The organism is Olsenella sp. Marseille-P4559, from assembly GCF_900605015.1.
Classification (GTDB): domain Bacteria; phylum Actinomycetota; class Coriobacteriia; order Coriobacteriales; family Atopobiaceae; genus Tractidigestivibacter.
Map to the genome: position 1 here is coordinate 112,361 of NZ_LR027575.1, position 113,143 is coordinate 225,503.

The 113,143-nt window shown below is 62.0% G+C and carries 108 protein-coding genes, 2 pseudogenes and 1 riboswitch (2 of these 111 cut by a window edge); of the genes and pseudogenes, 72 read left to right on the plus strand and 38 right to left on the minus strand.

Features of this window, described 5'->3' with window-relative positions; genetic code table 11:
* The 3 genes in view from xdhA to xdhC are tightly spaced (each overlapping or abutting the next) and all read left to right on the plus strand, a layout consistent with a single transcriptional unit that may run on beyond the window.
* A protein-coding gene (gene xdhA, locus E0E00_RS12045) for a xanthine dehydrogenase subunit XdhA (RefSeq protein ID WP_130812792.1) crosses the window boundary here: on the plus strand, positions 1-1,545 show its 3' portion. The gene continues 798 nt to the left of window position 1, outside the view; only the last 1,545 of its 2,343 coding nucleotides appear in the window; its start codon lies beyond the left edge, outside the window; its stop codon occupies positions 1,543-1,545.
* Complete coding sequence (gene xdhB / locus E0E00_RS12050) at positions 1,545-2,426, plus strand: xanthine dehydrogenase subunit XdhB (RefSeq protein ID WP_130812793.1); 882 nt, start codon at positions 1,545-1,547, stop codon at positions 2,424-2,426. The genes xdhA and xdhB overlap by 1 nt, the downstream gene beginning before the upstream one ends.
* A complete protein-coding gene (gene xdhC / locus E0E00_RS12055) occupies positions 2,426-2,938 on the plus strand; it encodes a xanthine dehydrogenase subunit XdhC (protein ID WP_130812794.1) in 513 nt (170 codons plus the stop codon). Before xdhB ends, xdhC begins: the two co-directional genes overlap by 1 nt.
* 81 nt (positions 2,939-3,019) lie before the next feature.
* On the opposite strand, the gene E0E00_RS12060 is transcribed toward xdhC, so the two are convergent.
* A complete protein-coding gene (locus tag E0E00_RS12060) occupies positions 3,020-3,526 on the minus strand; it encodes a hypothetical protein (RefSeq protein WP_242622263.1) in 507 nt (168 codons plus the stop codon).
* 392 nt (positions 3,527-3,918) lie between these two features.
* Between E0E00_RS12060 and E0E00_RS12065 the strand changes: the two genes are divergently transcribed.
* The 6 genes and pseudogenes from E0E00_RS12065 to E0E00_RS12095 all read left to right on the plus strand — a co-directional run bounded on the left by E0E00_RS12065 (position 3,919) and on the right by E0E00_RS12095 (position 11,793).
* Complete coding sequence (locus E0E00_RS12065; protein ID WP_130812795.1) at positions 3,919-4,494, plus strand: C-GCAxxG-C-C family protein; 576 nt, start codon at positions 3,919-3,921, stop codon at positions 4,492-4,494.
* A complete protein-coding gene (locus E0E00_RS12070) occupies positions 4,487-5,419 on the plus strand; it encodes a TDT family transporter (RefSeq protein WP_130812796.1) in 933 nt (310 codons plus the stop codon). Before E0E00_RS12065 ends, E0E00_RS12070 begins: the two co-directional genes overlap by 8 nt.
* Positions 5,420-5,849: 430 nt before the next feature.
* Positions 5,850-6,790, plus strand: a pseudogene (locus E0E00_RS15100) (2-hydroxyacyl-CoA dehydratase).
* 637 nt (positions 6,791-7,427) lie between these two features.
* Positions 7,428-8,828 (plus strand): uracil-xanthine permease family protein, encoded by a 1,401-nt coding sequence (locus tag E0E00_RS12085; RefSeq protein WP_130812799.1) that lies wholly within the window; start codon positions 7,428-7,430, stop codon positions 8,826-8,828.
* Between the two features lie 224 nt (positions 8,829-9,052).
* Positions 9,053-10,324, plus strand: a complete 1,272-nt coding sequence (gene dpaL, locus E0E00_RS12090; RefSeq protein ID WP_130812800.1) for a diaminopropionate ammonia-lyase — start codon at positions 9,053-9,055, stop codon at positions 10,322-10,324.
* A 170-nt stretch (positions 10,325-10,494) separates the two neighbouring features.
* Positions 10,495-11,793, plus strand: coding sequence for an acetamidase/formamidase family protein (locus tag E0E00_RS12095; protein ID WP_130812801.1), 1,299 nt, complete (start codon positions 10,495-10,497; stop codon positions 11,791-11,793).
* Positions 11,794-11,800: 7 nt separating this feature from the next.
* Here E0E00_RS12095 and E0E00_RS15485 read toward each other — a convergent pair whose 3' ends face one another.
* Positions 11,801-12,043: a transposase gene (locus E0E00_RS15485; RefSeq protein ID WP_165443691.1), complete on the minus strand. Its 243-nt coding sequence runs from the start codon at positions 12,041-12,043 to the stop codon at positions 11,801-11,803.
* A gap of 92 nt (positions 12,044-12,135) precedes the next feature.
* Between E0E00_RS15485 and E0E00_RS14460 the strand changes: the two genes are divergently transcribed.
* The 9 genes from E0E00_RS14460 (at position 12,136) to E0E00_RS12140 (ending at position 21,483) form a co-directional block, all read left to right on the plus strand.
* Positions 12,136-12,276, plus strand: a complete 141-nt coding sequence (locus tag E0E00_RS14460; RefSeq protein WP_165443692.1) for a hypothetical protein — start codon at positions 12,136-12,138, stop codon at positions 12,274-12,276.
* 420 nt (positions 12,277-12,696) lie between these two features.
* A complete protein-coding gene (locus E0E00_RS12105; RefSeq protein WP_130812803.1) occupies positions 12,697-14,079 on the plus strand; it encodes a YgeY family selenium metabolism-linked hydrolase in 1,383 nt (460 codons plus the stop codon).
* A gap of 63 nt (positions 14,080-14,142) precedes the next feature.
* The gene (gene ygeW, locus E0E00_RS12110; RefSeq protein WP_130812804.1) at positions 14,143-15,345 is read left to right on the plus strand and encodes a knotted carbamoyltransferase YgeW; all 1,203 of its coding nucleotides are present in this window, start codon (positions 14,143-14,145) and stop codon (positions 15,343-15,345) included.
* 129 nt (positions 15,346-15,474) lie between these two features.
* Positions 15,475-16,416, plus strand: coding sequence for a carbamate kinase (gene arcC, locus E0E00_RS12115; RefSeq protein ID WP_130812805.1), 942 nt, complete (start codon positions 15,475-15,477; stop codon positions 16,414-16,416).
* Between the two features lie 41 nt (positions 16,417-16,457).
* The gene (locus tag E0E00_RS12120) at positions 16,458-17,474 is read left to right on the plus strand and encodes an NTP transferase domain-containing protein (RefSeq protein ID WP_130812806.1); all 1,017 of its coding nucleotides are present in this window, start codon (positions 16,458-16,460) and stop codon (positions 17,472-17,474) included.
* Positions 17,475-17,486: 12 nt separating this feature from the next.
* Complete coding sequence (hydA, locus tag E0E00_RS12125; protein ID WP_130812807.1) at positions 17,487-18,872, plus strand: dihydropyrimidinase; 1,386 nt, start codon at positions 17,487-17,489, stop codon at positions 18,870-18,872.
* Between the two features lie 103 nt (positions 18,873-18,975).
* On the plus strand, positions 18,976-19,356 hold the full coding sequence (locus tag E0E00_RS12130; RefSeq protein WP_130812808.1) for a Rid family detoxifying hydrolase: 381 nt from the start codon (positions 18,976-18,978) through the stop codon (positions 19,354-19,356).
* A gap of 253 nt (positions 19,357-19,609) precedes the next feature.
* A complete protein-coding gene (locus E0E00_RS12135) occupies positions 19,610-20,896 on the plus strand; it encodes an ATP-binding protein (protein ID WP_130812809.1) in 1,287 nt (428 codons plus the stop codon).
* A gap of 14 nt (positions 20,897-20,910) precedes the next feature.
* Entirely contained in the window at positions 20,911-21,483 is a 573-nt protein-coding gene (locus E0E00_RS12140) for a hypothetical protein (RefSeq protein WP_130812810.1), read from the plus strand.
* Positions 21,484-21,657: 174 nt separating this feature from the next.
* On the opposite strand, the gene yqeC is transcribed toward E0E00_RS12140, so the two are convergent.
* Complete coding sequence (yqeC, locus tag E0E00_RS12145) at positions 21,658-22,365, minus strand: selenium cofactor biosynthesis protein YqeC (RefSeq protein WP_130812811.1); 708 nt, start codon at positions 22,363-22,365, stop codon at positions 21,658-21,660.
* Positions 22,366-22,537: 172 nt separating this feature from the next.
* On the opposite strand from yqeC, the gene yedF reads away from it, so the two are divergent.
* The 7 genes from yedF (at position 22,538) to E0E00_RS12180 (ending at position 28,149) form a co-directional block, all read left to right on the plus strand.
* Positions 22,538-23,149 (plus strand): sulfurtransferase-like selenium metabolism protein YedF, encoded by a 612-nt coding sequence (gene yedF / locus E0E00_RS12150; protein WP_130812812.1) that lies wholly within the window; start codon positions 22,538-22,540, stop codon positions 23,147-23,149.
* 14 nt (positions 23,150-23,163) lie between these two features.
* Positions 23,164-24,363, plus strand: a complete 1,200-nt coding sequence (locus tag E0E00_RS12155; RefSeq protein ID WP_130812813.1) for an aminotransferase class V-fold PLP-dependent enzyme — start codon at positions 23,164-23,166, stop codon at positions 24,361-24,363.
* Positions 24,350-24,589 (plus strand): DUF3343 domain-containing protein, encoded by a 240-nt coding sequence (locus tag E0E00_RS12160; protein ID WP_130812814.1) that lies wholly within the window; start codon positions 24,350-24,352, stop codon positions 24,587-24,589. The genes E0E00_RS12155 and E0E00_RS12160 overlap by 14 nt, the downstream gene beginning before the upstream one ends.
* Before the next feature lie 33 nt (positions 24,590-24,622).
* A complete protein-coding gene (yqeB, locus tag E0E00_RS12165; protein ID WP_130812815.1) occupies positions 24,623-25,429 on the plus strand; it encodes a selenium-dependent molybdenum cofactor biosynthesis protein YqeB in 807 nt (268 codons plus the stop codon).
* A 2-nt stretch (positions 25,430-25,431) separates the two neighbouring features.
* Positions 25,432-26,511: a selenide, water dikinase SelD gene (gene selD / locus E0E00_RS12170; protein WP_130812816.1), complete on the plus strand. Its 1,080-nt coding sequence runs from the start codon at positions 25,432-25,434 to the stop codon at positions 26,509-26,511.
* Positions 26,512-26,566: 55 nt separating this feature from the next.
* Positions 26,567-27,592, plus strand: a complete 1,026-nt coding sequence (locus E0E00_RS12175; protein ID WP_130812817.1) for an XdhC family protein — start codon at positions 26,567-26,569, stop codon at positions 27,590-27,592.
* A gap of 68 nt (positions 27,593-27,660) precedes the next feature.
* On the plus strand, positions 27,661-28,149 hold the full coding sequence (locus tag E0E00_RS12180; RefSeq protein WP_130812818.1) for a GNAT family N-acetyltransferase: 489 nt from the start codon (positions 27,661-27,663) through the stop codon (positions 28,147-28,149).
* 143 nt (positions 28,150-28,292) lie between these two features.
* On the opposite strand, the gene E0E00_RS12185 is transcribed toward E0E00_RS12180, so the two are convergent.
* Entirely contained in the window at positions 28,293-28,709 is a 417-nt protein-coding gene (locus E0E00_RS12185) for a PIN domain-containing protein (protein ID WP_165443693.1), read from the minus strand.
* Between the two features lie 88 nt (positions 28,710-28,797).
* On the opposite strand from E0E00_RS12185, the gene E0E00_RS12190 reads away from it, so the two are divergent.
* Positions 28,798-29,355, plus strand: coding sequence for a GNAT family N-acetyltransferase (locus tag E0E00_RS12190; RefSeq protein WP_165443694.1), 558 nt, complete (start codon positions 28,798-28,800; stop codon positions 29,353-29,355).
* Between the two features lie 2 nt (positions 29,356-29,357).
* Here E0E00_RS12190 and E0E00_RS12195 read toward each other — a convergent pair whose 3' ends face one another.
* A complete protein-coding gene (locus tag E0E00_RS12195) occupies positions 29,358-30,785 on the minus strand; it encodes a phosphoribosylaminoimidazolecarboxamide formyltransferase (RefSeq protein WP_371683405.1) in 1,428 nt (475 codons plus the stop codon).
* 75 nt (positions 30,786-30,860) lie between these two features.
* Positions 30,861-31,496, minus strand: a complete 636-nt coding sequence (locus E0E00_RS12200; RefSeq protein ID WP_130812821.1) for an IMP cyclohydrolase — start codon at positions 31,494-31,496, stop codon at positions 30,861-30,863.
* A 75-nt stretch (positions 31,497-31,571) separates the two neighbouring features.
* Positions 31,572-31,656, minus strand: a riboswitch (ZMP/ZTP riboswitch).
* An 885-nt stretch (positions 31,657-32,541) separates the two neighbouring features.
* Here E0E00_RS12200 and E0E00_RS15490 point away from each other — a divergent pair.
* The 9 genes from E0E00_RS15490 to E0E00_RS12240 all read left to right on the plus strand — a co-directional run bounded on the left by E0E00_RS15490 (position 32,542) and on the right by E0E00_RS12240 (position 39,846).
* The gene (locus tag E0E00_RS15490; RefSeq protein WP_165443722.1) at positions 32,542-32,694 is read left to right on the plus strand and encodes a GntR family transcriptional regulator; all 153 of its coding nucleotides are present in this window, start codon (positions 32,542-32,544) and stop codon (positions 32,692-32,694) included.
* On the plus strand, positions 32,661-33,056 hold the full coding sequence (locus E0E00_RS12205; protein WP_165443695.1) for a UTRA domain-containing protein: 396 nt from the start codon (positions 32,661-32,663) through the stop codon (positions 33,054-33,056). The genes E0E00_RS15490 and E0E00_RS12205 overlap by 34 nt, the downstream gene beginning before the upstream one ends.
* A gap of 347 nt (positions 33,057-33,403) precedes the next feature.
* Positions 33,404-33,871, plus strand: coding sequence for a PTS galactosamine transporter subunit IIB (gene agaB, locus E0E00_RS12210; protein ID WP_130812823.1), 468 nt, complete (start codon positions 33,404-33,406; stop codon positions 33,869-33,871).
* Between the two features lie 73 nt (positions 33,872-33,944).
* Entirely contained in the window at positions 33,945-34,748 is an 804-nt protein-coding gene (locus E0E00_RS12215; protein WP_130812824.1) for a PTS sugar transporter subunit IIC, read from the plus strand.
* A complete protein-coding gene (locus E0E00_RS12220; RefSeq protein ID WP_207302759.1) occupies positions 34,738-35,571 on the plus strand; it encodes a PTS system mannose/fructose/sorbose family transporter subunit IID in 834 nt (277 codons plus the stop codon). The genes E0E00_RS12215 and E0E00_RS12220 overlap by 11 nt, the downstream gene beginning before the upstream one ends.
* A gap of 155 nt (positions 35,572-35,726) precedes the next feature.
* Entirely contained in the window at positions 35,727-36,725 is a 999-nt protein-coding gene (locus E0E00_RS12225) for an SIS domain-containing protein (RefSeq protein ID WP_130812825.1), read from the plus strand.
* Positions 36,725-38,254, plus strand: a complete 1,530-nt coding sequence (locus E0E00_RS12230) for a PfkB family carbohydrate kinase (protein ID WP_130812826.1) — start codon at positions 36,725-36,727, stop codon at positions 38,252-38,254. Before E0E00_RS12225 ends, E0E00_RS12230 begins: the two co-directional genes overlap by 1 nt.
* A gap of 12 nt (positions 38,255-38,266) precedes the next feature.
* On the plus strand, positions 38,267-39,385 hold the full coding sequence (locus E0E00_RS12235) for an SIS domain-containing protein (RefSeq protein ID WP_130812827.1): 1,119 nt from the start codon (positions 38,267-38,269) through the stop codon (positions 39,383-39,385).
* A gap of 23 nt (positions 39,386-39,408) precedes the next feature.
* Complete coding sequence (locus E0E00_RS12240) at positions 39,409-39,846, plus strand: PTS sugar transporter subunit IIA (RefSeq protein ID WP_130812828.1); 438 nt, start codon at positions 39,409-39,411, stop codon at positions 39,844-39,846.
* Positions 39,847-40,088: 242 nt separating this feature from the next.
* Here the strand turns inward: E0E00_RS12240 and E0E00_RS12245 are convergent, their stop codons facing one another.
* Both E0E00_RS12245 and deoC read right to left on the minus strand, forming a co-directional pair.
* Positions 40,089-41,126: an IS3 family transposase gene (locus tag E0E00_RS12245; protein WP_130812829.1), complete on the minus strand. Its 1,038-nt coding sequence runs from the start codon at positions 41,124-41,126 to the stop codon at positions 40,089-40,091.
* Positions 41,127-41,442: 316 nt separating this feature from the next.
* Complete coding sequence (gene deoC, locus E0E00_RS12250) at positions 41,443-42,153, minus strand: deoxyribose-phosphate aldolase (protein WP_130813137.1); 711 nt, start codon at positions 42,151-42,153, stop codon at positions 41,443-41,445.
* Between the two features lie 259 nt (positions 42,154-42,412).
* Here deoC and E0E00_RS12255 point away from each other — a divergent pair, with 259 nt between their 5' ends.
* Entirely contained in the window at positions 42,413-43,120 is a 708-nt protein-coding gene (locus E0E00_RS12255) for a GntR family transcriptional regulator (RefSeq protein WP_130812830.1), read from the plus strand.
* A 113-nt stretch (positions 43,121-43,233) separates the two neighbouring features.
* Here E0E00_RS12255 and E0E00_RS14470 read toward each other — a convergent pair whose 3' ends face one another.
* Together E0E00_RS14470 and E0E00_RS12260 are read right to left on the minus strand one after the other, a co-directional pair.
* Positions 43,234-43,383 (minus strand): hypothetical protein, encoded by a 150-nt coding sequence (locus tag E0E00_RS14470; RefSeq protein ID WP_165443696.1) that lies wholly within the window; start codon positions 43,381-43,383, stop codon positions 43,234-43,236.
* A gap of 429 nt (positions 43,384-43,812) precedes the next feature.
* Positions 43,813-44,091, minus strand: coding sequence for a hypothetical protein (locus tag E0E00_RS12260; RefSeq protein WP_130812831.1), 279 nt, complete (start codon positions 44,089-44,091; stop codon positions 43,813-43,815).
* Between the two features lie 248 nt (positions 44,092-44,339).
* On the opposite strand from E0E00_RS12260, the gene E0E00_RS12265 reads away from it, so the two are divergent.
* From E0E00_RS12265 to E0E00_RS12345, 18 genes are all read left to right on the plus strand, one after another.
* Positions 44,340-45,401, plus strand: coding sequence for a galactitol-1-phosphate 5-dehydrogenase (locus E0E00_RS12265; protein ID WP_207302760.1), 1,062 nt, complete (start codon positions 44,340-44,342; stop codon positions 45,399-45,401).
* A 77-nt stretch (positions 45,402-45,478) separates the two neighbouring features.
* A complete protein-coding gene (locus E0E00_RS12270) occupies positions 45,479-46,165 on the plus strand; it encodes a ribulose-phosphate 3-epimerase (RefSeq protein WP_130812832.1) in 687 nt (228 codons plus the stop codon).
* Positions 46,166-46,213: 48 nt separating this feature from the next.
* A complete protein-coding gene (locus E0E00_RS12275) occupies positions 46,214-46,513 on the plus strand; it encodes a PTS sugar transporter subunit IIB (RefSeq protein ID WP_130812833.1) in 300 nt (99 codons plus the stop codon).
* 45 nt (positions 46,514-46,558) lie between these two features.
* A complete protein-coding gene (locus E0E00_RS12280; protein ID WP_130812834.1) occupies positions 46,559-47,833 on the plus strand; it encodes a PTS transporter subunit IIC in 1,275 nt (424 codons plus the stop codon).
* 40 nt (positions 47,834-47,873) lie between these two features.
* On the plus strand, positions 47,874-48,350 hold the full coding sequence (locus tag E0E00_RS12285) for a PTS sugar transporter subunit IIA (protein ID WP_130812835.1): 477 nt from the start codon (positions 47,874-47,876) through the stop codon (positions 48,348-48,350).
* A 20-nt stretch (positions 48,351-48,370) separates the two neighbouring features.
* Entirely contained in the window at positions 48,371-50,467 is a 2,097-nt protein-coding gene (locus E0E00_RS12290; RefSeq protein WP_130812836.1) for a transcription antiterminator, read from the plus strand.
* 89 nt (positions 50,468-50,556) lie between these two features.
* Positions 50,557-51,489 carry a 1-phosphofructokinase family hexose kinase gene (locus tag E0E00_RS12295; protein ID WP_130812837.1) on the plus strand — a complete coding sequence of 311 codons (933 nt, stop codon included), beginning with the start codon at positions 50,557-50,559 and terminating at the stop codon, positions 51,487-51,489.
* A gap of 63 nt (positions 51,490-51,552) precedes the next feature.
* Complete coding sequence (locus E0E00_RS12300; RefSeq protein ID WP_130812838.1) at positions 51,553-52,431, plus strand: aldose 1-epimerase family protein; 879 nt, start codon at positions 51,553-51,555, stop codon at positions 52,429-52,431.
* Positions 52,432-52,631: 200 nt separating this feature from the next.
* Positions 52,632-52,931, plus strand: a complete 300-nt coding sequence (locus tag E0E00_RS12305; RefSeq protein WP_130812839.1) for a hypothetical protein — start codon at positions 52,632-52,634, stop codon at positions 52,929-52,931.
* Complete coding sequence (locus tag E0E00_RS12310) at positions 52,928-53,260, plus strand: type II toxin-antitoxin system PemK/MazF family toxin (protein ID WP_130812840.1); 333 nt, start codon at positions 52,928-52,930, stop codon at positions 53,258-53,260. The genes E0E00_RS12305 and E0E00_RS12310 overlap by 4 nt, the downstream gene beginning before the upstream one ends.
* Before the next feature lie 139 nt (positions 53,261-53,399).
* Positions 53,400-55,199 carry an ABC transporter ATP-binding protein gene (locus E0E00_RS12315; RefSeq protein WP_242622265.1) on the plus strand — a complete coding sequence of 600 codons (1,800 nt, stop codon included), beginning with the start codon at positions 53,400-53,402 and terminating at the stop codon, positions 55,197-55,199.
* Positions 55,200-55,445: 246 nt separating this feature from the next.
* Positions 55,446-56,756, plus strand: a complete 1,311-nt coding sequence (locus E0E00_RS12320) for an ATP-binding protein (protein WP_130812842.1) — start codon at positions 55,446-55,448, stop codon at positions 56,754-56,756.
* Positions 56,757-56,944: 188 nt separating this feature from the next.
* Complete coding sequence (locus E0E00_RS12325) at positions 56,945-57,775, plus strand: MerR family transcriptional regulator (protein ID WP_130812843.1); 831 nt, start codon at positions 56,945-56,947, stop codon at positions 57,773-57,775.
* Positions 57,776-57,942: 167 nt separating this feature from the next.
* On the plus strand, positions 57,943-58,848 hold the full coding sequence (locus tag E0E00_RS15220; protein ID WP_256386433.1) for a UbiD family decarboxylase: 906 nt from the start codon (positions 57,943-57,945) through the stop codon (positions 58,846-58,848).
* On the plus strand, positions 58,767-59,423 hold the full coding sequence (locus E0E00_RS15225) for a UbiD family decarboxylase (protein WP_256386441.1): 657 nt from the start codon (positions 58,767-58,769) through the stop codon (positions 59,421-59,423). Before E0E00_RS15220 ends, E0E00_RS15225 begins: the two co-directional genes overlap by 82 nt.
* 57 nt (positions 59,424-59,480) lie before the next feature.
* The gene (locus E0E00_RS12335) at positions 59,481-60,005 is read left to right on the plus strand and encodes a hypothetical protein (RefSeq protein ID WP_130812844.1); all 525 of its coding nucleotides are present in this window, start codon (positions 59,481-59,483) and stop codon (positions 60,003-60,005) included.
* Between the two features lie 110 nt (positions 60,006-60,115).
* A complete protein-coding gene (locus E0E00_RS12340; RefSeq protein WP_130812845.1) occupies positions 60,116-60,676 on the plus strand; it encodes a UbiX family flavin prenyltransferase in 561 nt (186 codons plus the stop codon).
* 2 nt (positions 60,677-60,678) lie between these two features.
* Positions 60,679-61,068 (plus strand): hypothetical protein, encoded by a 390-nt coding sequence (locus tag E0E00_RS12345; protein WP_207302761.1) that lies wholly within the window; start codon positions 60,679-60,681, stop codon positions 61,066-61,068.
* Between the two features lie 170 nt (positions 61,069-61,238).
* Here the strand turns inward: E0E00_RS12345 and nrdG are convergent, their stop codons facing one another.
* The 4 genes from nrdG to nrdD all read right to left on the minus strand — a co-directional run bounded on the left by nrdG (position 61,239) and on the right by nrdD (position 65,110).
* Positions 61,239-61,787: an anaerobic ribonucleoside-triphosphate reductase activating protein gene (gene nrdG / locus E0E00_RS12350; RefSeq protein ID WP_130812846.1), complete on the minus strand. Its 549-nt coding sequence runs from the start codon at positions 61,785-61,787 to the stop codon at positions 61,239-61,241.
* A gap of 27 nt (positions 61,788-61,814) precedes the next feature.
* Entirely contained in the window at positions 61,815-62,084 is a 270-nt protein-coding gene (locus E0E00_RS12355; RefSeq protein ID WP_130812847.1) for a type II toxin-antitoxin system RelE/ParE family toxin, read from the minus strand.
* Positions 62,077-62,367: a hypothetical protein gene (locus E0E00_RS12360; protein ID WP_130812848.1), complete on the minus strand. Its 291-nt coding sequence runs from the start codon at positions 62,365-62,367 to the stop codon at positions 62,077-62,079. Before E0E00_RS12360 ends, E0E00_RS12355 begins: the two co-directional genes overlap by 8 nt.
* A 520-nt stretch (positions 62,368-62,887) precedes the next feature.
* Positions 62,888-65,110 carry an anaerobic ribonucleoside-triphosphate reductase gene (nrdD, locus tag E0E00_RS12365; protein ID WP_130812849.1) on the minus strand — a complete coding sequence of 741 codons (2,223 nt, stop codon included), beginning with the start codon at positions 65,108-65,110 and terminating at the stop codon, positions 62,888-62,890.
* Between the two features lie 497 nt (positions 65,111-65,607).
* Here nrdD and E0E00_RS12370 point away from each other — a divergent pair, with 497 nt between their 5' ends.
* Both E0E00_RS12370 and E0E00_RS12375 read left to right on the plus strand, forming a co-directional pair.
* Positions 65,608-66,768: a pyridoxal phosphate-dependent aminotransferase gene (locus E0E00_RS12370; protein WP_130812850.1), complete on the plus strand. Its 1,161-nt coding sequence runs from the start codon at positions 65,608-65,610 to the stop codon at positions 66,766-66,768.
* A gap of 115 nt (positions 66,769-66,883) precedes the next feature.
* Entirely contained in the window at positions 66,884-67,468 is a 585-nt protein-coding gene (locus tag E0E00_RS12375; protein ID WP_130812851.1) for a nitroreductase family protein, read from the plus strand.
* A gap of 74 nt (positions 67,469-67,542) precedes the next feature.
* Here E0E00_RS12375 and E0E00_RS12380 read toward each other — a convergent pair whose 3' ends face one another.
* The 3 genes from E0E00_RS12380 to E0E00_RS12390 are packed head-to-tail and all read right to left on the minus strand — an operon-like array spanning position 67,543 to position 73,635.
* Complete coding sequence (locus E0E00_RS12380; protein ID WP_130812852.1) at positions 67,543-69,354, minus strand: acyl-CoA dehydratase activase; 1,812 nt, start codon at positions 69,352-69,354, stop codon at positions 67,543-67,545.
* Positions 69,347-70,633: a 2-hydroxyacyl-CoA dehydratase subunit D gene (locus E0E00_RS12385; protein ID WP_130812853.1), complete on the minus strand. Its 1,287-nt coding sequence runs from the start codon at positions 70,631-70,633 to the stop codon at positions 69,347-69,349. The genes E0E00_RS12380 and E0E00_RS12385 overlap by 8 nt, the downstream gene beginning before the upstream one ends.
* A gap of 32 nt (positions 70,634-70,665) precedes the next feature.
* Entirely contained in the window at positions 70,666-73,635 is a 2,970-nt protein-coding gene (locus E0E00_RS12390; protein ID WP_130812854.1) for an insulinase family protein, read from the minus strand.
* A 262-nt stretch (positions 73,636-73,897) separates the two neighbouring features.
* Here E0E00_RS12390 and E0E00_RS12395 point away from each other — a divergent pair, with 262 nt between their 5' ends.
* Entirely contained in the window at positions 73,898-74,863 is a 966-nt protein-coding gene (locus tag E0E00_RS12395; protein ID WP_130812855.1) for a DMT family transporter, read from the plus strand.
* A gap of 134 nt (positions 74,864-74,997) precedes the next feature.
* Here E0E00_RS12395 and E0E00_RS12400 read toward each other — a convergent pair whose 3' ends face one another.
* Positions 74,998-76,704 (minus strand): alpha,alpha-phosphotrehalase, encoded by a 1,707-nt coding sequence (locus E0E00_RS12400; protein WP_130812856.1) that lies wholly within the window; start codon positions 76,702-76,704, stop codon positions 74,998-75,000.
* A 66-nt stretch (positions 76,705-76,770) separates the two neighbouring features.
* Positions 76,771-78,744: a PTS system trehalose-specific EIIBC component gene (treP, locus tag E0E00_RS12405; protein ID WP_130812857.1), complete on the minus strand. Its 1,974-nt coding sequence runs from the start codon at positions 78,742-78,744 to the stop codon at positions 76,771-76,773.
* Positions 78,745-79,015: 271 nt separating this feature from the next.
* On the opposite strand from treP, the gene E0E00_RS12410 reads away from it, so the two are divergent.
* On the plus strand, positions 79,016-79,738 hold the full coding sequence (locus tag E0E00_RS12410) for a UTRA domain-containing protein (protein ID WP_130812858.1): 723 nt from the start codon (positions 79,016-79,018) through the stop codon (positions 79,736-79,738).
* A gap of 152 nt (positions 79,739-79,890) precedes the next feature.
* On the opposite strand, the gene E0E00_RS12415 is transcribed toward E0E00_RS12410, so the two are convergent.
* The 7 genes from E0E00_RS12415 to E0E00_RS12445 form a co-directional block, all read right to left on the minus strand.
* Positions 79,891-81,012 (minus strand): hypothetical protein, encoded by a 1,122-nt coding sequence (locus E0E00_RS12415; protein ID WP_242622266.1) that lies wholly within the window; start codon positions 81,010-81,012, stop codon positions 79,891-79,893.
* Positions 81,013-81,313: 301 nt separating this feature from the next.
* A complete protein-coding gene (locus E0E00_RS12420) occupies positions 81,314-81,775 on the minus strand; it encodes a universal stress protein (RefSeq protein WP_130812859.1) in 462 nt (153 codons plus the stop codon).
* Positions 81,776-81,908: 133 nt separating this feature from the next.
* Entirely contained in the window at positions 81,909-84,509 is a 2,601-nt protein-coding gene (locus E0E00_RS12425) for an RNA helicase (RefSeq protein WP_130812860.1), read from the minus strand.
* A complete protein-coding gene (locus tag E0E00_RS12430; protein WP_130812861.1) occupies positions 84,506-84,790 on the minus strand; it encodes a hypothetical protein in 285 nt (94 codons plus the stop codon). Before E0E00_RS12430 ends, E0E00_RS12425 begins: the two co-directional genes overlap by 4 nt.
* A gap of 36 nt (positions 84,791-84,826) precedes the next feature.
* The gene (locus tag E0E00_RS12435) at positions 84,827-85,861 is read right to left on the minus strand and encodes an NADH:flavin oxidoreductase (RefSeq protein WP_130812862.1); all 1,035 of its coding nucleotides are present in this window, start codon (positions 85,859-85,861) and stop codon (positions 84,827-84,829) included.
* Entirely contained in the window at positions 85,851-86,273 is a 423-nt protein-coding gene (locus E0E00_RS12440; RefSeq protein WP_130812863.1) for a hypothetical protein, read from the minus strand. Before E0E00_RS12440 ends, E0E00_RS12435 begins: the two co-directional genes overlap by 11 nt.
* A 64-nt stretch (positions 86,274-86,337) precedes the next feature.
* Positions 86,338-86,622, minus strand: coding sequence for a helix-turn-helix domain-containing protein (locus E0E00_RS12445; protein WP_130812864.1), 285 nt, complete (start codon positions 86,620-86,622; stop codon positions 86,338-86,340).
* A gap of 90 nt (positions 86,623-86,712) precedes the next feature.
* Between E0E00_RS12445 and E0E00_RS12450 the strand changes: the two genes are divergently transcribed.
* On the plus strand, positions 86,713-86,934 hold the full coding sequence (locus tag E0E00_RS12450) for a hypothetical protein (protein ID WP_130812865.1): 222 nt from the start codon (positions 86,713-86,715) through the stop codon (positions 86,932-86,934).
* 27 nt (positions 86,935-86,961) lie between these two features.
* On the opposite strand, the gene E0E00_RS12455 is transcribed toward E0E00_RS12450, so the two are convergent.
* Complete coding sequence (locus E0E00_RS12455; RefSeq protein WP_130812866.1) at positions 86,962-87,444, minus strand: hypothetical protein; 483 nt, start codon at positions 87,442-87,444, stop codon at positions 86,962-86,964.
* Positions 87,445-87,818: 374 nt separating this feature from the next.
* Here E0E00_RS12455 and E0E00_RS12460 point away from each other — a divergent pair, with 374 nt between their 5' ends.
* The 3 genes and pseudogenes from E0E00_RS12460 to E0E00_RS12470 all read left to right on the plus strand — a co-directional run.
* The gene (locus E0E00_RS12460; RefSeq protein ID WP_130812867.1) at positions 87,819-88,334 is read left to right on the plus strand and encodes a ferritin; all 516 of its coding nucleotides are present in this window, start codon (positions 87,819-87,821) and stop codon (positions 88,332-88,334) included.
* A 199-nt stretch (positions 88,335-88,533) separates the two neighbouring features.
* Positions 88,534-88,788, plus strand: a complete 255-nt coding sequence (locus tag E0E00_RS12465) for a TetR/AcrR family transcriptional regulator (protein WP_130812868.1) — start codon at positions 88,534-88,536, stop codon at positions 88,786-88,788.
* Positions 88,727-89,338, plus strand: a pseudogene (locus E0E00_RS12470) (DUF5692 family protein); the annotation flags it as partial. The gene E0E00_RS12465 and the pseudogene E0E00_RS12470, both read left to right, overlap by 62 nt.
* A gap of 90 nt (positions 89,339-89,428) precedes the next feature.
* Here the strand turns inward: E0E00_RS12470 and pyrE are convergent.
* From pyrE to E0E00_RS12485, 3 genes are all read right to left on the minus strand, one after another.
* Positions 89,429-90,091, minus strand: coding sequence for an orotate phosphoribosyltransferase (pyrE, locus tag E0E00_RS12475; RefSeq protein ID WP_130812869.1), 663 nt, complete (start codon positions 90,089-90,091; stop codon positions 89,429-89,431).
* Positions 90,092-90,128: 37 nt separating this feature from the next.
* Positions 90,129-90,647 (minus strand): GAF domain-containing protein, encoded by a 519-nt coding sequence (locus E0E00_RS12480; RefSeq protein ID WP_371683406.1) that lies wholly within the window; start codon positions 90,645-90,647, stop codon positions 90,129-90,131.
* An 84-nt stretch (positions 90,648-90,731) separates the two neighbouring features.
* Positions 90,732-91,361 carry a MarR family winged helix-turn-helix transcriptional regulator gene (locus tag E0E00_RS12485; protein ID WP_130812870.1) on the minus strand — a complete coding sequence of 210 codons (630 nt, stop codon included), beginning with the start codon at positions 91,359-91,361 and terminating at the stop codon, positions 90,732-90,734.
* Between the two features lie 273 nt (positions 91,362-91,634).
* On the opposite strand from E0E00_RS12485, the gene asnS reads away from it, so the two are divergent.
* Positions 91,635-93,044, plus strand: coding sequence for an asparagine--tRNA ligase (asnS, locus tag E0E00_RS12490; RefSeq protein ID WP_130812871.1), 1,410 nt, complete (start codon positions 91,635-91,637; stop codon positions 93,042-93,044).
* Between the two features lie 136 nt (positions 93,045-93,180).
* On the opposite strand, the gene E0E00_RS12495 is transcribed toward asnS, so the two are convergent.
* The 3 genes from E0E00_RS12495 to E0E00_RS12505 all read right to left on the minus strand — a co-directional run bounded on the left by E0E00_RS12495 (position 93,181) and on the right by E0E00_RS12505 (position 97,850).
* On the minus strand, positions 93,181-94,578 hold the full coding sequence (locus E0E00_RS12495) for a glycoside hydrolase family 32 protein (protein WP_130812872.1): 1,398 nt from the start codon (positions 94,576-94,578) through the stop codon (positions 93,181-93,183).
* 90 nt (positions 94,579-94,668) lie between these two features.
* Positions 94,669-96,657, minus strand: a complete 1,989-nt coding sequence (locus E0E00_RS12500) for a PTS beta-glucoside transporter subunit IIBCA (RefSeq protein ID WP_130812873.1) — start codon at positions 96,655-96,657, stop codon at positions 94,669-94,671.
* A 209-nt stretch (positions 96,658-96,866) separates the two neighbouring features.
* Entirely contained in the window at positions 96,867-97,850 is a 984-nt protein-coding gene (locus E0E00_RS12505; protein WP_130812874.1) for a LacI family DNA-binding transcriptional regulator, read from the minus strand.
* A 153-nt stretch (positions 97,851-98,003) separates the two neighbouring features.
* Between E0E00_RS12505 and E0E00_RS12510 the strand changes: the two genes are divergently transcribed.
* From E0E00_RS12510 to E0E00_RS12520, 3 genes are all read left to right on the plus strand, one after another.
* Positions 98,004-98,672 carry a class II aldolase/adducin family protein gene (locus tag E0E00_RS12510; RefSeq protein ID WP_130812875.1) on the plus strand — a complete coding sequence of 223 codons (669 nt, stop codon included), beginning with the start codon at positions 98,004-98,006 and terminating at the stop codon, positions 98,670-98,672.
* A 63-nt stretch (positions 98,673-98,735) separates the two neighbouring features.
* On the plus strand, positions 98,736-99,911 hold the full coding sequence (locus E0E00_RS12515; RefSeq protein ID WP_130812876.1) for a metallophosphoesterase: 1,176 nt from the start codon (positions 98,736-98,738) through the stop codon (positions 99,909-99,911).
* Positions 99,912-101,258 (plus strand): MFS transporter, encoded by a 1,347-nt coding sequence (locus tag E0E00_RS12520; RefSeq protein ID WP_130812877.1) that lies wholly within the window; start codon positions 99,912-99,914, stop codon positions 101,256-101,258.
* 138 nt (positions 101,259-101,396) lie between these two features.
* Here E0E00_RS12520 and epsC read toward each other — a convergent pair whose 3' ends face one another.
* Both epsC and cysK read right to left on the minus strand, forming a co-directional pair.
* Positions 101,397-102,059, minus strand: coding sequence for a serine O-acetyltransferase EpsC (gene epsC, locus E0E00_RS12525; protein ID WP_130812878.1), 663 nt, complete (start codon positions 102,057-102,059; stop codon positions 101,397-101,399).
* Positions 102,060-102,073: 14 nt separating this feature from the next.
* The gene (cysK, locus tag E0E00_RS12530) at positions 102,074-102,985 is read right to left on the minus strand and encodes a cysteine synthase A (RefSeq protein WP_130812879.1); all 912 of its coding nucleotides are present in this window, start codon (positions 102,983-102,985) and stop codon (positions 102,074-102,076) included.
* A 379-nt stretch (positions 102,986-103,364) separates the two neighbouring features.
* Between cysK and E0E00_RS14745 the strand changes: the two genes are divergently transcribed.
* Positions 103,365-103,706, plus strand: coding sequence for a hypothetical protein (locus tag E0E00_RS14745; RefSeq protein ID WP_207302762.1), 342 nt, complete (start codon positions 103,365-103,367; stop codon positions 103,704-103,706).
* A gap of 11 nt (positions 103,707-103,717) precedes the next feature.
* On the opposite strand, the gene pth2 is transcribed toward E0E00_RS14745, so the two are convergent.
* Both pth2 and E0E00_RS12540 read right to left on the minus strand, forming a co-directional pair.
* A complete protein-coding gene (pth2, locus tag E0E00_RS12535; RefSeq protein ID WP_130812880.1) occupies positions 103,718-104,164 on the minus strand; it encodes an aminoacyl-tRNA hydrolase in 447 nt (148 codons plus the stop codon).
* Positions 104,165-104,172: 8 nt separating this feature from the next.
* Positions 104,173-105,345 carry a cation diffusion facilitator family transporter gene (locus E0E00_RS12540; RefSeq protein ID WP_130812881.1) on the minus strand — a complete coding sequence of 391 codons (1,173 nt, stop codon included), beginning with the start codon at positions 105,343-105,345 and terminating at the stop codon, positions 104,173-104,175.
* 284 nt (positions 105,346-105,629) lie between these two features.
* Between E0E00_RS12540 and E0E00_RS12545 the strand changes: the two genes are divergently transcribed.
* From E0E00_RS12545 to E0E00_RS12565, 5 genes are all read left to right on the plus strand, one after another.
* Positions 105,630-106,328 (plus strand): prepilin peptidase, encoded by a 699-nt coding sequence (locus E0E00_RS12545; RefSeq protein ID WP_165443697.1) that lies wholly within the window; start codon positions 105,630-105,632, stop codon positions 106,326-106,328.
* A gap of 307 nt (positions 106,329-106,635) precedes the next feature.
* Positions 106,636-107,481 (plus strand): HAD family hydrolase, encoded by an 846-nt coding sequence (locus E0E00_RS12550; RefSeq protein WP_165443698.1) that lies wholly within the window; start codon positions 106,636-106,638, stop codon positions 107,479-107,481.
* A 134-nt stretch (positions 107,482-107,615) separates the two neighbouring features.
* Entirely contained in the window at positions 107,616-108,482 is an 867-nt protein-coding gene (locus E0E00_RS12555; RefSeq protein ID WP_130812884.1) for a methylenetetrahydrofolate reductase, read from the plus strand.
* Between the two features lie 4 nt (positions 108,483-108,486).
* A complete protein-coding gene (locus E0E00_RS12560) occupies positions 108,487-109,194 on the plus strand; it encodes a vitamin B12 dependent-methionine synthase activation domain-containing protein (RefSeq protein ID WP_130812885.1) in 708 nt (235 codons plus the stop codon).
* An 18-nt stretch (positions 109,195-109,212) separates the two neighbouring features.
* On the plus strand, positions 109,213-111,720 hold the full coding sequence (locus E0E00_RS12565; protein WP_130812886.1) for a homocysteine S-methyltransferase family protein: 2,508 nt from the start codon (positions 109,213-109,215) through the stop codon (positions 111,718-111,720).
* Between the two features lie 2 nt (positions 111,721-111,722).
* Here E0E00_RS12565 and glpK read toward each other — a convergent pair whose 3' ends face one another.
* Positions 111,723-113,143, minus strand: partial view of a glycerol kinase GlpK gene (glpK, locus tag E0E00_RS12570; protein ID WP_130812887.1) — the 3' portion only. Its footprint extends 73 nt past the window's final position; only the last 1,421 of its 1,494 coding nucleotides appear in the window; the start codon falls outside the window, past its right edge; its stop codon occupies positions 111,723-111,725.

The window sequence follows — 113,143 nt, forward strand, 5'->3', positions numbered from 1 at the left end:
GACATCCACTATGAGCCGCTGAACGCGTGGCTCTGCCACCAGGTGGGTGGCCGCTGCGTCAAGCTCGAGCTTACGCGCGAGGAGTGCTTCTGGGACACCTCCGGACGCCAGCCCAAGGACTTCGAAGTGGAAGGCAGCGTAGGCGATGACATGCGCCTGCATGCCCGTTCCATCAAGGGCTGGTCGAACACCGGCGGCTACATCCACCATGGGCACGCGATCGTGCTCAATTCCGTCAACAGCTTCCGGTGGCTCTATCACACCTGCGAACAGGCTGTCCGTTGCGAGGCGTGGACCGTCTTCACCAACGGCCCGCATACCGGCGCCATGCGTGCCTATGGAGTGCCGGAAGGCGTCTGGACCGCTGAATGCCTCATGTCGGACATCGCCTACGACATGGGGTGGGATGGTGTCGAGTTCCGTCTGAAGAACGCCATTGCCCCTGGCTACGTGGATGAGTTCAGCCCTGGCAACACGATCTCCTATCGCACCGATGGCCTGCGTGCCTGCGTCGAGCGCGGCCGCGAGTACATCGAGTGGGACAAGAAGAAGAAAGAGTACGCAGGCGAGACGGGCCCCATTCGCCATGGTGTTGGCGTCGCCTTCTTCGTGTACAAGACGGCCGTGGCGCCGTTTGCGCTCGAGACGGCAACATCCCAGATCACGCTCAACCAAGACGGCTCGTTCCAGCTGCAGATGGGCGCTACCGAGATTGGCCAGGGTGCCGATACCGTGTTCAGCCAGATGGCCGCCGAGGCCATTGGCGTGGACACCGAGGACATCCATGTCGTGAGCTTCCAGGACACTGATGTCACGCCCTACGACGCGGGGGCCTACGCCTCTCGTCAGACCTTTGTCTCGGGCACGGCCTGCAAGGAGGCGGGGCAGAAGCTCCGTGCCAAGATCCTGGCCTTCGCGAAGGGCCTCTATCCAGACTCCCAGAGCGAACTCGACCTGCGTGACCATGCCATCTACGACAGCGGGGACAACAAGCTCTGCAGCCTGGAGGACCTTGCCCTGGAGGCGTATTACAACATCCACCAGAACGACCAGCTCTCTGCACGTGCGACGGTGAACATCCACCAGAACGCGATCGCTACCGGCTGCACGTTCTGCGACGTGACAGTTGACATGCCGCTCGCGCAGGTGACCATCAACAAGATCATCTCGGTACAGGACAACGGCCAGACCATCAACCCCAAGCTTGTGGAGCAGCAGATTCACGGCGGCATGGCGCAGAGCATAGGCTTTGCCCTCTCCGAGGAGGTCCTCGTCGATCCCAGGACCGGTCGTGTGCGCAACCCCACGCTGCTTGACTACAAGGTTCCGACCACCATGGACGTGCCCGACCTTAAGGCCGAGAACATCCAGACATACGATCCTATGGGCCCCTATGGCAACAAGGCTGTGGGAGAGACCCCGATCATCAGCCCCGCGCCGGCAATCCGCGACGCGATCCTCGACGCGACGGGCGTCAAGTTCTACGAGATGCCCATGACCCCACAGCGACTCTTCGAGGGCTTCAAGAGGGAGGGACTCATCTGATGTATGACATCGAATCGCTCTACGAGGCCACAAGCGTGGATGACGCATGCCGTGCCTTGGCCGAGGACCCCCAGGCCATTGTGGTGGCCGGTGGCACCGACGTGCTCGTGAAGGTGCGCGAGGGCAAGTTTGCGGGCGCCCACCTGGTCTCCATCCACGGCCTTTCTGACGAGCTCGACGGCGTCACGCTCGCCGATGACGGAACGGTAGAGATCGGCCCCCTCACGTGGTTCCACCACGTGACCACCTCGCCTGTGATCCAGGCAACCGTGCCCACGCTGGGCGAGGCGTGCGACACGCCCGGCGGCCCGCAGCTGCGCGTCTCGGGTACCATAGGCGGCAACGTGTGCAACGCCGCCACTTCTGCAGATTCCGCCTCGACGCTCTTTGCGTACGGCGCGCTTCTCGACGTGCGCTCTGTGCGAGGAGAGCGCACCATCCCCATCGAGGAGTGGTACACGGGCCCCGGCCGCTCCGTGCGGGAGCGTGACGAGGTGCTGGTGCGCATCCGCATCCCACGCAGCCACTACGAGGGCTTTACCGGCCATTATATCAAGTATGGCAAGAGGCGGGCCCTCGAGATCGCCACGATGGGCTGCTGCTGCCTGGTAAAGCTTTCGACCGATAAGGCCACTGTCGACGACATCCGCCTAGCCTTTGGCGTTGCGGCCCCCACGCCCATGCGTGCGCGTGGCGCCGAGGATGGCGTGCGCGGCCTTCCAGTGGCCGAGGCCGTCGAGAAGATCGGCGAGCTGGCCCAGGCAGACACGAACCCGCGTGACTCGTGGCGTGCGTCCAAGGACTTCCGGCTGCAGCTCATCAAGGAGATGTCGAAGCGTGCGCTTGCCGAGGGTGCGCGTAGGGGAGGAGCTGATATCTAATGGACATGAGGATCCTCAAGTGCACCGTCAACGGGAGGCCCGTGCAGGTTGGCTATGACCCGCGCGAGTCCCTTCTCGACACGCTTCGCGACAGGCTCCATCTCACGGGCGTCAAGCGTGGATGCGAGGTGGGGGAGTGCGGGGCCTGCACCGTCCTTGTCGATGGCGTGGCCACAGACTCCTGCCTGTACCTTACCGACTGGGCACAGGGCAGAGACATCCTCACCGTGGAGGGCCTCCAGGCAAAAGATGGCACGCTCGACCCCGTCCAGCAGGCATTTATTGACGAGTTTGCCGTCCAGTGCGGCTTCTGCATCCCCGGCATCATCATGAGTGCGGTCGAGATGGAGCGCTCGGGCAGGACCTACACGCGCGACGAGATTCGCAAGTGCCTCTCGGGGCACCTGTGCCGCTGCACCGGCTACGAGAACATCGTGAACGCGGTCGAGAAGGCCGTGGACGTGATGGATGGCGTTGTGGGTGGGGGTGCCTCAAAGCCTGTGGAGGCGTAGCCGTTCTCGACCTGCGTTGTGGGCGGGGTCGTCGCGGTCGCGGCGATCCCGTTCTTGGCTGCCGGCGGTTGTCGCCGTGCCCTACCCCCAGCTCACGATAATGGTGCTGTTGTCGTGTATGCCCTCGGCGGCAAGCTCCTCTCCTGCCTTCACGTCGTAACCTGTGCGACGCAGACGGCGCAGGAAGGCCACAAGCTTGGCGTTGTACTCGTTGAGCAGGCGCATCTGCTGCCGCGGAGAGATTAGTGCCTGCTCGCGCCCGTGGATGATGGACGAGATCGCATCCGCCACAAGCACGTTGCTGTTGGCGAGGAGGTCGTTGTAGAACGCATTGCCAGCCCCGGCGCAGTCCGTCTCGCCCGGGGCAAACTTGAGCATCACCGACGTCCTGCCGTACATGGCATAGGTGCGGATGCGTGTGCTGGTCTGCCCCTCTGCGTTGTGCATGGCCCAGCGCAGGGCATTCTCAGCAAGGGTATCGGCCTCTGCCTGGGAGCGGCCAGGCTTCGCGTTTGCCGTGAGGGCTCTAGCCTCATCAGCAGGGATGAGCTCGGTGGGCTGTGGCATCTGTGAGACCGTCTCAGGCATGATGTCCTCCGTTCTGGAACCGCACCCCGCGGCAGGCCTGCTGGGTCGCGAGCGTCGTCCAGCCGATGATACCGCGAACTCCCTCCGGCCGGGGGACAATCCGACCAGGGGACGGCCCGCCACCGTGGGCGTGCGCGCGGTCCCCCGGAGTTCCCCGCCGCTCGTCGAACGGGAGCCTAATGACAAGTTAGGCTTCCTTACAAACTGTTATCATCCGCTGTGGCACCGTTATGCATGGGCATGGATAGCGGTGCCCATTGCGGTCGCCCGCTGGGACACGGTTGGCGTGAGGACGCGCCCGGACGGGGGAGTTGAAAACAGAAGAGGCACTCCGCAGGGCCTTCCCGGACGTGAGGACGTCAGCCATGCGTGGGCACAGGAGAGGAGCCACTATGGCAAACGTTAAGATCAATGTGACTGAAGTAAGCCCGCATAAGGTGCAACGTCTGGCTGAGAGCTACTACAAGGGAGGGTTCTTCTGCGACGAGGCAGTCATGTGTGCCCTTCGCGATTCCTTCAAGCTCGATGTGCCTGAGCAGGTCATTGCAATGGTTTCAGGCATGTCGATGGGTGTCGGCAAGTCTGGCTGCATGTGTGGCGCTGCGAATGGCGGCGTCGCTGCACTCGGCCTGCTCTATGGACGCACCGCCCAGGATGGTCCTACTGACCCAGCCGTCCAGAGATGCATGAGCTTCACGCATGAGCTCCACGATTGGTTCCGCGACGAGAACGGCAAGCACGCCCTGTGCTGCCGCGTGCTTACCCGCGAGTTTGATATGGGTAAGGGAGCCCACAAGGAGCAGTGCATTTGGTTTACCGGCCTCTGCGCATGGAAGGTCGCTGCAATCGTGTGCCGCGAGGAGGGCATAAAGAATCTTGATGAGGGTGCCGAGGACGGCGCCGAGCCCCTGCCTCGCCTTAGGATCGAGGACGTTTTGCCCATGAAGAAGGAGGACTTCGTTGCTTAAGAGAGTCCCTCTTCCCATCACGGGGGTCATGCTAGGGTGCGCCGCTCTCGGTAACTTGCTGCAGGGCTACGGCGAAGGTTTCCATGCTGTCTTTGGCATCGTCGCGGTCCTGCTGGGTCTGCTCTTCGTAGCCAAACTCATTGGAGATAACGAGTCCGTACAAAACGACATGAAGAACCCCATGCTTGCGAGCATCTCGGGCACCTTCTCCATGGCGTTGTTGCTGCTTGCCGGCTATGCAAAGCCGCTTTCTGCAGAGTTTGGCATTGTCCTGTGGTGGACTGGACTTGCCCTCCACATCTGCCTGATTGTGTGGTTCACGGTCAAGTATGTTGCCCATTTCGACCTCAGGCAGGTCTTCCCAAGCTGGCACATCGTCTACGTAGGCATCGCAGCCGCTTCTGTGACTGCGCCGGCCTTTGGCATGGAGGCAATCGGTACGGCATGCTTCTGGTTTGGCCTCGTGACCTTTGCCATCCTTACGTTCGTGATCGTTAGGCGCTACACAAAGGTCGGGGAGCCTCCCGTTCCTGCGCGTCCTGTATTCTGCATCATGACGGCACCTGCCAGCCTTTGCGTTGCCGCATACGTCCAGTCCGTGACGCCCAAGTCGCTCGTACTGCTCGCTTGCATGGAGGTTGTCGCAACGGTTCTCTACGCTGTTGTTCTCTTGCGGCTTCCGAGATTCCTCAAGGTCACGGCTTTTGCGCCAAGCTACGCAGCCTACACCTTCCCGTTTGTGATTACCGCCATAGCACTTAAGCAGACCATGGCTTGTGTGGCCGCATTGGGGTCTCCCGCGCCTTGGCTTGCGCCGCTTGTGCTGGCTGAGACCATTATTGCAACGGTGCTCGTGCTCTATGCGCTTGTCCGTTTCCTCATGCACATCTTTGGCGATGGGGGGACCCAGGTACAGAAAGCCTAGGATGCCTCATGAGCCGTATCTTCCAATAGGAGATTAACCCCTAGCGGAGATGGGCTTGGTGGGCCGTGGCATCTGTGAGGCCGTCTCGGGCATGATGTCCTCCGTTCTTGGGACCACGTCCCCGCAGCCCGCCGCCGTGGACGCACCCGGGCGGGGGAGTTGAAAACAGAAGGGGCACTCCCGCAGGGTCTTCCCGGACGTGAGGACGTCGGCCATGCGTGGGCACAGGAGAGGAGTCGCCACGGCAAACGAGTACGATTACCATAAGATGTGGGGCGACCTGGGTATGGGCGTCGAGGCACACGATGGCCTCCTTGGGGTCGTGGGCGAGATGCACCAGATCATGTACCTTACGCAGGAGAACAGGCCCGTATCCACGTCCTACCTCGATGGCGTTGCTGCCAACCTGCACTCTGGACGCATTCGTGAGATGGTGGGCGGCCGTGGCGAGGGAGCTTCCAAGAAGATCATAGGAAGCTTCTATCTCTGCGTGTCCGAGGAGGTCGTAACTGCGGCAGGAGCTGTCGAGGTGGGCCTCTGCGCTAGCGCCGAGTGGGCACCCGAGAAAGCCGAGCGCTACGTGCCGCACAACACCTGCCCGCTCATCAAGGGCTTCATGGGCTTCAAGATCGGTCGAGTTTGCCCCTACATCGAAAGCGCCGACCTCGTGGTAGGCGAGAGCACCTGCGACGGTAAGAAGAAGGCGTACGAGCAATTTGGAAAGCTCAAGCCCATGTACATCATGGACGTCCCGCACGTGCGCAACGATGACACCAAGCTCCAGTGGCGGCATGAGGTCCATACACTTGCGGCAAGGATTGAGGAGGAGATCGGCCAAAGATTGTAGAGGAGAACCTGCGCACTGCCATCAGACCTGCTAATGACAGGCGTCAGGCCCTGCAGCGCCTCTCTGCTACCCGCGTGGCAGACCCGGTGTCCATCTCCGGCCTCGACTTCCTCCTCATCGTGCAGGCCGCCTTCATGGATGACTCCGCACGTCTGACCGATGCCATCAACAAAGATGGCCGACGAGTGCGAGAGGCGTGTGGCCGAGGGCGTTGGCGCTGCTCCAAGGGTGCCAAGCGCATTTTCTACACAGGCACGCCGATGGCAGTGCCCAACTGGAAGCTCTTCAACATCATCGAGAAGGCTGGCGGTGTGGTGGTTGGCGAGGAATGCTGTACCGGTAGCCGCTACTACAAGGACCTTGTGCCCGAGGGCGGTGCTACTGTGGACGAGATGCTCGACAACATTGCCGACCGCTACCTCAACATCCAATGCGCCGTCTTCACGCCCAACCAGGGCCGTCCCGCGTGGCGGGGACGGATGGGTTTCGGGGCAAAACCGTTCGCCAGAGCCCTTCGCCACTGATCGTGCAACAAGAAAGCTCCAAACTGCACGCAGAATTGAGGTTTTGAAGACTGTATTGAAGCAAGGAAGCCCTCCGAACGGCCCTTGGTGGCCTGGACCGACCGGCAACGTTCGGCTGAAACGACAAAACCCCAGTTGGTCGATGTGACTTTGCGTGTCGAGGCCGGTCGGACGCAGCATTGCGGTCGGCCGAGGAAGAACATAACCTTCTTATCCTCAATTCTGCGTGTAGTTTCGTCCGAACTCGTTGCACGAACCTCTCCGGGTGATGGCCTTGCGGTCTATGTGCGCGGGCTTCCGAGCAACGGCGCCACCGATATGCCCTCGCTTGGCGGATTTTGGTGCTCGTGCATATGCACGATGGCGCCTCCCTGCCAGGTGGCAGTCTCAAAAAGCAACCGTCGTACGTGAGCGACCGAGTCCCGTGCCCTGCAAGTGACCGCGTTCGCGCGTTGGGTATCGTGACCTCCGCCAGCGCCGTTGACGGCCCATTTGCTACCGTCCGGTGGCTCTCGTCGAATATCTAACAAAAAGTATGACAAACAGACTAATAATTTGACGTGCCAAAACGTGCAGAAACGCACTTTGGCACGCACAAACATGCGGCGGGGTACAAGACGCCCAGGGGAGGGCCCACATGGCAGCGCAGGCACAGGCGGAGCGAGATCTGGACGAGTCGCTCTTCAGACGAGAAGGCATTCCTCCGGTGGGGTCGCTTGTCCCCATGTCGCTCCAGCACGTTTTGGCATCCTTTGCGGGTGTCATCACGCCGGCCATGATGATAGCTACGACCTGCGGCCTAACTCAGGAGCAGGAGACGGCCATCATCCAGGTGGCCCTGATCCTCTCGGCTATCGATACGCTTCTGCAGCAGTTTCCGCTGTTCGGCCGCATTGGTGCGGGTCTTCCTATCCTCACGGGTGTCTCGTTTGCCTTCCTTCCCGCCTTCCAGGCAGTGGGTGCGGAGTTTGGCTTCTCGGTTCTGCTTGGCGCCGAGCTCGTGGGCGGTGTGGTTGCCATCCTCTTTGGCATCTTCTACAGCAAGGTGCGTGCCCTCTTTCCGCCACTGGTTACAGGTACTGTGATCTTCACCATCGGCGTGTCGCTCTATCCCACGGCCATCAAATACATGGCGGGAGGTGCCGGCTCGGCTGACTTTGGCAGCATTGCCAACTGGGTCGTGGGCCTTATCACCTTTGCCATGGTTTTTGCACTCGCCAATTTTGGTGAGGGCGTGCTCAAGCTGGGCTCGATTTTCTTTGGCATCATCATCGGCTGCATCATTGCCATCCCGTTTGGAATGGTGGATGGCTCTGAGGTGCTCAACGCTGGCTGGTTTTCGCTTCCCCAGCTCATGCCGTATGGCATCGAACTCAACCCCGCAGCCTGCATCACGCTCGGCGTGGTGTACATCATGGTGAACGTGCAGCTCATCGGCGACCTCTCCGCGGCCTCCGCAGGCTCCATGGACCGCATGCCTACCGAGCACGAGATTGGCGGTGCCATCAAGGCCCAAGGCTTGGTGAGCATCGCCTCGTCCTTCCTTGGTGGCCTTCCCACCTCGGCCTTTGGCCAGAACGTGGGCATTATCGTGAGCACAAAGGTCATCAACAAGTGGGTCTTTGGTGGCGCGGCGTTCGTGTTTCTCGCCGCAGGCCTGTGCCCCAAGCTCTCGGCGCTTCTGCTCATGATTCCGCAGCCTGTCATTGGTGGTGCTACCATCAGCGTCTTTGGGACCATCACCCTGAATGGCATCCGAATCCTTGTGAAGGATGGCCTCACCCCGCGTGCCTGCACCGTCTTTGGCATCTCGGTGGCCTTTGGCATTGGCATTGCGCAGGTGTCCGGCTCGCTTGCCGGTCCCGGCATGCCCGACTGGGTTTCTACCATCTTTGGCACCTCGGCCATCACGCCGTGCGCGGTCATGGCAATCATCTTGAACGGCGTTTTGCCGCCCGAGGGCAACACGCCTGAGCAGCGCAACCTCAAGCCGCTCCAGAACGGTGGGACAAGCGGTGGCGGGAAGGACGGGCGGTAACCCCAGCGTCTCTCGGTCCCCGCGGCCGCCTTCGCCGTAAAGGCCCACCAAATCGTTCCGTCCAAAGCGCATGAGGTACCTTTTGCCGGAGGTGCGACAATACTCCTTGCAATGCGCCCGGGAAGTGGTGTAATTGACGTACTAACAAAAAGTTTGGCAGTAAGACATTTTTTCTTTTCTGATCAAGAGGGCGCCGGGAGGTGGCGCACAGAGAGGGGAGCAGCATGGAGCCGAAGTTCAAGTGGGTCACCAATCGCATGCCCAAAAGCGAGGACAAGAACCTACAGGTCATGAGCTTGGAGAATGTCGCCAAGGCCCGCGCGTTCCACCAGAGCTTCCCGCAGTACTCCGTGACCCCGCTGGCAGACCTTGCCGGCATGGCCAGCCGCCTTGGACTTGGTGGCCTCTACGTGAAGGACGAGAGCTACCGCTTTGGCCTCAACGCGTTCAAGGTCCTTGGCGGCTCCTTCGCCATGGCGCGCTACATCGCCGAGGAGACTGGCCGCGACGTGGCGGACTGCGACTTTGACTACCTCACGTCCGATCAGCTCGAGCACGACTTCGGCCACGCGACCTTCTTCACGGCAACCGATGGCAACCACGGTCGCGGCGTTGCCTGGGCCGCTCATCGCCTCCACCAGAACGCTGTGGTCCACATGCCCAAGGGCTCCACGAAGACCCGCTTCGACAACATAGCCAAGGAGGGTGCAAAGGTCACGATCGAGGAGCTCAACTACGACGACTGCGTGCGCCTTGCAGCCAAGGAGGCCGAGCAGACCGAGCACGGCGTAATCGTGCAGGACACTGCCTGGGAGGGCTATACCAAGATTCCGTCCTGGATTATGCAGGGCTACGGCACCATGGCCGCCGAGGCGGCGGACCAGCTGCGCCAGCTTGAGGTCAACCGTCCCACCCACGTCTTTGTCCAGGCTGGCGTGGGTTCGCTCGCAAGCTCCATGGTGGGCTTCTTCACCAACCTCTTCCCGAGCGATCCGCCCAAGTTCGTGATCATGGAGGCCGGTGCTGCCGACTGTCTCTACCAGGGCGCCGTTGCCGCCGATGGCAGCCCTCGCATCGTGGGCGGAGACCTCCAGACCATCATGGCCGGACTTGCCTGCGGCGAGCCCAACACCATTGGCTGGGACATCCTGCGCAACCACGCCGATGCGTTCGTGAGCTGCCCCGATTGGGTCTCCTCCAAGGGCATGCGTATGCTGGCTGTCCCCGTGAAGGGCGATCCTGCGGTGACCTCTGGCGAGTCTGGCGCGGTGGGCATGGGCGTCGTCTCCACCCTCATGACCGACCCCGCCTACGCCGAGCTGCGCGAGGCCCTCGAGCTTGGTCCCGACTCCCAGGTGCTGCTCTTCTCGACCGAGGGCGACACCGATCCGGTGCGCTATCGCCAGATCGTCTGGGACGGCGCGTGGCAGAGCGGGAACGTGGCTGAGTGGGCCTTGGGCCCCACGTGGACTGGCGGGGATGCCAGCCGCCTTTAGAACAAAGACACCCCTCCAGTGGCGGGCCTGCGCCAACTTGCGAGACAGGGCAGCCGCAAAGGCCACCAAGCCTGCGGACAAGCTTGGTTCTCAGATGACACTTCCTGAACGCTGGGCTTACTGCCCAAGCACTTACGCCAACTTTCCCGACACTACCGGAAGGAATGAGCATGCAAGCAAAGAAGACCGTCATGGCAAACACCTACACCAAGGGCCTTCTCGACCCGAGCAAGCCCATGCTCGGCCCCGTGATGGATGGCGGCCGCATTGTGGTGAACACGGCGGCAGGGTGCTGGGGCCCTATGATTACCCCCGAGCTTCAGGGAGGACATGAGGTGTCCCAGCCGGTCTACGTGGAGGGCGCGGAGCCGGGAGATGCGATCGTCATCCGCATCGAGTCGGTGAACATCACCTCCAAAGCTACCGCCTCTGGCAATGACGAGCCACAGCAGGGCCGCTTTGTGAGTGACCCCTTCGTGGACAAGGTCTGCCCCCACTGCGGTGCCAAGAACCCCAAGTCCTACATCGAGGGCGTGGGCGAGAATGCGGTGCGCTGTGCAGAGTGTGGTGCCCCGGTGGCCCCCTTCCACTTCACCAACGGCTACACCATCGCCTTTGACGGCAAGCACCAGGTAGGCCTCACCCTCAACAAGGAGGCTGCAGAGAAGGTCGGTGCCGACCCCAAGACTTGCATGCAGACCCCGGACAACTCCGTCCAGAACCCCATCGTCTGCATGGCCCCGCATGACCTCGTTGGCGTGGCGACGCGTTGCCGCACCTTCATTGGCCAGCTGGGCACTACGCCTAAGTCCACCTTCCCCGACTCCCACAACGCCGGCGACTTTGGCCAGGCGCTCATCGGCGCGGCGCACCCCTATGCCAAGACCCAGGAGACGCTCGCCGACAAGACCGATGGACACATGGACATCAACAAGGTGCGTCCAGGTGCCGTGGTCATTGCTCCCGTGAAGGTCAAGGGCGCGGGCGTGTATGTGGGCGACGTCCATGCCATGCAGGGCGAGGGCGAGATTGCCGGCCACACGACCGATGTATGCGCCGAAGTCTCCATTCAGGTCTCCGTCCTCAAGGGCTTGGATATCGACGGCCCCATCATCCTGCCCAACATCGACGACGTGCCCCGTCTTGCCCAGCCTCTCACGGTGGATGAGAAGCTGGTGCTTGACCACCTGGCGGACGAGTTTGATCAGCCTGGTTACGAGGAGTCTGCGCCGGTGAGCTTTGTGGGCACTGGCGCCACGCTGAACGATGCCTTGAACAACGGCATGGAGCGTTGCGGCAAGCTCTTTGGGATGACGATTCCAGAGGTCATGAACCGCGTGACCATCACCGGCGCCATCGAGATCGGCCGTGCGCCTGGCGTGGTGTCAGTTTCGCTGCGCGTTCCCAAGGAGCGGCTTGCCGAGAAGGGCCTCTGGGACCTCGTCAACGAGCAGTACCATATGGAGTAGGAACCAGCTAAGGTCTCAGCTTACATACTGGCGTCCCCTTTCGCGCGTGCGGTACAAAAAAGGGCTCTTCGACGTTTCTAGTGGGCAGCGCATGCCGGCATCCCCAGGCCGGGAAGCCGAGCCTTCCCAGCCCGGGGAGGATCATCATCCTGAAGCAGGCCGTGTTCCTGAAGCCCCTGGCGATGCTCCTTGCGGGCTGGATGACTGAGTCGAGCCCTTCGAGGAAGGCGTTGGTGGGTCCCTCCCCCACCAGTTGAGCATCCCCTCCCGCCCCTTCCGGGGGTCCACGCAACGGCTCTCATCTCCGCCACGTTCGAGTGCACCGTCCACGGGCGGGGCACGGTGTTCGGCGACGACAAGATGGCGGCGGCCGTGGCCGACGGGCTCGTCTGCCACGGCCGCATGGTCGGGCTCGCAGGAGCCGGCCACCGCGTGGAGGACGCACCCATGCTGGGCAAGCGGAGCGAGGGTGATGCCGGGTGACGATGGATGGCGGGCTCGCCGACCCGCGCCAGGCAGCAAGGCCAGCCGACTTCAATGCCAAGGTGTCGACATCCGACATGCCAAAGACAGACGGGTACTCGACCGCGCGGCCCCTCCTGTGCGCTACCCTCACGTGCGGCACACCCTGGGTGCCCTCGCGCTCCTCGAGCCAGGCGTCGGAGACCTCCCATTCGCCCTCGGGCCCCATGGACCCCTCGAAGGGCCTTGCAAGCATGCCCGCCCGCGTACCGTCCACCGTGCCAAAGAGACCGTCTGCGACAAAAATCATCAGTTTGGGAAAGGCCCTTGAATTTCCCCTTGCGCATGCTTTAATTAGGTAAACCAAACAAAAAGTTTGGTTAGCAGACTTATTGTTTACAAGCCGGCGGCTGGAACGTTGCTCGATGCGAGGAGGACCCAATGAAGGAACTCGACTACGACAAGATCAAGGAAGCGGCTGATGCCTACAACGCGGACATGACCGCGTTCCTGCGCGCCATGATCTCCCACCCCAGCGAGTCCTGCGAGGAGGGCGACGTCGTGGCCTGCATCAAGGCCGAGATGGAGAAGCTCGGCTTTGATGAGGTCAAGGTCGACGGCCTTGGCAACGTGATGGGTTTCATGGGCACGGGCGACAAGATCATCGCTATCGACGGCCACATCGATACCGTGGGCATCGGCAACCGCGACAACTGGGACTTCGACCCCTACGAGGGTTTTGAGGACGGCCAGCTCATCGGCGGCCGTGGCGGCTCCGACCAGGAGGGCGGCGTCGCTGCCGCCGCCTATGCGGCCAAGATGATGAAGGACATGGACCTCATCCCCGAGGGCTACAAGATCATGGTCGTGGGCACCGTCCAGGAAGAGGACTGCGACGGCATGTGCTGGCAGTACATCTACAACAAGGACGGCATCAAACCCGAGTTCGTCATCTCCACCGAGCCCACCGACGGTGGCATCTACCGTGGCCACCGTGGCCGCATGGAGATTCGCGTGGACGTGAAGGGCGTCTCCTGCCATGGATCTGCCCCCGAGCGCGGCGACAACGCCATCTACAAGATGGCCGACATCGTGAACGACGTCCGCGCCCTCAACAACAACGGCGCAGACGAGTCCACCTCCATCAGGGGCCTCGTCAAGATGCTCGACCCCAAGTACAACCCCGACCACTACGAGGACGCACGCTTCCTGGGCCGCGGCACCTGCACCGTCTCCCAGATCTTCTACACCAGCCCCTCGCGCTGCGCCGTGGCTGATTCCTGCGCCATCTCCATCGACCGTCGCATGACCGCTGGCGAGACCTACGAGTCCTGCCTCGAGGAGGTTCGCAACCTGCCTGCCGTCAAGAAGTACGGCGAGGACGTGAAGGTCTCCATGTACATGTACGACCGTCCCAGCTGGACCGGCGAGGTCTACGAGACCGAGGCCTACTTCCCCACGTGGATCAACAAGGAGAGCGCTCCCCACGTCAAGGCGCTCGTCGACGCGCACGAGGCCCTCTTTGGCGACAAGCGCATCGGCTGCCCCAAGTCCATGGACAAGCGCGAGGGCAGGCCTCTGTGCGACAAGTGGACCTTCTCCACGAACTGCGTGTCCATCCAGGGCCGCTATGGCATCCCGTGCGTGGGCTTTGGCCCCGGCGCCGAGTCCCAGGCCCACGCCCCCAACGAGGTCACCTACAAGCAGGACCTCTCTACCTGTGCAGCTCTCTACGTTGCGGCCGTGAACCTCTACGACCCCAGCCAGGCTACCGATGACGTCACCGAGTACCGCGGTACCCTGACGGGCAACGACATCAAGTAGCACGCACTTCTCACCCACCCCCGCCGCAGGAGCGGCCTGCGGCCCAACACAGAAGGAGACGGCATGGATGCAACGTTCCAGAGCTACCTCGACCAGCTTTCCAAGCTCGACCACTCCAAGATGCACAACAGCGACTTCCTGCACACCTGGGACAAGACCACCGACGAGCTCCGCTCCCTCTACCTGGTCGCCGATGCCTTGCGCAACCTGCGCGAGCGCAACATCTCGACCCGCATCTTCGACTCGGGCCTGGCCGTCTCGAACTTCCGTGACAACTCCACGCGCACGCGCTTCTCGTTCGCGTCCGGCACCAACCTGCTGGGCCTGCAGCAGCAGGACCTGGACGAGGCGAAGTCCCAGGTGGCCCATGGCGAGACCGTGCGCGAGACCGCGACCATGATCAGCTTCATGGCCGACGTCATCGGCATTCGCGACGACAAGTTCATTGGCGAGGGCGACGCCTACATGAAGGAGGTTTCCGAGTCCGTCGAGCAGTCCTGGCGTGACGGCATCCTGGACCACCGTCCCACGCTCGTCTCGCTGCAGTCCGACTCCGACCACCCCACGCAGTCCTCTGCCGACCTGCTCTACCTCATCAACGAGTTTGGCGGGCTCGACAACCTCAAGGGCAAGAAGGTCGCCGTCACCTGGGCCTACAGCCCCTCCTATGGCAAGCCCCTCAGCTGCCCGCAGTCGCTCATCATGCTGCTCACCCGCTTTGGCATGGACGTCACCCTGGCCCACCCCGAGGGCTACGACCTCATGCCCGAGCTGGTCAAGCAGGCCGGCGTCTACGCCCAGGAGTCTGGTGCCACGTTCACCCAGGCCCGCTCCATGGAGGAGGCCTTCGAGGGTGCCGACATCGTGGTCCCCAAGAGCTGGGCTCCCTACGCGGCAATGGAGAAGCGCACCAAGCTCTACGCCGCCGGCGACTCCGAGGGCATCGACACCCTGGAGAAGGAGCTTCTCGCCCAGAACGCCACCCACATGGACTGGCATTGCACGCCCGAGCTCATGGCCAAGACCGCAAACGGCATGGACACCATCTACATGCACCCGCTGCCGGCCGACATCGAGGGCGTCTCGTGCGAGCACGGCGAGGTTACGAGCGAGGTCTTTGACGCCCACCGTGACGGTCTGTACAAGGAGGCCAGCTACAAGCCGTATGCGGTGGCTGCCATGATCTTCCTGCAGAAGGCCAAGAACCCGATTGCCATGCTCAAGGAGCTCGAGCAGCGCGGCCGCAGCCGTTGGCTCGAGGCATAGCGCCGGGCATCGGGGCGACTGGCGCAGGACCCACAAGGGCACGCGCGGGCTGGTCGGGCCGAGCCGGAATGCTCGCCTGGCCGGCCCGTGCCCTGTTTTTAGCGGCTAGGGGAGAATGGAGAGAAACGCATGGGAAGGCGAATCGTCGTCGCGCTGGGCGGCAACGCGTTGGGAAAGAACCTGCCGGAGCAGATGGCAGCGGTGAAGCACACGTCCAGGGCCATCGTCGACCTCATCGCCGATGGCAATGAGGTCATCGTCGTACATGGCAATGGCCCGCAGGTGGGCATGATCCAGGAGGCCATGACCCAGCTCACGCGCTCTGACCCCGAGAAGTACATCCCCTGCCCGCTCTCGGTCTGCGTGGCTATGAGCCAGGGCTACATTGGTTATGACCTGCAGAACGCCATCCGCGAGGAGCTGGCCAACCGCGACATCCACCACGGTGTGACCACGGTGCTCACGCAGGTCGAGGTCGACCCCAAAGACCCTGCCTTCGAGCACCCCACCAAGCCCATCGGCGCCTTCATGACCAAGGAGGAGGCCGACCACCTGGTGGCCGAGCGTGGCTACACGGTGGTCGAGGACTCCGGCCGCGGCTGGCGGCGCGTGGTGGCAAGTCCCAGGCCCAAGTCCATCGTCGAGCTTGACACCATCCGCTCGCTGGTCGAGGCGGACCATGTTGTTATCGCCTGCGGTGGCGGCGGCATTCCCGTCTACCACACCGAGGGCCATCACCTCAAGGGTGCGGCGGCCGTTATCGACAAAGACTTCGCTGCCGCGCGCCTGGCCGAGCAGCTGGATGCCGACGCCCTGGTCATCCTTACGGCGGTCGAGAAGGTGGCCATCCACTTTGGCAAGCCCGACCAGACCGAGCTCGACGAGCTCACGCCCGAGACGGCCCAGCGCTACATCGACGTCGGCGAGTTTGCTCCGGGCTCGATGCTGCCCAAGGTCCAGGCGGCGCTCCAGTTTACGCAGTCCGGTTCCGGACGCATCTCGCTCATCACCGAGCTCGACCGTGCGGCGGACGGCATCGCCGGGAAGACTGGTACCATCGTCCGTGGATAGCATGTAGGCATCGAAACGGCAATGCGCGCGAGGTGAGGGCCATGGAACCACGGGTTTTCTCGTTTCTTGTTGATGAGGACGACAAACGCTTCTTTGGTCCAGGTCCCATGGCACTGCTCTCGGGCGTTCGCGAGACGGGCAGCCTCTCTGCCTCCGCCAAGGCTATGGGCATGAGCTACACCAAGGCCATGCGCATTCTGCACGATGCCGAACACGCCCTGGGATGCCCCCTCACCGTGCGCTCCATCGGTGGCGAGAAGGGCGGGAGCTCGAACCTCACCCCTGAGGGCGAGGAGTTCCTCCGTCGCTATGAGGCATGGCGTCAGGGCATGAGTGAGACGGCAAACGCGGGCTTCTGTGCCGCCTTCGCCGGCATGGCTGGCGTGCCGAGGCTGGGCTGCGTTGTCATGGCAAACGGCGAGGCTACGCGCTTTGGCAGGCAGAAGCTCGTCGAGCCCCTGCGCGGCCGGGCCGTGGTCTCGCACACGCTTGACGCGCTGGTGTCGGCACGCCTTGATGTGGTGGTCCCCACGAGGTGGGAGCGCGTGCGCTCTGTGTGCGAGGCAAGGCACGTGACCTGCGTCGAGCCCGAGGGTCCGCTTCAGAGCGACACGCTGCGCGCAGGCATAAGGGTGCTGGGCAAGCGTGCGGGCTATGTCTTTGTCCAGGGAGACCAGCCACTGCTTTCCGGTGCGAGCGTCGAGGCGCTGCTCGACGAGTTTGCCGCGCATTCGGCCAGCGTGGTGCGCCTGGCCTGGCAGGGCCGCGTGGGGAGCCCCGTGATCTTTCCGGGGTACCTGGCCGACGCGCTTCTCGGCCTTGAGGGAGACGTGGGCGGAGGGGAGCTCCTGCACAGAAACCCAGACCTTGCCTGCGTCACGAGGCTTGTCGAGGCACGCTTCCCAGCCGAACTCGATGACATTGACACCCCGTCTGACCTCGAGCGCGTTGCCAGTGAGCTTGCGGCGCTGCGTGAGGTGTCGGAATCCGGTCAGGGTATATGGCCCGTCGCGGACGCGGGGCTTGGTGCCCCGGACGAGCCTGGCTCTTCGCTGTAAGGAGATGGTTGTATGGTTGCGCGGGCACGAAAGGTCCTGAGAAATGGGCAGCTGGTGACGCCTGAGGGAGTCTTTCTCGGCGATGCGGTCATAGAGGGCGACAAGATCGCGGACGTCGTTCCCGGTGGCCTCGACGAGGCCCAGCTGGCAAACGCTGAGGTCTTTGACGCCACGGGCTGCTGGGTCTACCCCGGCTTTATCGACGCCCACACGCACATGCAGTGCTGGACGGGCATGGACTGGACCGCAGATAGCTTCGAGACGGGAACGCGCGCGGCGGCATGCGGGGGCACCACGACCATCGTGGACTATGCCACCCAGGACAGAGGCATGACCCTTCACCAGGCGCTCGATGAGTGGCACAAGCGCGCCGACGGCACCTGCACGGCAAACTATGCCTTCCACATGGCCATCGCCGACTGGAACGAGCACACCCGCGAGGAGATCGCGGACATGCGCGACGCCGGCGTCACCTCGTTCAAGACCTACTTCGCCTACGACCACCTGAGGCTGGACGATGCCCAGACCATGGAGGTGCTCGAGGCCATCAAGCCCTTCGACGGCATCCTCTGCGTGCACTGCGAGAACGGCACCCTCGTAAACGAGCTGCAGCGCAGGATGCTTGCCAAGGGCATCACGGGGCCCGAGGGGCACCCGTTGAGCCGTCCCGCCGAGTGCGAGGCCGAGGCCATTAGCCGTCTCATGTACCTCTCCGAGCTCACGGGCGTCCGCGTGAACGTGGTGCACTGCTCGACCCGCCTGGGCTTGGAACAGGTGCGCGCCGCTCGCGAGCGCGGGGTCCGCGTGTCGCTCGAGACCTGCCCGCAGTACCTGCTGCTGGACGATACGTGCTACCTTGAGCAGGGAGAGGATGGCTTTGGCGGTGCAAAGTACGTGATGAGCCCGCCCCTGCGCAAGCCCTCGGACATCGCGGCGCTGTGCGAGGCGGTCGAGGATGGCGAGGTAGACCAGATCTCGACCGACCACTGCTCGTTCAACCTGCACGGGCAGAAGGACCGCGGCCGTGGCGACTTCACGAAGATCCCCAACGGCGGCCCCGGCGTCGAGCACAGGCCGGCGCTCATCATGACCACGTTCGAGGGACGGCTGGGACCCATGGACTACCTGCACCTGCTCTCTGAGGGCCAGGCGCGCGTGTTTGGGATGTACCCGCGCAAGGGCGCGCTTGCGGCGGGCTCCGACGCGGACATCTGTGTGTGGGATCCCACGGCTCGTTGGGCCATCGGCGCCGCCAACCAGCACCAAGCCGTCGATTACACCACCTACGAGGGCTTCGAGGCGCATGGGCGCGCCAAGCTCGTCTTTGTGAACGGCATGCTTGCCGTGCGTGACGGTGAGCCCACAGGCGAGAAGCCCGGTCGCTACGTGGCGCGCTAGGGTCTGCCGCGCGGGGGCGTGGCCTTGCGGGTCTCTCGCCCCTCGCCCTTCTCATCCATTGGCCGCCCGCGCAAGCGGGCAAGAAGCGAAGGAGTTTTTTCCCATGAGCAAGTCTGCCATCGTCACCGACAAGGCCCCCAAGGCACTTGGCCCCTACTCTGCGGGCGTCGTGTCCAACGGGTCCATCAACGTGTCCGGCCAGCTGGGTATCGACCCTGCGACCGGCAAGCTTGCCGGTGACGACATCCAGAGCCAGACCCGTCAGAGCCTGACCAACATGAAGAACATCCTCGAGGCCGCAGGCGCCTCCATGGCCGATGTGGTCGAGACCACCGTCCTTCTCGCCGACATCAGCGAGTTTGGCGCCATGAACGAGGTCTACGCCGAGTTCTTCGAGGCTCCGTATCCTGCGCGCGCCGCGTTCCAGGTGGCCGCGCTTCCTGGCGGCGGCAGGGTCGAGATCAAGGCCGTTGCGAGGGTGTAGGCCCAACTCGTCCCGAGGGTGCGGGCACCAACTGAGCATGGAGTTCTGAGCATCGGGCGGGCGGTGTCGGCAGGTTGCCGGTGCCGCCCACCCCTTCTCTTGGGGGCGCTTTGAGGGGGCCGTGTTCGCGGAATCCGACAACAAAAATCGCGGAAATCGACAACGAAAATCGCGGAATATGACAATGTTGCTGCTAGGCATATGCGATAATGGCAATGGAGGTCTCAGAGCATAAAGCAGGGAGTACGGGGAAATGTCGGTTGTGCCGAAGGGATATCTGCCCAGGATTGTCGATGATGAGGTCGAGGAGTGTCTTGCGACCTATGGGGCAGTCGAGATTGCGGGTGCCAAGTGGTGCGGCAAGACATGGACGGCGCGGCGACATGCCAAGAGCATCATCTATCTCGACGAAGGCCAGAACCTGAGCATGGCGCTTTCGGACCCGATGGCCGCTCTCGTTGGAGAGCGCCCTCACGTGGTTGATGAGTGGCAGCTTGCGCCTGTGCTCTGGGATGTGGTGCGACATGAAGTCGATGATGGGTCTGGAGAAAAAGGGCTGTGGATTCTCACCGGGTCATCAACGCCCGCCAAGGACAAGGCCCATCACAGTGGCGCTGGTCGCATTGGAAGGGTACGGATGCTCCCCATGTCTTTGCAGGAATCAGGGGACTCTACGGGTGAGGTGTCTCTGGCCGTGCTCTTCGAGGGCAAGTTTACCTATGCCACCTGCAGTATGACTGCGGACAGGCTGGTCTCCCTGTGCTGCCGTGGAGGATGGCCAGAGGCAATAGACATCAAGCCTGCCCGCGCCCTTCGCATAGCGAGGGACTACGTAGATGCGACAATCGAGCATAGCGTTCCCTCGAAGGGCGGCAATTCCGACATTGCCAGGCGCCTCTTGAGTAGTCTTGCGAGAAATCTGGGACAGGCAGTTACCAGGAAGACCATGGTGCGCGATATGTATGGGGAGACCGAGAACGCCGATTCGGCTTCGCTCGCAACCATAACGAACTACGTCGCGCTTCTCGAGTCGCTCTATCTGGTGCTGTCTATACGCGGATGGGAGCCTCCTGCTCGCTCTCCCAAGCGCTTTCGCACAAGTCCAAAGCGCTACCTTGTGGACCCCTCGCTGGCGGTCTCGCTGCTTCAGATGAACGAGCGGTCTCTCAAAGGCGATTGGCAGACGTTCGGGCTGGTATTCGAGAACCTCTGCATGAGAGACCTGTCCGTGTACGCCCGGGCACTTCCAGAGGCATCGCGAGATCCGGTGCACTACTACCGCGACGACAATGGCCTCGAAGCGGATGCGATAGTGGAAGACGCGGCAGGAAGATGGGGTGCAATCGAGGTCAAGCTTGGGGAAGACAAGGTCGAGGAGGCCGCTGGCAATCTCTTGCGCCTGCGAGAGAAGCTGGGGAGAAACGCGCTGGCCCAGGCCCGTGGCCCGGAGTTCCTTGCCGTGCTTGTTGGGCTTGGCGAGCAGTCGTACCGCAGGAGCGATGGGGTCTACGTCATCCCCATTGGCTGTCTGGGAAGGTAGAATCGGAGGCCGTTGTGGACGCCATCGCATTTGAGCAGATAAGGCAGGGTCACGCGCTCATGGCTGCCTGCTGCGCTCTGTACCTGGCTTGGTGGGCCATCTTCTTCTGGCCCAAAGTGAGCGGGGGCTCCGCGCGTGGGGTGCTGAGGGTCGTCGGCATCGTGGCTATTCTCGGCGCAGTGGCGTGCGGCGTCTTGGGGGCCACGCGCATTTGCGGGGGAGCCGCTAGCCTGTCCCGCTCCGAGGCCGTGGTTGGGTGCCTGGTTAGCACCGTAGTGCTCTACCTGATACTTCTCGGCGTCACGCAGTGCGTGTTCCAGCGTCAGCCCACCACCGAGCTGGTGCTTTTTGTGGCGTGGCTCGGCATGGAGGCCTGCTGCGCGCTGGCGCTTGGCGGTGTGGGCCACACCGGTGTTGCCGCGCTGGTGGCGGTGCTTGCCGTGGTGGGGTTTGTCGCGAGCCTGGTGTGCTATGTGCTCTACTACCGGCTCGACCCGCTGCCCTCCTTTGTTGACGGGTGCATTCCGTTGGCGCTTATCGGCGTCGCGAGCGTTGTGATTGCGTGCGCCCTACCCGCTGCGGCGTAGGGGGCGCGTGGGGACGGCGCTCCGGGGCCGTGCTCGCCGTGCTCGCGTCACATATTCGTGACCGAATCTGTGACCCGCGCAGGTCGCTACACATTCGGACGCCGAATGTGTAGCAGCTCACACACCCATAGCAAGCATTGTGGCCGAGAAGAACTGCGGCCCCTGCCCCTCGCGCTACACTCGCTTCAGGCGATGCTCGCGTATGGAACCCGCGGCCACGGGGACCTTGTCCCCGCACGCGCGAAGCATCGCGGCAAACCGTGCGGCCAGCTCAATACCGTGCTGGTCGTCGGCCTGGTTCACCACGATGTCGTCCGCCCGCACCACACCTGCCGCATGCTCGGTGGCCACAAGCCGCGCGTACAGCTCGGGTGTGCATGCGTCGCCTGCGGAGCAGCCCACGGCCTCGCACATGAGCTGTGACCGGTGCACAACCTCGCCTACGCTGCCGCCAAAGCCGGACGCGCCCACTACCTGGATGGTCTGGCGGCTCTCGGTGGGCACCACCGGTTCGTGAGCCGCGTGCGCCTTGAGGGGCAGCCGACGCGCCCCATCGGCCTCAACCAACACATGGTCGGCGAGTGCGGCGAGCGTCCCAAAGCCCAACGACGGAGCGCGGAGCTTTCCCGCCGTACCGTCTGCCCCGGGAGCGCGGTTGCCCACGCAGACAACGCGCGCGTACCAGAGCGCCTGCTCGATGTCGAGCACTGTGGCGTCAAGCAGGAGCGGACAGCCCTGTGGCGCCAGCATGTGCGTGGAGGTCGCGATGATCACCGTGCACCCGAGCTCGCGCGCAAGCTCGCTTACGAGGGTCGACTTGCCCCCGCTCCCCACCACTGAGAGCACCCCGCCATCCGTTCGCAGTAAATCCGTAAGATTCATGAGGAACCCTTACAAAAAGTCATATGCTCTAATGAGACAAAGGGACAGCCCCCTTGTCTCACAGCATACCGCATGCTGCTTTCGGCCCAACGTTATACACTCGTGTGGTTAACGCTCGACGTCGCCCCATGCCAGTCGCAGCGCTCCGCCGGTAGAACAGATTGGAGTCACCATGAAGATCGACGCACGCAATCTCACCTGCCCCAAGCCCGTCGTGCTCACGCTGGAGGCACTGCCCAAGCTCGCGGTCGGCGAGTCCCTCGAGGTCGTGGTCAACGACTCCGTCGCCCTTGGCAACCTCACGCGCCTTGCTGCCGAGAAGGGCTGCGGCCTTGCCACCACGGCATCTGGGGACGAGACAACCCTTACGTTCACCCCGCGCGGCGAGGTGATCGCTTCCGAGAATGCTGCCACCGAGGCCCAGGCCTTCTGCGACCTGCCCGCCACGGGTGCTTCCGTTATTGCCGTAGATGCCGACGCCATGGGTCGAGGTGACGAGAAGCTCGGCCACATCCTCATGAAGGGCCTCATCTACGCCCTGGCACATGGCGGGTCTGTTCCCAAGAAGATGATCTTCTTCAATGGCGGCGCGCACCTCACCTGCGAGGGTTCCGAGTCGCTCGATGACATCAAGGAGCTCGAGAGTCGTGGCACGACGATCCTCACCTGTGGCACCTGCCTCGACTTCTACGGCATCCGCGACAAGCTTGCCGTGGGCGGTGTCACCAACCTGTACGAGATTGCCAAGGTCATGGCCGGTGAGCCGGGCGTCACCACGCTGTAGCCCAGGCGCATGCCATGATCTATCTCAACTGTGCCGCCACGTCGTACCAGCGTCCCGAGTGCGTGGCTGCTGCCGTCGCTCGCGCCCTGCGCACCCTTGGCTCAAGCGGCCGTGGCGCCCACGAGTCCGAGCTTGCCGCCGCCCGCTCCGTCGCCCTCGCGCGGGAGCGGGTCTCGGCGCTTCTCGGCTTTGGCCACCCGGAGCGGCTGGTCTTTGCCGCCAACGCCACCGAGGCGCTCAACATGGCCATCCTTGGGACCGTGCCGGATGGTGGGCGCGTGGTCGCCACGGACTGGGACCACAACTCGATCCTGCGGCCGCTCTACAGGCTGCGCGACGAGAGGGGCGTGACGCTCTGCTTTGCTGCGGCAGACCGCCGTGGCGTGCTCGACGTCGACGCTCTGGCTGCCGCCATCACGCCTGGCACGAGCCTCGTCTGCCTCACGCATGCCTCGAACCTTACGGGCAATGTCCTGGCGCGAGAAGAGCTTGCCCGCGTGGTCCAGGCGGCGCACGGCGTAGGCGCGCCGGTCCTTCTCGACTGCGCGCAGACGGCGGGGGCGCGGCCCATCTGCATGGATGAGTTGGGCATCGACCTGGTGGCATTTACGGGACACAAGGCCCTTATGGGCCCGCAGGGGACAGGTGGCCTTGCCGTGGCCCCTGGCGTGGACGTGCATCCGGTGCTGCGTGGCGGCACGGGCGTGCGCTCCTTTGAGGAGGGCCAGCCCGCAGGCTACCCCGAGCACCTCGAGGCAGGCACGCTCAACGGCCACGGCATCGCAGGTCTCTCGGCTGCGGCTGCCTGGATCGCAGAGCGTGGCCTCGACACCATCCACGCATACGACCTGGCGCTTGTAAGGCGCTTCGTGATGGGCGCGCGCCGAGTTGGCGCTGCGGTCTACGGTGACTTTCCCGCTACGGAGGATGGCCTTCTCGCGCCCAGCTTCGACCATGCGCCGGTGGTGAGCGTGAACCTGCCAGGCTGGGACTCCTCGGAGGTCGCGGATGCGCTCGGCCACGACTACGACATCGCCGTGCGTGCGGGTGGCCACTGTGCGCCCCGCATGCATCGGGCGCTGGGTACCCAGGATATAGGTGCCGTGCGCTTCTCGTTTGGCTGCCTCACCACCGAGCAGGACGTGGATGCGGCCATACGGGCCCTGGCCGAGCTGGCCTCAGAGGGGGAGGACGCAGGCGATGCCACGACATAGGCGCAAGCCTCGGGTGGTGGCGTCGTTTGACTCCACGCACGAGGCGCTGGCATGCGAGGCCGCCTGCAGGGAGGCAGGCGTTGCGGGACGACTTATCCCAACGCCGGTGAGCATCCGCGCGGACTGCGGGCTTGCCTGGTCTATGCCACCGGAGGCGCGCGGTGACTTCGAGCGGCTTGCGGAAGGTCGCTTTGCCTGCGCTGGACTGTACGAGCTCGAGCCCTAGGGGCATCCGCCCCTAGGCGGACAAGGGGGAGACATGCTGGTTGTTGTGAGAGGTGCGGGGGACATCGCCTCGGGCATTGCCGTGCGGCTGCACCGTGCGGGCGCATCTATCGTGATGCTGGACGTGGCGGTGCCCACGGCGGTGCGCCGTACCGTGTGCTTCTCCGAAGCGGTGCGCTTGGGCGAGGCAGAGATCGAGGGCATCAGGGCCGTGCGGTGCAAGGACGCGGCCGAGGCCGCCAAGGTTGCAGCCACGGGGACCATCGCCGTGCTGGTGGAACCCAAGGGCGAGAATATCCCAACGCTGGCGCCGGAGGCTGTGGTCGACGCAATTCTCGCCAAGGAAAACCTTGGGACCACCAGGGAGATGGCGCCTGTCGTTATTGGCGTGGGTCCCGGCTTCCACGCCGGCGAGAACTCCAGCGCAGACTGCCACGCCGCCATCGAGACCAAGCGCGGCCACTACCTTGGGCGCGTGATCTATGATGGCTCGCCCATCCCCAACACGGGCGTGCCGGGAAACATTGCCGGCTTTACCACCGAGCGCGTGCTGCGCGCCCCAGCCGACGGCACCTTCGAGCCCATCGCAAAGATCGGCGACCAGGTCAAGAAGGGTGACCTTGTGGCCATGGTTGCAGGCGAGCCTCTCTGTGCGACCATCGACGGCGTGCTGCGCGGCCTTTTGCAAGGGGGCTGCCCGGTCACCAAGGGGATGAAGTCGGGGGACATCGACCCGCGCTGCAAGGTTGGGCACTGCTTCAGCGTCTCGGACAAGGCGCGTGCCGTGGGCGGAGGCGTCCTTGAGGCGCTGCTGCACTTCTCACACAGGCTGGAGGGATAGCAATGGCAGAGAACAACGTGGCATCCGCTGGTGGCAACGACGTCAAGCTCACCAAGCTCGCCGAGTGCGCCGGCTGCGGTGCCAAGGTGGGCGCGGGAGAGCTTGCGAAGCTCCTCAAGGACATCAAGGTCCAGCGTGACCCCAACCTTCTGGTGGGCTTCGACAAGTCGGACGACGCAGCGGTCTATCGCGTGACAGACGACGTGGCCATTGTGGAGACCGTCGACTTCTTCCCACCCATTGCCGATGACCCCTATACCTACGGTGCCATCGCCGCCGCCAACGCGCTCTCGGACGTCTACGCGATGGGTGGCGAGCCCAAGGTGGCCCTCAACGTGATGGCCGTGCCCGAGGACATGCCTGCCAACGTAGTCCACGAGATCTTGCGCGGCGGATACGAGAAGGTCTACGAGGCGGGCGCCTCCATCGTGGGCGGCCACAGCATCTACGACGAGGAGCCCAAGTACGGCCTGGCGGTCACGGGCCTTGTCGACCCGCGCCGCATGCTCACCAATGCGGGTGCCCGCCCAGGCGACGTGCTTGTGCTCACCAAGGCGCTTGGCGTGGGCGTAGTTACCACTGCCGAGAAGGGCGGCCTGGCAGACCCCGCGGATGTTGCCGCCGCAGAGCGGCAGATGATGTGCCTCAACCGCTGGGCGCGCGACGTGATCGTTTGCCATGACGTCCACGCGACGACTGACGTCACGGGATTTGGCCTCATGGGGCATGCGCTCGAGATGGCGCAGGGTGCTGGCGTCCGCATGGTTATCGATGCTGCGGCGCCGGTACTGCTCGCCCATGCGCGCGACTGGGCGCGACTGGGCATCCTGCCTGCGGGAATGTATCGCAACCGTCACTTTGCCGAGGCTGCCGTGGACATGACGGGCGTGCCGCAGGACCTCGCCGACCTCCTCTTCTGCCCCGAGACCTCGGGCGGCCTCCTTGTGGCTGTGGCGGCAGACGACGCTGACGCCCTGCTCGCCGACCTTCTCGCCGACGGACGCGTCCCGGATGCCCGCGTGGTGGGCCATGTGGAGGAATATGACGGTGGGCCACGAATCCGGGTGAGCTACGTTGGGTAGATGCGGTCCAGGACCATATACGTCGCTGAGTAAAATGAATGGCAGGTAGAACCCTATGACAGACTCACATGAGACCCTTCGCGACATGGTGTTTGTGGGAAGGCTCTTGAAAGAGGCCGGGGCGGGGCGTGCGTTTGCCCTCGCAAGCATCCTCGCCACGCGGGGGTCTATGCCGCGTGGCGCAAGCGCACGCATGGCCCTCCTCGCCGATGGCACCTGGCTGGGCACGATTGGCGGCGGCCGCATTGAGCAGCAGATGCAGGAGAGGTGCCAGCGCGTGCTGGCGGGCGATGAGCCCAACCAGCTGGAATGGATGACGCATGCCAAGACCGGCATGGCGTGCGGTGGTGACGCCCTCTGTGGCGTGATGCTGTGGGAGCCTGCATCTGCCGAGAAGACCCTGGGCGGGCTTCTCGACCACCTGCGCTCCGGCAAGCCCTTCGTGATTACCGAGGGGTGGGCGAATCTCTCAGACGTCACCGTCGAGCTTGCATACCTCGATGATCTGCCCCAGGGCGACCCGCGTGCTACCACGGAAACTGCCCTTTGGGACGAGGAGGCCAAGATCTACGCCGAGCCGGCCGGTCCCAATCCCATCGCCTACATCTTTGGCGGCGGCCATGTCGGCCGTGCCCTCACGCCGGTGCTTGCCAGCGTGGGCTTTCGCGTGGTGGTCTTCGACGACCGTGAGGGCGTCGCGGTTTCGGGCGACTTTCCGGCAGCGGAGCGCGTGGTGCTTGGCGACTTCACAAAGCTCGACGAGAAGGTCCAGGTGACCTCGCGCGACTACGTGGTGATAACCACGCACGGGCACGCCTGGGACATCGACGTGCTCGAGCAGGTTTCGCGCGTGCGCCCTGCCTACGTTGGCTGCATTGGCAGCAGGGGAAAGGCGGCGTTTGCCCGCAAGACCCTGAAGGAGCGCGGCGTGGACCCCACGTGGGTCGATGGCATTCACCTGCCGATCGGCGATGCGATTCTCGCTGTGACGCCGCCCGAGATTGCTGTCTCCATTGCTGCGGAGATGATCCGCTGCCGTGCGGAGCTGCGCCCGGTGTCCGAAAGGCCGCACCAGCACTAGGGGAGCGCGCATGCTCTCCAAGGCTACAATGGCTTGCAAGTAGAAGCCTATGCCTTGGGGGGCAAACCATGCACATATGTCCAGCAACGCCTGCGGACCTCGATAGCGTGCTTGCGGTCTACGAGAGTGCGCGCGCATTCATGCGAGAGGCGGGTAACCCCAACCAGTGGGGCGACAGCTTTCCTCCGCGTGAGCTGGTGGAGGAGGACATCGCTACGGGCATGTTGCACGCTTGTGTGGGCGAGAACGATGACGTCCTTGGCTGCTTCGCGTTCCTTCCCGGGCCGGAGCCTGACTACGCACGCATCTATGATGGCACCTGGCCAAATGACGAGCCCTATGACCTGGTGCATCGCTTTGCGGTGTTACGTCAAGGCCAAGGAGTTGGTGGCACGATGCTCGACTGGGTGCTGGAGCATGGGCGCAACCTTCGCACTGACACCCATCGCGACAACAAGCCCATGCAGGGCCTTCTCGCCAGCAGGGGGTTCTCGTACTGCGGCATCATCAAACTGGGGCGCAACGGAGACGACCGCCTGGCCTACGCTCACGTGTGACCAGCGATTGCCCGCATGCTCGAATTACCCGTTCTTTATCGGTTTTTGAGAAGTTGGCCCGACGTTTGCACAGGTCGCGGGAATCGCCGTTCTCAAATTCCGATAAAGAACGAGAGCGGTGAGAGACTGCGAGAGACGGCGAGTCACAGCGACTGGCAGTAGGTGACGGCGTCCATGGCGGGCACGCCTGAGCCACGATAGGACGATTTATCGCGTGTGATGATTGCCTCTGCGCCGAGAAGCACTGCGGTTGCGCGCACCATGGCGTCCTCGAGGTCCGGCTCGTCTGACGCGAATGCCGCATCGAGCACCTCATCCGTGAGCGCCTGTACTTCGACAACCTTGCGGAATGCGTCCATGCGCTCTCGTACCAGCGGTTCGTTGTGGTAATGGCGGCACATGATGTAGTATGCGTCCTTAAGACAGCCAGCTGGGACCACAGGAGTAACGTCTCCGGCATCGATGATGCCCTCGAGCAAGCGGACAGCCTCGGCATGACATGGCCGACCTGCACTGAGGTAGTCGAGGATGATGTTGGTGCCCAGGATGACCTTAGCCAAAGCGCCTCTCCCGCTCCTCGCCGAGAAGCTCCTTGTCCGAGATGGATGCGTCCCATGCAGGCTCATTATGGATTGGGAGGCTACCACCATGCACGTGATTGAGTACCTGCCCCTTGAGACGGAGCGGCTCTCGCTGCGTCGCTACACGCTTGCGGATGCACCTGCCATCTATCGCATCAACTCCAACGAGGAGGTCACGCGGTACCTGCCGTTCGGGCCAATGATGTCTGAGGAAGACGCGAGAAGCCAGCTGGAGCGCTTCTTCCTTCCCGCATACGCACAGGCAGATGCGGGGCAGGTGGGGCCTGGAGGCCTGCCGCTCGGCCTCAAGCTTGCCGCATGCCTCAAGGACACAGGCGAGCTGATAGGCATGGTCTTCGTCGAGACGTCCGACGGTTCGTGCGAGCTGGGCTATGCGGTCGACCACTGTTGGTGGGGAAGGGGAATCGCCACCGAGATGTGCCAGGCTGTGGTCGACTTGGCGCGCAAGCTGGGCCTCACCCGCCTGACTGCCACGGTTGACGTGCGAAACGCAGCAAGCGAGCGCGTGCTTGCCCACATAGGAATGAAACCTCGCCGCCCTGCCGAGGGAATCGGACAGGACGGCGAGGAGGACGGATGCCGCATGTGGGAGCTAGAGCTCTAGCCCTAGTGGTGGAACAGCCTCAGCCCCGTGAAGCACATCGCCATCCCGTAGCGGTCGGCAACCTCGATCACGTTGTCGTCGCGGATGGAGCCACCTGGCTCGGCGACGTAGGTCACACCCGAGCGGTGCGCGCGCTCGATGTTGTCGCCAAAGGGGAAGAAGGCGTCGGAGCCCAGGGTCACACCCGTCTGGAGCACAATCCACGCGCGCTTCTCGTCTGCGCTCAAGACCTCGGGCTTCTCGGCAAAGACGCGCTGCCAGGCACCGTCTGCCATGACCTCGTCGTGCTCGTCAGAGATGTAGACGTCGATGGCGTTGTCGCGGTCGGGGCGGTGAATGCCCTCAACAAAGCGCAGGCCAAGCACCTTGGGGTGACGACGCAGCCACCAGGTGTCAGCCTTGCTGCCGGCAAGGCGCGTGCAGTGGATGCGGCTCTGCTGCCCGGCGCCCACACCGATGGCTTGCCCGTCCTTCACGTAGCACACGGAGTTGGACTGCGTGTACTTGAGGGTGATGAGACTCACGATCATGTCAATCTTTGCGGACTCGGGGATGTCCTTGTTCTTGGTTACCACGTTGCCGAGAAGGTCTCGGTCGATCTTCGAGAAGTTGTGCCCCTGCTCGAAGGTGATGCCAAAGACGTCCTTGTGCTCGACGACGGGGCAGACGTAGTTGGGGTCGATCTGGACCACGTTGTACCCGCCATGCTTCTTGGAGCGCAGGATTTCGAGCGCCTCGGGCGTGTAGCCCGGGGCAATGATGCCGTCCGAGACCTCGTGCTTGAGGTAGAGGGCCGTGCGCTCGTCGCAGGTGTCCGAGAGAGCCGCCCAGTCGCCAAAGGAGCTCATGCGGTCTGCGCCGCGCGCGCGGATGTAGGCGCAGGCGATGGGCGTAAGCTCGCCCTCGTCATCGACGAAGAAGGCCCTCTTGTCCTCCTCGGAGAGGGGCGTTCCCACTGCGGCACCGGCAGGCGAGACGTGCTTGAACGACGCAGCCGCGGGCATGCCGGTTGCCTCGCGCAGCTCGCGCACGAGCTGCCAGGAGTTCAAGGCGTCGAGGAAGTTGATGTAGCCCGGCGTGCCCGAAAGCACCGCCACGGGCAGCTCAGAGCCGTCCTGCATGAGGATGCGTGCAGGCCTCTGGTTGGGGTTGCAGCCGTACTTGAGTTCAAGCGAGTTCATTCGTTTCCTTTCTGTTGTCCCCTTTGCCTCTTTGCCTGCTTGCTCAGACAACGCTTCGCGAACTCGCCGCAGGCAAAGAGGCAAAGGCCAGCGGAGAAAGACGACCTGCACGTGACAAGTACGGCTGCCACCCATCAGCCACGACACGCAGACAAACCAAAGGACGAAGAGCGAAGGACGAAGGGCAGAGAAACGAGTTCCAACGACATCAGGGGGTGGAGGCGACAAGGGCTGGCGGGCGCACGGCATGCCTTTCCTGCGGCGAGTTCGCAAAGCGCTGTTTGAGTCCGCAGGAAAGGCATGCCGTGCCACCCACCGTCGACCCTAGTCGCCGAGGTTCTTGTTGAAGATGCGCACCTCGCCGTTGACGTTGGTGTAGAGCGAGACCTTGTTGGCGGGGTCGGGCGCCCCCCACACCTCCTTGGGGCTCCCCATGCATACGTGGATTGGCTCGCCGGCAAAGCTGGGGAGGGGGTTACCGTCTCCCTGGTACGTGCTTATGAAGTAACCGCACCCGCCGTCAGCGCCCTCATACGAGAAGAACTCGCGAACACAGCGTCCGTCTCGCGCGCGCTTGAGGATGGAGAGGTCAAACGAGCCGTCGGGGTGCAGGATGGAGCTAATGCGCGGCGTGTAGTTGGGGGCGTCCGGCTCGTACTCGCGGGCCATGCAGCCGGCCACGAAGTCGCCCTTCTCGACGATGGTGTCGGTCTGGTCGCCGTTGGTCACCACCAGGTCGTCGCCCATGGTGCGAACGGGGTGGTAGATGATGAGGCTTGGGTCCTCGAGAAGCGCGGTATCATGCGCCTCGGTGCGGATGCCGTCCTCGGTCTTCACAAAAACGCGGTTGCGGCTGTTGGAGCTGCGCCCCATGATCCAGTAGTAGACGCAGCGGCTGCCAGCCACAATGCCGCGCCCGGGATAGGGGTTGTCGCGCAGCAGCTCGAGCAGATCCTCCATGGGCCCTCTCTTCCCTCGTGCACACGCGAGCGGGCCCAGCCTCTAAAGACAACAACGGGCTGGCACCCACTCAGGTGCGCTTGCCCAGACGGTCGGCGGCTTGTATTCACGCTGCTTCCCCGTGGTGTCCCACGATTATCCGTCAGTAACAGCGCGTTTCCTGCGGCTTCACTGTATCACGCAACGAATTCGTTGTGAGCTTGGCCTGCAGAATTGTTGCGTGAACGCATGGGTCTCGAATCGGTGCGGCTGTTTGTGGATTCCGACAAAATGGCTCAGTACTTTCCGCATAGCCAGCCTCTGTTTATCATCTACCTAATCAACTTCGGCTGGACGGTCGCCGTGGCGGCAATGTCCCCGAGCGTGACGTGCCCAGGGCACATGTCCCGCAGGAGGTCGGCGGCCACATTCGGCTCGCCCCGTGGCTGTGCCTCCAGCTGAACTCGTCCACGTACGACTGCATGCGGGCGGAGGAGAGGCCGTGGAAGGTGCCCCCCTCGAATGCCTTGAAGTTGGGATGACCCTGTGGGCCATCGGGAGCGACGAGCCCCAGTCGTCCACCTTGAAGGGCCTATGAACGAGACCAGCGAAGGATGAGAGGCCCGCCGCGCCCCCCGAAAGCCAGGTTTGACTAAATACAGCCCGAGCGCACCTCGTCCGCCAAGCCTCGGGTCAGAGAGCCTCTTGCGCGCCCTGCGCGTGCGGCGTCTCGCCGCAGCACGCTCCTGGGCGGTGCAGGTGCCGTAGCATCCGCGCCGGCCGTTGCGCGCGAGTTCCCTGCTCACCGTCGACCTGCTCCTGCCTATCCGCCTCGGCTATCCGAGAGGCGCTCTCGTGCCCGGCGTGCATCTCGGCTATCCTGTCGCGCTCCCTGGCGCTAAGATAAATGTAGTGGTGCATTTTCCCTCGGCCCGACGTTGACTTCGACAACCAATATCGTAGCCATCGGGAGTGCGCCGCACTTATGGAGTAGCAGCTGCTGTTGCACTCAGAATGCTAACCTGCCGTACGATGTCGACAGCGGCGCCTTTGGCGCCGGAGATCCATTCCCTCGGAATCCGAGCTTGGGGAGCGTTTCTCGGTAAGCCGTATCATCATCGGGCGGGCCGTGCAGGAGCTTGTCGATGCGGGATACCTCATAAAGCGCCCAGGAAAGGCACATTCGTGCGTGACAAGAGCAGCCATCTGCACCTCCTGAAATCCCTGAGTGATATTGAGACGAAGAGTTTCACGGAATCCTGCGAGGAAGCGGGCTACGAAGCAGGATCGATTGAGCTTGCCTGCAGATTGGAAGAACCTTCCGAAGAGGACCAGGCACTCTTCGAGCTTGTGCCCGGAGAGCGTATCATCTCTCTCAAGCGTGTTCATACCGCCAATGGCATTCCTCTCATGGCAAACTTCACGAAGCTGCAGAAAAGCGAGTTCGCGCATCTCGAAGACGAAGACCTGCGGAACAACTCACTTTATGAATCGATCCGTCTGCACAAGGGATGCACCCAAAGCTTGATGGCAGATGTATCCTCAGCTCGGAAAGCACCTTCGGCAAGCTTGAGTGCCTGAATGTGCCGGAGGGGGAGCCTCTGTTCCGTCTGGATGGCCGCTATGTGGATGACCAGAGCAGGCCCCTCATGGCGGAGAAGCAGATTATGGTCGGATCGAGATGCTCCATAGCGCTCTGGCGCTCCCGGGTCCAAGACGGAGATTCTGGGCGGGGCTGCCACTGGTACATGCTGGAGGCAGTCCTTTTTCTACGGCCAAGAAAACAATAACGTTATATAACGGTAGAGACATAATACTGACCTTTCACGGAAATAAGACAGACAAAATTGACTACTAATCTTGATAATGTAAAGAGCAGGGAGGATACATTCCCTGCCTTGCCGATTCCTGCGGGGAAGGGAAGAATCATGCCGGATATCGTGCTGGCCCGTATTGACAACAGACTTGTCCATGGCCAGGTGGGCAACTCGTGGGTTGGAGCCTGCGGTGCAAATCTCGTCGTAGTCGTGGATGACGACGTGGCGAACGATTCTGTCCAGAAATCCATCATGAAGATGACGACCGATGCAGCAGGCATCGGCATCAGGTTCTTCACCGTGCAGAAGACCATAGATGTCATAGGCAAGGCGAACCCACGCCAGCACATCTTCATAGTAGCCAAGACGCCGCAGACGATGCGCAGACTCATCGATGGTGGGGTGCCGATCTCGGCGGTGAACGTCGGCAACATGCACCATCAAGAGGGCAAATGCGAGTACAAGGAACCCCATGTGTATGTGGATGACCGGGATCTTGCCGACTTCGAGGACATGAAGTCGCATGGTGTCGAGGTATACATCCAGATTCTGCCGAACAACAGGAAGATTGGATTGTAGCGGAAGGAGGGCTAGCCAGACAGAAAAGTTCATGCAGAAAGAAATATCGTAGATACAGGAAGGAAAAGCAGGTATGGAGATTACGCTTATCCAGGGGCTGCTTCTCGCGCTTGTCGGTTTCATCTGCGGGTGTGACCAGATTTTCGAAGCGTTCTACTGGTTTAGGCCACTTGTCGTGTCCTTCTTCGCGGGCATCGTTCTGGGCAATGTCCAGCTGGGCGTTGCATGCGGTGCAGTGAGCGAGCTTGCCTATCTGGGGCTCTTGACCGTCGGCGGCACTGTGCCTCCTGACCCGCTCATGGCAGGCATGATGACGGTCGTGATTGCTTACATGACCGGACAGTCTCCGGATGCGGCCATCGGCCTTTCGCTTCCCTTTGCGCTTCTTGCGCAGTGGGTTGGCATCATCTTTAACACCGTCTACGTTTCTGTCGCACATAAGTGCGATGAGTATGCCAAGAATGCCGATGTCGCCGGCTTCGATCGCATCATTCCTCTTGTCATCGTCATCAAGGCAGGAGTCGTGGCGCTGATGGTATTCCTCTGCGCCTTCGCACTTCAGGGCCCGATCCAGATTTTCGTCAATTCCTTCCCCGGGTGGCTGATCCATGGATTCGAGATTGCCGGAGGCATGCTTCCTGCTGTCGGTCTCGGCCTGCTACTCATGGTCATGCTGAAGTCCCGCAACGTCGCCTATCTCTTCCTGGGCTTCATCATGGCAACCTTCCTCGATATGCCCAATGTCCTTCCTATCGCTATCACGGCAGCCTCTCTTGCATACATCAACTACAAGCATGAGAAGGCCACCGATGACGCTGTTGCGGCAGTGACAGCATCAGGAGTTACCTTTGATGGAGATGATTCAGATGGCATCTAATGAAATGTCCGCCTCTCTCAATGATGGTACGACTGGTGAGGCTGCGCCGAAACTCACCAAGAAGGATTTGCACAGGCTGGGCATTCGCTCCATTGCCGAACAGGCTGGCTTCAGCTTCGAACGCATGCAGGCTCCGGGATTTACCTGGTCGATGCTTCCATGTTTTGAAAAGCTCTATCCGGACTCCAAGAAGGATATGTCGGAGTTCATGACCTATAACATGGAGTTCATGAACACTGAGATGCACATGGCGACGTTTCTGATGGGTCTCGAGCTCTCCATGGAGGAGCGGCATACCGACCGCAATCTCATTGACGGCATCCGCAATGGCCTCTTCGGACCGCTTGCAGGCCTGGGCGACGCTATCTTCTGGTTTACCGTGCTGCCAATCTCTGCAGGCATCTGCTGCTCGCTTGCACAGGACGGATCTGTCCTTGGTCCCATCCTCTATATCGCCATCTGGTTCTTCATGGCAATCTCGCGTATCTGGTTTGCCGAAGCCGGTTATAACGTCGGATCCAGGGTTATCGAGAACATCGGCACGACGACCAAGTATCTCACGGAGGCTGCAGGAATCCTCGGTATGATGGTGGTCGGCGGCCTCATCCCCTCATATGTCACGCTTGTCTTCAGCGACGATCTAGTCTTCGGCGTCGGTGGCACAACGGTTCAGAGCGTCTTTGACAACATCATGCCCAACGTGCTTCCGCTTGCCCTTGTGTTCCTGATCTTCTGGCTCTTCAAGAAGAAGGCAAATGTCCTCGCGATTATTCTTGGCATCATCGCCTTCGGCATCCTCATGTCGTTCCTTGGCTGGATGTAGATCCGAAGACCGGTCTTTATGGATATCTCCCCGGGAGCAGCAGGGCTGCTTCCGGGGAGCCAGGATGCTGGCTGGGGCCAGATGGATTGAAGCATCTGTCCGGTGTACCTTTGCGGCAATCGCCATTCGATGAAAGACAGAGGTGTTGGACATACATGGTTTCTTTCGATGAGCAGAAGCTTCTTTCGGCGTTCGATTGCATCTACAGCAGAAGGGACGAGATAGAAGCGATGGCAGACGATGCATGTAGCCATGGCATCTCGAACATCCTGCTTTCTTCCTCAGGAGGCTCCCAGGCAATGCTCGATCCGTTTGCATACCTGATTGATGCCTATAGCAGCCTGCCAGTACGCTCGGTACTCTCGGCAGAGCTGGTGCTGCGCGGATGCAGAATGCTTGATGGTCGCTCACTTGCCATCATGTCGAGCAAATCAGGAGACACGGCAGAGACGGTTGCAGCGGCACATTGGCTCAAGGAGCGGGGCTGTAGAATCTTTTCCATAGTGGGCAGGCCCTGCTCGGCCCTCGGCGAGGTATCTGACTGGTGCTTCGTCTACGAAGATGGCAGGCCTCAGGAGCTTGTCGCCTATCTTTTTCTGGGTTGCATCCTCCAGAAGCTCGGCAGCTTTGCTCGATACGATGCCTTTGCCTATGAGCTTTCTGCCCTTGGATCTGCCCTCAACTCAGTGCGCAGGCAGTTCGATGGCAGGGCGGCCGAGTACTGCAGACTCTATCACGGCGAGCCATATCATATCTGGGTGGCCTCGGGCGATTTATGGCCGGTCTGCTATGCCTATGCCATGTGCGTGCTTGAAGAAAGCCAGTGGATACGGACGAAGTCGGTCTCAAGCCCCGAGTTCTTCCATGGCACGTTCGAGCTGCTCGAGCCTGGCGTCCCGCTGACGCTGCTTGTGGGCGAAGGCCCTACGCGTCCGCTCGATGAGCGCGTGCGACGCTTTGCACAGACATATACGGACAAGCTGACGGTCATAGATACCGCTGAGTTCGAACTGCCGGGCATCTCTGGCGAGTTCCGTCCCCTTCTTGGCCCTATCATCATGAATGCAGCCCTCCAGCGCATCTCCAAGAACATGGAATATGAAACGGGACACCCACTTGACTACCGCCGCTACTACCGCAAGGTGGAATACTGATGCAGGTCATAGGCGTAGGAGATAACGTATTCGATGTGTATGAGAACCTCGGCATAGCCTATCCTGGCGGCAATGCCGTGAACTGTGCCGTCAGCGCGGCACGTCTTGGAGCCGAAGCTTCATATTGCGGTGCCTTGGCCGATGATTCTTGGGGCGAAGTAATGCGTGCCAGTCTCAGGTCCGAATCGGTGGACCTCTCGCTCTGCCGCACCATCAAGGGTGGCACGACAAAGCTTGTGCGCCAGGAGAGGCACAAGGGCGAGCGCTTCTTTCTCGGCGTGGATGAAGGAGATGCCTGGGTACCCTTTCCAAAGCTCGATGCAGGCACTCTGGCACGCCTCAGAAAGGCTGATGTCCTTCTTTCGAGCTGCAATGGAAAGGTTGAAAGCCAGCTCGGTCTCCTTGACGGTCATGAGGGGATTCTCTACTTCGATTTCGGCGAGAAGGAAAAATATCGTACGGAGGAATATTTCGGGAAGGTTCTTCCGCATATCGATCTCGCGCAGTTTTCCATGTCTGAGACAGACGATTTGGAGGTCAGAGAGTTTCTCGATGCTTGGCATTTTGTGGAGCAGGGCATAGCCGTGCTTGTGACCCGCGGTACTGCTGCTCCGCTTTTCTTCTTCCAGGACAAAGAGGTACGGGGCGTCCCTGCGGAAGGCCAGATTGCGACCGATACCATGGGGGCAGGAGATGCCTTCGTCGCAGCCCTTGCCCTCTGTCTGAGTAGGCGGGGCTGGCGCCATGGATGGACCCCTGGCACCGCTGCCAAGATCGAGGCCGATCTCGCCGAGGCTGGCAGGCATGCCGCGCGCATGTGTCAGCGTGATGGCGGATTCGGCCACCCCTATCGGTGGAAGCGCACCGTTCGTGCCGTCATCTTCGATTTGGATGGCGTCCTCGTCGAAAGCGAACCCTATTATGTGCAGCAGCTGATCAATCTGGCTGCCTGCCATGGAAAGGCCTTCTCGCAGGAACAAATCGACTCAATCTATGGAAGCTCTGATGAGCACCAGTTGAATCTTCTCTGCGAAGTGACGGGAGAGAGTAGGGACGCGGTCGAATGCGAATATAACAAGTGCCTCTATGAGAGTCCCATTGATTACAGCAAGGTGGCCATTGCCGGCGCAGAAGAGCTGCTTTCTTATCTGCAGGGCAATGGAGTCCATATAGCTGTTGCGTCTTCGAGTCATCTCGCTGATATCAGGCGTGCGTTGGACCAGACCGGTTTGGCGCGTCACGTCGATGCCGTTGCTTCGGGATTCGACGAGTGCCATGCCTCGAAGCCCGATCCTGCTGTCTACCGTCTTGCTCTCGAGCGCCTGGGTGTCTCTCCAGACGAGGCGCTCATCGTCGAGGACTCGACCTACGGCATACAGGCAGGGGTGGCTGCAGACGTGGATGTGCTCTGCCTGGTCAAGCCCCATGGGAACGTAAACCGTACCGGAGCAGTGCTCGAATTCGATTCGTATGAACAAATTCTCGGATATCTGGATGCCGTGCTGCATCCATCGGACAGAACGCTATAGAGGAGTATTTCCATGACAGAAGAGAAGGCAAGGCCGACGATGCTCACATATGTCGAGAGCACGCCGGACCAGCTGGAAGGCAATATAGCCAATCGTGATAATCTGACAGGAGAGCTGGTCAGGGCATACGTAGATGGAGGCTATGAGCGTGTCTTCATTATCGCGTGTGGATCAAGCTCGAATGCTTCCCAGTGCGCCAAGCCATTCATGGTGAAGTATCTTGGCTATGATGTGCAGGTTGTGCCGCCGGAGACCTTCTGCTGCTATGAGCATGTTCTGGGGCCCACTGACTTCGCATTTGCGGTTTCCCAGACCGGCTGCTCGACCAATACCATAGCTGCTCTCGATAAGCTCCGTGCGCTTGGAAGGCCTCCCATCGGCCTGACCGGGAATTTGGATTCGGATTTCAAAGATCACGCCAGCATCCTTGTGGACTATGGGGTAGGGAAGGAAGATGTCAGCTACGTGACCCGTGGCGTCTCGACGCTGGCTCTCTTTCTCATGCTCTTTGCATTGGAAGCCTCGCACGTCAAGGGCCTGATAGATGGCAGGAAATATGCGGATGTCATAGCAGAGCTGGAGAAGGTGCCCAATCGCCACCGCATCATGCAGCAGAACACCCATGCCTTCTATGAAAGCCATAAGGCCGAGCTGACTTCGATGGATGTGGTCTATTCCTGTGGGTTTGCCCAGGGCTATGGGCTCGCATGCGAATCTGCGCTTAAGATGGGAGAGACCATCAAGGTGCCCAGCTTTGCCTATGAGGCAGAAGAGTACATCCATGGGCCAAACCTCCAGATTACACCTAATTACACATTCTTCTTTTACGACGATCTCGGTGTTTCGAAAGACCGTCTCCGCACCATCTGGCATGCGACGCGCTCGGTCAGCAATGAGGCCTACTGCATTACCGGCAGCGAAGAGATTGATGATGAACATGCAATACGCATGCCATTCGACGATATCTGCGAGCCAATGCTCGAGCCTGTCTATGTGCTTCCCGTCTGCCAGATTATCGCCTGCCGAGCTTCGACTGACCTCGATTCGTGGAATAGCCATCCCATGTTCTCGGAATTCTCCAAGATTGCCGTGACAAAGACGGCTTCGATCTTGCACGTGATGCCTTACTGACGGAAGGTACCTGGAGGCAGAACATGATAGGTTTCATTCTTACCGGACATGGCGGGTATGCAGGAGGGCTCTATAGCTCCATAAAGATGATTGCGGGGGAGCAGGATGAGTTCGCCGTGGTAGAGTTCCACGACGATGCGACTGCATCCGATTTCCCCCAACAGCTGCGCTCTGTGATAGACGAATATGCCGGAAGAGACGAAGAGGTGATTGTATTCTGCGATCTGCAGGGAGGCACCCCCTTCAATCAGGCCATGATGGCTGCTGTGGTCCTGCCAAATGTCAGCGTTGTCGCAGGGGTTAATCTGCCGTTCATGATTGAGGCGGCCATCAGCAGACCTGAGGCAGAGTGCGCCGAGGACCTCATAGAAGAGAGCTTGGCTGCGGGTCATGCAGGGCTGGCCCATTCCATCCTCCCTACCTCTGAAGGGGAAGGCTGCAGCGAAGAGGACGGAATCTGACAGGCTGTTCGCAGACTAAAGCACTTTCAAGCCGAAACCTGCGCCTTGAGCAGCAGCTCTGTGGGCCATGCATTCTGTGGGTTTTCGAGCATGAAGATGAGACCGGCGCCTGTCGTAGCATCTGCTAAGGCACCGGTCTCTGTTTATGCCGTGAACTGGCTGAGTTCGTTCGACACGGATTTGCGTTTGCTACCGAAAGCCCCTGCCTGATGGTGTCCCCATCCTAGCCTTCCCTCGGCCTCCTACGCCACCCTCCGGTTGATTCCCGAGTAGTACCACTCCGTCGGCGTCTCGTATCCCAGCGACTGGTGGATGCGACGGTTGTTGTAGTAGTCCACAAACTCGGCCACGAGGCGCTCGAGCTCCTGCGGGCTGGAGTACTCGTGGGTGCGCAGCCACTCCGACTTGAGTGTGCGGAACCACTCCGACTTGAGTGTGCGGAACCACCTCTCCATGAGGACGTTGTCCATCCAGCGGGCCCTGCCGCCCATGCCCTGCGTGACGTGGTTGGCGGCGAGGAGCCCGGCATACTGGTCCGCGCCGAAGACCGAGCCCTGGTCGGAGTTCATGACCGAGGGGGTGCCGTGCTCGGCAAACGCCCGCTCCGCGCAGGCCATGACCTCCTCCTCCCTCATGGTGTCGGAGAGCCTCCAGCCCACTATGCAGCGGCTGTGCCAGTCGATCACTGCGGTGAGGCACGCGTGGCGGCCCCCGATTTGGACGTAGGTTACGTCCGTGCTCCACACCTGGTTGGGGAAGAGGGCCCGCTTGCCTTTGAGCAGGTAGGGGAACCTCTTGGAGTGCCTTGACGGCCTCGAGAGCGACGGCACGGGGCAGCAGGGCCTCACGTTCATCTCCCGCATCAGCCTGGTGACGCGGTGGCGGCTGGCGTCGAGGCTCTCGGACCGGAGGACCCTCGCTATCTTCCTCGCGCCGTATGCGGGGTTGTCCACGTGGACGCGGCCCACCCCGGCCATCAGCCGCTCGTCATCGGGCGAGGCCTCCCGCTCCCTGGGGACGTAGTAGGTCGAGCCCCTGGGCACGCCCAGCAGCTCGCAGGCGTGCCTGCGCGTGAGGCCGTCGTGGCCGCCGGCGGCCGCCAGGCGCCTCTCCCGGGTCGTGGCCGCACCCGCCGCAAGACCGGCGGAGGAGGTCGCGCTCGACGGCGGACTGCCCGATCGCCCCCGGCAGCTCGTCGTGCTCCCTCTTCGCGGCTTCCTCCCTCGCCTCCCCCTCGCGCGCCCTCTGGGCCTTGCCGAAGACGTCGGCGGCGCCCTCATCCAGGAGCTGGTCGCGCCACTCGGCCGCGAGCGACGGCGCCACGCCGCTCTCGCTCGCCACCTGGGGACAGCGTCTTGTTATCCCTGACTACGTCGAGCGCGACCCGCATCTTGAACTTGGGGCCGTACCTCTTTCTCGTTGTCTTGTTCATGCAACAAGCCCCTCCCGTGCCCCCTGGCACATTGTCGGGCTTTCGGTAGCCGTGGCTCAAGCGTGTCTAGATTTGGCCAGCCACATCACCGTGCCATGGTGGGGGGACAGCCGCTTCTGGCCAATCTGCCAGGGGAGGCAGATGAAGGGCTGCTGTTCATGGCCTCAGAGCTCGAAATAGCCATCCTCCATCGTCGAGAGCCTTCTCTCGAATTCCTGAATGATGGGGACGCCGGCACTGCAGCCTATGCGGGTGGCCCCGGCACGAACCATAGCGAGGAAGGTATCGGCATCGCGTATGCTGCCTGCGGCCTTTACCTGCACTTCATCGCCGACATGTGCCTTCATGAGACGGACGTCTTCAACGGTTGCTCCCGACGCACCGAAGCCTGTGGAGGTCTTGACGAAAGTGGGGCCGACATTTCTTGCAATGCCGCACAGGGCAACCTTCTCCTCTTCAGTGAGGTAACAGTTCTCGAATATGACCTTGGAGATGAGGCTGGCATCTCTGCATATAGAGACAATCTGGCTCATCTCGTCCTCGATATAAGCCCAATCATGTGCCTTTACGCGCGTCAGGTTGATGACATAGTCAATCTCGGTGGCTCCGTTTGCGATTGCGTCTCGGGTTTCGAATGCCTTCGCAGCAATGGAAGTCTGGCCGAGAGGGAAAGAAATAGCTGCGCCGATATGCACGTCGCTGTCAACAAGCTCATGTGCACAGAGACTGGACTGAACCTGGTTCACAGCTACCATGCGGAAATGGTATTGGCGCGCTTCGGCACAGAGGCGCCGGATATCATCGTCGGCTGCGTATGGCTTGAGGTTCGTGTGGTCAACCATCTGAGCAAGATCATCAAGAGTGTAGCGAGCCATCAAAGCTCCTTTCATTGAACTAATATGTATATACATAATCATATAAATATCAGTAAAATGTCAATATAAAAATTGATAATGTAACTGCAGATGTATGTTAAATGCCGAGTTACATAACAACTTGGTATTATGTTAGGGATGAATGGGCATCAATCGATGGGGTCTCTGCAGAATGGCTACAAGGATGTGTCGGGCATCTGCTGCGCCGATGAATGTAGGAGTCGTCGATTGATGCTCTTGCAACTGCTGGAGGAAAGTCATGACACTGTACGAGAACATTACCAACGATTTGCTGGCAAAGATTAAGAACGGTACCTATCAGGAGGGACAGCGCATCCCTTCTGAACAGGAACTGGCACAGGCTTATGGGGTAAGCCGTCCTACGGTGCGTCACGCTCTGCAGCGCTTGGTGGACGATGGCTATCTCGATCGCCGCCGCAAGAGAGGAACGATTGTCTGCCGTCCGAAAGTGCATCAGCACTTTACCAAGGGGCTGATGAGCTTTTCCGACGATATGCGCCTTGCTGGCAACAGCACGCGTACCGTAGTAATCATCTTCGAGCGCGAAAAGGCACGGGAAACTGTTGCAGATGCGCTCCAGATAAAGCTAGGTGACGAGGTGTACAAGCTCGTCCGGCTACGCTATGTCGAAGAAACCGCCAATGTATTTGTGGAGACATATCTGCCCTGTGCCAAGCTGCCAGACCTCGATGGTGTCGATTTTGCTGCTGTGAGCCTATATCAGACGCTTGCAGATTGCGGCTTGGCTGTCGTGTCAGCCCACAGACGTTTTGAAGCTGTGCGTGCAGACGGTGCATTGGCAACTCTTCTCGATGTTGCAGTGGGCGATCCGATGCTTCTCTTCTATACGGTCGGCAGCGCGAAGGCTGGAGTGCCAATCGAGTATTCGAAGGCCGTCTACCGGGGAGAAGGAAATGTCTTCGAGGTGGATGTCGCCAAGCGGTAGATAGCTTTCTTGCTGTTGGACAATGATTGACATTGACCTAGGCTCTTGCTTCCCAGCAGTCCCAGAGGGGCTGGGGCATGTCTACGAGCGCGCGCCTGTGTGGACTATCTGCCTTACGCAAGCTGCCCGGAGAGCACGTCCTTCTTCTCGCGCTCCGGATGCCTCGCCTGCTCTGTCCACAGGAAGCACGAGAGGTAGTACCGCAGCCATTTCGTCGACATCCCATGGAACGGAAGTAGGAATTCCCTGAGTCTCTGGTGCATGGCATTGACGAGCTCGAGTTCGTCGTCCCTGGACTTCTTGGCGGCTGTGGCTGCGTGCTCCTTGACCTGAGCGAGGGGAGGATGCGCGCATATCCTGTGTGGCCATCAGTGGCGGCCCAGGAGTTGCCGACGATGCTTGCGAGGGCATCCCTGGGCTCCACATCGGGAGCCCTTCTCCTCCTGCAGAGCGCCGAATATTCGTCTCCGAGGCCGTTCGTAGCGCATTAGATGCAGGCCTTGAAGCTGGAGATGCCGCGCGAATGTACGGCATGGCTGTGCCGGTGCGCCCCCTCGGCATCTGAACATCCGACCCCTGCCTGCAAAGGGGCTCATCGAGACAGAGCCCGTCTGCCTGGCGGGAGATAGAGGCCCGTTCCTGAAGGGCGCGAGCGCCGCCTTCATCACTTCGAGGAGCCTCATGTGCATGAACTACGAGGCCCTAAGGCAGATATGGCAGCTTTCCGCAAGCACCCCGAGCGGGACGTATCTGAGGCACATGTCCCGCAGAAGGTCGGCGGCCACGTTCCGGCTCGCCCTGTTGAATCTGTGCGCGCGTCCCGCCGCCTTGGAGCAGCGCCTGTTCCCGTAGGCGGGGCACGCGAAGCCCGACGGGTACGCCTCCTCCAGGAGTCTCCTCTCGCAGGACTTCTCGTCGGGATACCTCCTCATGAGGTCCGCGAGGGTCCTCGCATCGACGCACTCCCTCATGTTCCTGCCGCCGCGTGCCTCTTCGCCATGGCCGTCCCCCTGTCGTCGCGGTCATCTCACGAGCAACATGGTGCGACGGGGTGTGGACAGAAATACGTGTCGCTATGCCGAAAGTACTGAGCCATTTCCGACAATTCCGGTATCCGGACGCTCACGTCTCTTGGGCTGTCGCGACTCAGAGTCCGTCCCTACATTCAAGTTACGCGCAGGAGGCCAGTAAAGAGGGCCGGACAATGGGAGGTGCTCTCGTGGGCGAGAAGATGTGGGCAGGGGTTCTTCACGGCAAGGACAACATCCGCTACGAGGAGGTCGACAAGCCAAGCCCCGGCCCCAACGAAGTTCTGGTCAAGGTCAAGCAGACCGGCATTTGCGGCTCAGACGTGCCACGTGTTATCGGTGATGCCGCGCACTTCTACCCAATCATCCTCGGCCACGAGTTCTCCGGCGTAGTGGCTGGGGTTGGAGAGAACGTCACTTCCGTGGAGGTTGGAGGGAACGTTGCAGGCGCGCCGCTCATTCCCTGCGGAACTTGCGAGGACTGTCAGCGCGGTGACTACTCCTTGTGCAACCACTACAGCTTCATCGGTACCCGTCAACCTGGCAGCTTTGCCGAGTATGTGGTGATTCCCGAAAATTGCGCAGTGCCCTTCGACGTCAGCGTCTCCTATGAGCAGGCAGCCCTCATCGAGCCTACTGCCGTCGCGCTCCATGGTCTCGAGCGACTTGACTATCACGGGGGCGGCACAGTTGCCGTTCTCGGAGGGGGCACTATCGGAATAATCACCGTGCAGTGGGCAAAGGCATTTGGCGCGCGTGAGGTGACCGTGTTTGACATCCTGCCAGACCGCCTTGAGTTTGCAAGGAAGATGGGCGCCACCAGCACCGTCAACAGCATGGATGGGGACTGGAAGGACCAGGTGAGCGCTATCACCAACGGTCGTGGATATGACTATGTAGTCGAGACCGCCGGTAGCGTTGCCACCATGAAGATGATCTTCGACATCGTTGCCAACAAGGGCCAGGCGTCTCTCATCGGCAAGATCAACCGCGACATTACCTTTACTCCGCAGGAGTGGGAGCACCTGCATCGCCGCGAGTTCACCCTCACGGGTTCGTGGCTCAGCTATTCTGCTCCCTTCCCGGGTCACGAGTGGACCCTCACTGCGGATGCCTACCGCTCCGGCATGATGCCCTACGACGAGAGCTTTATCTACACCCGATACCCGCTTTCCAAGATTTCGGAAGCCTTTGAAGAGTTCAAGACTCCAGGCAGGGTCAAAGGGAAGATTCTGCTCGATTGCGAGCGCTAGCACTAGCTGCGGTATAGCCACTCACTTTGGGCGAGAGTGGCCAAGATATTCGGCCATACAAAGAGAAGGGAAAGGTAATGCGTACGCCAGAAGACTGGAAAGACGGGGAGAAGATCATCGGTGCGTGCATGAACTGCGCTGGCTATGAGAACCTTTCGAAGACCATGGCCGAGCTCGATGACGCTGGAATTGACCTCTATCACCTAGACATCATGGATGGCACGTTCGTCCCCAACATTGCGCTTGGTCCTCAAGACGTCTCTGCCATTCGCAAGCTTACCGACAGTGTGTGCGATGTGCACCTTATGGTGCGAGATGCTGCGCGATATGTAGACATGTTTGTCAGGCTGGGAGCCCAGATTGTGCATGTTCATGGAGAGGAGGACAGTCAGGTTACCCGTACGCTTCAACACATTCGTGACCTTGGCGCTAAGTCTAGTCTTGCAATTAGCCCCTGCACCTCGTTTGAGACAACCAAGGAAGCCCTCAACGTATGCGACTACGTGTTGGTCATGCGTGTCAATCCCGGTTTTGCCGGTCAGAAGGCCCTTCCGTTCGTTGACGAGAAGATTAAGAAGCTCGTGGAGGCTAAGGACTACTACGGCTATAAGATTCTCGTCGACGGGGGCGTCTCTGCTCAAAGCGTGGCTGATCTCTGGAAGGCAGGGGTAGATGGCTTCTGCCTTGGTAATGCGGGACTGTTTGGCCACAAGGAAAGCTACAAGCAGATTGTCCAGAGTCTCCGCGCGCTTCCGCGCAAGTAGCGAGTAGCGCCTGCAAATCACGCGGGTGGACACCAAGAAGGAGTCGTAATGAAGTCGTCAGTAAAGGTCCTCGTCGCATGTGGCAGCGGCGTTGCAACGTCCACGGTCGCACAGGAGAAGGTAAAGCAGATTGCTGCCGATGCTGGTATTCCGGTCCAGGTTTTCAAGGGCACCATTACCGAGGTCCCAACCAAGCAGTATGACGTGGACGTTGTCCTAACCACGGCAAATTATAAGAAGCCCCTAGATAGGCCGTATATGACAGTGTTCCCGCTTATTTCGGGAATCAACGAGAATGCCTGCGCCAAGAAGCTAGTCGACCTTCTCAGGACAGTTCAGGCAGAGTAACTCAACCGCTATCCGAGTATCCCCGCTCTTTAGAAGGAGTCATCCATGGACATTGTTGTCAGCACCATAGTGGGCTTTTTCCAAGAATTCATGAGCCTGGGAGCCACCGTCCTGCTCCCTGTCGTAATCGCAATCCTGGGAATCTTCTTCAGAATGAAGCCGTCACAGGCAATTCGTGCTGGCCTCCTCGTGGGCATCGGCTTCCAGGGCGTCGTCCTGGTCATTAACTTCTTGATGCAGATTATGCAGCCAGTCTTTGACTACTATTCCGCACTCGGGAGTGGCTATGACGTTGCGGAGATTGGCTTTGCGGCACTTGGCGGAGCCTCTTGGACCGCGCCGTATGCCGTCTTTGTCATCCCAGCTATCATCATTGTCAACATCCTGCTTATTCGAGCCAAGAAGACCAACGTCCTCAACGTCGACATCTGGAACTTCATGCACTTCCTGGTTCCCGGTGCGCTTGCGTGGGTCCTCTTTGACAACGCGCTCATAGGTTTTCTGGTGACACTTGCGCTTTCCGTTGTTGACCTCTTTGCCGCTGAGAAGATCGCACCCTCTTGGGCGGATTACTACGGCCTTGACGGCACCGCGTGCACCTGCCTCGGCTATGTTGTCTACGAGTACCCCATGAGCTGGCTTATCAATAGAATCATCGATCACATCCCCGGTCTGAATAAGATTGACCTCAACCTCGACAAGCTTGCCTCGAAGATCGGCATCCTTGGTGACCCCGCTATCATCGGCCTCTTCGTAGGCCTGTTCCTTGGCCTCATGACCCAGCAGGACATTCCTGGCATTATTACCCTCATGGCTGGCATGGCCGGCGTTCTCGTGCTCATCCCGCGCATGGTCTCCATCATGATGGAGGGGCTGACTCCCATTGGGGCAGGGGCTAGCGAATTTGCCCGCAAGCACCTCACCGCTGATACCACCCTCTATGTTGGCATGGATATCGCCCTTGCCCTTGGCGACTTAACCTGCCTTACGTGCACGGCCATTATGATTCCCATCACCGTTGGCCTGTCTTTCCTCGTCCCCGACATGCGCTTCTTCCCGGCCGCGATTCTGGCAGAGGTCTGCTATGTGGCTCCTATGGCTGTCCTTGCAAGTAAGGGCAACGTGTTCAGGACTCTTATCTGCATGACCGTCTTCATGTACCTCATGCTGTTCTTTGCAAACATGTTCGCCGGCTACGCAACCCTTATGCTCAACGCCTGTGGGGTCGACTTTGGTGGAGGTCTCGTAACGGCATCTCACTTTGGCTATAACCCGGGCTGCCTGGTTGTTGAGTTCATTGCTCGTGCCATGGGCATCTAGTCAACCTTGCCCCTGAGTGTTGAAAGTGTAGGAGATTCAGATGGTTACCCAGAGCATCGATACCGCTGCGTGTGAGGCGGGTGGAAAGCTGTTTGTAGCTCTCCAAGGGTCCGCCTCTACGAGCGAAGAAGCAATCAGGATTTGTGCCCGCGCGCTCCAGGTTTACGGTTGCGTCACCGAGAAGTTTGCAGATGACTGTCTCGACCGCGAGAAGGTCTTTCCAACGGGAATCTGCTGCGAGACGTCCGTAGCGCTTCCGCACTGCCAGTCTAATGCCATTTGCCGTGATGCCCTTTGTTACCTGCGCCTCGACGAGCCTGTGAGCTTCTACAGGATGGATGGCCCAGAAGATGCGGTTATGACGCGCCACGTCTTCAATCTGGCCATCGCGCCTGGTCAGCATCTCGAATTCCTCACCAAGACCATCCGGCTGCTACAGGATAATACAGTTCTTGATGGGTTTACGACCATGACAAGTAGCCAGATTGCAGCTTATCTTTCAGAGCACCTAGCTTAGGAAGGGAGGCGGTATCCGCAATGAAGGAGCGTACTGCCGAGATTCTGTATCGTGTCGCCAACAACCCACGCCACGCTTTGAGGCTTTCGGTTTTGATGAGCGATTACCACATCTCGGAGAAGACGTTACGGGCGGATATCGCCTCCATAATCAAATTTGCAAGCCAAGACGGCGAGAGCCTCGTTGAGCTGACTGGACACCACATTCGGGTATGCGAACCCGCCTCTGCAAACTCTCAGACTCTCAGGACCATGCTGCATAGCATGGACCTTTACGAATACCACCTTTCACCCGATGAGAGACAATGCCTTATCGCGGTCGAATTACTGCAGCTCAAACCGGGCGAGTGGCTAACGGTGCAGGCAATCGCTGACGAATTCTATTGCTCCCACAATACGGTCACAACAGACGTGAAGGAGACGGGCGCATTTCTTGAGAGGTGTGGAATAAGGCTTGTGGGAAAGAGCAGCTTTGGGCTGCGTGTCGAGGCAAGCGACGAGCAGCGCAAGGACTTTCTGATTGGTGCCTTCTCGCACATCCTCGCCAAGCGCCTTTGCCCGGACAGCTACTTCCTCGACGTTCTTGAGGGTCACCTGCGGTTTGACATCCATCTAAATGATGTCGACAGGAGCGTACGAGCCTTCCTGCGCTCCACCAACTCCTATATCACGATGGACGCTGAGCACGAGATAGCTGCGACTCTAGTTGTCTTGCTCAACGAGCCGGAGGGCTTCTCTTATGAGGATGCGGGAGCATCAGATGATTTTGATCAAATAGGGAACCTGGTCAAAGTCGTTGCTATGGATATGGGGATACGCCTTGATGCAGACAGAATCTTTGGTATCGAGCGGTCCATCCTCAGCCGGGATATGACTCCACAATTAAGGCGGTTCGATGACTTCGACCTCTACTGCACAATCTCCCACTTCTTGATGCAAGTGGGAAAAGACCTGGAAGTCGACCTTCAGGGTGACGACCTTCTGGTCGAAGCGCTTTTCTCTCATATCAAGGGGTCTTCTCGTTGGGATGCCGATGGCTTCGAGCTTGATGTCTCTGGTGAAAAGGATGGTACGAGCGAACTCGTGAATCGGGTCGACCGTGCTTGCGCTCCGCATTTCCACATCATCGAGGACTATCTATGCAGGTCTCTTGGGAAGGGCATGCGAGACTCGATTGTCATCCATGTGTGCGCGGCACTGTATCGATACGAAAGTAACGTTCGCGTGTGCAACGTCCTTATTGCGTGTCCGAACTCCGCCGCCACGGGGAGATATCTTGATGCTCAGATAAAAGCCTATTTCAAATTCAATGTTCTCGGTATTGCTACATGCAGGGAAGTCGAGGAGGGCAGTTGTAGACTAAACAACGTTGACTTTGTGATTTCGACCGTCCCCATCGACACAGATAGGGTGCGCGTGGTCAACGTGAGCCCGGTGCTTTCGGTAGAGGACATCAACGAGATTCAGGAGCTTGCGTTTAAGCTTAGCCGCGCGAAAGTCGTTCCCCAAACAATCGACAACACTCTCGTGGCACGTCTTAGTGATATTTACCATGAGGGAAATGCCAATAAGGTGGCATTTCTCGACTGCGAACTGAGCAGGATTCTCATGGAAGTCGAGCAGGTAGAAGGTAAGACTAAACGAGACTCAATTCTCATTTCCAATCTCAGGGATAACTTCATTCAGATAGAAAATGGTTCGCTGGGCTGGAAAGATGCAATTAGGAAGGTCTCTTCACCGCTCCTTGAGGCGGGGTATGTTACAGAGAACTACGTTGAGAAGGCCATTACGAACGTCGAGGAGTACGGAAGCTACATCATTATCAGCCAGGGAATCGCACTGGCGCATGCCGCAAGCTGGGACGGGGCGCTCAAGAACGGGCTTGGCCTGCTTGTGTGCAAGGGCGGAATTCGTTTTTTCGAGGGCGAGGAAGTCGACCTGATGTTCTTCTCTGCGCAGTTTGATGGCGAGCACTACTTAGCAATGTTTCGTGAAATCAACAAGCTTGGCAGCGACACAAGGGGTTTTGAGCGCCTGCGTGCGTCAATGAGTGCTGAAGAGGTCCTTCGAAATCTTACTGAGATTCTCTCCGACTACTCCAAGTCATCCAACAGGTAACGTCTGCGGCTGTCTGGCCGTTTCAATACCCAAGCAATAGCCATGCGGTTCCACGCAAGTGGAACCAGCAGAATTGGAAGTGACGCCCCATGATTACCACGGTCACGCTTAATGCGTCAATCGACAAGGCGTATCGCATTAACATGCCCTTGACCAAGGGTACTGTGATGCGAGTTGCTGAATGCGAGGACTCTGCAGGTGGAAAGGGCCTCAATGTCGCCAGGGCTATCGCAGCCAATGGCGAGCCAGTTCTTGCCACAGGCTTTGTCGGTGGCAACAATGGGCACTACCTCTGTGAGCTGGTTGCCAGGGATGGCATAAGGGAACGCTTTGTCCGAGTGAGGAACGAGACGCGCTGCTGCATCAACGTGCTGGAGCCAGGTGGGGGCTCGACGGAGTTCCTCGAACCAGGCAGACCAGTCGATAGGGCCGAGCTTGAAGATATGATGAGTACTCTTCTTGAGCTCGCAAACCAGTCTGACGTTGTCACCATGAGTGGAAGCGTTCCGGTAGGTGCTGGCACCGACGTGTACCAGAGACTGGTGCGGCTTGTTCGCGAAGCGGGGAAGCCCGTGATACTTGACACTTCCGGCGATTACCTCATGCAGGGCATACGTGCGCTTCCAACCATGGTGAAGCCAAACATTGACGAGATCGGCCAGCTCCTGAATCGAAAGATCGAGGGCATTGACGAGGTCGTGAGCGCAGCACGGGAGCTCCATGAGCGTGGCGTGGAGATAGTCGTTGTATCCCTTGGCGCTGCGGGGGCGATTATGGCGTGTGACGAGGGTATCTTCCGTGGGTATGCGCCAAAAATCCAGGCGATAAACCCCGTGGGCGCAGGTGACACTATGGTGGGCTCTTTTGCGGTTGCCATAGCTCGTGGGATGAAAGGTTCTGAGAGCCTACGCTTTGCCATGAGCTGCGCATCTGCTAGCTGCCTTTCTCCGCATACTGGGCGATTCGACACCCAAGTTGCTGACGACCTTTTCAAAAAGACGGCTGTTGAGATAATCGCGTAGATATTGTGACCTGTGGGCTTCGGGAATCTCCAGCAAATTGTTAGATCTTTTTGGAGGACACGCATGGAGTGCACTATCAATTCTGATCAGATGTCAGTCGGTCTCACCTCGCTTGGTGGCACGCTTACGTCTATCAAGGACGTCTCCGGCTTGGAGTATCTCTGGCAACCAGACCCTGATGTATGGAGTGGGCAGGCGCCCATCGTGTTTCCCATATGTGGAGGGCTGAGAAACGATAAGGCCGTGACCAGGGAGGGATATCCCATCAGACTCAAGCGCCATGGCTTTGCACGCAAGATGCAATTCGAGCTCGCTGACAGCCGGGAAGACTCGGCTAGTTTCGTGTTGAGGTCTGATGAATCGACCCTCGCGCAGTATCCGTTCAAGTTTGAGCTAGCTGCGGAATACCAGGTGCACGCCCGGGTACTTGACGTGACCTATCGGGTGACCAATGCGGACGTAAAGCCGATGCCGTTCTTTGTGGGTGGACATCCCGCGTTTCGCTGTCCACTGTGTGATGAAGATGCATATGGTGACTACACCATTGAGTTCGAGCGCAACGAGACCGACGTTTGCACGCCGGTACCATCTACGGGGCTTATCGATGTTGCCCACAGGAACATGGCGCCTCAGGAGGGCAAAGTCCTGCATCTGTCGCATCAGCTTTTCGATTATGCCGAGACGATTTACGACTGCCTTGCGAGTCGTCGTGTGACGTTCTCTCGTGGCGGCAAGGCTCCTGGCCTGCAGGTTTCCTCCCCCCAGATGCCATACCTTATCGTGTGGTCAAAGCCCAACGCAGACTTTGTGGCCATTGAGCCTTGGAGTGGCCTGTCGACCTGCTCCGATGAGGATGACATTTTCGAGCACAAGCGTGGGTGCCTGGTTTGCAATCCCGGTGAGACAATCGAGAGGGGCTTCTCGATTGAACTGTTGCAATAGAGACTGACCTGCTATATCCCGTGTAAGTGACGCGCGAGGCTGGGGCATTTGATGTGCGCCGGCCTCGGTGCTTTCTGGACAAAACTCTCTGCACTTCCTCCGGGGAGTCACGGGCCAAAAAGACCGAGCGTCTTTGTGTTCTCTCGAGTTGCAGCATGGTAAGATATCCTACAAGATATCTTACTGTTGGAGGTGGCGCAATGCAGGTTGCTGAGGAGCGCGAGGCAAAGCTCTGCGCATGGGGCGCATCCAAAGCGGTGCGCATTCCCAAGGCAGTTTGCGACTCGCTGCGGCTTGCTGTGGGGTCCAATCTAAGTATCAGTTGCGGGACGGACGAAAACGGCCCCTTCATCCTGCTGCGTCCCGTCGACGAGAACCACAGGAGCTATTGCGACGCTCCGTACGTGTCAATCGACTCTCTCTTTAGGGGGCATTCGGACGTTTCCCAGCCCACTGAGGTGGATTGGGGCGAGGCCGTTGGTGGGGAGGTTGTGGAGTGAACAACCTCGAACAGGGAGATATCGTCCAGGTGGACTTTTCTCCGGCCTTCGGGCATGAGCCCGCCAAGAGTCGCCCGGCCGTCGTGGTAAGCGGGTATGGCTTCAACAGTTGCTCGAGCATGACTGCGCTTGTGCCCATCACAACGACAAGCAATGGATACCCCCTGCACATAGACATGGGGGAGAGTCCCGTGAGGGGCTATGCATGCGTGGAGCAGCTTCGTTGCCTTGACCTCTCGGCTCGTGGGTACCAGTTCGTTGGGGTTGCCAGCCGTGATGTCATGCTCAACATACTGTCCGCTATCAGGGGAATGCTCGAGCTGAGATAGTTCCGGCCCCTCTCGTCCCCCTCCGTTTGTGGTTTAGCTGAGGCGGATGGGCTTGCCATGCATCGTTTGCCTTTCTTGGGGCAAGCTACCTCAGTTACACACATGCCGCCCCAAGTGGCAGGATTCTAGGGGGATTGCTTTGGCTGCTCGACCAACTGACAAGAACGACCGTGCGACCATACATCGCACGCTGCACTACTTCTGGGGGGTCACGCGTCAGAAGACGGGCGCCTTCGTGCTCTCCATCGTGAGTTCGGTGGGTTACATCGCGCTGCTCACCTTTGCCAACACCTACGTCATGGGCCTCATCGTCGATCGCGTGCAGGCCTCGCCCGTCCCTGCCGAGGAGGTGCTTCCAGTCTTTGGGCCATACGTCATTGCGCTTCTCGTAGTGAATGCCGTGGGCCAGGCGCTCTCCAAGCTTCAGGACTACTCGGTCTACAAGCTGGAGATCAACGGTGACTACCAGCTCTCGCGCCTGTGCTTCGATACGCTCTCAAACCAGTCGATGACCTTCCACAACAGCCGCTTTGGCGGTAGCTTGGTGAGCCAGACGTCGCGCTTCGTCTCGGGGTACTCCGGTCTTGTGGATGTCCTTACGTACTCGCTGTGGCCGACGCTTGCCTCCATCGTGCTGACGGTTGGGATCCTCGCCCCCGTGGCGCCGCTTTTCGTGGTCGTACTCATGGTGATGCTCATCCTTTACGTGGTCATAGCCTATGGCATGTACCGGCGGATCCTTCCCCTCTCGGCAGAGGCCTCCCGTGCGCAGAACGAGCTTTCCGGCGTGCTCTCTGATGCCGTGACCAACATCCTTGCCGTTAAGACCTACGGTCGCGAGGACTACGAGCGCGGGCTTTTCACCACGGCGGACCGCGAGGCCATGGCTGCCGAGAACGTCAACATGCGCGCCACCATGCGACGCGGCCTCACGACCTCGGCACTCATCACGGCCATCATGCTCGTGGTCTCAATCTTTGTGGTTGGCGGCAACGCGTGGTTTGGAATAAGCGCCGGCACGTTGGTCATGATGTTTACCTACACCTACAACCTCACGATGCGCTTCAACTACTTCAACTCCATGATGCAGCGCATCAACCGCGCCTTTGGCGATGCTGCCGAGATGACGCGCGTGCTGGACGAGCCTACGCTCGTGGCAGACGATGCGGACGCAAAGCCACTCGTGGTTACCGAGGGATGCATCGACTTCGAGAACCTGCGTTTTCGCTACCCCGATGCGCCCCGGGACGACTACGTCTTCGAGGACCTCAACCTCCGCATTCCCGCAGGCCAGCGTGTTGGCCTGGTGGGACGCTCCGGCTCGGGCAAGACCACGCTCACCAAGCTCTTGCTGCGTCTGGACGACGTCCAGGAGGGTCGCGTTCTTGTGGACGAGCAGGACGTGAGCCATTGCACCCAGCAGAGCCTGCGCAGGCAGGTGGCCTACGTCCCGCAGGAGGCGCTGCTCTTCCACCGATCCATACGCGAGAACATCGCCTACGGCAAGCCCGATGCCACAGACGAAGAGATTCGTCGTGCGGCAGAGGAGGCAAACGCGCTCGAGTTCATCGAGCGGCTGCCGGACGGGTTTGACACCATGGTGGGCGAGAGGGGCGTCAAGCTCTCTGGCGGCCAGCGGCAGCGCGTGGCCATTGCCCGCGCCATCCTGGTCAACGCGCCGATCCTGGTGCTCGACGAGGCAACCTCCGCCCTGGACTCCGAGTCCGAGGCGCTTGTGCAGGGTGCGCTCGAGAACCTCATGCGCGGGCGCACGTCGATTGTGGTTGCGCACCGCCTCTCTACGGTGGCATCGCTTGACCGCATCGTGGTGCTTGCGCATGGCGAGGTCGTCGAGGACGGCACCCATCACGAGCTGGTCGAGCGTGGCGGGGAGTACGCAAGCCTCTGGAACCGCCAGACCGGCGGCTTCCTGGAGTAGAGAAGGGCGACACAGCGCGACTTGCGCCCCGGCCCCGTATGAACGCCCCGGCCTCGCATTCCTTGGTGCGAGGCCGGAGCGCTTTACTCTAGGCCGACGCCAGCAGCTTTGCTCCTCTTGTTCTGCCAGGCGATAACTGATGAAAAATGTTATCAATTACATTATTATCTGTACAAAAATGTAATTTAGAACACTTTTCGCAACTTAATGCTATCCTCTTAGGTAATAACGTAGGAGGAGGCCGTAATGCGCCGTACTGCGATGGGTGCTCTCGTCGAATGGAAGTTCCGTAGTTCTCGCAAGCCGCTGCTCGTCTATGGGGCTCGCCAGGTTGGCAAGAGCTATCTCATCAGAGAGTTTGCGAACACGGCTTTCGAAGACTATGTCTTCCTCGACCTTGAGAGGCAGGCTGCAGCGCGTGCGGCATTCGATGGAGATCTTGGCCCCGATCGGGTGATCTCCAACCTCGAGCAAGTTACGGGGCGTCGCATTGTCCCAGGGCGTACCCTCATAGTTCTCGACGAGATTCAGGCGGCGCCACGTGCGCTTGCCTCGCTTAAGTACTTCTGCGAGGAGCTTCCGAACTCGTATCTGATTGCTGCCGGGAGCCTGTTGGGCGTTGCCGTAAACCGTACGGGGTTTTCGGCGCCCGTGGGAAAGGTCGAGACCCTAACGCTTCTGCCAATGACCTTTGACGAATGGCTTGACGCTACGGGACACGGGAAAATGATAGGGGGAATCACAGAAGCCTATGCGAAAAAGGCTGCATATCCCCTCCATGAACAGGCGTTGGATCTTTACAGGACGTATATTCTGACCGGCGGGATGCCCGAAGCCGTCGCATCGTATGCCGAGCACGGAGACTTTGCGACCGTCTCGCGCGTGCAGCATGAGATCCTCGATCTCTATGTTGCAGACATGGCAAAGTACGCAGAGCCGGTTGAAACGGCGCGTATCCGCGAGGCATGGTCGAGCGTTCCAGCGCAACTGGCAAAGGAGAACCACAAGTTCCAGTACAAGGTTGTTCGATCTGGAGGAAGGGCAAGCCAGTATGCCGTGGCTCTTGATTGGCTTGAGACGGCAGGTCTTGTGAACCGCTGCATTCGCATCTCCTCGGGTCAGGTTCCGCTCAAGATGCAGGAAGATCGATCGGCATTCAAAGTCTACCTTGCGGATACGGGGCTCCTCTCTGCGATGATGGAAGTGCCACCAGCCGTGCTGTTCGACGAGGCTGCCCGCAAGCGTCTCGATGCGGGCGCGCTTACCGAGAACTATGTCGCGCAGAATCTGGTCGCAGACGGTTTTGTTCCGCGCTACTGGACGAGTGGAAGAACAGCCGAGGTTGATTTTGTCATCGAGGACGGTGGGGCGAGGGCCGTGCCCGTTGAAGTCAAGTCATCCGGTAATGTCCGTTCGCGTAGCCTCTCGGTCTATCGCGAGAAGTACGAACCAGTGCGTGCGCTGCGCTTGTCAACTCGAAACTTTGGGATGAGCGATGACATCGAGAGCATTCCGCTCTACGCGGCATTTTGCTTGAAGAAGGGCGCTGTTTGCTAGCACCTCGATGCCAACGCTTCAAATCCCACCCATCGTGGCGCTCATGGTACCCTAGGGCTGGTGGGCATGCCTGGTTGGGGCATACGACAAGGGAGAGCCTTGGGGTCAAAACCCGCTACCAACAGTACACTTTGGTCACGGCTGCAGGTGGGCGTGCCCCAGGCGAGGGAAGCGGGTGGTACAGGCACATGGGCAAGGGCCTCATCAAGATCAGCGAGATGGCAGGGCTTCATGGCGTCTCTCGCCAGACGCTCATCCTCTACGACAAGAACGGGCTGCTCCCTCCTGCGTATGTGAGCGAGACCGGCTGCCGTTACTACAGCGCTGATCAGATACCACGCCTGCGTCTCATCTGCCTGCTCAAGGAGATGGGCGTCACCCTGGCCAAGATCAAGGAGTTTCTCGAGAGGCCCACACAAGCGGATATGGTGGGCCTTGTCTCGGACCGCATTGGGGAGGTCGACCAGAGAATCGCGCAGCTCCAGCTTCAGCGAGAGGAACTCGTGCAGTTCTCGGAGATCTTCGAGCACATAGAGACCAGACGTTTGAATGTAGACATGCCGCACGTCGAGTGGATTCCCGCCCGTCGTGCTGTCTTCTCGCCCTATCCGTCGTGCGAGATGGACGTGAAGCACCTCCACCTGGCGCTCATGGACGCATGGAACAGGATCATTGGGGCGGGCCTCATCCCATCGCGTGGCTTCGGCTCGCTCCTCTGGGCGGACAAGGTGAGGGGAGACGAGCCCCTCGAGGGGGCCGGCAGCATCGTCATCCTTCCGAGGACAGACATGGCCGAGGACCTGGAGACCATATACCTGCCTGAGGGCGACTACGCCGTGATCTACAAGGTCGCCATGCCGTACGACCCCGAACCCATCAAGCGGCTCCTCGATTGGATTGACGATCAGGGGCTCTCTCCCGCTGGCGAGGTCGTCGACAGGTGCCTTCTCGACGCCGCCTTCTACAACGATGCCTTTGGAGAGGACTTCTGCCGCCTGGAGGTCCGTCTGGCTTGCTAGGTCCACAGGTGCAAGGAGCTGCCGTTCGCGGCCGCCTTTTGACCGTCCGCGAGAAATAGTGCCGCCGTGCACGGCTCCCTCATTTGACCCGATATCAGGTGCACTTTTGTACGTTTGCCCCGATGTCGTGGTCGGAGATGGGCTCCGACCAGAACCTGGAGGGCAACATGGCAGAGATCCACGATCTTCGCAGAGCGCTCGAGTACCTCAAGACCCAGCCGGGCCAGCTCCTCGAGACCGATACCGAGGTCGACCCCGAGGCCGAGGTGTCTGGTGTCTATCGTTACGTTGGGGCTGGCGGAACGGTTGCCCGTCCCACCAAGGAGGGCCCCGCGATGCTGTTCAACAACGTCAAGGGCTTCGATGACGCCAAGGTCGTCATTGGTATGCTTGCCAGTCGCCGCCGCGTCGCCAACCTCATCGGGATGGACTGCGAGCGCCTCGGCATCGAGATGGGCAAGAAGCTCAACGAGACCATCCCACCCGCGATGATCGGGGATGGCGCCCACATCGACTGTCAGGAGGTTGTCTACCGCGCGACCGACCCCGGCTTTGACCTGCGTAAGATCGTCCCCGCTCCCACGAACACCCCCGAGGATGCCGGCCCTTACATCACCATGGGACTTGCGATGGGCACCAATCCGGAGAATGGCACCTCCGACGTTACCATCCACCGCTTCTGCATCGAGGACGAGACGACCCTGGGCATGTGGATTACGCCTGGCTCCCGCCACCTGGGCGCCTTCCTCGACAAGTACAGGGAGCTCGGACGTGACATGCCCATCTCCATCTCCATCGGCCTGGACCCCGCAGTCTACATGTGCGCGGGCTTCGAGGCACCCACAACCCCGCTTGGCTACAACGAGCTCCAGATTGCGGGTGCCCTGCGCGGCAGACCTGTCGAGCTTGCGAAGTGCCTTACGGTCTCCCACAGAACTGCATCGCCAACGCCGAATACGTCCTCGAGGGCTACCTCTCCGTCACCGACACCATCCAGGAGGACATCAATTCTCACTCGGGCAAGGCCATGCCCGAGTTTCCCGGTTACACCGGAGACGCTAAGCCCGCGCTGAACGTCATCCACGTCACAGCCGTCACCACGCGTGAGCATCCCATCATGCAATCCTGCATCAGGCCTTCGCACGAGCACGTCTCGATGGCCGGCATCCCCACCGAGGCATCCATCTACAAGATGGTGGAGACCGCCATTCCCGGCCGCCTGCTCAACGTCCACGCCGCCCCCTGCGGCGGCGGCAAGTTCGTGGCCATCCTGCAGTTCAAGAAGTCCAGCAGGAATGACGAGGGACGCCAGCGCAATGCCGCCATGCTTGCCTTCTCGGCCTTCTCCGAGCTCAAGCACGTTTTCCTCGTTGACCCTGATGTCGACATCTTCGACATGTCCGACGTGATGTGGGCCATGACCACGCGCTTCCAGGCGGATGCCGACGTTATCGCCATCCCCGGCTGCCATTGCCACGTGCTTGACCCCTCGAACGACCCGGCGATGGATCCCTCCATCCGCGTCCACGGCATCGCGTGCAAGGCAATCTTTGACTGCACCGTCCCGTTCGACCAGCAGCAGGACTTCGTGCGCTCCCAATTCCTCGAGATCGACAAAGACAAGTGGGCCAGGGAGCTTGGCCTCTAGTCACCCGGGCACTCGACGCCCGTCCGGCGTGGCCGGTCGGCATGGAAGGAAGTCATCGTGGCAATAACGCTGAACAAGAAGACAGTGAGTCTGCTCGCAGGCATCATTGTCCTGGCCCTTGTGTGGGTGGCGCCGCTCAACGCCCTTGGCGAGATTGGCCGGCAGGGTCAGCAGTGCCTTGCCCTTACGCTCATGACCGTCGTCTGGTGGGCGTGTGGCGTTGCGCAGCCGGCGTACGTCTCGGCAATATACCTGGTGCTGCTCATCGCCCTCATCAGCATGATCATCCACATGTTCATGGGTTCGGTCATGGCAGTCCTGGGCATCTGCATCCCGGCTTTCCTCGCCTTCACGAGTGGCTCGGGCGTGACCGACCTTGCGGTTGCGATGATGGTCTTCTCGGCCATCAACATCCACTACATCCTGCCCTTCCACAACCTTGCGATCCTTGTTGGCGAGGGTCCCGACGCAGCTGGCTACACCTCAAAGGACGCCATGAGGATGGGCATCCCCCTCACGGTGGTCGTCTTCGTCGCCGTACTTGTGGAGGCGGCCTGGTTCCACCTGCTCGGCATCATGTAGGCTCTCGCTCGGGCCGGCCGCGCGCGTGCGACCGGCCCCTGGCATGGCCTCTCGCACCCCAAGGCGAGAGGCCATGCCAGGGGCAGGCACCTGACTTTGGGGGCAGGGACATGAGGAGAATCATCATAGGGATCAGCGGCGCGACAGGCGTGCAGATGGGCTATCGCGTACTGCAGGCATTGGCCGACACGCCCGACATCGAAACGCACCTTGTGGTGAGCGATGGGGCGCGCGTCATCTTCGACCGCGAGACCAACCTTGAGATGGAGGAGGTCCTCTCGCTCGCCGATGTCGTACACGACAACCGCGACCTTGCGGCAATCATATCGAGCGGCTCGTTCAGGACGGACGGCATGATCGTGGTCCCGTGCTCGATGAAGAGCCTCTCTGCGATGGTGAACTCCTACGACGACGACCTCCTCGTGCGTGCGGCGGACGTGTGTGTGAAGGAGGGACGCAAGGTCGTGCTGGTCCCCAGGGAGATGCCGCTCAACCGCAGCCACTGCCGCAACCTGCTGCAGGCGGCAGAGGACGGTTACGTGATCTTGCCTCCCGTGCTTACGTTCTACAATGGCTGCGAGACGACTGCCGAGCAGGTCGACCATGTGGTTGGCAAGATACTCATGCAGTTTGGAATCGAGTACGAGAGGTTCCGTCCCTGGGAGGGGTAGCCGTGAGGGATCTGATGGTGAAGGTCGGGGATGGCGACCTTGCGGTGACGCTTCGGGTTGCTGACACGGAGGGCCAGGGCCTGAGTGCCTTCCTGTACGGCGGGACGCTCCCACACGTTGGCGGCTCTGCCCTGGCGAGCCCCGGGGCATGCGTCCGTGGGGTCGCACTCTCGAGCTGCGATCTGTGGGTGCAGACGGTGCCGGGACACAAGGACAGCGAGGTCGCGAAGAGCTGTGCCCGCAAGCTGTGCCTTGCGAGCGGCCAGCCAGTCTGCGTGTGCGCAGGGGTCCATGTGGAAAACGCGACGGTAGAGCAGGTGCGCGCGCTTACCAGCAACTGCGAGGCGGCCACGGACAAGATGGTGGCGCTCCTGATGGCGGGCGAGAGGTGATGGACGTCGTCGGTGGCATCACCGAATGCGAGTTCGACCACGTGCTCGAGGCCAACTACATCGGCGACGTTGTGCCAGACCCCGCTGAGGCATCCGAGGTTGCCTGGGTGGCGTTGCCCGTGGTGGCTCGGGACCGTGCCATGTCTGCCGCGAGTCGCCGCCGCATGCGACTACTCCCACCCGTGTGCGGCAAACCGAGGGTCATCCTGCCAGATGGTGACGCTGCCCGTTGCGAGGGTCACCGGGACATTGATGAGGCGCTGGTTGGACGAGCCGCGGAAGCGCAGTGTGATGTCGTGGAGCTCCTGCACGAAGGGGCCGTCTACCAGGACGTCCAGGCAGGCGAGGATGCGGTCCATGTCCTTCGATGCGTGGTCGCCCCCATCGGTGAGCTGCTCCCACATGCGCCCAGAGTACATCCAGATGTTCTTCTCGGGATACGTTGCCCGTACGCGCTCGAGGAAGGGTGCCAAGACCGCGGCGTTTTCTGGCTCCGTGGGCTCGCCGCCCAAGACGGATAGGCCGTCAACGTATGGCGCGGCAAGCGAAGCGAGAATCTCTTCCTCGGTCTGCTGCGTGAATGGCTTTCCTGCCGAGAAGCTCCATGCCTCCTCGTTGAAGCAGAACTTGCAGTGCAGGCGGCAGCCAGAGACGAAGAGCGAGGTTCTCACTCCGACTCCGTTGGCGATGTCGCAGTACTTGATGGTTGCGTAGTTCATAGGGGACCTCTTTGGAAGAAAGGCGTGCTAGTGGGCGGAGCGCTGTGGGACGAGGCCATAGACCGCAACCACGTCAAGCTCTGAATCATACTCGTAGATGAGGTAATACAAATCGATGGGGCACTTGCGGATGCTTGGGCCAAACTCCTCCACAAGTGAAGAGGGGATGTTCGGCAATCCACTTTCTGGAAAAGACTCGATCATCGAAAGGAGGCGAACAAGATGTTTCTTGACACGGGGGGACCAGATGGTCCGGGTGTCATCCATGAACTGCGCGGTGAGAAGGAGCTTAGCCACGGGACTCTCCGTTTTCACCCATCATGGAGAGAAAAGCATCGACGCCTTCGATGCAGTGTCCCTCTCGAACGTCGTCTCGTCCGTTGATAATGCATGCGCGCATGCGCTCGGTGAGTGCCGCCTCCTCAGCTGCCTTGCCGAGCTGCTCCTCGAAGAGCTCCTCGCTCATGAAGACGAAGGCAGCGTTGCCGTTCTCCGTAATGTGGACCACGTCCTTCTTGGCGATGTCCTTGATTTCGCGCTGACGCGTCTTGAGGGCTGCGGAAGAGAAGATGGCAGTCATGAGAACTCCTTAGTTAGACCAGGTTCGATACCGAATATAGCACCAGATTAGGTATCTAACTTGGCCAGTTCAGGCAGCGGCATGCTAGGACCGAGGCATGGCTTGGAATGCCGCGTTTTCTCGCCGGTTAAGGCCTGCTAACTGGCGGGAGAACGCGACTTGCGGACTGGCTGCTTGGCCTCGAGGGAGCGAGCGCACCCGGTGGCAAAAAACCGGCCTGGTGCGTACGCATGACCGAGACCTGCGGCCAATTTGGACCTCCAGGGGCCTCACGCTGGCAAAAATCCAGGGTCATGCGTACGCACCATCCGCGCCCGTTGCCAGGCCCTTCTCGCCCAACTGGGCAAACGCGAGAAGCCTGTCAGATTTCCTTGGTGGTGCGTACGCACAACTCCAAGTTGGTGCCAACGCGGGAGAATACGCAAGAAAGGACCTTCCCCTCGTGAACGGCGAGTCGCGGAGCGAACGAGCGCAGTGCGCGAGCGCCGGGCATGTCCACGAGGGGGCGGTCCCATCAAACTTACAGGTGCAGCACGCGATCCTTGATCTCTTCGGTACGTCCCTGGTTCCAGAACTGCGTGCCAATGTAGCCGCAGGTGCGCCTGGCCACATTGAGCTTGGACTGGTCGCGGTTGCCGCAGTGCGGGCACTCCCACACAAGCTTGCCGTCGTCCTCTATGATCTTGACCTCACCGTCGTAGCCGCACACCTGGCAGTAGTCGGACTTGGTGTTGAGCTCGGCGTACATGATGTTGTCGTAGATGAACTGCATGACACGGATAACGGCCTCGAGGTTGTCCTGCATGTTGGGAACCTCGACGTAGGAGATGGCACCGCCGGGGGAGAGGCGCTGGAACTCGCTCTCGAACTTGAGCTTGGTGAACGCGTCAATCTTCTCGCGGACGTTCACGTGGTAGGAGTTCGTGATGTAACCGTGGTCGGTGATGCCCTTGACCACGCCAAAGCGCTTCTGCAGGCACTTGGCGAACTTGTACGTGGTGGACTCAAGCGGCGTGCCGTAGAGCGAGTAGTCGATGTTCTCGGCAGCCTTCCACTCGGCGCACTTGTCGTTCATGTGCTGCATGACAGAGAGGGCGAAGGACTTGGCCTCCTCGTCGGTATGGCTCTTTCCGGTCATGTACTTCACGCACTCGTAGAGGCCGGCATAGCCAAGCGAGATGGTGGAGTAGCCGCCGTAGAGGAGCTTGTCGATTTTCTCGCCCTTGTCGAGACGGGCCAGTGCGCCGTACTGCCAAAGGATGGGTGCGGCATCGGAGAAGGTGCCGCGGAGGCGGTCGTGGCGGCAGCGCAGGGCGCGGTGACAGAGCTCGAGGCGCTCGTCGAAGACCTCCCAGAACTTGTCCATGTCACCGTCAGAGGAGAGGGCCACGTCGGGCAGGTTGATGGTGACGACGCCCTGGTTAAAGCGGCCGTAGTACTTGGGCTTGCCCGACTCGTAGTTCTTGGCCTTGGCGACGTTGTCGTAACCGTTGCCCGAGCGGTCGGGCGTCAGGAAGGAACGGCAGCCCATGCAGGTGTACACGTCTCCGTGGCCCTCGGTCTCGCCCCTGGAGAGCTTGTACTCACGCATCTTCTTCTCTGAGATGTAGTCGGGCACCATGCGCTTGGCGGTGCACTTGGCTGCCATCTTGGTGAGGTAGAAGTATGGGTCGCCCTCGTGGATGTTGTCCTCCTCAAGCACGTAGATGAGCTTGGGGAACGCAGGTGTGATCCAGACGCCCTTCTCGTTCTTGACGCCTTGGTAGCGCTGCTTGAGCATCTCCTCGATGATGAGGGCGAGGTCGTGCTTCTCCTGTGGGTTGTGCGCCTCGTTGAGGTACATGAACACGGTGATGAACGGCGCCTGGCCGTTGGTGGTCATGAGGGTGACAACCTGGTACTGGATGGTCTGGACGCCACGTGCGACCTCCTCGTGCAGGCGCTTCTCGACCATCGTGTCAATCTGGTCGGGAGAGGCCTTGTAGCCGATGGTCTCCATCTCGGCATAGACCGAGCGACGAATCTTCTTGCGGGAGACGTCGACAAAGGGGGCCAGGTGCGTAAGCGAGATGGACTGGCCGCCGTACTGGCAGGAGGCCACCTGCGCGATGATCTGGGTGGCGATGTTGCAGGCCGTAGAGAAGCTGTGCGGGCGCTCGATGAGCGTGCCGGAGATAACGGTGCCGTTCTGCAACATGTCATCGAGGTTGATGAGGTCGCAGTTGTGCATGTGCTGCGCATAGTAGTCCGCGTCGTGGAAGTGGATGACGCCCTCCTCGTGCGCCTTGACAATCTCGGCGGGGAGAAGGCTACGCATGGTGAGGTCCTTGGAGACCTCGCCGGCCATGTAGTCACGCTGGACCGACACAACGGTGGGGTTCTTGTTGGAGTTCTCCTGCTTGACCTCTTCGTTGTTGCACTCGATGAGGGCAAGGATCTTGTCATCCGTCGTGTTCTTCTGGCGCTTCTGGTTCTGCACGTAGCGATAAATGATGTACTTGCGAGCCACGGAGAAGTGATCGAGGGCCATGAGCTGGTCCTCGACGAGGTCTTGGACCTCCTCGACGGTGACGGTGTGGCCGGCCTCCATGCACTCGTCGGTGACGTTGAGGGAGGCGAAGCGTATCTCGCGCTCGGTGAGGCGCTCGTCCTCGGGCACCTCCATGTTGGCCTTACGGATGGCGTTCTCGATCTTGGCGACGTCGAACGTGACCTCCGAGCCGTTGCGCTTGATGATTTTCATGTGCTCACCCTCCCTGTTGCACAATGCCAGGCAGACGGCAAAGAGGTGCAGCTGCCGGCCGTGCGTTTGGCGTGTTTCCCTAGGGCCGCAACCGATGCTGTGTTGTGGCGCTGTCTACTATGACACAACATCTTGTATGTGACATGCGAGATAAATACCGGATATTGCATTCCGTATGTACTCATTGCGTAGGAACATTGCCATGTCATCGCAGGTGAGCAATGCGAGCAGATTCAAACATTTTCGATAACGCTGCCGTTTATCGATTCGGTTTTCGGTGAACGGCAAAGGGTCTTTGTGCGTCATGCGAAGGTGAGCCCCAATCGCTTGGGACTGGCTCTCGGGAAGCGCGCGTCATGCCGCTGTCCGCCTTGGATTGCCTGTGGCTTCGCACAATGTAACAATCGGACGCGTCCTTGCCGACAGACGTGGCGCCGTGGCCAGCAGTGGTCTACAGTCCTTGCGTACATTACGTCTGCATCCGGGAAGGGGTGCGCATGCAGTTCTCAAGCAGGCTCGACCTGTTTGGCGACGAGGTCTTTGCCTCTCTCAACGCCAGGCGACGCGAGCTCGAGGCAGGGGGCCGTGAGGTGTTTGACCTCTCGGTTGGCACGCCAGACTTCGAGCCGCCGCATCACATCATCGAGGCGCTGGGAAGGAGCGCCGCGGATCCGGCCAACTGGAAGTACGCGCTGCACGACAAGGACGAGCTGCTCCGGGCCGTATGTGACTACTACCGCACGCGCTTTGGCGTGGAGACGATCACGCCTTCCATGGTCATGAGCTGCCACGGAACCCAGGAGGGAATGGGTCACGTATGCGCGGCGCTTGCAGACCCGGGAGATGCGGCCCTCATCCCAGACCCGTGCTACCCGGTCTTTGCGGCCGGCACCCTCCTGGCTGGGGCAAGGCCCTGGTACTATCCGCTCACGGCCGAACATGGCTTCCTCCCCTGGGTGGCGGGTGTTCCTGACGACGTGGCGGATGCAGCCCGATATATGGTGGTCTCGCTTCCTGCGAACCCCGTTGGCTCCGTGGGGACGCCCGAGGTCTACGAGCAGGTCATTGCCTTTGCCAAGGCACACGACATTGTGGTCATCCACGACAACGCCTACTCCGACATCATCTTCGACGGCCCTGCCGGTGGGAGCTTCCTTGGCTATCCGGGCGCGCTCGATGTGGGTGTGGAGTTCCTCTCGCTTTCCAAGTCCTTCAACGTGACCGGCGCACGTCTCTCGTTTCTTGTGGGACGCGAGGACATCGTGGCCGCGACGCGCAAGCTGCGCAGCCAGGTTGACTTTGGCATGTTTTTGCCCGAGCAGGACGCGGCCATCGCCGCGCTCACGGGACCACGTGACTCCGTGGAGCGCCAGCGCCTGCGCTACCAGGAGCGCAGGGATGCGCTCTGTGACGGCCTTGAGGCTGTTGGCTGGGAGCGCCCCAACGCCCATGGGTCGATGTTCGTGTGGGCGCGCATTCCGCATGGCCGCATGGACTCGCAGGCGTTTGCCCTTGAGCTCATGGAGAAGGCCGGTGTCATCGTGACACCGGGTGCGAGCTTTGGCCCCTCAGGCGAGGGATACGTGCGCTTTGCCTTGGTCATGCCCCCGGAGCGCCTGCGTGAGGCATGCCGAAGGATTGGGGAGTCTGGGGTCTAGCGGGGGTCTAGCGGGTTTGCGTCCGCAGCGCGGACGCGGCGTTGGATACGGTTGCATTGCCGAGGACCGGCCTCGGCAGCAGAGCGTCGGGCATGCCCGGCGAGGGGGTGGGGACATGAACTCGAAGAACTTCCAGGACCTGGTGCGGTCGTCGCGCACGCATCGGCGGTTCGCCGAGGATGAGCTGCTGTGCCACGGGGACCTTGTCGCGCTGGTGAACGCTGCGCGCTTTGCGCCCTCGGGAAACAACATGCAGGTCCTGCGCTTCCACATTGTGTCTGAGCCTGCGGAGCGCTCGGCGGTCTTCCCTCGTCTGCACTGGGCGGCGCTGCTGCGTGACTGGAACGGCCCCGCTGTGGGGGAGAGGCCTGCAGGCTACATTGCCATATGCGCGCCCAAGGCCGTTGCCGCCAACCCCATTTGCCTGATTGACACCGGCATTGCGGCGCAGACCATCGCGCTGGCGGCAGCGTCGCGAGACCTTGGTTGCTGCATCATCAAGAGCTTTGACCCCGACGTGAACGACGTCATGGGGGTCTCGGCAGAAGGCTACGTCACCGAGCTGGTGCTGGCCCTGGGCGTGCGCGGGGAGCGCGTGGTACTCGAGACGAGCGAGGGCGAGCACGGGCTTGCGTACTGGCGCGATGCCGAGGGCACCCATCACGTGCCCAAGCTCCCGTTGGAGGACCTCCTCATTTAGGGAGGGCGCCAATCCGGCACCGTAGGGGCCCTTCGTACGAGGCCGCAGCGATTGTCGGTGCTTCGGCGGCAGCGTTACGCCGCGCCGTTGCACCTCCCGAGCGACTCCAGGCCGATGAGCGCGGCGCCAATGGCCCCGCACAGTTGCGAGTCCTCGTGCGTGGCCACGGGTGCCCCAAGCACCTCGGAAAGCGCCCGCACGACGCCCTCGTTCTGGGCAACGCCGCCGGTCATGAGGAAGGGCGGCTCTGCCCCCACGCGGCTGGCGAGGGTCGCAGTCTTCTTTGCCACCGAGACGTCGAGCCCATGGATCACGTCGGGGGTGGGGGTGTTTGCCGCAACAAGCGAGACGACCTCGCTCTCGGCGAACACGGTGCACATGCTCGTGATGCGCACGTCGTGGTGCCACTCGAGCCCGCGGCGGCAGAACTCGTCGAGGCCCATTTCGAGCACGCGTGCCATGGCCTCCATGAAACGGCCCGTACCTGCGGCGCACTTGTCATTCATCACAAAGCCCGCGACGCCTCCGCTGGGGTTGAGGTGGATGACCTTGGAGTCCTGGCCGCCGATGTCGATGACGGAGCGTACGTCCGGGGCCAGGTAGTGGGCACCGCGCGCGTGACAGGTGATCTCGGTGACCGAGGAGTCCATGCCGTCGATGCTGTCGCGGCCGTAACCGGTCGACACGCGCAGCGCCACATCATCGCCCGAGATTCCCGCGTGCGAGAGGGCCTCGCCCATCGCGCGTGCGGCGGCATCTGCCGCCCGGGCACCGGTGGGGACGATGGCCGTGGCGACGATCTTCCGTGATGCGTCCATGAGGACGACGTCGGTCGACGTGGAGCCGGAGTCAACCCCCATTACGTAGGTCGCGCCATCGGCATCGGCACCCTTCCCGGCAGTCGGCTTGGTCGCTTGGCCTTCCGGCTTGGGTCGCATGCCACCACGTGCACGCAGGGTCTCGCCAAAGGCCTCGAGCCTGGTGCGCAGCTGGCCCTCGCTCTGCGAGGTGCCGTCCGTCTCAAGCTTGACCATGGGAATCCCATCTTCTCTCGCGAGGGCCTCGTATTCGAAGCCGTAGTAGTCACAGAACTTCATGGTGTGGTAGACCACGCTCTGCTGACCCCTCCCACCCACGAGCTCCTTTCGCTCGGCGATATCGTCCATGCGCATGCAGGGAATCTGGCCGAGAAGGACCGGCGCATACCAGTCGAGGAAGGCGTCGAGAGGGTCGCCTGCAGCTTTGGTTCCCTCTCCCTCGCAGCAGGTGCCGCATGCGGGGCCCGTGACCATCCGTGCGAGCTGCGGCGGGGGAGAGGCCTTGAGGTGTCGGTTGGTGCAGGTGGCGTTCTCCACCGGCATCCCCACGTCCTTCTCGACCTCGGCCACGAGGGAGGCGGAGGCGTGCGCGCCCAGGAGGGTCACACGGTTGTCTGCGCGGCCCACGCCCGTGCCGCACGCTGCGCAGGCGGCACCGACGTCGAACGTGGCACCCGAGTAGCTGGCATAGGCGTCCGCCAGGGCCCTGAGCCTCCTGCGGAAGAGCGCAACCTCAGCCGGGCCCCTCCGGTGCGGAAGGTCAAGCAGGAAGAGGAAGTCCATGCGACCCGAGGCCCGCAGCACGTCGTAGACGCGACGCACCACATCGCAACAGGTCACAAGCACTGCCTCGCGAGCGTCGGCCGCCATCATGCGCTCGATGAGCCCCTTGCCAAAGCCGCAGAGGTTGGGGTGGGCCAAGGCATCGGCATAGGCAAAGGACGCAACGTCCGCCTCGGCAATATGCGGCGTGGCGCCAAAGCCTGCCAGGAGCTCTGTGGGCGTGTACTTGCAGGCATAGAGGACGTTGTGCCCGACGGGTGCCTCGCCTGTGTGATCGCTACTCATGGCCAGCCTTTCGTCCTCTCTTGTCGACCATCTCGAGAAAGGCCGAGAACCTCGTGGTCATCTGTCCCTCCATGCAGTTGGCTCGGTCACAGGCGTCGCCATCGAGCACCAGCACGGGCCAGCCGGCGCCCTCGAGCTGCCGGCGTATGAGTTGCGCGGCGCCGGCGGTCTGCTTGCAGCCCCAGTGGCAGAAGAGCACCACGGCATCCGCGTCCGTCTCGCGCGCGAGACGCTCGATGCAATCTGCCCGGCGCGTGGCGGGCCCGTTGAAGCAGTTGCGTACTAGGCGCTCGGCCATGAACTCGTAGGGGTTCGTTGCGTCGAACCACGCATCGCCTTCCGGCAGGTACTCGAACATCATGTCCGACGCTGCGATTTGGGCGGTCTTGCTCGTGTTGACGAGCCTCCCCAGCGACTCCAAGAAGTAGGGCGAGACGTGCGCCCACACCAGGTTTACGCCCTCGTACGGGGGCGCGGCCAGGAAGTCCTGCTGCATCTCGTGTGCCAACTCCTCGCACTTGGGAAGCCCCAGCGAGAGGTGAAGGTCGAGCATCTCCATCATGTCGATGGTCATGGTGTTTGCGAGGTAGCGGCCGCGACGCGTGGGGAGCGAGGCAGCGAGTGCGTGCATGGTGCGCTCCGAGCACGCGCAGATCTCGCGCAGGCGGCTCTCGTCGAGCTTGCATGAGGATGCCTCCTCGGCGACCTTGGCCATCTCGCGAAGCTCGTCCGCCACGTAGAGTGCCGAGTCACGCGAGACGTCATAGGGAACGTCCAAGTAGACGTGCGGAATCCCCCAGAAGCGGCCCAAGGTCTTGAAGGTGAGGTTGTTGGCGTCGCAGGCTACCGAGCAGCTCGCGAGCATGCGCGGCCTTCCCAGTACCCCTGAGGTTGCCATCCCCATGAGGATGCGGTGGTAGGAGCAGTACGTCTCGGGAATGCCACGCCCCTCTGCTGCCGAGATGAACCCGCCCTCTGCCTGTGCTCCGCTTGCAAAGGAGGCAACGGCCTCCGCCGTCACGGGACGAACGCCCAGCGCATGGAATATCTCGTTGGGAGTGAAGATGCTCGTGACCACGGCATTGCCGAAGTCCGCGAGCGCTCCTACGACGGAGTCCATGAAGAGCTGGTAGCCATGGTTGCCCGAGGGAAGAAGGTCGCTGTAGGGGGCCAGGTGGACCTTGGCGCGCATGGCCTGAAAGCCGAGCATGAGCCAGCTGTGCACAAAGTCCGGACGCGTCAAGAGGTTCTTCTCGACAACGCCTCCGTACCAGTTCACGAGACGATCTCCTGCAGACTGGCCCGCCACGGCTACGCCTCCCCACCGCCCACGAGCTCGCGCACGTCGAGCTCGAGCCCCGATGCCTCAAGCGCCTCGCGGGAACCAAAGACGCAGACTCCCGAGGCGGAGGAGCTGGGGTCGAGCGCCGGCGCAAGAGCGCGTACGTCCTCGGTGGTGGTGTCGAGCTCCTGCTGGCGGATGATGTTTCGCCAGTCGGCCGGCCTCTCTTTGAAGCGCTGCATGTCCTGCCTGCGGGCAAGTGCACGGGGCTTCTCGGGCGCGTCTTGGGCGGCTACGGCCGACACCACATAGCCAGTGAGCTCATCTGTGGTGGGAGCCCAGTTGGCAAGCCATGCGGATGCGCCGTCGTAGCGCTCGAGCGTGCCTGCCACGTTGGGGTCGCGGAATGACCAGAACTGGCGGATGCCCTCGGTCGTGTGCTTGAAGCCAACGCCGTATGCTCCGCCCTTCACGCGCACCTCGTTCCAGAGGTAGTCGAAGGAGAGGGCGCGAGAGGCTACCTGCCAGGTGCCCAGGGTGCCCGTGTCCTCGTTGGTTGGGGCAGCGCCGCGCGCGACAAACGAGACGTTGGAGGGGATCACAAAGCCCTCGCACGCTGGCTTGGGCAGCGGCGCCTCGAGCCTGTGGGCGCAGACGCCCTCGCCCTGCTTCCCAAGGCCCAGCGTGCCACCAAGCTCCCAGAAGCGCTTGCGGTCCTCGGTGGGGCCGGTGAAGCTCACCGTGACCTCGTCAGCGGTGAAGATGCGGTCTGCCAGGTTGGGGAGGATCTCTTGTAGCGCGGGCAGCCTGCGGTCCCAGTCGGCAAGCAGTCGCTTCAGGAACAGATAGTAGTCGATGCCGCCCATCTGGCTTCCGACGATTGCGGCGGACGAGAAGTAGCTCGAGGTGCGTGCCATAGAGGCTGCATGCCCAGAGTTAACGAAATGCTCCTCCATCTCGACCTTGCGCTGCGTAAGGATGTCGCGCATGCGGTTGCCGTCGAGGAAGAGGGTCTTGCCCCACACCTCCTGCGGGATGCGGGCCAGGGCGTCGACCTTCTCGGAAAGGGCGCTTGCGTTCACCACGAGCATGGGACGGGCAAAGGAGGGATCGTCGTCGCGGCCGTAGGCCTCCAGGCCAAAGCCGAGGTTTCCGAGGCTGCTCTCGACAAGGGTGTCAAGGTCGGATGCGCTGTGGAGCTTCGTGCCGAGCTTGCCGAGCACGTCGGTGAGCACGCCGACGTACGGCAGCTCGGCAAAGCCAATGCGCCGCAGGTCGAAGTAGTGATAGACGTAGTCGATGTGGCGGGTGTCAAGCTCGTGGGCAATGCAGGGGAGCGGCGCCTCGACATCGTTGGCCTTGGGCTCGGGGCGGGCGGCCTCGATGTCTGTCAGGGTGAGTTTGGGCAGCGTGGCCAGGGCCTCCGGGGAATCCGGGGCTTCCTGCTCGGCACGGAGCGCCTCCACCTCTCGGCGTACGGCGCCGACGTCCTCGTCGCTCATCTGCTTGCGCATACGGACGAGCTCCTCTGCCTCCTCGGCGGCATCGCCCCCCTCTGTGGGGACAAGCTCCACGAGCGCGGAGTGGGGGTTCTCGCACACCGCCTCCTTGAGCAGGCGTTCGAAGAGACCGTTCCCAAGGCCCTCCTTGAGGTCTTCGAGGGCATCCTCGTACCGCAGATAGTCGAAGGGGTGGCTGTCGTTATAGAGCCAGCTCGAAAGCGCCTGCATCGAAAGCGCTACGCCGTCGGTTGCCCAGGAGCCAAAGTCGCGCTCGCGCAGGTTGAACTCCGCCTGGGCAAGCGAGGCCTCGAGCTTGTCGCGAGGGATGCCATTCTCGGCAAACTCGCGGCAGGAGTCCTTGATGAGGGTGCGGAACCTCTCGGACACGCCGGGCTTTGCACCCTTGAGCTGGAAGACCACCTCGGGCTGGGCCACGCCGTCGACGAGCGATGCCTGGAAGTCGTTGGCAAGGCCCGCATCGAGAACACGACGCTTGAGCGGCGCCTCGTTCGAGCCGCAGAGGGCATCGAGCAGCACGTCTGCCGCAAGCACGCGCTCGCGTTGGTCAGACGTGGCAAACACGTAGCCCACAGCCACGGAGGCGTTGTCTGGCGTTGTCGCCATCTCGACGCGCGAGGGCGCCGCAGCGACGGGTGCCTGGAACGGCAGGGGATTGGGCGCGCCGGCGTTGCGGTTCTCGGCCCCGCGGAAGCGCTCGTCGATGAAGGCCAGCTCGCGGTCGATGTCCATGTCTCCATAGAGGATGGTGTAGCTGTTGGGAAGCGCGTAGTGGCGGGCGTGGGCGTCGAGGAAGCCCTCGTAGGTGAGGGTGGGGATGGCGCGCGGCGCACCGCCGGACTCAAAGCGGTAGGGACTCTCGGGGAAGAGGGCCCGCGAGAGCGCGAGGCCCAGGACCTCATCGGGGTCGGAGAGGGCGCCCTTCATCTCGTTGAAGACCACGCCGTTGTAGGAGAGCGAGCCGTCTTCTGCGGCCTCGAGGTGCCAGCCCTCCTGCTCGAAGATGCGGGGACGATGGTAGATGGCAGGGTGGAGAACGGCGTCGAGATAGACGCCCATGAGGTTCTCGAGGTCTGTCGTGTTGGTGGAGGCCACCGGATACATGGTTTTGTCAGGGAAGGTGAGGGCGTTCAAGAACGTCTGCATGGACGTCTTGAGCAGGTTGACGAAGGGCTCCTTCACGGGATAGGCGTCCGAGCCGCAGAGCACGGAGTGCTCGATGATGTGGAAGACGCCGGTATCATCTGCGGGCGGGGTCTTGAAGGCAATCGAGAAGGACTTGTTTGTGTCGGCGCACGAAATCCACATGGCGCGTGCGCCCGATGCCTGGTGACGCAGTACGTAGATCGTACCGGAGACCTCGGGAACGGGTGTCGCGGAGACCACCTCGAAGCCGGCATGCACGCTGCCGGGGTCAAGCGACGAGTCGGGTGCGAGGAAGTCGCGCTTGGATGCTGTGGTGGTGTCTTCGGATGCCATGGTTCCTCCTAGCGGGGTGCAGGGGCGCCCGTGGGTTGGGGGCGCGCCTGCGACCAGTGCGGTTTGGGCCGCCGTTGCTGTTTTTCGTGAAGAAGCTTATCACGCAGGTATGGTGCCCGTTTTCTCGGAGGTGCAGACTGGGGACGCGGGGGCGGGACAAACCGCTGTAGAATCACATGTCGCCGCGCATGGCGCGGCATGGGGGCGGTTGGCCCGCTGTGGGTTGACCCACCGTGGCTGAGGGGGGACGAGGGAACGCTTGATGGCAGAGGCGCTTGGGGATGGTTCGCATGACGAGGGAGGCGTGCATCCCGAGATGGCGGGTGCCGCACCACTCGGCGACGGGCAGCGACGCAAGCGTGTCCTGTGCGGTGTGGCATGCACGCTTGTGGGCGGGGCGTTTTGGGGCATCAATGGCACGGCATCAAAGCTGCTCATGGACTCGTACGCGGTGGACCCCCTGTGGCTTGCGTGCTTTCGCGAACTTGCGGCCTGCTGGCTCTTCCTCGCGGCGGCGCGAATCACCAACAAGGGCCAGGTCACCCGCACCTTGCATGATCCCCGCTCGCTTCTGGGGGTCTTTGGCGTGAGCCTAGGGGCAATCCTCTTCTCTCAAGTGGCCTATCTTGAGGCTATTGACTGGACCAACTCCGCTACGGCTACGGTCATGCAGAGCTTAGGCATGCTCGCCGTACTCGTCTACGTATGCGTGAAGATGCATCGCGGGCCAAAGCGGCGAGAGGTGCTTGGCGTGGCGCTTGCCCTGGTGGGAACCTATCTCCTGGCAACGGGAGGCAATCCTGGGCAGCTCAGCCTGCCGGTGGGAGGCCTTGTGTGGGGGCTTCTCTGCGCGGCGGCCTCGGCGTGCCTCTCCATTCTGCCTGCGCGCCAGCTTGCGAGATGGGGCAACTTCGTGGTGAACGGCTTGGCGTTCCTCTTCTCTGGCGTCATCTTGTCTGTCGTCTACCGACCGTGGGAGCACATGCCACAGCTGGATGGTGCTGCCGTGGCTCTGCTCGCGTTCATGGTGGTCGTGGGCACGTTTGGCGCGTATGCGCTCTACCTGCAGGGCGTGAAGGACGCGGGGTCAATGCGCGCGAGCCTGCTGGGCACCGTCGAGCCGCTGACGGCGACGGTGACCTCGGTACTGTGGCTGGGTACGAGCTTCTCGGTAGCCGACCTTGTGGGCTTTGCACTGGTGCTTGCGATGGTGTACCTCACGGCATAGCTGCAACGGGTGCGTGGGAGCGACCGGCATGCGGCACTGCCCCTGCTTTCTCTAGAGTGGCAAATCGACGAGCGAATCACTCAGGAATCGCAACATTGGAGAAGCCGCGCCCGCCGCCGCACCTGCGCCTGCAGCTACCAGGCGAAGGCCACGGCGCACCAGGGGCCGAGTACGAGCATGCCATCCTCCTCGCGGTAGTCGTCGCAGTTCTCGACTAGCAACGAGCCCTCGGCGAGCTCGCCGGAGGGAAGCGCCGCCGCGGCCTTGCCGGAGAAGTTGCAGGCAACGACAAGCCGCCTTGGCCCGTGCGGGGCGTCCTCGAGCGTACGCTCGTAGGCGATTACCTGGTTTGACATGGCATCCAGGAAGTGGACGTCCCCGCTCTGGACCACCGGCATCTCCTTGCGGAGCCGAATGAGCCCTCGGTAGTAGCTCCAGACGGAGTCCGGGTCTGCAACCTCGTCCTCGGCGTTGATGGACGTGTGGTTGGCCGGAATCCCAATCCACGGCGTGCCCGTGGTGAAGCCCGCCTTCTCTGTTGCGTTCCACTGCACGGGCGTGCGCGAGTTGTCGCGTGAGCGCTCGTGCACAATGTGGAAGGCCCCTTCGGGCGTCTTGCCATCGTCCTGCAGGATTTGGTAATAGTTGAGCGACTCCACGTCGCGGTACTGGCTGATGTCTGAGAAGTCAGGGTTCGTCATCCCCAGCTCCTCGCCCTGGTAGATGTAGGGCGTGCCGCGCAACAGGTGCGTGCAGGTGGGGAGAAGCTCGCTCGAGCGGCGCCAGCTCTCCTTGGTGGAACAGTCGCCAAAGCGCGAGTTGGGACGGGGCTGGTCGTGGTTGGACCAGAAGAGGGCGTTCCAACCGCTACGTGCCGCCATCTGCTCTTGCCAGCTGGCAAAGAACTCGCGCAGGGCAGCGACGTCCGGCCTTCCGAGGGTCCACTTCTCCCCATCGACGTAGTCCACCTTGAGGTGGTGGAACGAGAAGGTCATCGAGAGTTCGTGGCACTCGGGGTTGGAGTAGCGCACGCAGTTGTCAATCGTGGTGGAGCTCATCTCCCCCACCGTGACCATGCCATCGATGCCGCTTTCGCGGACGAGCTCCTGGAGGTACTGGTGCACGTGCGGGCCGTCGGTGTAGAAGCGTCGGCCGTCGCCCTCGTGATCGTCCTCCCACTCGTTCGGCGTCCCATCAGGCTTGGAGACCTCGTTGACCACGTCAAAGCGGAATCCCGAGACGCCCTTGTCCTTCCAGAAGCGCACCACGTTCACGAGCTCGGAGCGCACTTCGGGGTTGTCCCAGTTGAGGTCGGCCTGACTCACATCGAAGAGGTGCAGGTACCACTTGTTGAGCGAGGGCACATACTCCCAGCAGCTACCGCCGAACTTGCTGTTCCAGTTGGTGGGTGGCTCGCCGGGGTCCTCGGCGGTCGCATCGGGAGCAGCGTCGGCGAACTTGTAGTACGCGAGGTACTTGGGGTCGCCCGCGAGCGCCCTCTGGAACCATTCGTGCTGGGTCGACGTGTGGTTGAAGACCATGTCGAGCATGAGACCGATGCCATGCGCCCTGGCCTTGCGTACCAGCTCGTCGAAGTCGTCCATGGTGCCGAACATGGGATCCACATTGCAATAGTCGGCCACGTCATAGCCGTTGTCGTTTTGGGGGCTCACGAAGAAGGGCGTGATCCAGAGGTAGTCCACGCCAAGCCGTTGCAGATAGCCCAGGCGCTGCGTGATGCCACGCAGGTCGCCGATGCCGTCTCCGTCGGAGTCCTGGAAGCTGCGAACGTAGATCTGGTACACGACCTTGTCGCCAAGGGAGGTTGTGCGATCAGCCATGGTGGTCGGCCTTTCTGGGTGGGACACGGACGGCCCCCGCGGGACCGTCCGACTTGGGACGCACGTCTAGAACCTTACGACGGGGGTGATGCCCGCAGTGACGGGACCGGACTCGGTGAGTGCGAGGTTCTCGGCCTGGCCGGGGTCGGTCACGACCTCCATGACCGTGTCCCTCTTGCCGGCCGCCGCCACCTTGTCGCGATCGAAGGTCACGAGCGGGTCGCCGGCATGGACCTTGTCGCCCTGCCTCACATGGACCTCGAAGCCGTCGCCGGCCATCTCCACGGTGTCGATGCCAATGTGGATGAGCACCTCCATGCCGTTGCCGAGCATGAGTCCCACGGCATGGCCGGTGTCGGCCATCATGACCGAGACGACGGCATCAGCGGGCGCCACGACCTGGCCGTCGCTGGGGTCGATCGCGACGCCGCGGCCCATGGTGCCAGAGGCGAAGACCTGGTCGTCCACCTCGGAGAGGGGCATGGCGGTGCCGGAGACCACGGCGCGCAGGGTCCCGTCGACGGCGAGTTCGAGGGGGGACTCGGTGGCGCTAGGGGCGGGTACCGCCGTGACCTCGTCGCCCTCGAGGGTGACGTCCTCGACGCCCGCGCCCCTGTCGATGCCCTTGCGCCTGCCCACCAGATAGGTGAGCGCGAACGGCACGACGACGGCGACGAGCATGCAGAGGGCGAAGGACAGGAAGTACTTGGAGTTGATCGAGAGTATGCCCGGCAGCCCGCCGACGCCGATGGCGTTGGCTGCAGTCGATGTGGCGGTGCAGATGATGCCCGCAATCGAGGAGCCGATCATGGCGCACACGAACGGGAAGACGTACTTGAGGTTGACGCCGAACATCGCGGGCTCGGTGACGCCTAGGTAGCAGGAGAGGCAGGCGGGGATGTTGACCTGCTGGGCATTCTCGTCCCTGCGCTGGAGCACGATCATGGCGAGCACGGCGGAGCCCTGCGCGATGTTGGAGAGCGCAATCATGGGCCAGAGCATGGTGGTGCCGGTGTCGGCGATGAGCTGCAGGTCGATGGCGTTGGTCATGTGGTGCAGGCCCGTGATGACGAGCGGGGCGTAGAAGCCGCCGAAGATGGCACCGAAGATGACGCGGAACTGGCCCGAGATGCCGGCCATGACCACGTTGCTGACCAAGGTGCCCAAGGCCCAGCCGATGGGACCGACGATGAAGTGCGCCGTCATGACGCCCAGCAAGATGGAGCAGAACGGCACGACGATCATCTGGACGATGGGCGGCGTGATCTTCTTGAAGAGGCGCTCGTAGTAGTTGAAGCAGATGGCAGCTAGGATGGCGGGGATGACCTGTGCCTGATAGCCGATCATGTGCACCTGGGCAAAGCCGAAGTCCCAGGTGTACTTGGCCCAGTCCCCGGCCGTGGCCCTGGCGACGCTGTAGGCGTTCATGAGCTGCCCAGAGACGAGCGTGAGGCCGAGCACGATGCCCAGCATGGGCGTCCCACCCATCTTCTTGGTGATGGAGTAGCAGATGCCCACAGGGATGCCGAGTTGGAACACGGCCTCGCCGATGAGCCACAGGAAGCCGTAGACGCCCGTCCAGAACTGGGAGAGCGAGGCGAGCGTCTGGTTGCCGTCGGGTCCGAAGTAGGGCATGTCTCCCAAGACGTTGCGGAAGCCCAGGATGAGGCCACCCGTGATGATGGCGGGGATGAGAGGCGCGAAGACCTCCGCGATGGCACCCATGGCCTTCTGGAGCGGGTTCTGGTTGCCCACGGCGGCCTTCTTGACGTCGGCCTTGGAAGCCTCCGACACGCCGGACACGGCGACGAAGTCGTCGTAGAAGTCGGCCACGTCAGTGCCGATGATGACCTGGAACTGTCCCGCCTGCGTGAAGCTCCCCTTGGCCGCAGGCAACGCCTCGATGGCCGGGACGTCAGCCTTGCTCGGGTCCGCCAAGGCGAACCTCATGCGCGTCACGCAGTGCGTGACGGCGACGATGTTCCCTCTGCCGCCGACGAGCCTGAGCATCTCCTCAGCGTCCTTCCGATACTTTCCCATGTGACCTCCGTTGTCTGGGGTCTCTCACCCCGCCTTTTGCCAGAACCTATTCAAATAGGTTCTGGCAACGAAGATACTCCATCCCTATTCAAATAGGTATGGAAACGGGTACGTGGCGGCGAACGGCAAGCATCAGTCGGCAAGCGGCGCGCTGATGCCACCCTGACGAGCGGGGTGCCCCAGACCTCTTCATTTTGTGAAGCCTCCCGGCTGGCAGTGCGGCTTCGCTACCATCAATATGATGGAGGCGTATAGATGGGAGCGCTGGCGCATGAAGGCGGTATACGGCCAGATCTATGAGGCGCTGCTCGATCAGATCCAGGGCGGCGACTACCCCTACCAGAGCTTCATTCCCTCGGAGGCAGAGCTATGCGAGCTCTATGCCTGCTCGCACAACACGGTGCGCCGAGCGGTCAGGCTCCTTACGCAGGAGGGCTACGTCCAGCCCATCAATGGCAAGGGCGTGCGCGTGATCTATCTGCCGTCTGAACGCGAGGACTTCTCGATGGGTGGCATCGAGACCTTCAAAGAGGCGGCGCGGCGGAACAACTTCGAGGCCGTGACCAAGGTTGTCAGCCTCGGGCACGAGATGGTCTCGAAGGCGTTTGCCCTCGAGAGCGGGTTTCCGGAGGGGTCGGACGTCACGCACGTGGAACGCGTCCGCCTCATGGACGGGCGTGCTCGGATCTTGGACCGCAACTGGTATCTTACCGGGCTGGTTCCGGACATCACCCCGGAGGTTGCGGCGGACTCCATCTACGCCTACATCGAGGGCACACTTGGCATGCGCGTCACCACGAGCAAGCGAACCTTCCTGGCCGAGAAGGCGAGGAGGGCCGACCGCGAGCTCTTGGACCTCGGAGGCTACGACTTCGTTGCCGTGGTTGTCAACCACACCTTCAACGACGATGGGGTCATGTTCGAGTACACCCAGTCGCGCCACCACCCCGAGCACTTCTCGTTTACCACGGTCGCCCTGCGCGACCAGCGCTAGCTGCCGTGGGTGCAGATGGCGCCCGCTCCCCGTCCCCCTGCAGAAAGGCCCTTCGGAGCGAAAGGTGCTCCAAAGGGGGGCCAGAAAAACCAAGACTCTTGATAGAGACGCTGCTTCGGAGCGGCCATACCGCGCCAGCCTAGAGCCAACCCCTAAATCGCGGCCATGTTCGCTGCGACGGAGGAATACCACGCCGATGCATTGGGCGGGCAGTACTTCTGCGCCATGGCATAGGTGAGATACCCGCCGTATCCAGAGGCAAGGCCGGCGGCGTGCGCGTAGATGGCTGTCTCCCAGCTGTCCCAACTCACACTGCCCCAGCCCCAGGCGTTGTGGGAGTAGGCGCAGTAGAGTCCCTTGCTGCTCTCGACGTTCGAGATTGCAGCCGAGAGGCGCGGGTCAATACCATACTCCCAGGCGGCCGCTGCAAACGTGCTGCCGTAGCCGGCCAGCGGAGAGCCGGCGAGATAGGCGTCAAGGCGCCCGCCCCACTGTGTTACGAAGCTGTCTTTGTCGCTCTGCCAGCTAACGTCGTCGGCGGAATTGCCGGAGTTCGAGCTGCCAGAGTTGCTCGAGCTATCGGAGCTGCTCGAGCTGCTGGAAGACTGCGGCACCTCGACGGTCGTCGTGTTGCCCGACTCGGTCTGGAAGGTCTGGCCCTCGCTCTGCGCCGCCTGCTGCAATGCCGCCTCGGCCTCCGCCTGCTGCGCAGCCTGCTCGTCTGCCATCTGCTGCTGCAGTGCCGTGCGCGCGGCCACTGCCGAGTCAAGGGCGTCTTGCGCGTTCTGACGCTCGGTCTCAGCCTGGGCAAGCTGGGAGTTGAGGTCCGCTTGCGTGTCCGAGAGCTCATCGGTGAGGTCTACCAGCGACTGGATCTGGTCGGTGTTGTATGAAGTCACAGAATCCAGGAATTGGATGGTGGACAGGAAGTCATAGAAGCTGTCGGACGAGAGGATAAGGTCGACCAGCCCCTGTGAACTCTGCTGCATCTTGTACTGCGCACGGATGCTCTGCGCGGCAGCAGCTCGCGCATCGGGAAGCTGTGCCTCAATCTCTGCAACGCGCTGCTGGTTGTCGTCAATCTGCTGCTCGAGCTGGGTGACCTTGTCGTTGGCGGTGTCAAGTGCCTCGTTGGTCTCCCCGACCTTTGCCTGGAGGTCATCGAGCGTATCGCCCCACGCTATGGCGGGTCTGGCGGCCCCGGCGCCGAGCGTGATGGCGCCGACGAGCGCTATGACAAGGGCTCCGGTACGTGCTGTAGACGGGAACGACAAAGGTCACCTCCGTGTCTGGCGGGTACGGCGCACACTCTGAGGTATGGCAAGTGCGCAGTTAGATAACCTTAGCGCGAAAATTGAGATATCACGTTTCCTGCAAAAAGTCTCAAGTCGTCATATAGGGTTGCAGCCCCCCCTGAGCGAGAGGGGCTGCAACCAAAAGCACATCGTCTACCAGCTAATTTACAAGTCATCTTCGCCTTACATCCAGACGGGAGAACAAGCTATGGGATTTCTGTGGGATGCCGCGAAGGTCACCAAGAAATCCGTGAGCGGATGGCGAGCTCCCGTGGCTGCGCTACTTCACCACGAGGACGTCGCAGGAAGTTGACCGGGTGAGGAAGGTGGAGATGGAGCCGAGAATTGCGTACTTGATGGACGAGAGCCCGCGTGCCCCGCAGATGACAAGGTCGGGCTTGACAACGTCAATCATGTCGTCCTTCAGGGTCTCGCGGATGCGCCCGGCCTTGACGATGACCTTGACGCTCTTGATCTGCGGCTCTGCTTCGGCTTCGGCGACCTGCTTGGCAATGGAATCGCGGAAGTCCTTCTCCAGCGAGGGGATGAGGTCGATGGGATAGGTGCCTGCGGTCTCGAGCGCGGTCGAGTCGATCACGTGCCCAATGTAGAGCTCTGCGTTGTCGTTGGCCGCCATCACGATGGCACGATGGAGCACCTCGGTCTGGCGTTCTGTCCCGTCAAGCGATACGAAGATTCTGTCGTACCCAAGGTCCTGATAGGTCTGGTTAGTCTCTGCCATGGCGTCCTCCTTTGTAAGCGTGCCGTAGGGCAACGCCTGCGCACTGCCCTACGGCAGGTTTACCCGTCACAGCGGCAATCTGGACGAGAAAAGGCGCGGGATGTGCGTCCCGCGCCCCTGAACGGCAGATGCCCTAGACGAGTGAGTCCACAAAGCCCACGCGATAGGCCCTGAAGACCGCGGCGCCTTCGTCCTGCGTTGCATCGAGGTCCACGTCGCCCCAGATGCCAAAGTCGTGGTCGTCGTCCGAGTCGCGGAACACCTGGTGGACGTGCCAGACGCGGTCGGTCCTCTCGTCTGCCTCGTCGATGTCGAGGTAGGCCGACGAGCGGGCGTCTGCGTCCAGCAGTATGCCCTCGTGCTCAGCGTGAAACGCGTCAAGCGCCTGCTGCCACACAACCGAGCGGTAGCCCCAGTCTGCATCAAGGTCGCCAAGCTCCTCGACCCTGCCTAGGGCAGCCAGTCGCACGCGGGCAAAGAGTGCGTTGCGTACGAGCAGGGTGAGACCGCGTCTGTCGTGGACGACCTCGTCTGCGATGGGGGCTGCCGGATTGGCGCCCTCGTCCTCGGTGCCGACGCCTTCCCACTCGTCGACGAGCGAGGAATCCGTGGTGCGCACAACAAGCCTGAGCCAGGTCACGATGTCGCCTAGGCGCTCATCGCGCTTCTCGGCGGGTACCGTGCGGTCAAGCACGCGGTAGGCGTCGGAGAGATAGCGCAACAGCGTTCCCTCCGAGCGGGCTATCTTGTAGCGTCCAATGTAGGTCTTGAAGTCACTCGCCGTCTCGACCATGTCGCGTAGGACGCTCTTGGGGCGTAGGCAGTAGTCGCTTGCCCAGGGAACCTTCTCGCAATATTCCGCAAAGGCCGTGTCGAGCAGCCCCTCGAGTGGCTTGGGATAGGTGACCTCCTGGGCGCGTTCCATGCGCTCCTCGTACTCGACGCCCTCTGCCTTCATGGCGGCGATGGCGGCACCCCGAGCCTCGCGCTCCTGAGCGCGCAGAATCTGGGGCGGGTCCTCGAGCGTCGCCTCGACCATCGAGATGAGGTCGAGCGCATAGGCCTCGCCCTCGGGGTCCAGAAGCTCGATGGCGGCGAAGAGGAAGGGCGAGAGGGGCTGGTCGAGCGCAAAGTCCTCGGGCAGGTCAACGGTGAGCAGGTAGGATGCCGTGCCGTCTGCCTCCTCGTGGCGCTCCACCACGCTGGCGTCGATGAGCGTGGCAAAGACCTCGTCGGTGCGCTGGGAGAGCGCGGCCTTCTCCTCGGACGTCTGGGCCGAGTCTTCGATGAGCTTGTGCGTGCGCATCCAGGCATCCCCGCCCTGCTCGATCTCTGCAAGCACCATGGAGTGCGTGATGCGCAGCCGTGGGCGGAGCTTCTCGGGCTCTGCCGCAATGAGCTGCTCAAAGGTCTGCTTGTTCCATCCCACGAAGTCCGATGGAGGCGTCTTCACCTTGATCTTCCTGGCGCGCTTGGGGTCGCCGCCTGCCTTTGCCAGGGCCTTGGCGCGCTCGATGTCGTACTCGGTGGCCTCGGCGATGACGCGGCCCTCGGTGTCGAAGCCGGCGCGACCCGCACGGCCTGCTATCTGGTGGAACTCGCGCGCGTTCAAGCGCCGCATGCGCCGCCCGTCGAACTTGGTGAGCTGGGTGAGGAGCACGGTGTGGATGGGCACGTTGATGCCCACGCCCAGCGTGTCGGTGCCGCAGATCACGGGGAGGAGGCCCTGCTGCGCGAGCTTCTCAACGAGCAGGCGGTAGCGCGGCAGCATCCCAGCGTGGTGCACGCCTACGCCCGTCAGGATGAGGCGCTTCAGGGTCTTGCCAAAGGTGGTCGTGAAGCGCGCGCCCTTGACGGCGTCCTTCAGGGCCTCGCGTTGCCCTTTGGACGAGACGCCATAGCTCGAGAGGGCCTGTGCGCTCTTGAGGGCGGCCTCCTGCGAGAAGTGCACGATGTAGAGCGGTGCGTCGCCGTCGCGAAGCGCCAGCTCGACCGTGCCCTCGAGCGGGGTCTCGACGAACTCGTAGGAGAGAGGCACCGGTCTGGGCGCGTCGAGCACCTGGTCGACGGCGCACCCGGTGTGCTCCTCCAGCGCGCTGGCGATGTCGGTGACGTCGCCCAGGGTGGCTGACATGAGCAGGAACTGCGTGTGGGGAAGCGCCAATAGCGGCACCTGCCACGCCCAGCCACGGTCGCGGTCGGCGTAGAAGTGGAACTCGTCTATGGCAACGCAGCCGATGTCGGCGTGCTCGCCAAAGCGCAGCGCGTCTTGGGCCAAGATCTCGGCCGTGCAGCAGATGACGGGTGCCTCGCTGTTTATCACCACGTCGCCCGTGATCATGCCCACGCTGTCCTTGCCGAGGAGGTCCACGAGGTTGAAGAACTTCTCGCTGACAAGCGCCTTTATGGGCGCCGTGTAGTAGGCGCGACGGTTCGTGCAGTTGGCGATGAAGAGCATGCCCACGGCCACCATGCTCTTGCCCGAGCCGGTGGGGGTGCCCAAGATCACGTGGTCACCCGAGGCTATGTCGAGAAGGGCCTCTTCCTGGTGGTCCCAGAGCCGCATCCCGCGTGACTCGACCCATCCGAGGAAGAGCTCGAGTGCGTCCTCGGCGGGGATGTTGGGGTAGGTCTCGTCATCTGGCCAGGGGATGAGACGCCCCAGCGAGCCTGGTCCGTTGGGGCCAAGGTCCACGGGGGTCGGCCCAGTTGCGTCGCTTGCTGTCGCGCTCATCGCTTGCCCCCCGAGCAGGGCTCGGCGCTGCCGGCCAGCTCCGCGCGCACCACATCCTGGAGGTGTCGTTCGGCGGTAGCCGTGGCCTCGGCGTCATCTGAGCGCCTTGCCTGACGGTAGGCTGCCATCGCCTGGGCAAACGGTCCCTCGACGAGGCTCTCCGGATCATCCTGCACATCCGCCGGTACACCCTGGGACGAAGTGCCGAAGGCCGTTCTCGCCCCGCCCGCCTCGAGCTGCTCGCGAAGTTGCTCGGCAAGCTTCCTGTCACTTTCGTCCATGCTGCCCTCCTCGGCCACCGGGGCCGGCCTCTCTTGCTATCCTGCGTTGTCTTCCATGCGCCCGCTGGCGGCGCGGAGCTTGGTGGTCTCGCGCCTGGCCCAAGTGGGCCTGTTCAGTATCGCACGTCCAACGCCTGCGAGGTCGCACGCACCTTGCTCGAGGAGCACCTCCGCTGCCATGCCCGTCTTGATGCCGCCTGCCAGGAGCACGGGCACGCCTACGGCCTGGCGGATGGGGGTTGACGAATCGGCAAACCAGCCCGGCATGTCCTCGTAGCCGGGCCTGCCGTAGTAGCACATGCCACCCGAGACGGATATGAGATTTGCGCCGCTGGCCTCCACCATGCGCGCGAGCTTTACGGCGTCAACGATGGCGTTGCCGCCGGGCAGGTAGTCGCAGCCGCCCAGACGCACCGAGACCGGATAGTCAGAGGGAAGCTCGGCTCGCATCGCGGCGAGGACCTCCAAAAGCAGCCGCGCCCTGTGGGCAAGCGGGCCTCCGTAGGCATCCTGCCGCTGGTTCGTGAGAGGCGAGAGGAACTGATTCAGCAGATACCCGTGCGCCGCGTGGATTTCGACTCCGTCGAAGCCGGCCGCGCAGGCACGGCGTGCCGCTGCCGAGAAGAGCTCGGGTATGAGCGCGATGTCATCGCCGCTCATGGGGCGGGGGAGCGGGTGGCCCACCTTGGCCCCGGGGCAGGTCGCAGCCGAAGGTGCCAGGGGACGCATGCCCGTGAGCGCCTCCGTGGCGGCCGAGCCCGCATGCGAGAGCTGCACAAAGACGGGGACGCCCTGGTCGTGTACGGTTGCGGCCTCGCGCTTGAGGCCCTCGACGTCTGCGTCGCGGGCAATGGACGCCTGGCGTGCCGTGGCGCGTCCCTCCTCGCAGATAAAGTGGTGGCCGCACTCGACAAGGCCGAGGTGGCCGCCGTGCGCCCGTGCGGCGTAGTGCTCGCAGAGGGCGGCTGTCACCTGACCTCGCGCGTCTGCCTTGCCCGTGGCGACAGGTACCATGACCAGGCGATTTCTCAGCGCGAGGCCACCTACGGCAAGCGGCTGGTCAAAGATCATGCATTCTCGCCTTCTGCTCCTGGGCACAGACGACGGCTGTCGCCAGCGCAACGCCAGCTTCGTTCGTGATGGAGATGCGCGGAGGGTCCATGTTGCGCGCGGCTAGGGTGCCAGCCAGGTGCCCCGTGACCGTGCAGACGGGTGCGCCTGACGGGGCGTCTGTGGTCTCCAGCTCGAGGGGATTGATTGCCGTGCCCGCAGGCAGCGCCCGCTCCAACGCGTCTATCGCCGCACGCTTTGCGGCGAGATGCCCGGCCACGTACTCGGCGGGGTCCCTGCGTGCCTCCGCCTGTGCGAGCTCGGCGGTCGTGAGCAGGTGGGCAATTCTGCCGTCTGCGCTCGCGGCAAGAAGGCGCTGCGCCGTGGCTATGCCCACGAGGCGCGTTCCCGTGGCATGTGTCCCCTCAGCCATGAAGTCCCTCTCGCCTCCGTGTTTCCCCGCAATGCATACCAGCATAGGGTAGCGCGGACGGAAGCTATTCGTGCGACTGGGCCCTTCGGGGAGGCCTCTTGCCGCTCTTGCCGTGCGGGGGTTTCTGACTGTCCCAAACCTCTTGCAGGATGCGCTGCGGAGACACGCCCAGCGCCTCGGCGTAGGCGTAGACCTCACCTAAGTGGAGCGAGCGGTCGCCGGACTCGAACTTCGAAATCATCGACTGGGACGAGTCAAGACGCTCTGCGACCTGTTCCTGCCTCAGGCCGGACTCGATCCTCAGCTTGCGGAGGACCTTTCCTACGAGTCTGTCGGCAATTTCATACATGCGCGGGAATGTAGACCCCCACGCGCAACATTCAAAAATGGAATATTCTTGTGTCTGCCGGGCAAACAACGCTATGTGGCAGGTGATACCTTGGAAAACCCACAAGATGAGCTCCACGGTTGCGCAGACATCGCCAGGGCGCTCGCCCGCCAGGCCGCCAGCGACCCCGTTTCGCCGGAGTCGCTCGACCTTCTCGCCGACAAGATCGAAGAAGCGGCGCGCCTGCTCGACGGGGAGCGCATCGAGCGTTGGGTGGAGGTCATTCGTGATGACAATGGCGTCGAGCGCGAGGTCCACACCCAGACGCGTTAGGTTGTGTTTGTCTGTGCGGGAGCGGGGCTATATCCCGTAGTCGAAGAAGGACGAGACGTGCACGGTGACGCAGCCGGTCTCTTGGTCGACAAGGTCGAGCGTCTTTACCGTGTCCTCGACGATGGCCACACGCCTCTCGGGAATGCCCAGCTCGCGCGCGAGCCGGCGGAGGAACTCGACCTTCTCGGCCTTCTGCGTGACGGTCACGACGTGGCTGGGGTCTAGCTCGTAGCAGCGCGTGACAAAGGCCCGCTTGCCGAGGGTCTCGAAGTCGCTTGCCTGAGAGCAGGCCCACACGTGGTCTGCGCCCTTGTCCGCGATGAAGCGCTGGATCTGCGGAACGGGGCGCGAGCTGGCATAGGGGTCGTGCGTGCGCACGTAGTCCTCCCAGTCCTCGTCGGGACAGGCGCTATGGGAGAGCTCGCCAAACTCGTAGATCGCGAGCACGCCGTCGATGTCGAAGACCACGGCGGTCTGTGGTTCTAGCAGGTAGTCCATGAGCCTGGTCATGCGCGTCCCTTCTCTGCGCTGCGGTAGTGTGCCTCGGAGTTTATCGCCTCTCTCAAACTCACACCTGGCTAGCCGGGCGAGCGCAGGGGTTTCCAAGAAAGGTTTCTCAGGGCGTGCGGTCAGCGATAAGGGGTATGCGTACGCACGATGCGGGATTCTGGGAATGCGTACCCGACGGCTTTCCCACCCTGCGGAGCTCGTCGCTCCTTCTGAAACGCCGTAAGCGCCCTCTGGGCAAACGTGAGGGCGTTTCAGAAAAAGCGGTGAGCTGCGAGAATCGCAGGGGCCTGAGCTGACACGCCAACGCCCAAGTGGGTAGACGGAGTAGTGTTCGGTATGTCTTCAATGCCCCACCGGGCAGGAAGAAGGTTGCCATGGCTCTCGATGCCAAGGTCGCAGACGCTCTCAACACACAGATCAACGAGGAGCTCTACTCGGCTTACCTCTACCTCACCTTCGCCGACTACTACGAGGAGCGCGGTCTTAAGGGCTTTGCGAACTGGTACATGATCCAGGTGCAGGAGGAGGTTGCGCATGCCAAGATCCTCCGCCGCTACCTCTTGGACAACGACTATCCGGTCAAGATGGCAGCCATCGCCGAGCCGGACAAGACCTTCTCGAGCGATATCGACCCGCTCGAGGCCGGTCTCGAGCACGAGCGCCACATTACGGCTTGCATCAACAGGTGCTACCAGGCTGCGTATGACGTGCACGACTTCCGTACGATGCAGCTGCTCGACTGGTTTGTGAAGGAGCAGGGCGAGGAGGAGACCAACGCCTCCGACATGGTCAAGAACATGGAGCTCTTCGGCTCTGACCCCAAGGGGCTCTACGACCTTGACCGCGAGTATCAGACCCGCGCCTTTGTGGCGCCTACGATGCCGATGTAGGGATGTAGGCTCTCACTTCTCGCATAGTCGCCCTTCACGAGGGGCGTGGTGGACGCAGGCAGTCCGCCGCGCCCCTCGCTGTGCCTAAAGCCACGCCTCGTTGACGTTTTCTCAAAACTGTTCGTTGCCACACATTCTCTCCACAATCTATGATTGAAGTCATCTCGTTGACAGGGTGTCAGCCAAGGAGGTGTGTCCCATGCGTGGTGAGATTGGTCAGGCGCGACGCGAGCAGGTCATTGCCGCAACCCGCTCGCTCTACGAGGAGCGGGGGATCGATTGCGTCTCGGTAAAGGACATCGCCGACAGGGCAGGCATCACGCGCAGCCTCTTCTACCATTACTTCTCAAGCCGCGACGAGGTCACCGACGCCATCCTCGACGACTATGTGCTCCGACTTCGAGAGTGCCTGTCACTTCTTCGCCCTGGGCGAGACCACGTGGGTTACCTCTGAGGGGGCGACGCAGCTCGCAGGCTGGAACAACGTCTTCAACGGGATCGCTGGCCTCATCAACATCTTCTGCATGACCGCCTGGTGGAACGTCTACTCCTCCAAGGACGGCCGAGACATGCTGTGGCCGGACATGACCTGGGTCTTCATCGTTGCCTATGACATCTGGAACTTCTGCTACACGTACAACTGCCTGCCCCACCATGCCTGGTACTGCGGCCTGGCGCTGCTGCTTGCCCCCACGGTTGCAAACGCCGTGTGGAACAAGGGCGCCTGGATCCAGAACCGCGCCAACACGCTGGCCATCTGGTGCATGTTCGCTCAGGTCTTCCCTGCGTTCCAGGAGGAGTCCGTCTTCGTGACCCACTCGACGCTCGACCCTGTGGCAGCAACCACAGTCTCGCTCATCGCGCTTGCAGCCAGCGTCGCCGCCATCTGCACAATCGCCTACCGTGCGAAGAGGCTGGGCGTCAACCCCTACAAGCAGGACGTCTTTGTTGGCACCCGTGACTTTGGCCAGGCCACGGCCCGCCGCGCAGACCTCGCGGCGTAGGGCACGCCGAGCGGGGACGTGTTCCCAATACGCATGCGGGGTGCCAGCCTGTGCTGACGCCCCGCGTTTTGTGCCGCCTGCGCGTGTGCGCTACTTCACGCCGTACTTCTCGTAGTACTCGGCAATGGCGTCCTTGAGCTGGGGGGTAACCACCGTACCCTCGAGCGCCTCGACGACCTCGGCCATGGTCACGATGCTTGCGACAGGAAATCCATAGCGCTCCTGGATCTCCTCCTGGGCGCTCACCCTGCCGCCCTTGCCAACCTCCATGCGGTTAAGGCTCACGATGAGGCCCTTGACCTCCACGTCTGCGGCCGAGCAGACCTTCGGGTACGTCTCGTCGATGGACTTTCCCGAGGTGGTGACGTCCTCGATCATGACCACGCGGTCACCGTCCCGAAGCTGGTGGCCGAGAAAACCGCCCTTGTCGGCACCGTGGTCTTTGGCCTCCTTGCGGTCGGAGCAGTAGCGAACCTCCTTGCCGTAGAGCTCGTCCATGGCAATGGCGCAGCTCACGGCCAGCGGGATGCCCTTGTACGCGGGCCCGAAGAGCACGTCGAAATCAAGGCCGAAGCTGTCGTGGATGGCGCGGGCGTAGAACTCTCCCAGGCGCTTGAGCTGGGAGCCTGTCACATAGGCTCCGGCGTTCATGAAGAACGGGGACTTTCTGCCGCTCTTGAGCGTGAAGTCGCCAAACTTGAGAACGTGGCTCTCGACCATGAAGTCGATGAACCCGCGCTTGTACTCCTCCATCGTGGTCCTTCCCTCGGGTGTCTGCCTCGGTGTGATTCTACGTCCAGGGCTGCGTTGCGCGTACGGCGGGGCCTGCAAGACCGGCGGATTCCTCGACTGCTCGCGCAATGAGCCCGAAGCCTTCCTGGTCTTCTGCTGAGAAGCGCGTCGGGTGTGGGCTATCGCAGTCGAGAACTCCCCAGACGCGGTGTGTGCCATCTGCCCTTGGGACGGAGAGCGGAACCACCAGCTCTGAGCGCGAGGCAGCGTCGCAGGCAATGTGCCCGGGGAAGGCGCGAACGTCGGGGACGAGGACGCTGCGCCTCTCGGCGGCCGCCGTGCCGCACACGCCCTTGCCAAAAGGAATCGTGACGCAGGCGATGTGCCCCCAAAACGGGCCAAGTACCAGCGTGTCGTTGGGTGTGGCCACGTAGAAGCCCACCCAGTTGACGTCATCGAGCCTCTCGCCGAGAAGCGCTGCAACGTTGGCGAGTGCGGGCACCCAGCCTGGTGCCCGCATGGCGAGCGAGCGCACCTGGTCTGCGAGGAGCTGGTAAGCGTCGACGTCTTGCTGCACGGCAAGCCATCCCTTCTCGGCATACGAAAGAATCGGGCACCGGCTCTGCCGGCGACCCGATTCTACGGCTTTCTCGCTGTGCGTCTACCTCTCGGCAGGCTTGGCGTCGCGCTGCCCATGGCCACCCCTGCGGCCGTGCCCCTCGCCATGGCAGCATCCGTGGCCGTGACCATTGTGGGGGCCGTGTCCGCAACCGTGGTGCGGTCCCTCGCCAAGATCGGTGAGCTTCTTCTCGACTTCTGCGGTTGCCTTGTCTACGAGCCTGCCCAACTCGGCGCGCTCCTCCTCAGTGAGCGAGTCAAAGGCGTCAAGATGCTGGCGCACCTCATCTGCCGGCGGCATGGCGGCGCGTCCGGCCTCGGTGAGGGTTACGGTGGTGACGCGCGCGTCCTCGTTGGAGCGCCCACGCTCCACATAGCCCTTCTCCTCGAGCTTTGCGAGCAGCTCCGATACGGACTGCTGGCGCATGTCGAGTCCCTCCTGCAGCTCTCTCTGGGTGACCTGCGGGTTCTCCCTGAGGAGGGAAAGCACGCGGCCCTGCCCTCTGAGGGGGTCACCCGCAGCGCCGCGGGCGTGGGCGCTTGCCATGTAGTAGTGGTGGACGAGGTGCCCGAGCCTCGAGACCCTGTGCTCGAGCGAGCCGTCCCCGTGGTGGCAGGCGTGAGCCCTGTGGTTGGTGTGGATGTGCCTCTCGTTGGAATTCGCGCTCTTCATATGAGCCGTCCTTTCGTCTTGCCTGCACCCGAAGCGCGGCTGTCACGCTTAACAACAGGTACCTGTGCAACTGGGGACGATACTAACAGGTACCTGTTGAACCTTGCGAGAACGGGTTCGAGCCCCATCATCCCTCCACAAATAACAGGTACCTGTGTAGGCTGATGGCGAGAGAAGCGGCTGCCGTCTCCCGGCATGCGTTTCTCGCCTGTCTCGCTGCGATATGATGGGTCGGTTAACGCGCTCGACACAGTTCTGGAGGAAGGAAGTCTCTTGGATCGCACAAGGATCGCCGCGCTGTACGCGGACATGGACCAGCTTGGCGGCACCAAGCTCGTGGTTGCGGGGTGGGTTCGCTCCATCCGAGACATGAAGAACTTTGGCTTTGTCACCCTGAACGACGGAAGCTGCTTCAAGGACCTGCAGGTTGTTGTCAACAGAGAGCGCCTTGGTGACGAGGAGTACGAGGGGATCGTTGGACAAAACGTGGGCGCGGCCCTTGTCGTCCACGGGACGCTTGCCCTCACGCCAGACCGTCCGCAGCCTTTCGAGCTGCAGGCGGCATCCGTTGCCGTCGAGGGCATCTCCGCACCCGACTACCCCATGCAGAAGAAGCGCCAGACGCGCGAGTTCCTGCGCACCCAGCAGCACCTGCGCAGCCGCACCAACCTCTTCCGTGCGGTCTTCCGCGTGCGCAGCGTGGCGGCCTTCGCCATTCACCGCTTCTTCCAGGAGCGCGGCTTCCTCTATGTGAACACCCCCATCATCACGGCAAGCGACGCCGAGGGTGCCGGCGAGATGTTCCGCGTGACCACCATCGACCCGGCCAACCCGCCGCTCACCGAGGATGGCAAGGTCGACTACAGCAAGGACTTCTTTGGCAAGCCCACCAACCTCACGGTGTCCGGCCAGCTTCAGGGCGAGAACTTCGCCATGAGCTTTGGTGACGTCTATACCTTTGGCCCCACCTTCCGTGCCGAGAACTCCAACACGCGTCGCCACGCAGCGGAGTTCTGGATGGTCGAGCCCGAGATGGCCTTCTGCGACCTTGAGGGCGAGATGGACGTCTCGGAGGAGATGCTCAAGTACGTCATCAACTACGTGATGGGGCACTGCCCGGACGAGTTGGACTTCCTCAACAGGTGGGTGGACAAGGGCCTCAAGGACCGTCTTCATCACGTTGCCACGAGCGACTTTGCCCGCGTGACCTACACCGATGCCGTGAAGGTCCTCGGGGATGCCCAGAACTCGGGCACGATGTTCGAGTACCCCGTCTCTTGGGGCGTTGACCTGCAGACCGAGCACGAACGCTACCTTACCGAGAAGCACTTCAAGCGCCCGACGTTCGTGACGGACTACCCGCGCGACATCAAGGCGTTCTACATGCACCTGAACGACGATGGCAAGACCGTTGCCGCTGCAGACTGCCTGGTCCCCGGCATTGGCGAGATCATCGGCGGCTCCCAGCGCGAGGAGCGCCTGGGCGTGCTTCGTGACCGCATCAAGGAGCTGGGTATGGATCCCGAGCAGTACAAGTACTACCTTGACCTGCGTCGCTATGGAGGCTGCCACCATGCGGGCTTTGGACTGGGCTTCGAGCGCCTGGTCATGTACTTCACGGGCGTCGACAACATCCGCGATGTGCTGCCGCACCCGCGCACCGTGGGCAACGCGGACTTCTAAGGAACCCGCTTGGCGCTGGATGGCGCCCGAAGCCCAGGTTTGCGACGGGGTTGCCGAACAAACGCGCCCTCCGGCGCCAAAACGGCACCGGAGGGCGTTCCTCTGGGAAGTGCTGTCGGGAAGGGGCCTTGTGGCGTCACGCCCGCGGCGCTTCGCCGCCCATCTCCCAGGAGCACGCACGCTCGCAGGTGGCATGCATGGTGACCAGCAGCGTGTCCACGGTGGGGAACCACCTGGTGGAGAGAACCGCCGCACCGTGGTTTGCATAGATCTCGACGGTAGAGCCGTCAATCAGCACGCGCAGGTCGTGCAGGCTCTCGAGCGGCAGTATGCGCTCGGTGCGTCCAGCCGCGGCCCTCTCGTCCACAAATGCCATGCTCAGCTGGCCTGCCCCTGCAGAGAAGGAGAGCTCAAGCGCCCCATCGAGCCCCAGCTCAAGGTCGCCTTCGATGCCTTCGAGCTCAATGTCGGCATAGTGGTGGGGGAGAATCGCGCCCACTGCCGGGTCCACGGGCTGAGAAAAGCCACGCAGCCCGTCGATCTCGGTCACCGGCCACTGGCAGAGAAGGCCATCCTTGCCTACCGAGACCTCGCGCGGCACGGTGAGGCAGTGGCACCACGCAAGGCCATCCGGCGCTGAGGTGTAGTCCGCGTCTGGCATGCCCATCCAGCCGATGAGGATGCAACGGTCCCTCTCGTCCCTAAACACCTGTGGCGCGTAGAAGTCAAAGCCATAGTCAAGCTCAACGAAGCAGCTCTCGTCCACCACCTGCGTATCGAGCACGCTCTGCGGCAGCGGGAAGTACCCTGCCTGGTAGACGTTTTGCCAACGCGCCTCTCCCGAGGGCAGCCCCTGCGGGCATACTACCAGGTAGTCGTGGCCGTCCAGCTGAATGACGTTGGGACACTCCCACATGTATCCAAAGGGGCGCTCGGACTCGATTCGCCCGCGGTAGGTCCACGCCACGGCGTCGGTGGACTCGTAGAGCAGGACATCGCCCACGTCATCCGCGCGGCGTGCGCCCAGCATCATGTAGTAGCACCCGTCCTGCTCCCAAACAAAGGGGTCACGCACGTGGCGGGTGAGGTCCGAGGGGTAGTCCTCAGGGCGGAGAAGGACCTGCTTCTCCGAGAAGGACAGGCCGTCCTCGCTCGTGACCATGACCTCGTTTGCGTCACGCCCCGTGTGGATGTGGTCGCCCTCGTACTTCACGTTGCCGGTGTAGTAGAGCCGCATGAGGTCGCGGCCATCCGGGGCACCACCATGCACGACGAGCGCGGAGCCCGAGTACGCACCGTCCTTGTCCTCGGGGATGGAAGGGACCAGGGCCTCCCCAAGGTCCTCCCAGCTCACAAGGTCGCGGCTCGCAAAGTGCCCCCAGCCCTTCTTGCCGGGTGCCGGCCAAGAGGGATCTGCCTGGTAGAAGACGTGGTAGGTGCCATGGAACTGGCAGAGGCCGTTTGGGTCGTTGAGCCAGCCCGTGTGTGGAGCCAGGTGATAGCGCGTTGTCCAGCGCTCGTGCGCGGCGGTCATGGTGCTCCTCTCGGGTGAAAGGCGTTCCTCATTAGGGTAAAGCGCGGGCAGCCGCAAAGCGACCGCCCGCGCAACGATGTGCATGGGGTTCTATCTGGTGGCCACTACGGCGTCGCCAGCCTTGACCTCACCGGTGGCAAGCTGGTCGACCGAGGCATATGCGTCGGTGTTCGTGATGACGAGCATCGTCGTGGCCGCCTTGCCAGCGGCCTCGATGGCGGAGAGGTCAGCGTCCATGAGGACGTCGCCGCGCCTTACGCGGTCGCCCACCTTGGCGTGAGGCGTGAACGGCTCGCCCTTGAGCTCCACCGTGTCGATGCCAATGTGGATGAGGACCTCGGCGCCGGAGTCGGAGAGAAGCCCTAGGGCGTGTCCGGTCTCGGCGACAACGGTCACCGTGCCGTCGACGGGCGAGACGATCCGGCCGTCCGTGGGCTCCACGGCAATGCCCTTGCCCATGGCGAGAGAGGCGAAGACGGGGTCGGAGACATCTGCGAGCGCGACAGCGGTCCCCGTGGCGGGGGAGCCGATGGTCTCGGGGACGACACCAGCGGGAGCACCTGCTGCCTCGGCCTTCTCCTCGGCCTCGAAGGCGTGGTCCTCGTCAGCCGCGGCAGCGGTCTCGGCGGCCACCCTGCCTGCGTCTGCCGGGGGCTGCTCGTCGCGGTAGACCATGGTGGTGAGCCCGAAGGCAACGCCAAAGGCGACGGCGAACATGATGATGTACTGGACGGGCTGGGCGATGCAGAGCAGGATGCCAAAGATGCCAGTGACACCGATGCCCGTGGCGGCGAGCTGCGTGACGGAGCAGATGAAGGCGCCCACGGCGGCGCCGATCATGCCACAGACGAAGGGCTTCATCTTGGGGAGGTTGACGCCGAAGATGGCCGGCTCGGTGATGCCCAGCAGGCAGGAGATGCCGGAGGGTACGGCGAGGGCCTTGGTCTTCTCGGAGCGCGTCCTGAGCGCCACGGCCAGGCAGGCGCCGCCCTGCGCGATGTTGGCGGCCGATGCGATGGGCAGCCAGTAGGTGACGCCCAGGTTGGAGAGCATGCCGATGTCGATGGCGGTGTACATCTGGTGCAGGCCGGTGACCACCGACGGGCTGTAGATGAGGCCGACCACGATGGCACCAATGCCAAAGGGCACGCTGAGCAGGAACTGCAGAAGACCGAGGATGTTGTTCTCGAGCCACACGAAGATGGGGCCGATGAACAGGATGGTGATGTAGGCGGCCAGGGACACGGAGACGAGCGGCGTCACGAAGAGGTCGAACATCTCGGGGACGACCTTGTGCAGGCGCTTCTCGAAGAAGCAGAGAATCCAGACGCCCACGAGGATGGGGATGACGTGGCCTTGGTAGCCAATCCACTGGATGCTGTAGAGGCCAGGGATGACGTCGAGTACGGGAATGGAAGTGATGCCGGGGACCTTGCCAGCCAGGATATTGGCGACTTGGTTGGCATTGATGAAGTCGGAGCTGATGAGTAGGGCACCGAACGATGCACCAAGGTAGGGGTTGCCGCCGAAGACGGTCGCCGCTGAGAAGCCGAGCAGGATCTGCAGGTTGGCAAGGGCGCAGGCATTGATGAGCCCAGCGATCTTCCACCACACGTTGGCGGTGTCGAGCACAAAGAGACCGGCGCCCTCGGGGGCGGGGGTGCCCATGAACTGGATGGCGCTCATGATGCCCATGAGCATACCGGAGGCCACGATGGCGGGGATGATTGGCACAAAGACGTCCGAGAGGACCTTGATGGCGCGCTGGAACGCATTGCCCTGGTTGGCGGCGGCCTCCTTGGCCTCGGCCTTCGTGGCAGCGGTGACGCCGGACTGCTTGATGAACTCGTCGTAGACCTTATCGACGGTGCCGGTACCAAAGATTACCTGCAGCTGGCCGGCTGCCTGGAAGTTGCCCTTTGCACCAACGACGTCATCGAGCTTGGCCTTGTCAACCTTCGAATCATCGGCAATGACCAGGCGTAGGCGTGTGGCGCAGTGTGCGGCCGAGACAATATTGCCCGAGCCCCCAATGGCCTCCAAGACCTCACGCGCCGCCTGTGCGTAATCCAAAGCCATGCATGCTCCCTTCCCCTCTTGGTTTCGTAGATGTGGAACCGTTCCCACAATAGATTTCATGGAGTAAAGAGCTGTTTAAACTAATTACTTATGAAATCGTTCTCATAAGCTCAATGGTAGTCAAAGGCTGGCCATGCAAATGTGGATTGTAGGAATAACGGTGAGTGGTAGAAAATCAGACGCGAACGGTACGACATCATTGCGCTGGGTTAGCGCGTGCTGGTGCGCGCATAGATTTCATAGCCCATGCGGAGTTCGCGGGGGACACCATCTCCGTCGGTCATGGCATCCACCAACATCTTTGCCGCTTCGACACCGCTCGTTTGGTAGTAGAAGTGCACCGTGGTGAGGCTGGGGATCATGATCTTCGAGAGCTTGGAGTCTCCCACACCTGTGACCTGGACGTCTTCGGGGATACGCTTGCCGTACTCACGCAGGCAGGTCATGGCGCCAAAGGCGATGTCATCCGTGGCGCAGACAAGCGCGTCAACATCGGGCACGGCGTCGAGGACCTTCTCGGCGCAGAGATAGCCTGAGTCCACCGTGAACGTGGCGCTCTGCTGGGCCTCGGGAGCTACGACCACGCCCATGCTGCTGCAGGCGTCGAGGAACGCACGATGCCGCTCGAGGCCTGCCGCCACGTCCTTCTCGTACACCCCTATGTAGCCAGGCTTGTGCGCGGTCTTGAGAAGCGAGTGCGTGAGGTCGTAGACGGCGTGGTAGTCGTCCTGGTAGACGCATGAGTGGGCATCAAGGCGCTGGCCCAATATGACCACGGGGATGTTAAGCGAGTCGATGGCACGATGGTGCGCGTGGGTGAAGACCGTTGCGATGAGGATGATTCCGTCGACCTTGTTGCGCTCGGCAAAGAGGTTGAGGTAGTCGACCTCGACCTTCTCGTCGTTGTCCGTGTTGGCGAGAAGAACCTGGTAGCCGTCTCGACTCAGCACCTTGGTAATGCCAGCTACCATGCGGCCGATGGAGTGCGAGTTGACCTTGGGAATGATGACGCCCACGAGCTTGGTCTTGCCCGTGCGCAGCGTGCGTGCCTGCTGGGAGGGGACATACCCCGTCTCGTTAATCACATGCGCGATGAGCTCACGCTTCTCCTTTGAGACGTAGCCGTCATTGAGGTAGCGCGAGACCGTCGCCCGGGAGACCCCGGCGAGCTTTGCAATCTCGTTTATGTCCACGTCTACCTGCCTTCCGTTTCCCTGGGGATCCCCCGCGCATCCTGAGAACGATACCAGACGAAAAGGGGCAATGCCTTACGAAAGCGGTGAGGGGTGTGGGGTAAGCTTTTGGACGGAGCGCCGCTCGTGTGGGTGACAAGGAAGGAGCGCACCATGCTGATGGAAGACGTGCGTGAGCGCATCGTCGCGTTTGGAAAGCGGATTGCTACGGAGGGCCTTGCCGTTGGGACGAGCGGGAACCTCTCGGAGTATGACCCCACGACTGGCCTTATGGCCATAAGCCCCTCCGGGCTTGGGTACTTCGATACCACGCCCGAAGACATCGTGGTGCTTCGCCTGGACGGCACTGTGGTTGAGGGCACCCGTCGGCCGTCCTCCGAGGCGCCGCTGCATGTCGAGGTCTATCGTCGTCGCCCTGCGGCTCGCGCTGTGGTACACACGCACTCGCCCTATGCGACCACGCTGGCTGCACTCGCCGAGCCCATTCGCGCGGTGCACTTTACGATTGCAGACTCCGGAGCCGAAGAGGTGCCCCTCTCGCCCTATGCTACCTTTGGCACACCGGAGCTTGCCGCCTCGGTGGGCAAGGCCTTTGGTGAGCACCCCGAGACAAGCGCGGTGCTCATGGAAAGCCACGGCCTTGTCGCCTGTGGGCCCAATATGGCTGCTGCGTTCGGCTTGGCCGTCAACCTGGAGTTTGTTTCGCGCATCCAATGGCAGGCCGAGTGCGCGGGCACGCCGCGCGTGCTCTCGGGTGAGGAGGTCATGGGCGTCGCGAAGCGCTTTGAGGTGTATGGTCAGCCCGCTGATGGCAAAGAATAGTTGCCCCGTGCGGGAGTGCATGGGTGTGTCTGCTGGGTCTTCCCCCAAGTGAAGGAGCATGTGATGGACGAGAACCACGTGAACGGCTGGCCGTTGCGCTTTGACTCCGAGGGGCACTTCCGCGTGCTGCAGCTCTCCGACATCCAGGAGGTCTCGCATGTGCGCAACGACACGATGGCGCTTATCCGCGCGGCCCTCGACGAAGCGCGGCCGGACCTTGTGGTGCTCACCGGCGACCAGATCAAGGGCTATGCGATGGAGTTTTCGCTTGCCGATGGCGCGGCGCGTGCCCGCACGGTGGTGCGAAAGGTCTGCTCCCCCATGATCGAGCGGAACATTCCGTTTGTTGTCACCTATGGCAACCACGACCGCCAGTGCGGCGTTGGGAACGAGGAGCAGGAGGGCTGGTACAGGGCCATTCCCGGGTGCGTGAACGAGCTTGTGGCATCTCGCGAGCCCGCGCTCTACCGTAGTGCCGGGACGCTTGCCGTGCCTGTGTTGTCGCACGGTCGAGAGGACATCTGCCTTGCCGTGATGATGGCAGACTCCGGTGCGGGCACGGGTGTCGGCGGCTACGAGCCCTTTGACCCCGCCGTGACCTCATGGATCACAGGCTGTGCGCACGGCCTTGCGGAGCGGATGGGACACCAGGTGCCTTGCATTCTCTATCAGCACATACCGCCTGCCCAGGTATATGACTGCCTGTGCGACGCCTTTGGTGCCGAGCGTGGCGTCCCGGGGTTTCGCGCCCACTACCGACCCGGCCACACGCTCGTTCCCATCGACGACCTGCGGGTGTCCGGAGAGCTTCGGGAACCCGTGTGCGGTTCCGACACGGACACCGGCGAGATTGCCGCCCTCGCTCGCGAGGGAAGCACGTTTGCGGTCTACTTTGGCCACGATCACAAGAACACGCTTGTCTGCCGCTGCGGCGACATCGACCTTGGCTATGCACCCGCCGCCGGCTTTGGCTCCTACGGGCCAGGCACCTCGCGTGCGGCTCGTCTCTTCACCTTTGACGAGCAGGACCCTGCGCGCTATGTGACGCGCCTTCTCACCTACGCGGAGCTCGTTGGTCCTCGAACGGAGCGCCCCCTTACGGATTGGGCGTCCGAGCGGGTCCCCCTCACGGCGGAGGAGGCTCGCGAGGCGGTTCGCCCTGCGTTGCCGGCGCTTGGTGCGGCGGCGGTCGCGGCGCTTGCGCTCGGTGTGGCAAAGCGGCAGAGGAAGGGCAGGTAGATGGCCGAGAAGAAGCAAGGCGAGATCGCTGGCCGCAGTCTTGCCGTGCTCAACGTGAGGCGCACCGTCCTGGTGACGCTGCCCTTCATGGGGGCGCTCACGTTCTGGCAGGCCTACGACGGCCTGGTCCCCCTCATGTTCAAGAATACCTTTGGCATGGGCGATACCTCGACCGGCGTTTTTATGTCGCTCGACAACGTGCTGGCGCTCTTCATGCTCCCACTCATGGGAGCGCTTTCCGATTGCACGACTACGCGGTGGGGCAGGCGTACGCCGTTTATCGTTGTGGGTGCGCTTCTCGCTGCGGCGCTGACCCCGCTTATCGCAGTGGCTAACGGCATGCACAACCTGCCATTCTTTGTGACGGTGCTCGTAGCGACGCTTGTCGTGCTCTCAATCTACCGTTCTCCCTCCGTGGCGCTCATGCCCGACGTCACGCCGCGTCCGGTGCGCAGCAAGGCCGACGCCTTCAACTCGCTTATGGCCGCCGTGGGCGGCGTCATTGTGCTTGTCGCCATCTCGCTGCTTGTCCCTGCCGAGGAAAATCCGGACTACATTCCCGTCTACCTCGTCATCTCCTTCATGCTTTTGATGACGACCATCATCTTCATGGTGTTCTTCCGCGAGCCTAGGGAAGTCGGGGCGATGCACCACGAAAGTGCCGAGCTCGGCATCCCCGAGGATGAGATCGAGGCCTCTGACGAGGGTGGCAAGGAGCGCGAGAAAGATCCGGTGAGGAGGCGCTCCCTTGCCTGCGTGCTTGCCTGCGTCTTCTTCTACTTTATGGCGAACAATGCCGTGACCAGCGGAATTTCTCGTTACGCAGACGTGGTGTGGGACATGGCCGGGGGTTCCTACGCGCAGGTGCAGACTGTGGCCACGCTTGCGGCGATTGTCGCCTACATGCCCATGGCCGAACTCTCCTGCAGGATAGGGCGAAAGGTTACGACCTACGTTGGCATTGCGCTTATGGTGGCGTCCCCGCTGCTCATCTCAGGTGCCTCAGAATTCTCAATCATCATCTACATGTGGGTGGCCGCCTTTGGCATAGGTATGGCGACGGTATCACTCACCGTGTATCCCATGATCATGGAGCTGGCGAGCGCCAACTCGACGGGGCGCTACACCGGGCTCTACTATACGGCAAGCATGTCGGCGCAGATAGTAACGCCCATTCTTTCCGGTGCCGTCATGCAGTTTGTGGGCTACCGATATCTCTACGTCTACGTTGCGGTTTGCGCTGCTATCTCGGCCGTGCCGCTGCCGTTCGTGAAGAATGTGGACTCGCTCACCATGGATGAGGTGCGCGAGCGCCAGGCTGCTGCAGGAGAGGGGGAGCCTGGGTAACGCTACCGCATGCACCAGTGACGCCGAAAGCCCCCCTTCCGACGTGATACATAGAGAGACCCTCCGGCGCCGGGTTCACACCGGAGGGTCTCTCTATGCAGTTCAAACGCTGGCCGAGAAGGGCTACGCGCCGAGAAGCTACAGTGCGCAGGACCAGCGGACGTTCTCGTCGTCTAGCTTGGTAGGGTCAAAGTCGTCCTTCACAAGGCGAGGCCCGCTAAAGCGACGGTCCCGCACGACCTTGGCCGGAACTCCCGCAACCGTCACGTTGCACGGGACGTCGTGGACGACAACCGAGCCAGCGGCAATCTTGGCATCGTCGCCAACGGTGATGTTGCCAAGGACAATGGCCCCGGCACCCACCATGACGTTGCTGCCGAGCGTGGGGTGGCGCTTCCCACCGTGCTTGCCGGTCATCCCCAGGGTCACACCCTGGTAGATAAGGCAGTCATCGCCAATGATCGACGTGGCGCCAATGACCACGCCAATGCCGTGGTCAATCGAGAAGCGCCTGCCAATCTGCGCGGAGGGGAAGATGTCTGCCCCAAGCTTGCGGCGGGTACGCTTGGCAAGAAGCAGGGCAAGCCCCTTCATGCCGTGGGTGTAGAGCCAGTGGTGGCGCCTATACGTCCAGACGATGTGGGTCCCCGTGGAATAGAGCACGATGTCCCAGATCGAGGTGGCCGACGGGTCACGCTCAAGCGCCGCATAGGCGTCCTCGCGCATGACCTCGTGAAGCGGCATCTCGTCAACGGTCCGCGTGTCCTCGGCAGAGCTGGCTGCGCCGACAGGGCGGGGCATAGGGCGGGCGTCCATTAGAGGTCCATCGAGAGGTAGCGCTCGCCCGTGTCGGGGAGAATTGCGACAATGACCTTGCCGGCGTTCTCGGGACGCTTGGCAAGCTCGACGGCAGCGGCCACCGCCGCGCCCGAGGAGATGCCAACGAGCAGGCCGTAGTCTGCCGCGAGGCGCTTCTTGGTGTCGATGGCGACCGCAGAAGTGACGGGCACAACCTCGTCAACAACGGAGGCGTCATAGGTCTTGGGGATGAAGCCAGCACCGATGCCCTGGATCTTGTGGGAGCCAGCGGGCTTGCCCTCGAGAACCGCGGACTCTGCGGGCTCGACGGCGATACCCTTAACGGAAGGCTTCTTCTCCTTGAGGAAGCGAGCGGTTCCGGAGATGGTGCCGCCGGTACCAACGCCTGCCACGATGAAATCGACCGTGCCCTCGGTGTCCCTCCAGACCTCGGGGCCGGTGGTCTCGTAGTGGGCCTGCGGGTTGGCGGGGTTTTCAAACTGGCCGGCAACGATGGCACCCGGGGTCCCCTGACGGAGCTCCTCGGCCTTGGCAACGGCGCCCCTCATGCCGTCCTTGCCAGGCGTGAGAACGATGCGTGCGCCATACGAGGCGGCAAGCTTGCGGCGCTCGATGGACATGGTCTCAGGCATAACGAGAACCATCTTGTAGCCACGTGCCGCAGCGAGCATGGCCAGGCCCACGCCGGTGTTGCCTGAAGTGGGCTCAATCACAGTGCCGCCGGGCTTCAGGCTGCCGTCCTTCTCGGCCGCGTCGAGCATCGCGCGAGCGATGCGGTCCTTGACGGACCCGCCTGGGTTCGTGGCCTCGTACTTGCCATAGATGGTTGCTGCGCCATCCACGAGCCCCGAGAGGTCTACGAGGGGGGTTGAGCCAATGATGGCTTCGATCTTCCTTGCTGCCTTCATCCTGCTACTCCTTGTGCGTCTGGTGACGAGGCAAGTCGGCTGCTCCCAATGGGGCTCCTCCGCCGGACAACTCGTCACGAACAAGGGTGACACTTATAAACCCACTGTACAAGTAGGAATTAATGAACGGAAACAAAATCCTATTTTGGTGGTGGGGTATTTCCGTCTCGCCTACCACAGGTTGCAGTCCGTTGACTTACTCCGCACAAGATGTTGTTACGTCGAAGCAGAAGACGACCGCACACGGAGAAAAACGAGCCGCCTGCATGAAGCCTGCTGCATTTGCTGTCCAAGCAGCAATGTGAGCCGGGTAGGCTATACCTGTATGCACAGGGCCATGAGTTCTCGGCTCGGGGTGGCAATCTTTGTGAGGGATGCCATGTACTCGAGTTACCCCATCCAGACGGGGGAGCGCCAGAGGCGGGGAAGCGCCGGTGCGCCGTATGGGCGCTCGGTCGCCCTCACAAGGCCTCGCGCAACTGTCTCCAGACGCCGGCGTGTTCGCAGAGGCGCCGCCGCAAGACCGCATCCCCGCGAAGACACGTCGTGCTTCGCGGTTCAGCATGCTGCTGCGGCGAGAAACGCCCGCATCCACGAGACACCCATCCCGCAGCTGCCATCCTACGTGGCACGCCATTCTCGCCCACGGCCAGTCTCCACGTTTCCTGTGGTTGCCGCTGTGCTGGTCATCGTTGCCATTGTGCTTGCGGTGATTGCCTAGCTGGGGCCGTGTCAGTAGAGTGGCAGGTCTCCCGTGATGGGGTCGATCTTCTCGGCGGGGAGAGGCTCGAATGCCAGGCAGGTGAGCGTTGCCTCTCCGTGGAACTCCGTAAGTCCCGCGTCACGCACGAGCGCTACGGCAAAGCCTTGCTTACGGCCCTTCTCGGTAATGTCGAGCAGCGCGTCCTCAGAGTCCACGTACACGCAAACCTTGGCCATCCCCGAGTCAAACCAGTCAGAGAGGGGAGTGGAATCTGCCTCCGGGTGGTCGAGGTAGACCCAAACCGGTGTCCCGTCCGGTGCGGTACGAATCCGCACCTGGTCAGGACGTCCCTCGCGGGCAAGTGCCATAAGCGTCGCCTCCACGCATGCATGCCCCGCCTGAGCCGCGATCTTTCCCTTGCGCATCTTGAGGTCTCGCCTCATGACGATCATTTGCTTGGACTTGTAGCCTGTCATGGAATTCCTCACTGTTGCGACGATACGTAGCTGCTGTCGATGGTGATCTTGCAGACTGCCTGCGGGTATCTTGCCGTGACGATCCTCGAGATGGCCTGCTTGAGCTCGTCGTTGGCCATTGCAAGGTCGTGCGGGCGCACGCAGTCAAAGATCACGTTTGTGTGCGTTGGGCCTGGTACCGTGCGCAGGTCGTGGATGGTAAGACGGGGGTCAATCTCGCGGATGTGGATGGAGATCCAGTGGCGCATGTCGGTGACGCGTGGGTCGTCTGTCACAATTGGGTCGTAGTGCAAGGTCATGACCAGACCCTCCTTAAGGAAGGCCTGCTCGATGTTGTCGAGAAGGTCGTGACTTGCAAAGACGTCGCCCTCGCCTGCCATCTCGACATGGGCACTTGCAAATTGGCGGCCTGGACCGTAGTCGTGGACCATGAGGTCATGCGTTCCCAGAACGCCGGGGTAGCCCATGATCTTGTCGTGGATGTGGGCGATGAGCGCCGGGTCGGGCGCGCGGCCCAGAAGCGGGTCGATTGCATCACGCACAAGCGAGAAGCCGCTCCAGCAGATGAATGCGCCCACGATGGTGCCGGCAATGCCGTCGAGGTCAATGCCCGTGAAGTATGAGACGATGGCAGCTGCGAGGACGGCGCCCGAGGTGATGACATCGTTTCTCGAGTCGATGGCAGTGGCCGAGAGCGTCTCGGACGAGATGCGCTTGCCCATCGAGCCGTTGAAGACGGCCATCCACGACTTGACGGCCATCGAGAGCACGAGAACCGCAACGACTGCTGGCCCAAACTCCGGGGGCTCGGGAGAGACGATCTTCTGGATTGACGTGATGATCAGGTTGATGCCAACGGCAAGCACGAGTGCGGCAACGGTGAGCGAGGCTAGGTACTCAAAGCGGCCGTGACCGTAGGGATGCCCATCATCTGCGGGTTTGCTTGCCAGCTTAAAGCCGAGAAGTGCGACGATGTTGCTCGAGGCGTCAGACAGGTTGTTCACGGCGTCTGCCACGATCGAGACCGACCCAGCGACAATGCCCACGGTGCCCTTTACGATGCAGAGCACCACGTTACACACGATGCAGACGATGCCAGCAAACTGTCCATAGCGTGTTCTGCCTTCGGGATCCGTTGTGCTTACGCTGGAGAGAAACCTCCGCACAAGCCACTCTGTCATCGCTGCCATCTCCTTTCGGTGGGTTGCTTGGGCCATTTGGGCATGAGTCTAGTCCTTTTCGCAAGCTAGGGCCTGGAGTTCCCCAAGCGTTGCGTTTCCGCCGCATGCGAATCTGTCACGAATCTGACGGCTTGGGTCACTTTTCGTGCTTTGCGCAGGTCATACGATGCGTCTTGTTAGCTCTGCCCCAGTACCGAGCGGTCTGGCACCCTCTATGGGCCAGAAATGAGTACGTGTGTTCGCATATCATCTCCATGTGCGAAGCCTTGTTGGTAGGGGGTGCTATGGGAATCACAGGCATGCTGGGCCTTCGCCTCCTGGTGGCGTGCGTGTTGTGCGCATGCGCTGGGGGAGGCGTGGGCCACGTTGCGGCCAAGCGCGAGCTTGGGGGATGGACGGCAGGTTCGAGAGCCCTGGTGTCTCTCTGCGGCGCACTGGCGGGGGCCTGTGTGGGCCTTGCTGCCGAGGGGCTGCCAGAGATGGTTGAGCTTCTTGTGCTGATCGTGGCCCTCCTCGTGTGCAGCGTGACCGATCTTGGGAGGCGCGTCATACCCAACTACGCGGTGGCGTTTCCCGTCGTCGTTCGTGGGGTGTTTCTCTGTCTGGTTGCCATTGGCGCGCTGGGAGACGATGGGGTCGGTGCCCATGTCTTTGTCGGTGTGGGAGAGGCGCTTGCGGGCGGGGCTGCGGTGCTCGCCGTTCTCGCCGGAACATGTCTAGCCTGGGCTCGAGTGAGGGGAAGCCCTGAAGGGGGTATTGGGGGAGGAGACGTCAAGCTCCTCTCGGCATGTGCGCTGTATTTTGGGCCTATGGGTGGCATGGCGTGCGTTGCGCTCTCGTGTCTGCTTGTGTTGGCAAGCTGTGCCGGTGTGTGGCTCGCCTGCCGCACGCGGAGCAAGGAGGCCTCATTTCCATGTGCTTTCCCGCTTGCCCCAACCATCATGTCATCGGTGCTCATTCTGACCGCCTACCGAGCATTATGACCGTTCGCACCTTGTGTTCCTTACGTTTGATTGCATAAAAAGTTTTTTAGTGTTGGGAGGGCCGTGGTAGTCGTAACATAAGTGGGCCACTGACGGTCCCCCCAATACCCGTCAGCGGTTTGGCTGGGACCCGCGCTTCGCGCCGCTCCCTGTCGAATGGTCTTGCCCTTCGAGTGCGCGGCCTCGCGCCCCGGTGTCCCCCCTACGTCGGGGCTCTTGATGGCCGCAATGTCGGTGCGCTCGCATCGCGTTACACTCGTGGGGCAAGGCCTGTATGTGATTCGGCCATGGCTGTTTGGGGGATTGCGTGATCAAGCTCATCCTTTCAGATTTAGACAACACCCTCGCATGGGCGGGAGAGCATGTCGTTACGCCGTATGCCCGTGATGCCATCCATGCTGCACAGGCTGCGGGCGTGCACTTTGCCCCTGCTACGGGAAGGGCCCCCTCGGCCCTTACCTGGATGTTCGACAACGACGAGGCCTGCCTCTCAACGGTGCTGGCTGACAATGGCCAGCTCATCTACGTAGATGGCAAGCTCGTCCACGAGGTCCCGCTCGGCTGTGAGGCGCTCCGCCAGTGTGCCAGGGTGCTTGACAGCATGGACGATGCCTGGCTTGTTCTCGACTATGTCGACACGGGCGAGCAGTATGCCGTGAGGGCTCCCGCGGACTACCTCGAGAAGTACCGGGCGCCATACTTCTTCGTGGTGACAGGCAGTGTCGATGAGGTTCCGGATCGTCCCGTCGTGAAGGCAAACGTGCGAGTCGTGGGCGATTTTGTTCGCGGCCGAGAAGTTCGCTCCGTACTCAAGGAGGCATGTCCCGAGCTCGACTTCGTCTTTCCCATGCAGGAGCGCCCGCACATCGACATCCTTCCTTCGGGGTGGGACAAGGGCGCCGCTGGGGAATGGCTCGCCCATAGCCTTGGCCTCACGAACGATGAGGTCTGCTGCTTTGGTGATGCCGAGAACGACCTGCCCCTCCTCACGCGCTTCGAGAACTCCGTGGCGGTGGGCAACGCTACGCCGGTCGCAGCCCAGGCGGCCCGCTGGCACATCGGTCGCGCCGACGAGGATGCGGTGGCGGATGCCATCTTTGACATTGCCCGCTCCACTGCGGCAGGGGAGATGCCCTCGTTTATGCGCGGCTAGTGTGTGATGGGCGGCCGTGGCAACGTGCCCCGACTTCTCGGTAGCCATTCCGTAAACCAATCGAAGCGCCCGTCTGGCCGGGTTTAGTATGTGTCGTTACAAGCTCGGGGTCATTTCTGTGCGATGGGGGAGTTATGAGGATCACTGATAAGCTTGCGGCGGGGCAGACGCTCTCGTTTGAGATCTTTCCACCCAAGGGAGAGATGCCGCTTGAGGAGGCCTATCGAGTTGCATCCCAGATTGCCGAGAATAGGTCCGACTGGATTTCGGTGACGTATTCCGCGGGAGGCTCGGGGAACTCGGCAAACACCGTTCCCATTGCTGCCAGGATCGAGGGTGACCTTGGGGTTACCGCGCTGGTGCACCTTACCTGCATGGGCGCAACCGCTGCCGACGTTGACGCCTACGTGGATGGACTGCGCGCGGCTGGCATCCAAAACGTACTGGCGCTCCGCGGCGACCGCAGGCCCGGCTCGGACGTGGTCGACTTTGCGCACGCCTCAGACCTCATCGCTCACCTGCGAGAGACGACGCCCTCGCTCTGCATCGGTGCCGCATGCTATCCCGAGGGCCATGTCGAGTCCGCCTCCCTCGATGAGTCTATGCGCACCCTGCGCATCAAGCAGGAGTCGGGGACAGACTTCCTGGTCTCGCAGCTCTTCTTCGACAATGACGACTTCTATCGCTTCCGTGAGCAGTGCCTGCGCTACCGCATCAAGCTTCCCGTTGTGGCTGGCATCATGCCCTTCACGAGCGTCAAGCAGATTCAGCGCATGGCATTCAGCTGCGGCGCATCCATCCCCGCAAGGGTCGTGAAGCGTCTCGTGCGTGCAGGGGATGACCCGGTGGACCAGGCGCGCGCCGGTATCGAGTACGCCTGCGAGCAGATTTGCGACCTTGCCAAGAACGGTGTCGACGGCATCCACATCTATAGCATGAACCACCAGGAGATTGCCCGCGCCACCCACGACGCCCTTGCAGCCATGGGCTACTTTGGATGATCCCATGGTCGAGTCGTACACCATAGATTCAATCGACCGCTCCGAGGTGCTGCGCTACCTGGGCTATGCGGGCCAGGAGATGACGCCCGAGCTCGAGGGGCGTATCGGCAGCGGTGCGAGCCGCTGCCTCTCCATTGGCACCCCTCGCGGTGCCTGGCGCATCTTCGATGCCGAGGGGCGCGGTACCAAGGAAGACGGCACGCCCTACGTTCGCCTTGCTGGTACGCCTCTGGAGCTTCTCGGCACGTCCATGCAAAAGCACATGGACGGTGCCGTTGCGGTTGGTGTCATGGCGGTGACCGTGGGCATGGGGGTCGAGCGCGAGCTGCGTCGCCTCTCGCTCACTGACCGCGTTGGGCAGGTTGTCTTTGACGCGGCAGCAACAACGCTGGTCGAGCGCGCGGCCGATGCCTGTGAGGCGTCCATCGTATCGGCGGGATACGAGCGTGGCCTCTTTGCCAACTCCCGCTTTAGCCCTGGCTACGGTGACATGCCCATGACAACGCAGCCCGTGCTCCTCCAGGCCCTCGATGCCCAGCGGCAGCTTGGCATCACCCTTACAAATACCCTGCTCATGGTACCAACCAAGAGCGTGACGGCAGTGATTGGCCTCTTCGAGACCATCCAGCCATCGACGCACGCAACCTGCGCCGGCTGCTCCTGCTTTGACTTCTGTACCATTCGGCCCACCGGCCACACCTGCCGCGGATAGCGGCGAGAGGAGCTGCTCATGAGCGTCAAAGATTCCACTCGGGAAGAGACCCGCTGGCCTAGGGACCGCCTTGTCCTGCGTCCTCGCCGTGTGCGCGACGAGCACCTCGCCTCCGTGCTGCGCGGTGAGGAGTTCCTGCTCTTTGACGGTGCCATGGGCACGCAGCTACAGGCTCGTGGTCTGGCGGCGGGCGAGTTGCCCGAGCTGCTGTGCCTTACGAATCCCGTGGAGATTCGCGAGGTGCACGCCGCCTACGTCGCCGCCGGTGCCGAGGTCGTGACAACCAACACCTTCGGTGCCAACGCGACCAAGCTGGGAGATGCCGCAAGCGTCGAAGAGGTCTTCTCGGCGGCGGTCGCCTGTGCCCGCGATGCCGGTGCCCGCTACGTGGCGGCCGACCTTGGCCCCACCGGACAGCTCCTCGAGCCCATGGGCCCCCTTCCCTTCGATGACGCATATGACCTCTTTGCCGAGCAGGTGCGCGCCGCAGACGCTGCCGGTGCCGACCTCTTTGTGATCGAGACCATGGCCGACCTTGCCGAGGCAAAGGCGGCGCTTCTCGCTGTGCGCGAGAACTCGGACCTTCCCGCGTTTGTGACCATGACATTCGGGGAAGACGGGCGCACCTTCCTGGGCACTACGCCCGAGGCGGCTACGGTCACGCTCTCCTCCCTGGGTGCCGACGTCGTGGGCATCAACTGCGGGTTGGGTCCCGCGGCGGTGGCTCCGCTGGTCGGGCGCATGCTCCCGTGGGCGTCATGCCCCGTGATGGCGCAGGCGAATGCCGGCCTTCCGCACGTGGTCGACGGCGTGACCACCTACGACGTTGGGCCCGAGGAGTACGCGAGGGACGTCGAGGGAATGCTGGATGCGGGCATCACCGTGATCGGCGGCTGCTGCGGTACGACTCCAGAGCACATTGCCCGCGAGCGCGAGCTCCTCTCTGGTCGCGCGCCTGTCGGGCGGCACGTGCGCGACAGCTTTGCCGTGTCGAGTTCCCAGGACGTCTGCTCGCTCGACTATGGGCAGGTGGGAGTCATTGGGGAGCGCATCAACCCCACAGGAAAGCGCTTGATGAAAGAGGCGCTGCGTTCGGGTGACCACGACTACGTGATGAACATGGCTATCGAGCAGGGTCGCGCTGGTGCCCAGATCCTCGACGTGAATGCCGGCCTCCCCGAAATAGACGAACGTGCCGTGATGTGCCAGCTGGTCTCGGAGCTCCAGGGCGTGAGCACGCTCCCCCTGCAGATTGACGCGGCCGAGCCGGCCGTGATCGAGGCCGCCGTGCGCAGCTATCCCGGCAAGGCGCTGGTCAACTCTACCAACGGCAAGGCGCAGACCATGGCAGACGTGCTGCCCATCGTGAAGCACTATGGCTGCGCTGTGGTGGGGCTCACCCTCGACGAGGACGGCATTCCCTCCACGGCCGAGGGTCGCCTCGCGGTTGCCAGGAAGATCGTGCGCGAGTGCGAACGGCTTGGCATCCCACGGCATGATGTGGTCATCGACTGTCTCACCATGGCGGCCTCGACCGACCAGACCCAGCCGGGGGCCATTCTCGACGCCATTCGCCTGGTCAAGCGGGAGCTTCCCGGCGTGCGCACCGTGCTTGGCGTGAGCAACATCAGCTTTGGCCTGCCCTTCAGGCCTCTCGTGAACGGCACCTTCCTCGCCGCGGCCTTCTCCGCCGGCCTCGACCTCGCCATCATCAACCCCTGCCTCACGCGCATGATGGACGTGGTCGACTCCTGGCGTGTGCTCTCCGGCGAGGACGAGAACGCCCAGCACTTCGTGGCCAACTATGCCGAGAGAAGCGATCGCGCCCCCGTGCCGGCATCGCCTGCCGAGAAGGGTGCCGTGCCCTCGGCTGTGGCTCCCGCTGAGCCCGCAGATACCGCTGCCCGCGCCCGCGAGCTGGTGCTTGCTGGCCGCAAGGGGCCCATGCCCGAGGCGGTAGCCCAGGTCATCGCCGAGCACGACCCCATGTACGCCATCAACGAGGTGCTCATTCCCGCGCTCGACGTGGTGGGGGAGCGCTTCGAGAAGGGCATCTTCTTCCTGCCGCAGCTCATGGCCTCGGCCGAGGCCGCCAAGGCGGGCTTCGAGACCATCAAGAGGGCCGTAGACGCCAACGGGCAGGACGCCAACGTTCCCGAGAAGGGCTCAATCGTGGTGTGCACCGTCCACGGCGACATCCACGACATCGGAAAGAACATCGTGCGGATGCTCTTGGAGAACTACGGCTACAGCGTGATTGACCTCGGCCGAGACGTACCGCCTCAGGTGGTTGCAGACGCCGTGGCGAAAGACCACGTGAGACTCTGCGGGCTCTCGGCCCTCATGACCGCGACCGTTCCAGCCATGGCAGAGACCATAGAGCTTCTCCGCAAGGACGCCCCCTGGTGCAAGGTCGTGGTTGGCGGTGCCGTGCTCAACCCCGAGTACGCGAAGATGGTCGGCGCCGACTTCTATGCAAAGGACGCCACCGAGACGGCCCGCATTGCGGCAGAGGTGCTGGGGTAGGACTACATCACGCGATGCACGGCGTCGTGCCAGCCTGCCACGAGCTTCTCCACGCGCGCTGGGTCCATCTGGCGGCAGAACACGTCGTCTGACTCGCGCAGCGCCTTGAGCTCGTCGATGCCGCTCCAGTAGTCCGTGGCGAGTCCCGCGAGAAACGCAGCGCCCAGCGAGGTGGTCTCGGTATTCTGCGGCCTTCTCAGCTCGCAGCCCAGGATGTCGGCCTGGAACTGCATGAGGAAGTCGTTCGCGCTGGCACCGCCGTCCACATTGAGCACGCCAAGGGGATGCCCGGCGTCTCGGGCCATGGCGTCGGCTAGGTCGAAAATCTGGTACGCAAGCGCCTCGAGCGCCGCACGGGCTATGTGGTTGCGCGTGGTTCCACGAGTGATGCCGAGGATGGCCCCACGCGCGTCTGGCTTCCACCAGGGTGCCCCCAGTCCCGTGAACGCTGGCACGATATAGACGCCGCCGGTGTCATCGACGCTCTTGGCCAGCCACTCGGTGTCGGCGGCGCTCTGGACAATGCCGAGTTGGTCACGGAGCCATTGGATGAGGGCGCCCGCGACAAAGACGGAGCCCTCGAGCGCGTATTCGGTGCCCTCTGCCTCGGGTGCCGAGGCAACGATGGTTGTGACCAGGTTGCTCGTGCTGAGCTTTGCTTCGTGACCGGTGTGCATGAGCATGAAGCAGCCGGTGCCATAGGTGTTCTTTGCCTGGCCGGGCTCAAAGCAGCACTGGCCAAAGAGGGCTGCCTGTTGGTCGCCCGCCACACCGGCGATGGGGATGCCCGCCGGCACGCCAGGGTAGCTTGTCTCGCCAAACGGGCCGCTTGAGCGGCGTACCTCTGGCATCATCGACGCCGGGATCCCAAAGAGGCCGAGCAGGTCCTTGTCCCAGCAGTTCTCGTGGATGTTGTAGAGCATCGTGCGGCTGGCGTTGGTGGCATCGGTGGCGTGTACCAGCCCGCCGGTGAGTATCCAGATGAGCCAGGTGTCCACGGTGCCAAAGAGCAGCTCGCCTGCCTCGGCGTGTTCGCGGGCGCTTGGCACGTTGTCAAGGATCCAGCGTATTTTGCTGGCCGAGAAGTATGCATCGGGAAGAAGACCAGTCTTCTCTTGAATCATCTGGCGAGCCCCCGGCGTGCTGCAGAGCTGTTCCACGAGGCCCGCCGTGCGTCGGCACTGCCACACGATGGCGTTGTAGACGGGCTGGCCCGTGGTGGGGTCCCACACGATGGTCGTCTCGCGCTGATTGTCGATGCCAATGGAGTCGATGTTGTCTGCTGTGAGGCCGCGCTTGGCCAAGAGCTCCGTGAGCGAGCCAAGCTGCGAGTAGAGAATGTCCTGCGGGTTATGCTCGACCCAACCGGGCTTGGGGAAGATCTGCTGGAATGGACGCTGTACGCAGTCGACCATGCGACCCG

What these genes read in the sequence shown, in the direction of transcription:
- xdhB (WP_130812793.1), top strand. Translation starts at nt 1,545, where the DNA reads ATGTATGACATCGAATCGCTCTACGAGGCCACAAGCGTGGATGACGCA.
- xdhC (WP_130812794.1), top strand. Translation starts at nt 2,426, where the DNA reads ATGGACATGAGGATCCTCAAGTGCACCGTCAACGGGAGGCCCGTGCAG.
- E0E00_RS12060 (WP_242622263.1), bottom strand. Translation starts at nt 3,526, where the DNA reads ATGCCTGAGACGGTCTCACAGATGCCACAGCCCACCGAGCTCATCCCT.
- E0E00_RS12065 (WP_130812795.1), top strand. Translation starts at nt 3,919, where the DNA reads ATGGCAAACGTTAAGATCAATGTGACTGAAGTAAGCCCGCATAAGGTG.
- E0E00_RS12085 (WP_130812799.1), top strand. Translation starts at nt 7,428, where the DNA reads ATGGCAGCGCAGGCACAGGCGGAGCGAGATCTGGACGAGTCGCTCTTC.
- dpaL (WP_130812800.1), top strand. Translation starts at nt 9,053, where the DNA reads ATGGAGCCGAAGTTCAAGTGGGTCACCAATCGCATGCCCAAAAGCGAG.
- E0E00_RS12095 (WP_130812801.1), top strand. Translation starts at nt 10,495, where the DNA reads ATGCAAGCAAAGAAGACCGTCATGGCAAACACCTACACCAAGGGCCTT.
- E0E00_RS12105 (WP_130812803.1), top strand. Translation starts at nt 12,697, where the DNA reads ATGAAGGAACTCGACTACGACAAGATCAAGGAAGCGGCTGATGCCTAC.
- ygeW (WP_130812804.1), top strand. Translation starts at nt 14,143, where the DNA reads ATGGATGCAACGTTCCAGAGCTACCTCGACCAGCTTTCCAAGCTCGAC.
- arcC (WP_130812805.1), top strand. Translation starts at nt 15,475, where the DNA reads ATGGGAAGGCGAATCGTCGTCGCGCTGGGCGGCAACGCGTTGGGAAAG.
- E0E00_RS12120 (WP_130812806.1), top strand. Translation starts at nt 16,458, where the DNA reads ATGGAACCACGGGTTTTCTCGTTTCTTGTTGATGAGGACGACAAACGC.
- hydA (WP_130812807.1), top strand. Translation starts at nt 17,487, where the DNA reads ATGGTTGCGCGGGCACGAAAGGTCCTGAGAAATGGGCAGCTGGTGACG.
- E0E00_RS12130 (WP_130812808.1), top strand. Translation starts at nt 18,976, where the DNA reads ATGAGCAAGTCTGCCATCGTCACCGACAAGGCCCCCAAGGCACTTGGC.
- E0E00_RS12135 (WP_130812809.1), top strand. Translation starts at nt 19,610, where the DNA reads ATGTCGGTTGTGCCGAAGGGATATCTGCCCAGGATTGTCGATGATGAG.
- yqeC (WP_130812811.1), bottom strand. Translation starts at nt 22,365, where the DNA reads ATGAATCTTACGGATTTACTGCGAACGGATGGCGGGGTGCTCTCAGTG.
- yedF (WP_130812812.1), top strand. Translation starts at nt 22,538, where the DNA reads ATGAAGATCGACGCACGCAATCTCACCTGCCCCAAGCCCGTCGTGCTC.
- E0E00_RS12155 (WP_130812813.1), top strand. Translation starts at nt 23,164, where the DNA reads ATGATCTATCTCAACTGTGCCGCCACGTCGTACCAGCGTCCCGAGTGC.
- E0E00_RS12160 (WP_130812814.1), top strand. Translation starts at nt 24,350, where the DNA reads ATGCCACGACATAGGCGCAAGCCTCGGGTGGTGGCGTCGTTTGACTCC.
- yqeB (WP_130812815.1), top strand. Translation starts at nt 24,623, where the DNA reads ATGCTGGTTGTTGTGAGAGGTGCGGGGGACATCGCCTCGGGCATTGCC.
- selD (WP_130812816.1), top strand. Translation starts at nt 25,432, where the DNA reads ATGGCAGAGAACAACGTGGCATCCGCTGGTGGCAACGACGTCAAGCTC.
- E0E00_RS12175 (WP_130812817.1), top strand. Translation starts at nt 26,567, where the DNA reads ATGACAGACTCACATGAGACCCTTCGCGACATGGTGTTTGTGGGAAGG.
- E0E00_RS12180 (WP_130812818.1), top strand. Translation starts at nt 27,661, where the DNA reads ATGCACATATGTCCAGCAACGCCTGCGGACCTCGATAGCGTGCTTGCG.
- E0E00_RS12190 (WP_165443694.1), top strand. Translation starts at nt 28,798, where the DNA reads ATGCACGTGATTGAGTACCTGCCCCTTGAGACGGAGCGGCTCTCGCTG.
- E0E00_RS12195 (WP_371683405.1), bottom strand. Translation starts at nt 30,785, where the DNA reads ATGCCGTGCGCCCGCCAGCCCTTGTCGCCTCCACCCCCTGATGTCGTT.
- E0E00_RS12200 (WP_130812821.1), bottom strand. Translation starts at nt 31,496, where the DNA reads ATGGAGGATCTGCTCGAGCTGCTGCGCGACAACCCCTATCCCGGGCGC.
- agaB (WP_130812823.1), top strand. Translation starts at nt 33,404, where the DNA reads ATGCCGGATATCGTGCTGGCCCGTATTGACAACAGACTTGTCCATGGC.
- E0E00_RS12215 (WP_130812824.1), top strand. Translation starts at nt 33,945, where the DNA reads ATGGAGATTACGCTTATCCAGGGGCTGCTTCTCGCGCTTGTCGGTTTC.
- E0E00_RS12220 (WP_207302759.1), top strand. Translation starts at nt 34,738, where the DNA reads ATGGCATCTAATGAAATGTCCGCCTCTCTCAATGATGGTACGACTGGT.
- E0E00_RS12225 (WP_130812825.1), top strand. Translation starts at nt 35,727, where the DNA reads ATGGTTTCTTTCGATGAGCAGAAGCTTCTTTCGGCGTTCGATTGCATC.
- E0E00_RS12230 (WP_130812826.1), top strand. Translation starts at nt 36,725, where the DNA reads ATGCAGGTCATAGGCGTAGGAGATAACGTATTCGATGTGTATGAGAAC.
- E0E00_RS12235 (WP_130812827.1), top strand. Translation starts at nt 38,267, where the DNA reads ATGACAGAAGAGAAGGCAAGGCCGACGATGCTCACATATGTCGAGAGC.
- E0E00_RS12240 (WP_130812828.1), top strand. Translation starts at nt 39,409, where the DNA reads ATGATAGGTTTCATTCTTACCGGACATGGCGGGTATGCAGGAGGGCTC.
- E0E00_RS12245 (WP_130812829.1), bottom strand. Translation starts at nt 41,126, where the DNA reads ATGAGGGCGCCGCCGACGTCTTCGGCAAGGCCCAGAGGGCGCGCGAGG.
- deoC (WP_130813137.1), bottom strand. Translation starts at nt 42,153, where the DNA reads ATGGCTCGCTACACTCTTGATGATCTTGCTCAGATGGTTGACCACACG.
- E0E00_RS12255 (WP_130812830.1), top strand. Translation starts at nt 42,413, where the DNA reads ATGACACTGTACGAGAACATTACCAACGATTTGCTGGCAAAGATTAAG.
- E0E00_RS14470 (WP_165443696.1), bottom strand. Translation starts at nt 43,383, where the DNA reads ATGCACCAGAGACTCAGGGAATTCCTACTTCCGTTCCATGGGATGTCG.
- E0E00_RS12260 (WP_130812831.1), bottom strand. Translation starts at nt 44,091, where the DNA reads ATGAGGGAGTGCGTCGATGCGAGGACCCTCGCGGACCTCATGAGGAGG.
- E0E00_RS12270 (WP_130812832.1), top strand. Translation starts at nt 45,479, where the DNA reads ATGCGTACGCCAGAAGACTGGAAAGACGGGGAGAAGATCATCGGTGCG.
- E0E00_RS12275 (WP_130812833.1), top strand. Translation starts at nt 46,214, where the DNA reads ATGAAGTCGTCAGTAAAGGTCCTCGTCGCATGTGGCAGCGGCGTTGCA.
- E0E00_RS12280 (WP_130812834.1), top strand. Translation starts at nt 46,559, where the DNA reads ATGGACATTGTTGTCAGCACCATAGTGGGCTTTTTCCAAGAATTCATG.
- E0E00_RS12285 (WP_130812835.1), top strand. Translation starts at nt 47,874, where the DNA reads ATGGTTACCCAGAGCATCGATACCGCTGCGTGTGAGGCGGGTGGAAAG.
- E0E00_RS12290 (WP_130812836.1), top strand. Translation starts at nt 48,371, where the DNA reads ATGAAGGAGCGTACTGCCGAGATTCTGTATCGTGTCGCCAACAACCCA.
- E0E00_RS12295 (WP_130812837.1), top strand. Translation starts at nt 50,557, where the DNA reads ATGATTACCACGGTCACGCTTAATGCGTCAATCGACAAGGCGTATCGC.
- E0E00_RS12300 (WP_130812838.1), top strand. Translation starts at nt 51,553, where the DNA reads ATGGAGTGCACTATCAATTCTGATCAGATGTCAGTCGGTCTCACCTCG.
- E0E00_RS12305 (WP_130812839.1), top strand. Translation starts at nt 52,632, where the DNA reads ATGCAGGTTGCTGAGGAGCGCGAGGCAAAGCTCTGCGCATGGGGCGCA.
- E0E00_RS12320 (WP_130812842.1), top strand. Translation starts at nt 55,446, where the DNA reads ATGCGCCGTACTGCGATGGGTGCTCTCGTCGAATGGAAGTTCCGTAGT.
- E0E00_RS12325 (WP_130812843.1), top strand. Translation starts at nt 56,945, where the DNA reads ATGGGCAAGGGCCTCATCAAGATCAGCGAGATGGCAGGGCTTCATGGC.
- E0E00_RS15220 (WP_256386433.1), top strand. Translation starts at nt 57,943, where the DNA reads ATGGCAGAGATCCACGATCTTCGCAGAGCGCTCGAGTACCTCAAGACC.
- E0E00_RS12340 (WP_130812845.1), top strand. Translation starts at nt 60,116, where the DNA reads ATGAGGAGAATCATCATAGGGATCAGCGGCGCGACAGGCGTGCAGATG.
- nrdG (WP_130812846.1), bottom strand. Translation starts at nt 61,787, where the DNA reads ATGAACTACGCAACCATCAAGTACTGCGACATCGCCAACGGAGTCGGA.
- E0E00_RS12360 (WP_130812848.1), bottom strand. Translation starts at nt 62,367, where the DNA reads ATGACTGCCATCTTCTCTTCCGCAGCCCTCAAGACGCGTCAGCGCGAA.
- nrdD (WP_130812849.1), bottom strand. Translation starts at nt 65,110, where the DNA reads ATGAAAATCATCAAGCGCAACGGCTCGGAGGTCACGTTCGACGTCGCC.
- E0E00_RS12370 (WP_130812850.1), top strand. Translation starts at nt 65,608, where the DNA reads ATGCAGTTCTCAAGCAGGCTCGACCTGTTTGGCGACGAGGTCTTTGCC.
- E0E00_RS12375 (WP_130812851.1), top strand. Translation starts at nt 66,884, where the DNA reads ATGAACTCGAAGAACTTCCAGGACCTGGTGCGGTCGTCGCGCACGCAT.
- E0E00_RS12380 (WP_130812852.1), bottom strand. Translation starts at nt 69,354, where the DNA reads ATGAGTAGCGATCACACAGGCGAGGCACCCGTCGGGCACAACGTCCTC.
- E0E00_RS12390 (WP_130812854.1), bottom strand. Translation starts at nt 73,635, where the DNA reads ATGGCATCCGAAGACACCACCACAGCATCCAAGCGCGACTTCCTCGCA.
- E0E00_RS12395 (WP_130812855.1), top strand. Translation starts at nt 73,898, where the DNA reads ATGGCAGAGGCGCTTGGGGATGGTTCGCATGACGAGGGAGGCGTGCAT.
- E0E00_RS12400 (WP_130812856.1), bottom strand. Translation starts at nt 76,704, where the DNA reads ATGGCTGATCGCACAACCTCCCTTGGCGACAAGGTCGTGTACCAGATC.
- treP (WP_130812857.1), bottom strand. Translation starts at nt 78,744, where the DNA reads ATGGGAAAGTATCGGAAGGACGCTGAGGAGATGCTCAGGCTCGTCGGC.
- E0E00_RS12410 (WP_130812858.1), top strand. Translation starts at nt 79,016, where the DNA reads ATGAAGGCGGTATACGGCCAGATCTATGAGGCGCTGCTCGATCAGATC.
- E0E00_RS12420 (WP_130812859.1), bottom strand. Translation starts at nt 81,775, where the DNA reads ATGGCAGAGACTAACCAGACCTATCAGGACCTTGGGTACGACAGAATC.
- E0E00_RS12425 (WP_130812860.1), bottom strand. Translation starts at nt 84,509, where the DNA reads ATGAGCGCGACAGCAAGCGACGCAACTGGGCCGACCCCCGTGGACCTT.
- E0E00_RS12430 (WP_130812861.1), bottom strand. Translation starts at nt 84,790, where the DNA reads ATGGACGAAAGTGACAGGAAGCTTGCCGAGCAACTTCGCGAGCAGCTC.
- E0E00_RS12435 (WP_130812862.1), bottom strand. Translation starts at nt 85,861, where the DNA reads ATGATCTTTGACCAGCCGCTTGCCGTAGGTGGCCTCGCGCTGAGAAAT.
- E0E00_RS12440 (WP_130812863.1), bottom strand. Translation starts at nt 86,273, where the DNA reads ATGGCTGAGGGGACACATGCCACGGGAACGCGCCTCGTGGGCATAGCC.
- E0E00_RS12445 (WP_130812864.1), bottom strand. Translation starts at nt 86,622, where the DNA reads ATGTATGAAATTGCCGACAGACTCGTAGGAAAGGTCCTCCGCAAGCTG.
- E0E00_RS12455 (WP_130812866.1), bottom strand. Translation starts at nt 87,444, where the DNA reads ATGACCAGGCTCATGGACTACCTGCTAGAACCACAGACCGCCGTGGTC.
- E0E00_RS12460 (WP_130812867.1), top strand. Translation starts at nt 87,819, where the DNA reads ATGGCTCTCGATGCCAAGGTCGCAGACGCTCTCAACACACAGATCAAC.
- E0E00_RS12465 (WP_130812868.1), top strand. Translation starts at nt 88,534, where the DNA reads ATGCGTGGTGAGATTGGTCAGGCGCGACGCGAGCAGGTCATTGCCGCA.
- pyrE (WP_130812869.1), bottom strand. Translation starts at nt 90,091, where the DNA reads ATGGAGGAGTACAAGCGCGGGTTCATCGACTTCATGGTCGAGAGCCAC.
- E0E00_RS12485 (WP_130812870.1), bottom strand. Translation starts at nt 91,361, where the DNA reads ATGAAGAGCGCGAATTCCAACGAGAGGCACATCCACACCAACCACAGG.
- E0E00_RS12495 (WP_130812872.1), bottom strand. Translation starts at nt 94,578, where the DNA reads ATGACCGCCGCGCACGAGCGCTGGACAACGCGCTATCACCTGGCTCCA.
- E0E00_RS12500 (WP_130812873.1), bottom strand. Translation starts at nt 96,657, where the DNA reads ATGGCTTTGGATTACGCACAGGCGGCGCGTGAGGTCTTGGAGGCCATT.
- E0E00_RS12510 (WP_130812875.1), top strand. Translation starts at nt 98,004, where the DNA reads ATGCTGATGGAAGACGTGCGTGAGCGCATCGTCGCGTTTGGAAAGCGG.
- E0E00_RS12515 (WP_130812876.1), top strand. Translation starts at nt 98,736, where the DNA reads ATGGACGAGAACCACGTGAACGGCTGGCCGTTGCGCTTTGACTCCGAG.
- E0E00_RS12520 (WP_130812877.1), top strand. Translation starts at nt 99,912, where the DNA reads ATGGCCGAGAAGAAGCAAGGCGAGATCGCTGGCCGCAGTCTTGCCGTG.
- epsC (WP_130812878.1), bottom strand. Translation starts at nt 102,059, where the DNA reads ATGCCCCGCCCTGTCGGCGCAGCCAGCTCTGCCGAGGACACGCGGACC.
- cysK (WP_130812879.1), bottom strand. Translation starts at nt 102,985, where the DNA reads ATGAAGGCAGCAAGGAAGATCGAAGCCATCATTGGCTCAACCCCCCTC.
- E0E00_RS14745 (WP_207302762.1), top strand. Translation starts at nt 103,365, where the DNA reads ATGTACTCGAGTTACCCCATCCAGACGGGGGAGCGCCAGAGGCGGGGA.
- pth2 (WP_130812880.1), bottom strand. Translation starts at nt 104,164, where the DNA reads ATGACAGGCTACAAGTCCAAGCAAATGATCGTCATGAGGCGAGACCTC.
- E0E00_RS12540 (WP_130812881.1), bottom strand. Translation starts at nt 105,345, where the DNA reads ATGACAGAGTGGCTTGTGCGGAGGTTTCTCTCCAGCGTAAGCACAACG.
- E0E00_RS12545 (WP_165443697.1), top strand. Translation starts at nt 105,630, where the DNA reads ATGGGAATCACAGGCATGCTGGGCCTTCGCCTCCTGGTGGCGTGCGTG.
- E0E00_RS12555 (WP_130812884.1), top strand. Translation starts at nt 107,616, where the DNA reads ATGAGGATCACTGATAAGCTTGCGGCGGGGCAGACGCTCTCGTTTGAG.
- E0E00_RS12560 (WP_130812885.1), top strand. Translation starts at nt 108,487, where the DNA reads ATGGTCGAGTCGTACACCATAGATTCAATCGACCGCTCCGAGGTGCTG.
- E0E00_RS12565 (WP_130812886.1), top strand. Translation starts at nt 109,213, where the DNA reads ATGAGCGTCAAAGATTCCACTCGGGAAGAGACCCGCTGGCCTAGGGAC.